At 65.4% G+C, this 109,744-nt stretch carries 122 protein-coding genes and 1 pseudogene (2 of these 123 running past the window's edge); 50 read left to right on the top strand and 73 right to left on the bottom strand.

Translation table 11 applies throughout. The features are described 5' to 3' along the window. The 15 genes from DM868_RS07635 to rnhA form a co-directional block, all read right to left on the bottom strand. On the bottom strand, positions 1-234 hold the start of the coding sequence (locus DM868_RS07635) for a glycosyl transferase family 2 (RefSeq protein ID WP_137276268.1). The gene continues 891 nt to the left of window position 1, outside the view; only the first 234 of its 1,125 coding nucleotides appear in the window; the start codon lies at positions 232-234; the stop codon falls past the left edge of the window. Positions 235-317: 83 nt separating this feature from the next. Then, positions 318-1,202: an SDR family oxidoreductase gene (locus DM868_RS07640; RefSeq protein WP_137276409.1), complete on the bottom strand. Its 885-nt coding sequence runs from the start codon at positions 1,200-1,202 to the stop codon at positions 318-320. A 2-nt stretch (positions 1,203-1,204) separates the two neighbouring features. Then, positions 1,205-1,627 (bottom strand): DUF5791 family protein, encoded by a 423-nt coding sequence (locus tag DM868_RS07645; RefSeq protein WP_137276269.1) that lies wholly within the window; start codon positions 1,625-1,627, stop codon positions 1,205-1,207. Between the two features lie 45 nt (positions 1,628-1,672). Beyond that, positions 1,673-4,570 (bottom strand): DUF7286 family protein, encoded by a 2,898-nt coding sequence (locus DM868_RS07650; protein WP_137276270.1) that lies wholly within the window; start codon positions 4,568-4,570, stop codon positions 1,673-1,675. Next, complete coding sequence (locus tag DM868_RS07655) at positions 4,567-5,349, bottom strand: DUF7284 family protein (RefSeq protein ID WP_137276271.1); 783 nt, start codon at positions 5,347-5,349, stop codon at positions 4,567-4,569. Before DM868_RS07655 ends, DM868_RS07650 begins: the two co-directional genes overlap by 4 nt. Then, positions 5,334-5,732 (bottom strand): DUF7285 family protein, encoded by a 399-nt coding sequence (locus DM868_RS07660; protein ID WP_137276272.1) that lies wholly within the window; start codon positions 5,730-5,732, stop codon positions 5,334-5,336. The genes DM868_RS07655 and DM868_RS07660 overlap by 16 nt, the downstream gene beginning before the upstream one ends. Beyond that, positions 5,713-6,180, bottom strand: coding sequence for a DUF7283 family protein (locus tag DM868_RS07665; RefSeq protein WP_137276273.1), 468 nt, complete (start codon positions 6,178-6,180; stop codon positions 5,713-5,715). The genes DM868_RS07660 and DM868_RS07665 overlap by 20 nt, the downstream gene beginning before the upstream one ends. 23 nt (positions 6,181-6,203) lie before the next feature. Continuing rightward, positions 6,204-7,892, bottom strand: coding sequence for a type II secretion system F family protein (locus tag DM868_RS07670; protein ID WP_137276274.1), 1,689 nt, complete (start codon positions 7,890-7,892; stop codon positions 6,204-6,206). Positions 7,893-7,896: 4 nt separating this feature from the next. Continuing rightward, positions 7,897-9,678 carry an ATPase, T2SS/T4P/T4SS family gene (locus tag DM868_RS07675; RefSeq protein WP_137276275.1) on the bottom strand — a complete coding sequence of 594 codons (1,782 nt, stop codon included), beginning with the start codon at positions 9,676-9,678 and terminating at the stop codon, positions 7,897-7,899. 25 nt (positions 9,679-9,703) lie between these two features. Beyond that, complete coding sequence (locus DM868_RS07680) at positions 9,704-10,132, bottom strand: DUF7311 family protein (RefSeq protein WP_137276276.1); 429 nt, start codon at positions 10,130-10,132, stop codon at positions 9,704-9,706. Then, a complete protein-coding gene (locus tag DM868_RS07685; RefSeq protein WP_137276277.1) occupies positions 10,129-10,503 on the bottom strand; it encodes a DUF7310 family coiled-coil domain-containing protein in 375 nt (124 codons plus the stop codon). The genes DM868_RS07680 and DM868_RS07685 overlap by 4 nt, the downstream gene beginning before the upstream one ends. Positions 10,504-10,547: 44 nt before the next feature. Continuing rightward, a complete protein-coding gene (locus DM868_RS07690; RefSeq protein ID WP_137276278.1) occupies positions 10,548-11,882 on the bottom strand; it encodes an alkaline phosphatase family protein in 1,335 nt (444 codons plus the stop codon). A gap of 177 nt (positions 11,883-12,059) precedes the next feature. After that, positions 12,060-12,599 carry an inorganic diphosphatase gene (locus DM868_RS07695; RefSeq protein ID WP_137276279.1) on the bottom strand — a complete coding sequence of 180 codons (540 nt, stop codon included), beginning with the start codon at positions 12,597-12,599 and terminating at the stop codon, positions 12,060-12,062. Positions 12,600-12,678: 79 nt separating this feature from the next. Further along, entirely contained in the window at positions 12,679-13,290 is a 612-nt protein-coding gene (locus DM868_RS07700) for a DUF7108 family protein (protein ID WP_246049033.1), read from the bottom strand. Next, positions 13,283-13,873 (bottom strand): ribonuclease HI, encoded by a 591-nt coding sequence (gene rnhA, locus DM868_RS07705; protein WP_137276280.1) that lies wholly within the window; start codon positions 13,871-13,873, stop codon positions 13,283-13,285. Before rnhA ends, DM868_RS07700 begins: the two co-directional genes overlap by 8 nt. A gap of 103 nt (positions 13,874-13,976) precedes the next feature. Here rnhA and nreA point away from each other — a divergent pair, with 103 nt between their 5' ends. Genes nreA through DM868_RS07715 form a run of 3 tightly spaced genes read left to right on the top strand, consistent with a single transcriptional unit; the run spans position 13,977 to position 16,544 of the window. After that, entirely contained in the window at positions 13,977-15,257 is a 1,281-nt protein-coding gene (gene nreA, locus DM868_RS07710; RefSeq protein WP_137276281.1) for a DNA repair protein NreA, read from the top strand. A 1-nt stretch (position 15,258) separates the two neighbouring features. Continuing rightward, a complete protein-coding gene (locus DM868_RS15080) occupies positions 15,259-15,396 on the top strand; it encodes a hypothetical protein (RefSeq protein WP_170964451.1) in 138 nt (45 codons plus the stop codon). Positions 15,397-15,452: 56 nt separating this feature from the next. Continuing rightward, positions 15,453-16,544, top strand: a complete 1,092-nt coding sequence (locus DM868_RS07715; RefSeq protein ID WP_137276282.1) for a DUF373 family protein — start codon at positions 15,453-15,455, stop codon at positions 16,542-16,544. 2 nt (positions 16,545-16,546) lie between these two features. Here the strand turns inward: DM868_RS07715 and DM868_RS07720 are convergent, their stop codons facing one another. Both DM868_RS07720 and DM868_RS07725 read right to left on the bottom strand, forming a co-directional pair. Beyond that, complete coding sequence (locus DM868_RS07720) at positions 16,547-17,326, bottom strand: HVO_0234 family beta-propeller protein (protein ID WP_137276283.1); 780 nt, start codon at positions 17,324-17,326, stop codon at positions 16,547-16,549. Between the two features lie 32 nt (positions 17,327-17,358). After that, positions 17,359-18,132, bottom strand: coding sequence for a helix-turn-helix transcriptional regulator (locus tag DM868_RS07725; RefSeq protein ID WP_137276284.1), 774 nt, complete (start codon positions 18,130-18,132; stop codon positions 17,359-17,361). A 234-nt stretch (positions 18,133-18,366) separates the two neighbouring features. Here DM868_RS07725 and glmM point away from each other — a divergent pair, with 234 nt between their 5' ends. Continuing rightward, on the top strand, positions 18,367-19,743 hold the full coding sequence (gene glmM / locus DM868_RS07730) for a phosphoglucosamine mutase (RefSeq protein WP_137276285.1): 1,377 nt from the start codon (positions 18,367-18,369) through the stop codon (positions 19,741-19,743). 15 nt (positions 19,744-19,758) lie between these two features. On the opposite strand, the gene DM868_RS07735 is transcribed toward glmM, so the two are convergent. Both DM868_RS07735 and hisI read right to left on the bottom strand, forming a co-directional pair. Then, on the bottom strand, positions 19,759-20,910 hold the full coding sequence (locus tag DM868_RS07735; protein ID WP_137276286.1) for a DUF7118 family protein: 1,152 nt from the start codon (positions 20,908-20,910) through the stop codon (positions 19,759-19,761). 7 nt (positions 20,911-20,917) lie between these two features. Continuing rightward, positions 20,918-21,280, bottom strand: coding sequence for a phosphoribosyl-AMP cyclohydrolase (gene hisI / locus DM868_RS07740; RefSeq protein ID WP_137276287.1), 363 nt, complete (start codon positions 21,278-21,280; stop codon positions 20,918-20,920). A gap of 151 nt (positions 21,281-21,431) precedes the next feature. On the opposite strand from hisI, the gene DM868_RS07745 reads away from it, so the two are divergent. After that, positions 21,432-21,857: a ribbon-helix-helix protein, CopG family gene (locus DM868_RS07745; RefSeq protein ID WP_137276288.1), complete on the top strand. Its 426-nt coding sequence runs from the start codon at positions 21,432-21,434 to the stop codon at positions 21,855-21,857. Positions 21,858-21,866: 9 nt separating this feature from the next. Here the strand turns inward: DM868_RS07745 and DM868_RS07750 are convergent, their stop codons facing one another. Continuing rightward, entirely contained in the window at positions 21,867-22,322 is a 456-nt protein-coding gene (locus DM868_RS07750; protein ID WP_137276289.1) for a DUF5814 domain-containing protein, read from the bottom strand. A 670-nt stretch (positions 22,323-22,992) separates the two neighbouring features. On the opposite strand from DM868_RS07750, the gene DM868_RS15470 reads away from it, so the two are divergent. From DM868_RS15470 to DM868_RS07785, 7 genes are all read left to right on the top strand, one after another. Continuing rightward, positions 22,993-23,388, top strand: coding sequence for an HNH endonuclease (locus DM868_RS15470; protein WP_246049034.1), 396 nt, complete (start codon positions 22,993-22,995; stop codon positions 23,386-23,388). A gap of 41 nt (positions 23,389-23,429) precedes the next feature. Next, positions 23,430-24,149 (top strand): competence/damage-inducible protein A, encoded by a 720-nt coding sequence (locus DM868_RS07760; protein ID WP_137276291.1) that lies wholly within the window; start codon positions 23,430-23,432, stop codon positions 24,147-24,149. Between the two features lie 31 nt (positions 24,150-24,180). After that, positions 24,181-24,555, top strand: coding sequence for a cupin domain-containing protein (locus DM868_RS07765; RefSeq protein WP_137276292.1), 375 nt, complete (start codon positions 24,181-24,183; stop codon positions 24,553-24,555). A gap of 132 nt (positions 24,556-24,687) precedes the next feature. Next, entirely contained in the window at positions 24,688-27,921 is a 3,234-nt protein-coding gene (gene carB, locus DM868_RS07770; RefSeq protein ID WP_137276293.1) for a carbamoyl-phosphate synthase large subunit, read from the top strand. Positions 27,922-28,072: 151 nt separating this feature from the next. Then, positions 28,073-28,630, top strand: a complete 558-nt coding sequence (locus DM868_RS07775) for an HD domain-containing protein (RefSeq protein WP_137276294.1) — start codon at positions 28,073-28,075, stop codon at positions 28,628-28,630. Continuing rightward, positions 28,627-29,007, top strand: a complete 381-nt coding sequence (locus DM868_RS07780; protein WP_137276295.1) for a hypothetical protein — start codon at positions 28,627-28,629, stop codon at positions 29,005-29,007. Before DM868_RS07775 ends, DM868_RS07780 begins: the two co-directional genes overlap by 4 nt. 49 nt (positions 29,008-29,056) lie before the next feature. Next, positions 29,057-30,202, top strand: coding sequence for a CBS domain-containing protein (locus DM868_RS07785; RefSeq protein WP_137276296.1), 1,146 nt, complete (start codon positions 29,057-29,059; stop codon positions 30,200-30,202). Between the two features lie 51 nt (positions 30,203-30,253). Here DM868_RS07785 and hemA read toward each other — a convergent pair whose 3' ends face one another. The 3 genes from hemA to DM868_RS15085 all read right to left on the bottom strand — a co-directional run bounded on the left by hemA (position 30,254) and on the right by DM868_RS15085 (position 32,458). Then, a complete protein-coding gene (gene hemA / locus DM868_RS07790) occupies positions 30,254-31,609 on the bottom strand; it encodes a glutamyl-tRNA reductase (protein ID WP_137276297.1) in 1,356 nt (451 codons plus the stop codon). Further along, entirely contained in the window at positions 31,606-32,253 is a 648-nt protein-coding gene (locus DM868_RS07795; RefSeq protein ID WP_137276298.1) for a precorrin-2 dehydrogenase/sirohydrochlorin ferrochelatase family protein, read from the bottom strand. Before DM868_RS07795 ends, hemA begins: the two co-directional genes overlap by 4 nt. Before the next feature lie 67 nt (positions 32,254-32,320). After that, positions 32,321-32,458: a hypothetical protein gene (locus DM868_RS15085; RefSeq protein ID WP_170964452.1), complete on the bottom strand. Its 138-nt coding sequence runs from the start codon at positions 32,456-32,458 to the stop codon at positions 32,321-32,323. 27 nt (positions 32,459-32,485) lie between these two features. Between DM868_RS15085 and DM868_RS07800 the strand changes: the two genes are divergently transcribed. Then, the gene (locus tag DM868_RS07800) at positions 32,486-33,784 is read left to right on the top strand and encodes an RNA-guided endonuclease TnpB family protein (RefSeq protein WP_137276411.1); all 1,299 of its coding nucleotides are present in this window, start codon (positions 32,486-32,488) and stop codon (positions 33,782-33,784) included. A 14-nt stretch (positions 33,785-33,798) separates the two neighbouring features. Here DM868_RS07800 and ahbB read toward each other — a convergent pair whose 3' ends face one another. Next, positions 33,799-34,860, bottom strand: a complete 1,062-nt coding sequence (ahbB, locus tag DM868_RS07805) for a siroheme decarboxylase subunit beta (protein ID WP_137276299.1) — start codon at positions 34,858-34,860, stop codon at positions 33,799-33,801. Between the two features lie 145 nt (positions 34,861-35,005). Here ahbB and DM868_RS07810 point away from each other — a divergent pair, with 145 nt between their 5' ends. After that, positions 35,006-36,160 carry an acyl-CoA dehydrogenase family protein gene (locus DM868_RS07810; protein WP_137276300.1) on the top strand — a complete coding sequence of 385 codons (1,155 nt, stop codon included), beginning with the start codon at positions 35,006-35,008 and terminating at the stop codon, positions 36,158-36,160. Between the two features lie 253 nt (positions 36,161-36,413). On the opposite strand, the gene DM868_RS15340 is transcribed toward DM868_RS07810, so the two are convergent. Next, the gene (locus DM868_RS15340) at positions 36,414-36,737 is read right to left on the bottom strand and encodes a hypothetical protein (RefSeq protein ID WP_222845497.1); all 324 of its coding nucleotides are present in this window, start codon (positions 36,735-36,737) and stop codon (positions 36,414-36,416) included. Positions 36,738-36,823: 86 nt separating this feature from the next. Then, positions 36,824-37,573: a DICT sensory domain-containing protein gene (locus DM868_RS07820; protein WP_137276301.1), complete on the bottom strand. Its 750-nt coding sequence runs from the start codon at positions 37,571-37,573 to the stop codon at positions 36,824-36,826. Positions 37,574-37,736: 163 nt separating this feature from the next. On the opposite strand from DM868_RS07820, the gene DM868_RS07825 reads away from it, so the two are divergent. From DM868_RS07825 to DM868_RS07835, 3 genes are all read left to right on the top strand, one after another. Then, positions 37,737-38,789, top strand: coding sequence for a zinc-dependent alcohol dehydrogenase family protein (locus tag DM868_RS07825; RefSeq protein WP_137276302.1), 1,053 nt, complete (start codon positions 37,737-37,739; stop codon positions 38,787-38,789). Between the two features lie 145 nt (positions 38,790-38,934). Continuing rightward, positions 38,935-40,824 carry a 2-oxoacid:acceptor oxidoreductase subunit alpha gene (locus DM868_RS07830; protein WP_137276303.1) on the top strand — a complete coding sequence of 630 codons (1,890 nt, stop codon included), beginning with the start codon at positions 38,935-38,937 and terminating at the stop codon, positions 40,822-40,824. 3 nt (positions 40,825-40,827) lie between these two features. Further along, positions 40,828-41,763: a thiamine pyrophosphate-dependent enzyme gene (locus DM868_RS07835; protein WP_137276304.1), complete on the top strand. Its 936-nt coding sequence runs from the start codon at positions 40,828-40,830 to the stop codon at positions 41,761-41,763. Between the two features lie 305 nt (positions 41,764-42,068). On the opposite strand, the gene purD is transcribed toward DM868_RS07835, so the two are convergent. After that, positions 42,069-43,361 (bottom strand): phosphoribosylamine--glycine ligase, encoded by a 1,293-nt coding sequence (purD, locus tag DM868_RS07840; protein WP_137276305.1) that lies wholly within the window; start codon positions 43,359-43,361, stop codon positions 42,069-42,071. A gap of 151 nt (positions 43,362-43,512) precedes the next feature. On the opposite strand from purD, the gene DM868_RS07845 reads away from it, so the two are divergent. The 3 genes from DM868_RS07845 to DM868_RS07855 all read left to right on the top strand — a co-directional run bounded on the left by DM868_RS07845 (position 43,513) and on the right by DM868_RS07855 (position 48,707). Then, the gene (locus tag DM868_RS07845; protein WP_137276306.1) at positions 43,513-45,198 is read left to right on the top strand and encodes an acyl-CoA synthetase; all 1,686 of its coding nucleotides are present in this window, start codon (positions 43,513-43,515) and stop codon (positions 45,196-45,198) included. 69 nt (positions 45,199-45,267) lie between these two features. Further along, a complete protein-coding gene (locus DM868_RS07850; RefSeq protein ID WP_137276307.1) occupies positions 45,268-46,500 on the top strand; it encodes a hydroxyacid-oxoacid transhydrogenase in 1,233 nt (410 codons plus the stop codon). Between the two features lie 98 nt (positions 46,501-46,598). After that, positions 46,599-48,707, top strand: coding sequence for a thioredoxin domain-containing protein (locus DM868_RS07855; protein ID WP_137276308.1), 2,109 nt, complete (start codon positions 46,599-46,601; stop codon positions 48,705-48,707). A 16-nt stretch (positions 48,708-48,723) separates the two neighbouring features. Here DM868_RS07855 and DM868_RS07860 read toward each other — a convergent pair whose 3' ends face one another. The 17 genes from DM868_RS07860 to DM868_RS07935 form a co-directional block, all read right to left on the bottom strand. Beyond that, positions 48,724-49,458: a metallophosphoesterase gene (locus DM868_RS07860; RefSeq protein WP_137276309.1), complete on the bottom strand. Its 735-nt coding sequence runs from the start codon at positions 49,456-49,458 to the stop codon at positions 48,724-48,726. Beyond that, entirely contained in the window at positions 49,459-51,105 is a 1,647-nt protein-coding gene (locus DM868_RS07865; protein ID WP_137276310.1) for an RPA family protein, read from the bottom strand. After that, entirely contained in the window at positions 51,102-52,379 is a 1,278-nt protein-coding gene (locus DM868_RS07870) for a Single-stranded DNA binding protein (protein ID WP_137276311.1), read from the bottom strand. Before DM868_RS07870 ends, DM868_RS07865 begins: the two co-directional genes overlap by 4 nt. Positions 52,380-52,439: 60 nt before the next feature. Beyond that, positions 52,440-52,814 (bottom strand): TlpA family protein disulfide reductase, encoded by a 375-nt coding sequence (locus DM868_RS07875; protein WP_170964453.1) that lies wholly within the window; start codon positions 52,812-52,814, stop codon positions 52,440-52,442. A gap of 45 nt (positions 52,815-52,859) precedes the next feature. Continuing rightward, a complete protein-coding gene (locus DM868_RS15090; protein WP_170964454.1) occupies positions 52,860-53,021 on the bottom strand; it encodes a hypothetical protein in 162 nt (53 codons plus the stop codon). 238 nt (positions 53,022-53,259) lie between these two features. Then, complete coding sequence (locus DM868_RS07880; RefSeq protein ID WP_137276313.1) at positions 53,260-53,766, bottom strand: chemotaxis protein CheD; 507 nt, start codon at positions 53,764-53,766, stop codon at positions 53,260-53,262. 3 nt (positions 53,767-53,769) lie between these two features. Continuing rightward, complete coding sequence (locus DM868_RS07885) at positions 53,770-54,966, bottom strand: chemotaxis protein CheC (protein ID WP_137276314.1); 1,197 nt, start codon at positions 54,964-54,966, stop codon at positions 53,770-53,772. 2 nt (positions 54,967-54,968) lie between these two features. Beyond that, the gene (gene cheY, locus DM868_RS07890; protein WP_137276315.1) at positions 54,969-55,325 is read right to left on the bottom strand and encodes a chemotaxis protein CheY; all 357 of its coding nucleotides are present in this window, start codon (positions 55,323-55,325) and stop codon (positions 54,969-54,971) included. Between the two features lie 87 nt (positions 55,326-55,412). After that, complete coding sequence (locus DM868_RS07895) at positions 55,413-56,051, bottom strand: DUF7500 family protein (RefSeq protein ID WP_246049035.1); 639 nt, start codon at positions 56,049-56,051, stop codon at positions 55,413-55,415. Positions 56,052-56,060: 9 nt separating this feature from the next. Next, complete coding sequence (locus tag DM868_RS07900; RefSeq protein WP_137276316.1) at positions 56,061-56,519, bottom strand: flagellin; 459 nt, start codon at positions 56,517-56,519, stop codon at positions 56,061-56,063. A 70-nt stretch (positions 56,520-56,589) separates the two neighbouring features. Further along, positions 56,590-57,069 (bottom strand): flagellin, encoded by a 480-nt coding sequence (locus DM868_RS07905; RefSeq protein ID WP_137276317.1) that lies wholly within the window; start codon positions 57,067-57,069, stop codon positions 56,590-56,592. Then, positions 57,066-57,503: a hypothetical protein gene (locus tag DM868_RS07910; protein ID WP_170964455.1), complete on the bottom strand. Its 438-nt coding sequence runs from the start codon at positions 57,501-57,503 to the stop codon at positions 57,066-57,068. The genes DM868_RS07905 and DM868_RS07910 overlap by 4 nt, the downstream gene beginning before the upstream one ends. Before the next feature lie 299 nt (positions 57,504-57,802). Beyond that, positions 57,803-58,231 (bottom strand): hypothetical protein, encoded by a 429-nt coding sequence (locus DM868_RS07915; RefSeq protein ID WP_137276319.1) that lies wholly within the window; start codon positions 58,229-58,231, stop codon positions 57,803-57,805. Positions 58,232-58,417: 186 nt separating this feature from the next. Further along, positions 58,418-59,071, bottom strand: a complete 654-nt coding sequence (locus DM868_RS07920; RefSeq protein ID WP_137276320.1) for an archaellin/type IV pilin N-terminal domain-containing protein — start codon at positions 59,069-59,071, stop codon at positions 58,418-58,420. Positions 59,072-59,076: 5 nt separating this feature from the next. Further along, positions 59,077-59,697 (bottom strand): archaellin/type IV pilin N-terminal domain-containing protein, encoded by a 621-nt coding sequence (locus DM868_RS07925; protein WP_137276321.1) that lies wholly within the window; start codon positions 59,695-59,697, stop codon positions 59,077-59,079. A 195-nt stretch (positions 59,698-59,892) separates the two neighbouring features. Continuing rightward, positions 59,893-60,408, bottom strand: coding sequence for a DUF7342 family protein (locus tag DM868_RS15765; RefSeq protein ID WP_137276322.1), 516 nt, complete (start codon positions 60,406-60,408; stop codon positions 59,893-59,895). Then, positions 60,402-61,115 (bottom strand): DUF1405 domain-containing protein, encoded by a 714-nt coding sequence (locus DM868_RS07935; protein WP_137276323.1) that lies wholly within the window; start codon positions 61,113-61,115, stop codon positions 60,402-60,404. Before DM868_RS07935 ends, DM868_RS15765 begins: the two co-directional genes overlap by 7 nt. Before the next feature lie 138 nt (positions 61,116-61,253). On the opposite strand from DM868_RS07935, the gene pdxS reads away from it, so the two are divergent. The 6 genes from pdxS to DM868_RS07960 all read left to right on the top strand — a co-directional run bounded on the left by pdxS (position 61,254) and on the right by DM868_RS07960 (position 66,683). Then, positions 61,254-62,159 (top strand): pyridoxal 5'-phosphate synthase lyase subunit PdxS, encoded by a 906-nt coding sequence (pdxS, locus tag DM868_RS07940; protein ID WP_137276324.1) that lies wholly within the window; start codon positions 61,254-61,256, stop codon positions 62,157-62,159. A 128-nt stretch (positions 62,160-62,287) separates the two neighbouring features. After that, positions 62,288-62,446, top strand: coding sequence for a hypothetical protein (locus DM868_RS15345; protein WP_222845498.1), 159 nt, complete (start codon positions 62,288-62,290; stop codon positions 62,444-62,446). A gap of 28 nt (positions 62,447-62,474) precedes the next feature. Beyond that, a complete protein-coding gene (locus DM868_RS07945) occupies positions 62,475-62,987 on the top strand; it encodes an LEA type 2 family protein (RefSeq protein WP_222845499.1) in 513 nt (170 codons plus the stop codon). A 102-nt stretch (positions 62,988-63,089) separates the two neighbouring features. Further along, positions 63,090-64,292 carry a DNA polymerase IV gene (gene dinB / locus DM868_RS07950; protein WP_137276325.1) on the top strand — a complete coding sequence of 401 codons (1,203 nt, stop codon included), beginning with the start codon at positions 63,090-63,092 and terminating at the stop codon, positions 64,290-64,292. A 43-nt stretch (positions 64,293-64,335) separates the two neighbouring features. Next, positions 64,336-64,611: a hypothetical protein gene (locus DM868_RS07955; protein ID WP_137276326.1), complete on the top strand. Its 276-nt coding sequence runs from the start codon at positions 64,336-64,338 to the stop codon at positions 64,609-64,611. A 191-nt stretch (positions 64,612-64,802) separates the two neighbouring features. Then, entirely contained in the window at positions 64,803-66,683 is a 1,881-nt protein-coding gene (locus tag DM868_RS07960; RefSeq protein ID WP_137276327.1) for a helicase HerA domain-containing protein, read from the top strand. Positions 66,684-66,686: 3 nt separating this feature from the next. On the opposite strand, the gene tpiA is transcribed toward DM868_RS07960, so the two are convergent. Further along, on the bottom strand, positions 66,687-67,319 hold the full coding sequence (gene tpiA, locus DM868_RS07965) for a triose-phosphate isomerase (RefSeq protein WP_137276328.1): 633 nt from the start codon (positions 67,317-67,319) through the stop codon (positions 66,687-66,689). A 106-nt stretch (positions 67,320-67,425) separates the two neighbouring features. Here tpiA and DM868_RS07970 point away from each other — a divergent pair, with 106 nt between their 5' ends. Next, the gene (locus DM868_RS07970) at positions 67,426-68,598 is read left to right on the top strand and encodes an outer membrane protein assembly factor BamB family protein (protein WP_137276329.1); all 1,173 of its coding nucleotides are present in this window, start codon (positions 67,426-67,428) and stop codon (positions 68,596-68,598) included. 57 nt (positions 68,599-68,655) lie between these two features. Here the strand turns inward: DM868_RS07970 and DM868_RS07975 are convergent, their stop codons facing one another. From DM868_RS07975 to DM868_RS07990, 4 genes are all read right to left on the bottom strand, one after another. After that, on the bottom strand, positions 68,656-69,078 hold the full coding sequence (locus DM868_RS07975) for a GtrA family protein (protein ID WP_137276330.1): 423 nt from the start codon (positions 69,076-69,078) through the stop codon (positions 68,656-68,658). Next, entirely contained in the window at positions 69,079-70,551 is a 1,473-nt protein-coding gene (locus DM868_RS07980; RefSeq protein WP_137276331.1) for a sulfatase, read from the bottom strand. Between the two features lie 212 nt (positions 70,552-70,763). Further along, positions 70,764-71,471 (bottom strand): DICT sensory domain-containing protein, encoded by a 708-nt coding sequence (locus DM868_RS07985; protein WP_137276332.1) that lies wholly within the window; start codon positions 71,469-71,471, stop codon positions 70,764-70,766. Next, a complete protein-coding gene (locus DM868_RS07990; protein WP_222845500.1) occupies positions 71,468-71,860 on the bottom strand; it encodes a DUF7344 domain-containing protein in 393 nt (130 codons plus the stop codon). The genes DM868_RS07985 and DM868_RS07990 overlap by 4 nt, the downstream gene beginning before the upstream one ends. Before the next feature lie 127 nt (positions 71,861-71,987). On the opposite strand from DM868_RS07990, the gene DM868_RS07995 reads away from it, so the two are divergent. The 4 genes from DM868_RS07995 (at position 71,988) to DM868_RS08010 (ending at position 73,816) form a co-directional block, all read left to right on the top strand. Next, positions 71,988-72,413 carry a universal stress protein gene (locus tag DM868_RS07995; RefSeq protein WP_137276333.1) on the top strand — a complete coding sequence of 142 codons (426 nt, stop codon included), beginning with the start codon at positions 71,988-71,990 and terminating at the stop codon, positions 72,411-72,413. 119 nt (positions 72,414-72,532) lie between these two features. Then, complete coding sequence (locus DM868_RS08000) at positions 72,533-72,961, top strand: acyl-CoA thioesterase (protein ID WP_137276334.1); 429 nt, start codon at positions 72,533-72,535, stop codon at positions 72,959-72,961. Between the two features lie 25 nt (positions 72,962-72,986). Further along, positions 72,987-73,412: a hypothetical protein gene (locus DM868_RS08005; RefSeq protein WP_137276335.1), complete on the top strand. Its 426-nt coding sequence runs from the start codon at positions 72,987-72,989 to the stop codon at positions 73,410-73,412. A 149-nt stretch (positions 73,413-73,561) separates the two neighbouring features. Next, on the top strand, positions 73,562-73,816 hold the full coding sequence (locus DM868_RS08010) for a hypothetical protein (RefSeq protein ID WP_222845501.1): 255 nt from the start codon (positions 73,562-73,564) through the stop codon (positions 73,814-73,816). A gap of 9 nt (positions 73,817-73,825) precedes the next feature. Here DM868_RS08010 and DM868_RS08015 read toward each other — a convergent pair whose 3' ends face one another. From DM868_RS08015 to DM868_RS08025, 3 genes are all read right to left on the bottom strand, one after another. Then, positions 73,826-74,752: a DMT family transporter gene (locus tag DM868_RS08015; protein WP_137276336.1), complete on the bottom strand. Its 927-nt coding sequence runs from the start codon at positions 74,750-74,752 to the stop codon at positions 73,826-73,828. Positions 74,753-74,819: 67 nt separating this feature from the next. Continuing rightward, entirely contained in the window at positions 74,820-75,314 is a 495-nt protein-coding gene (locus DM868_RS08020; RefSeq protein ID WP_137276337.1) for a CBS domain-containing protein, read from the bottom strand. A gap of 67 nt (positions 75,315-75,381) precedes the next feature. Further along, positions 75,382-76,425: a sensor histidine kinase gene (locus DM868_RS08025; protein ID WP_170964456.1), complete on the bottom strand. Its 1,044-nt coding sequence runs from the start codon at positions 76,423-76,425 to the stop codon at positions 75,382-75,384. 207 nt (positions 76,426-76,632) lie between these two features. Between DM868_RS08025 and dacZ the strand changes: the two genes are divergently transcribed. From dacZ to DM868_RS08040, 3 genes are all read left to right on the top strand, one after another. Then, positions 76,633-77,439: a diadenylate cyclase DacZ gene (gene dacZ, locus DM868_RS08030; RefSeq protein WP_137276339.1), complete on the top strand. Its 807-nt coding sequence runs from the start codon at positions 76,633-76,635 to the stop codon at positions 77,437-77,439. Then, the gene (locus DM868_RS08035) at positions 77,439-78,233 is read left to right on the top strand and encodes a mechanosensitive ion channel domain-containing protein (RefSeq protein WP_137276340.1); all 795 of its coding nucleotides are present in this window, start codon (positions 77,439-77,441) and stop codon (positions 78,231-78,233) included. Before dacZ ends, DM868_RS08035 begins: the two co-directional genes overlap by 1 nt. Before the next feature lie 72 nt (positions 78,234-78,305). Beyond that, positions 78,306-78,569 carry a hypothetical protein gene (locus tag DM868_RS08040; protein ID WP_137276341.1) on the top strand — a complete coding sequence of 88 codons (264 nt, stop codon included), beginning with the start codon at positions 78,306-78,308 and terminating at the stop codon, positions 78,567-78,569. 1 nt (position 78,570) lies between these two features. On the opposite strand, the gene DM868_RS08045 is transcribed toward DM868_RS08040, so the two are convergent. Continuing rightward, on the bottom strand, positions 78,571-79,122 hold the full coding sequence (locus DM868_RS08045) for an acyltransferase (protein ID WP_170964457.1): 552 nt from the start codon (positions 79,120-79,122) through the stop codon (positions 78,571-78,573). A gap of 29 nt (positions 79,123-79,151) precedes the next feature. Beyond that, complete coding sequence (locus DM868_RS08050; RefSeq protein ID WP_137276342.1) at positions 79,152-81,008, bottom strand: DEAD/DEAH box helicase; 1,857 nt, start codon at positions 81,006-81,008, stop codon at positions 79,152-79,154. Between the two features lie 430 nt (positions 81,009-81,438). On the opposite strand from DM868_RS08050, the gene DM868_RS08055 reads away from it, so the two are divergent. Further along, on the top strand, positions 81,439-81,729 hold the full coding sequence (locus tag DM868_RS08055; RefSeq protein WP_137276343.1) for a DUF5779 family protein: 291 nt from the start codon (positions 81,439-81,441) through the stop codon (positions 81,727-81,729). Positions 81,730-81,755: 26 nt separating this feature from the next. On the opposite strand, the gene DM868_RS08060 is transcribed toward DM868_RS08055, so the two are convergent. Beyond that, the gene (locus DM868_RS08060; RefSeq protein ID WP_137276344.1) at positions 81,756-82,460 is read right to left on the bottom strand and encodes a VOC family protein; all 705 of its coding nucleotides are present in this window, start codon (positions 82,458-82,460) and stop codon (positions 81,756-81,758) included. Positions 82,461-82,601: 141 nt separating this feature from the next. Between DM868_RS08060 and DM868_RS08065 the strand changes: the two genes are divergently transcribed. The 3 genes from DM868_RS08065 to DM868_RS08075 are packed head-to-tail and all read left to right on the top strand — an operon-like array spanning position 82,602 to position 84,584. Next, entirely contained in the window at positions 82,602-83,270 is a 669-nt protein-coding gene (locus tag DM868_RS08065) for a hypothetical protein (protein ID WP_137276345.1), read from the top strand. Positions 83,271-83,322: 52 nt separating this feature from the next. Beyond that, positions 83,323-84,096 (top strand): 5'/3'-nucleotidase SurE, encoded by a 774-nt coding sequence (gene surE, locus DM868_RS08070; protein WP_137276346.1) that lies wholly within the window; start codon positions 83,323-83,325, stop codon positions 84,094-84,096. 2 nt (positions 84,097-84,098) lie between these two features. After that, the gene (locus DM868_RS08075) at positions 84,099-84,584 is read left to right on the top strand and encodes a TspO/MBR family protein (protein ID WP_246049037.1); all 486 of its coding nucleotides are present in this window, start codon (positions 84,099-84,101) and stop codon (positions 84,582-84,584) included. Between the two features lie 422 nt (positions 84,585-85,006). On the opposite strand, the gene DM868_RS08080 is transcribed toward DM868_RS08075, so the two are convergent. The 4 genes and pseudogenes from DM868_RS08080 to DM868_RS08095 all read right to left on the bottom strand — a co-directional run bounded on the left by DM868_RS08080 (position 85,007) and on the right by DM868_RS08095 (position 87,622). Further along, positions 85,007-85,210, bottom strand: a complete 204-nt coding sequence (locus DM868_RS08080; RefSeq protein ID WP_137276348.1) for a hypothetical protein — start codon at positions 85,208-85,210, stop codon at positions 85,007-85,009. Further along, the gene (locus DM868_RS08085; protein ID WP_137276349.1) at positions 85,210-86,961 is read right to left on the bottom strand and encodes a b(o/a)3-type cytochrome-c oxidase subunit 1; all 1,752 of its coding nucleotides are present in this window, start codon (positions 86,959-86,961) and stop codon (positions 85,210-85,212) included. Before DM868_RS08085 ends, DM868_RS08080 begins: the two co-directional genes overlap by 1 nt. 11 nt (positions 86,962-86,972) lie before the next feature. Then, a pseudogene (locus DM868_RS08090) lies at positions 86,973-87,461 on the bottom strand (cytochrome c oxidase subunit II); the annotation flags it as partial. Further along, a complete protein-coding gene (locus DM868_RS08095) occupies positions 87,458-87,622 on the bottom strand; it encodes a cytochrome oxidase (RefSeq protein ID WP_137276351.1) in 165 nt (54 codons plus the stop codon). The pseudogene DM868_RS08090 and the gene DM868_RS08095, both read right to left, overlap by 4 nt. Before the next feature lie 101 nt (positions 87,623-87,723). Here DM868_RS08095 and DM868_RS08100 point away from each other — a divergent pair, with 101 nt between their 5' ends. The 3 genes from DM868_RS08100 to DM868_RS08110 are packed head-to-tail and all read left to right on the top strand — an operon-like array spanning position 87,724 to position 91,224. Then, positions 87,724-87,924 (top strand): cytochrome-ba3 oxidase subunit, encoded by a 201-nt coding sequence (locus DM868_RS08100; RefSeq protein WP_137276352.1) that lies wholly within the window; start codon positions 87,724-87,726, stop codon positions 87,922-87,924. Positions 87,925-87,927: 3 nt separating this feature from the next. Next, positions 87,928-88,773 carry a sulfite exporter TauE/SafE family protein gene (locus tag DM868_RS08105; RefSeq protein ID WP_137276353.1) on the top strand — a complete coding sequence of 282 codons (846 nt, stop codon included), beginning with the start codon at positions 87,928-87,930 and terminating at the stop codon, positions 88,771-88,773. A 9-nt stretch (positions 88,774-88,782) separates the two neighbouring features. Continuing rightward, on the top strand, positions 88,783-91,224 hold the full coding sequence (locus DM868_RS08110; protein WP_137276354.1) for a heavy metal translocating P-type ATPase: 2,442 nt from the start codon (positions 88,783-88,785) through the stop codon (positions 91,222-91,224). On the opposite strand, the gene DM868_RS08115 is transcribed toward DM868_RS08110, so the two are convergent. After that, positions 91,225-91,752 (bottom strand): hypothetical protein, encoded by a 528-nt coding sequence (locus tag DM868_RS08115; protein WP_394347526.1) that lies wholly within the window; start codon positions 91,750-91,752, stop codon positions 91,225-91,227. 69 nt (positions 91,753-91,821) lie between these two features. Continuing rightward, positions 91,822-92,721, bottom strand: coding sequence for an arginase (gene rocF / locus DM868_RS08120; protein WP_137276355.1), 900 nt, complete (start codon positions 92,719-92,721; stop codon positions 91,822-91,824). A gap of 133 nt (positions 92,722-92,854) precedes the next feature. Here rocF and DM868_RS08125 point away from each other — a divergent pair, with 133 nt between their 5' ends. Both DM868_RS08125 and DM868_RS08130 read left to right on the top strand, forming a co-directional pair. Further along, positions 92,855-93,394, top strand: coding sequence for an HTH domain-containing protein (locus tag DM868_RS08125; RefSeq protein ID WP_137276356.1), 540 nt, complete (start codon positions 92,855-92,857; stop codon positions 93,392-93,394). Positions 93,395-93,484: 90 nt separating this feature from the next. Beyond that, on the top strand, positions 93,485-94,648 hold the full coding sequence (locus DM868_RS08130) for an NAD(P)/FAD-dependent oxidoreductase (protein ID WP_137276357.1): 1,164 nt from the start codon (positions 93,485-93,487) through the stop codon (positions 94,646-94,648). A 15-nt stretch (positions 94,649-94,663) separates the two neighbouring features. Here the strand turns inward: DM868_RS08130 and udp are convergent, their stop codons facing one another. From udp to DM868_RS08150, 4 genes are all read right to left on the bottom strand, one after another. Next, positions 94,664-95,491, bottom strand: coding sequence for a uridine phosphorylase (udp, locus tag DM868_RS08135; RefSeq protein WP_137276358.1), 828 nt, complete (start codon positions 95,489-95,491; stop codon positions 94,664-94,666). Then, positions 95,488-95,880 (bottom strand): cytidine deaminase, encoded by a 393-nt coding sequence (gene cdd / locus DM868_RS08140; RefSeq protein WP_137276359.1) that lies wholly within the window; start codon positions 95,878-95,880, stop codon positions 95,488-95,490. Before cdd ends, udp begins: the two co-directional genes overlap by 4 nt. Before the next feature lie 40 nt (positions 95,881-95,920). Further along, positions 95,921-97,267 carry a phosphopentomutase/phosphoglucosamine mutase gene (locus DM868_RS08145; protein WP_137276360.1) on the bottom strand — a complete coding sequence of 449 codons (1,347 nt, stop codon included), beginning with the start codon at positions 97,265-97,267 and terminating at the stop codon, positions 95,921-95,923. 234 nt (positions 97,268-97,501) lie between these two features. Continuing rightward, positions 97,502-98,128 (bottom strand): RAD55 family ATPase, encoded by a 627-nt coding sequence (locus DM868_RS08150; protein ID WP_137276361.1) that lies wholly within the window; start codon positions 98,126-98,128, stop codon positions 97,502-97,504. A 160-nt stretch (positions 98,129-98,288) separates the two neighbouring features. On the opposite strand from DM868_RS08150, the gene pyrB reads away from it, so the two are divergent. The 3 genes from pyrB to DM868_RS08165 all read left to right on the top strand — a co-directional run bounded on the left by pyrB (position 98,289) and on the right by DM868_RS08165 (position 100,726). Then, positions 98,289-99,191, top strand: coding sequence for an aspartate carbamoyltransferase (pyrB, locus tag DM868_RS08155; RefSeq protein ID WP_137276362.1), 903 nt, complete (start codon positions 98,289-98,291; stop codon positions 99,189-99,191). Beyond that, entirely contained in the window at positions 99,188-99,649 is a 462-nt protein-coding gene (gene pyrI / locus DM868_RS08160) for an aspartate carbamoyltransferase regulatory subunit (protein WP_137276363.1), read from the top strand. The genes pyrB and pyrI overlap by 4 nt, the downstream gene beginning before the upstream one ends. A 210-nt stretch (positions 99,650-99,859) precedes the next feature. Continuing rightward, positions 99,860-100,726: a hypothetical protein gene (locus tag DM868_RS08165; protein ID WP_137276364.1), complete on the top strand. Its 867-nt coding sequence runs from the start codon at positions 99,860-99,862 to the stop codon at positions 100,724-100,726. 29 nt (positions 100,727-100,755) lie between these two features. Here DM868_RS08165 and DM868_RS08170 read toward each other — a convergent pair whose 3' ends face one another. Continuing rightward, complete coding sequence (locus tag DM868_RS08170) at positions 100,756-101,322, bottom strand: NUDIX hydrolase (protein ID WP_137276365.1); 567 nt, start codon at positions 101,320-101,322, stop codon at positions 100,756-100,758. A 158-nt stretch (positions 101,323-101,480) separates the two neighbouring features. On the opposite strand from DM868_RS08170, the gene DM868_RS08175 reads away from it, so the two are divergent. Both DM868_RS08175 and DM868_RS08180 read left to right on the top strand, forming a co-directional pair. Next, positions 101,481-101,690 carry a DUF1918 domain-containing protein gene (locus DM868_RS08175; protein WP_137276366.1) on the top strand — a complete coding sequence of 70 codons (210 nt, stop codon included), beginning with the start codon at positions 101,481-101,483 and terminating at the stop codon, positions 101,688-101,690. Between the two features lie 4 nt (positions 101,691-101,694). Next, a complete protein-coding gene (locus tag DM868_RS08180; protein WP_137276367.1) occupies positions 101,695-102,141 on the top strand; it encodes an RNA-binding protein in 447 nt (148 codons plus the stop codon). Positions 102,142-102,196: 55 nt separating this feature from the next. On the opposite strand, the gene sod is transcribed toward DM868_RS08180, so the two are convergent. From sod to DM868_RS08215, 7 genes are all read right to left on the bottom strand, one after another. Further along, a complete protein-coding gene (sod, locus tag DM868_RS08185; protein WP_137276368.1) occupies positions 102,197-102,802 on the bottom strand; it encodes a superoxide dismutase in 606 nt (201 codons plus the stop codon). A gap of 107 nt (positions 102,803-102,909) precedes the next feature. Continuing rightward, positions 102,910-104,304 (bottom strand): cryptochrome/photolyase family protein, encoded by a 1,395-nt coding sequence (locus DM868_RS08190; protein ID WP_137276369.1) that lies wholly within the window; start codon positions 104,302-104,304, stop codon positions 102,910-102,912. 77 nt (positions 104,305-104,381) lie between these two features. Next, on the bottom strand, positions 104,382-104,612 hold the full coding sequence (locus tag DM868_RS08195; protein ID WP_137276370.1) for a hypothetical protein: 231 nt from the start codon (positions 104,610-104,612) through the stop codon (positions 104,382-104,384). A gap of 123 nt (positions 104,613-104,735) precedes the next feature. Then, the gene (locus tag DM868_RS08200; RefSeq protein ID WP_137276371.1) at positions 104,736-105,269 is read right to left on the bottom strand and encodes a DUF5815 family protein; all 534 of its coding nucleotides are present in this window, start codon (positions 105,267-105,269) and stop codon (positions 104,736-104,738) included. A gap of 42 nt (positions 105,270-105,311) precedes the next feature. Beyond that, entirely contained in the window at positions 105,312-106,181 is an 870-nt protein-coding gene (locus tag DM868_RS08205) for a hypothetical protein (protein WP_137276372.1), read from the bottom strand. A gap of 73 nt (positions 106,182-106,254) precedes the next feature. Next, entirely contained in the window at positions 106,255-106,668 is a 414-nt protein-coding gene (locus DM868_RS08210; RefSeq protein ID WP_137276373.1) for a DUF7124 domain-containing protein, read from the bottom strand. 78 nt (positions 106,669-106,746) lie between these two features. Continuing rightward, on the bottom strand, positions 106,747-107,991 hold the full coding sequence (locus DM868_RS08215; RefSeq protein WP_137276374.1) for an NAD(P)/FAD-dependent oxidoreductase: 1,245 nt from the start codon (positions 107,989-107,991) through the stop codon (positions 106,747-106,749). A 283-nt stretch (positions 107,992-108,274) separates the two neighbouring features. Here DM868_RS08215 and DM868_RS08220 point away from each other — a divergent pair, with 283 nt between their 5' ends. After that, on the top strand, positions 108,275-108,880 hold the full coding sequence (locus tag DM868_RS08220) for a DUF6149 family protein (protein ID WP_137276375.1): 606 nt from the start codon (positions 108,275-108,277) through the stop codon (positions 108,878-108,880). Positions 108,881-108,966: 86 nt separating this feature from the next. Continuing rightward, positions 108,967-109,744 carry the 5' portion of an AI-2E family transporter gene (locus DM868_RS08225; protein ID WP_137276376.1) on the top strand. Its footprint extends 221 nt past the window's final position, so only the first 778 of its 999 coding nucleotides appear in the window; its start codon is at positions 108,967-108,969; the stop codon falls past the right edge of the window.

A 109,744-nucleotide genomic window follows, 5' to 3' on the forward strand; every position in this document is an offset into this window, starting at 1 on the left:
GACCCCGTCGAGCCACTCGACGACCGCTTCGACTCGATCCGCAGACGCGCGTAGCGGAACGACAACGCGCTCCGGGGAGACGACTTCGAGCGCCGAGAGAACGCGTTCGGCAGCCAATCCGGCGTGTTCTCGCTCTGTCATCGGGACGACAACAGTCGCGCTGTCCGTCGGGGCGGCTGGGCTGGCGTCGCCGAAGTCGTGGAGCGTCGCGATACCCTCTTGGACGTATTCCATCGCCTATCGATACGGCCCGAGCGGCGAAAAAGGCCGGGCTTGCGGCATCGCGTGCCGTCTGCGATATCGCGGGTCGATCCGACTCATCCATCGCTGCGATACGCGTCGATCGCCGCCCGGTAGCCCTCCCGATAGGTCGGGTACGCGAACCGATAGCCCAGCCCGCGAACCCGCTCGTTCGAGCATCGTTTGCTCGTCAGGATTCGCCGCCGGGCGGCGTCCGTGAGTCCTTCGTCGTCGAGTCGATCCGCTTTCGTCCGCTTTGGCGGACGCTCGACGCCGCACTCGTCGGCCAGCCAGTCGGCGAACGTCCACTTGTCGACCGGCTCGTCGTCGACGGCCAACAACAGCTTCTCGTCGGTCGACTCCAGCAGGAACCGAACGATACCGGCGGCGTCGTCGCGGTGAATCATGTTCAGGTATCCCTCCGTTACCGGCCCGTTCAGGTATCGATCCAACCGGTACCGACCCGGGCCGTAGAGTCCGGCGAACCGCGCGACTGCACCATCGATGTCGTACTCCTGCGCCAGCTCCCGGGCGATCCGTTCGGCCTCGGCGAGCACTCGCGTCTTGTCTGTCGTCGGCGAGAGCGGCGTCTCCTCGTCAACCCAGTCGCCGCCGTGATCGCCGTACACGCCCGTACTCGAGGTGTACACCAACCGATCTGGGACTGAGTCTCGTTCGCCGAACGTCTCGATGACTGTCCGGAGCCCATCGACGTAGACGCGCTCGGCGGCGGCCGCCCCGCGACCACCCGATGACGCCGAAAAGACGAGCGCGTCCACGTCCGGGATCGCACCGAGTGATCCCGGATCGGTCACGTCGGCTTCGATCGCGTCCGCGCCCGTCTCCTCGACGGCGGCGAGGCCGTCCCCGGACCGTCGAACGCCGATCACGTCGTGTTCGCGACCGAGCTGTCGAGCGAGTTCGAGTCCGACGTATCCGCAGCCGAGAATCCCCACCCGCATCGTCACCGCGCCCCGTCAATGTACTGATACAGCAGCGCGAACTCCCGCAGCGTCATCGGGAACCGCCCCTCGATCTTCGACTGTATCTCGCGGGCTTCGAGCTCACCGTCGAGGCCGGACTCGACGGCTTCGACGTCCAGAACCGCCGTCGTCATCCCCATGAGCAACTCGTCCCTCGCGATCGTCGCGATCGTCTCCGCGTCGATCGTCTCGTCAACGAGCGCCAGGATCGATGCCGCCTCTTCGAGCGTCAACTCTGGTCGGCCGCCGTCGAGCAGTTCGCGCAGTCGCGCTGTATCGACATCGGATCGATCCGCGGCCGTCTCGACGCCATGGTCGGTGATCGCGTCGACCATCGCCTCGAGATACAGTTCGTAGAGTTCCGTCGGCGTTCGATCGCCCGGCGAGTCAACCTCGTGGAGCATACGCCCCGTTCGGCCCCCCGGTTGAAGTAGCGTTCGGGCCGTCGGTTACACTCCCGAATCCCACCCCGGCGAGTATTTGTACGGTTCCCCGTCCGTGTCACCGACGCCACGTGGTCCCGGTGGAACGACGACGACGACCGCGGTCTGGGTCCGAAACGACACTTGCTCAGACGTTCCGAGTCGCCGCTCGTCGCCGTCGTGCGTGACCCATGCGGTTCGTCCGTCCCTCAGATACGTCGTCGCGCCCGTTCCGTCGCCGCGGTTCGTCCAGACGGCGAACCGCTCGTACTGCCCGTCGACGGTCACGTACCAGACGTTCGCGGTCGCGTACCAGTATCCCGGGACCGGCGCGAGGGGAAGGCCGGCCGGAATCGCTCCCAGCCGTTTCCCGAGCTTTTTCTTTCGCTTCCGCTCCGCTTCGTTCTCGATGCCGTCCGCGAGCAGGTTCTTGAGCTCGGTGTTTACCTCCGCTTGAACCCGCTGCTGTGCTTCGGTCGTCGTCGGTTCCGACGGTCGCGCCGCGGCTTCGGTGAGTTCCGTATCTAGCCGTGTCCGTAATCGGAGTTCGAGACGCTCGGTCGTGGCCGGGCCGTCGATCTTGGCGGCGGCCCGTTCGATCGTCGTCCCGTTTGTGAGCATGAGCGCCTCGTCGGCGGTCGACGCGTCAGTTCGGAGCGCCGCTCTCGCGTCGCGTTCCGACACGCCGGTGTCGACCAGTTCGTCGATCAGTTCACCTCGGACGTACGCCGTCGAATCCTCGACGTCCCCCTCGAGTTCCTCGTATCGCCCGCCCCCAGCCTCGGCCGCCGCCAGCGTCCGCGCCGCCGTCGACAACGAGACGCGCCCGGTCCCCAAGAACGGGATCCGACTGACGATACCGTCAGCGACCTGTCCGTGCGGCGAACTGAAGACGTTGATCGATCGCGTCGAGAGCGGATAGATCGTTCCGGCGCCCGGTTCGTCGATCCGATCCTGCGTCACTTCGCTCGTCGTGAGATACGAGGGAGCGGTGTCGACCGCCATCGACAGGTGTCCGGCCGGATCACTCACCCGATCGGCCGACGGGTTCGACGCGGCCCTGTGCGCGTCCAGCGCCCCGCCGAGCCGATCGGAGCCGATGTGCTTCCCGACCGCATCGCCGATTCCGTCGCTGGCCGCATCGAACGTGTCCGTTCGGGTTTTGAGCTCCGAATCGAGCGAGTCGAGGTATTCGAGTCGCACCGCGAGACGCGTCCGCTCGCGCGCCGTCCGGTCGGCGTCGATCAGCAGCTCGTCCCGTTGGCTCCCGATCTTTCGGTGTAACCGCTCCGCCGGGTTTGCCCGCCCCGTACCGACCGCGGGTGCCGGAAGCGTTACCCGGACGGCTCGTGTTCGATCTCTGACCGTCCCCAGATCCGACTCGATCGCCGCTCGCTCCATCGACGGCGACGCGGTCGCCCTCGCCGTCGATCGAACGGTTCGTCCTCCGGCGGCTCGTCTGGCGATGCCGTCGAGCCCACCGTTTCCGATCGCGTCCTCCGCGGCGCGATCGGTCGCGTCCCGGAGGTGCCCGTCCAGTCGACCGTCCGGGACGCCCTCGATGGGTGCCGTCCGCGCGTGGACTGCCACCTCCACACGGTAGATCCGCTCTTCGGTTTCCCTCGTCGTCATCGTGTCGTACCCCCGTTGCCACCGCCGCGTGACCGTCCGCGTTCTCGTTACCTCGAACGTGCCGCCGTCCACAGTCTCCCACCCCGTCTCGCTCGGGCCCCGGCTGCTGATCCGGTGGGTACTGGTTCGTGTGTCTGTTCTCACCCCGGTGTGCGTCCAGTTGCCGCCCGGCGAGCCGCCGCCCCACTGGTTCCGACTTCGGAGGTCCGAGGATGCCTCGACCCGCGCTTCGACCGTGTGGACCCGCTCGACAGCGTCGTCGAGGCGGTCGCGACCGCGCACTCCGATCGTGTCGACGAACGCGCGATCCGCCGAGGCGTTGACGCCGACGGTGATCGTCGGATCATCGGGCTCCTCGCGCCAGGTCCCGACCGATCGCTCCGGCGGCGGATTCACTCGAATCTCGTCGGTCGTCTTCAACACCGCATCCTGCCACTCCGGCTCACTGCCCAGCCCCGCGATGAGATCGGTGGTCGCCACGCGACCTGCGGCGGCCGAGACGCCGTTCTCCCCACCCGGATCAGCCTCGCCGAACGTCGAGCGCTGCTCGGCGAGCAGCGCGTCGTTCGTCGACAGCTCGATGTGTCGCGTCCCGAGGACCGTCGAGATATCTGCGCCGCCGTACTGGGCATATCCGCGGATCCAGGCGATCGCGTAGAGCCGAGTGGTCATCCGCTGGCCGAGTCCGGGCTTCGTGACCGGCGCGTTCGCCCGTCGCTCGAATCGCTCCGTTCGATCGTGGAGCGCGAGCACCGGATTCGCGACGACGAATTCGGGCGATCGTTCGACGCTCGCCACCGTCCGGCCGTTCCGGATCGCCCTCAACCGAACGCCCTCGATCTCGACGCGCATCGCCGCGTCGTCCTCGCCCGCCCGCTCAACCTCAACGCGCTCGATCGCCTGTCGATACCCCGCGGTCGTCGGGTCGACTGCTGGTAGCGACGCGGTCGCCGTCACCGATCCCCGAGTCGTTTCGGTCCCGTCGATCCGCTCGACTGCGCGCAGATAGAGTCGCAGTCTGAGCGCGTCCCGAAACGGCTCGTCGTCGCCTATCGCGCGCCCCGCCGGCGTATCGGCGGGATCGGTGACGGGCGCGATCGCCGCCTCCCGGGCAGCCTCGTCGGCCGCCCCTCGGAGCTCCGTCACCGCGGCGGCGGTCGCTCCCTGCATCGCGTCGTCGATGTGTGGCGACGCTTCGGGCGGCCGTGTCACGGTGGTCACGGCGATCGTCGTGCTCGTGAGCACGAGTAACACGCCGACGAGCGCGAACGGAACGCGGCCGCGATCGTTCACGGCTCCCACCGTCGGACCACGATCTCCACTCGCCCGACCCGCTCGACTGGTACCGATCCGACTGTCCCGTACTCCGCCCGCAGGTCGGCCTCGACCCGATAGGCGAGCCTGGTTGCGAGCCGCTCGTTCGCCTCGCTCGACGACGCCTCGTCGGTCGCCCACTCGACGCTCGTCCCCACCGCTCGGGCGGTGCGATGGTACCGGTCTTTCGTCACCGGCGCGGTTCTGGGATCGACGAGCCGGAGTCTGGTCCGTTCGGGTGGAAAGAGCCGCTCGACGTACGCCGCTGCGATCGCCGCTGCGACCGATTCGACCGATCCCGTCGACGTCGGCGACCGCATCCCGCTGTCGACCGTCACGCTCGTCGCGGCCGTGTCGGCCGTCGGTGGCGGTGCCGGTCCGATCTCGATCTCGCTTTCGAGCGAGGAGTCGGCGTACGGCTCCCACCGTGCAGTGACGTGAACCCGATTTCCAGTTCGTTCCTCGACCGTGCGGCGGACGGACGCCGGATACGGTGATTCGGTGAGGCGTTCCCCGTCAATCCTCACGTTCAAAACGACCGCCTGCGCGAGATGCTCGGCGAGCGTCGCGTGTGCCGTCTCACCTTCGCCGCTCGGTATGGCTGCGGTTTCGGTCGTGATCGCGTGTGCGGCCGGATCGCTGTCGACGGTCATCGTGTCCCCCTCGCTCGGGATCGCGCTCGTGAGCGTTCCGACAGCGACGCCGACCAACAGCAGACACAGCGCCACGTCCAACACCGTGCTCACCGCTCGGGCCACACGCACACCTCCAGAGCCCCCGGCCGAACCGTGCCGGGAGCGGTCCGAACGCTGACCGTCCGCGTCACGCAGTCCGCGATTTCGGCGCGTGGCGGCCCCTCGTGCCACGCTCTCGATTCAGCTCGGAGCGTCCCGTTGAGCGCGTGTCCGTTCGGTCGTGCGGCATCGGCGGCCGCCCCCAGCGGCGGGTGAACGACGCCGAACGGCGACGCCTCGGCGACGAGTGCGTCGGCTGCGATCGGTGCCACGTCCGCATCGCTGGTGAGAAACGGGAGCGTGGAATCGAGTACGCCGACGTACAGCGAGAGCCCGATCCCGAGCGCGAGGACCGCGACGAGCGCGGCGAGCGGCTCCGTTTGGCCCTTACCCGACGAGGACGGCATCGATCCCCTCCCACTGAACGCGGCGCACGGTCAATCGCTCGGAACCCCGCCATTCCGGCTCTGCACGTCGCGCGTGCCATATCGCTCGCTCGAACCGCGACGGCGAGACGAACATCCTGCTGGGCGGCTCTCCGAGGAGAACCATATGGAGCCTCGATCCCTCGATTGTGGGTACGACGGGGCCGTATCCGAACGCTGCATGGTCGGTGCCGCCCGCACCGCGAGCCGAGATCGAGTCGGTCCCGATCCGAACGCTCTCGGCGTTGGGAAGCGGATGGCTCCCAGTGGCTGCGTACGCGCTCGCGGCCACGCTGTCGACGGTCCGCGCCGCTCCGGCTGCGTCCGGCGGCGCTGCGGACGGGAGCGTCGTGACGACGCCGAACGCCGCGCTGCTGACGATCGCCAATCCGATCCACACGTACCACGCGTCCAACGGAACTCCGAACATGGGCAGTCTGGTCCCGTCATCGCTTATAAACCCCCGGAGACAGACGCCGTGACCGAAACTGCCAGCAGGTATGTGACGGTGGCGGTACAGAGCGCGATACCGATGCGGTGGCCGACCGCCGCCCGATCGAGTCCGCGCTGGAGTCCCGTCGACAGCCCCGTGAGTATCGCAGCCATGAGAAGCACGTAGACGCCGACCGCGATCCCGAGTCCGGCCGTCTCCGGGGCGCTTCCGCTCAGCGCCTCCGTCGTTCCGACGCTGTCGGCGAGCGCGACGGTCGCCCCGCCGACGAGCGGCCCGAAAAACGCCGCAGTGTTCGAAAGCGTCGACGTCACACGGCTGAGGTCCTGTCTCGCGTCGCGCTCGACCCGTCGGAGTTCGTCGAGGTGATCCGCCGTCTCGACGAGCGCCCGACCGGCCGGCGGTCCGGCACCCGCCGCCATCCCGAGCAAGCGCGCCGTGCTCTCCGCACGCCGACTCGGCACGCCGTCGAGCGCGCCGTGATCGCCGACGAACGCGGTTTCGACCCCGACTCGGAGCTGGCGTAGCCGTCGTGCCGCCGCCTCGAACGTCTCTCCGGCGATCCCGTCCAGTTCCCCCGCGGCATCGGCGACAGCCTGTTCGACGGCGATCCCGTCGGAGACGCGACGCCCAACGAGATAGAGCGCGTCGGAAAGCGTCGATTCGAGCTCGTCGGCCCGCGCTCTGATCGCGACGATCGGTCGAAACCGAACGAAGAGTCCGACGCCGGCCCCGAACCCAACCGCGGCGAGCGGTGGCGTCCACGCGGCCAACAGCATGTGTGACACGCCCGCCGCCCCCGCTCCGGCGACGAGGCCCGCTCCGCCGTAGATCGCGGGATGCGTCGCTGCCGTCGAATCGACCGCCATCGGCGGAAACGCGACGGGTCGATTCGCGAGCAACCAGCCGCTCGTACACACCAACCCGATCGGGAGGACGAGATCGTACACCGCGACGATTGCCGGGAGCGTGGCGTCGACGCCCGCTGCGCCCGCGGCCGGGAGCACGCTGACCAGCGCGAGCGGGAGGAGCACGCCGAACGCGTACACCGCCGTCGATGGGCCGCGAAGCGCGTCGGCTGCCTCTCGCGCTCGGTCCCGCGTCCCGTCGAGAATCGTGTCCATCGCTCGATCGAGGGTTCGATCCCGCTCGCCGGCGGGCGCGTTCGATGCGGCTTCGACGAGCGTCAACGAGCGATACAGCGCCGGGAACCGCGTTCGCCACGCCTCGGCGAACGCACCGAGGCCCGACCGCGGCGTCCCACGTGCCCGTCCGACACGGTCGGCCAGCCGGTTGCCCAGACGCCCGTCGGTTTCGGCAGCGAAGGCGGCGGCCTCCTCCGGCGTCGGCGTGATGCGCATCCGGAGTACCGCGCGGCTGACGACCGTCGGCGCGGTGCCGAGCGTCCGACTCCGACGGGCGTTGGCGATCGCGAGCACGCCGCCGCGAGCGAGTACCGCCGAACCGTAGCCGGCCCCGACGGCGACGACGAGCAACGACGGCTCGCCGATGGCGATCGCCGCCGCGGCGACGAGGCCCCCGACCACGATTCCCACACCGTCGGTCGCGGCGGTCAGCGTTTCCGGATCGCCGTTCAAAAACGGCTCGACCCGCCGGATCGACTCCGGGACCGACGACCGCGGTGAGAGCTCGGTCAGATGGCGGAGCGACCGTGCGGCGTCCGATCGCATGGAATCACACCTCCAGTTCGCGGGTCCGCTTGCGGATGTCGGTTCGAACGTCGGCCGCGGTTTCGGTCGGCGTCGAGAGCGCCGCGATCAGCCGGCTATCGCCCACGTCGATCGTCTCGGTTTTGGGGTCGTACAGAGGTTCGAACGCGACGCCGTCCGGCGTTCGACGAACTGATTCGATCGATCGAACCCGACGCTGGCGGCTGCCCGCCTCCTCGTACGCTTCGAGCGTGACGACGAGATCGGTGTCGGCGAACGCGGACTCGGCGACGCCGAGATCGGTGACGACGCGCTCTCTGACCGACTCCCCGCCGCCGCCGTGGATCGTCCCGAGGACGGTGCCGTCCGCCGCCCCGACGCGCATCGCCTCGTAGAGGACCTGCGCTTCCTCGCCGCGGACCTCGCCGACGACGAGCGCGCCGTCGCCGAGTCGGAGCGCAGTCCGGAGGGCGTCCGTCGCGGTGATCGACATCCCGTCGCCCTCGGTCACCCGAAGCGGCTGGACGTCGCGATCGTCGCCCTGGAGTTCGGAGACGGGGAGCTCCGGCGTGTCCTCGATCGCGACCGTTCGGACGTTGGACGGGATCTCCCACAGGAGCGCGCTGAGAAGGGTCGTCTTGCCGGCCCCGCGCGCCCCGGCGACGAGCGTCGCCGCCCCGCGGGCCGTCGCGACAGAGAGGAACGCCGCGACCTCGGCCGACAGGGTCCCGTTCTCGACGAGTTCGGCGATCCGAAACGCCTCCTCGTCGTGCGCGCGGAAGGTGAATCCGGTGCCGTCGCTGACGGGATCGGTGACGCCGGCGATCCGAATCCGTCGACCCCCCGCGTCCTCGGTCGCATCGAGCGTCGGACTCGCCTGTGAAAACGCGCGCCCGCTCGATCGCCGAAACCGCGACGCCAGCGCGGCGACGCCGGCGTCGGTCAATCGGACGTTCGTCAGCACCGTCCGTCCGTCACAGCGCACTCGGATGCGGTTGTCAGCCACGGGCGCGGTCGCGAACACGTCGGTCACGCCCGCATCCGCGAAGCAGTCGTCGAGGACGCCGAGCCCACGCGTGTGTTTTTCCAGCGCGTCCGCCAGGACGCCAACCGGCTGCCCCTCGGTGGCGATCGATCGAACGGCGCGCGAGGCGGCGCGCGCGCCCCCATCGATTTCGCCGCGGGCCAATCGCGCGTGGGCGGCGGCGAGGGTCGCCGTATCGGCCGGATCGAGCCGATGTTCGGCGGGGGTGAGGTGATACATCGTCCCCTCGTCGCTCTCGTACCACCGGACGATCGCTCCGGTTTCGAGCTCGTATCGGTCCCGGAGCGTGGCGTCGGCCGCGGGTCGCGTGGCGACTCGGGATTTGGCGACCGTCGGGCCGACGTGCGGTCGGAGCGCGGTCGGGTAGTCGCTCCCGAGAAACACCCCTAACCCGGTTTCGGCGACGAGGTTCGAGACGGCACCGTTGCGTCCGGCCGCCGCCTGCGCCGCGCCGAGCGGGTCCTCGCGAGCGCGATCGGCGAGCGCCTCGTCGTGAAAGCCAGCGGCATCGGCGAACCGACCGGCGGCGACGAGAAGCGCAGCGCTCCTCCCCTCGTAGGCTCGCTCGAAGCCGTCCGATCGCGTACAGATCGAGTCGACGTCTCGTCGTTCGAGCGCCTCGATCACGGTCCGACGGCAGGCCGACTCCGTCGTCAGTCGACCGCCGCCCGGACAGTCGTCGCCTTCGACGCTGAGGCGGTCGGCTTCGAACGTCGGCTCACAGCGACACTCGGATTCGGACGACAGCAGGCGGGTGAACATGGGGCATCTGGCCCCGTTTTCGCACTTAAACCCTCGCTCGGTCGAGCCGCGCACGTACCACCGCCTCGCCGTTGAGTCGAACCAGCGAGAGTCGCAGTCGCGTTCGATCGGCGACGATCGTTGGCGCGTCGATGCGGACCGGGACGGCCGTCTCGACGGTCGTGTTCGGGCCGCTCGCCGGGATCCACCGCAACTCGTCGTCGTCGATCCGGAATCGTCCGGGATCGGCGAACGTCGGCTCCGGCGGATCGAGGACGATCGTCGTCGCCGGCGGTGCATCGGATCGCTCGCCGGGATCGTTTTCAGCGGCGAGTCGTTCCGCCGTCGCGTTTATCCGTTCGAGTTCGTCGATCGCGAGCGCGGCCGCTCGATCCCGATCGGCGTGTTCGGCGCTCGGGAGGGCGATCCCGAACAGCGCGGCTCCCAACGCGACGGCGAGGACGACGCGGATCACAACCGCGCTTTGAGTCGGTCCAGCGGCGTCGAACGCCGCGCCCCGTCAGTACCTTCCGTCTCGGCGTCCGTTTCCGACGCCGGGCCGGACGCGGCGTCGACCGTCTCCGTGGGCGCAACGTTTCGCTCGATGGCCTCGGCCGTCCGCAACGCCCGATCCGCGCGCCGCTCGACGTCTTCGTTGACCGCTCTGACGGAGCCGACGTAGCCGCGGAGCGCCTGTACAGCTGCCTCCAACTCGTCTATCCGAACCTCTAACTCGTCGAGTCGGTCGGTTCGTTCGAGCGGTTCCTCGCCCGAAACGGCGCGCTCGACCGCCGCCAAGCGCCGCGCGACGGACTCCCTGTCGTGACCCCGGTCGTTCTGGGACATGCGGTCGGATGGTTCGCTTTCGGATATAAACGCTCGGCCCGCTCTCAGACGAGCGATGCGCCGTCGAAGTCACCGCGGTCGATCTTCACGTCGAGCAGTTCCAATATCGTCGGCGCGATATCGTACAGGTCGGCGTCTTCGATCTTCGCGGTATCGTCGTCGACGAACAGACAGGCGTTCCCGAAGCTGTGCATCCCGTTTCTCGGGCCGATATCGAAGACGTCGTCGCCGCCGCGGAAGCCGGCCTTGAGGTCGAACCCGTCGTTCGGAATGACGACGAGATCGGGGGCGATCTCGTCGTGTTCCCCGCGGAAGGCGTCCTCTTTCGTCACCACGCGATCCGCGACCGGACGGCCGTCGGGACCCTCGAACGCCTCCAGCTCGGCTTTCAACTCGGCGCGCACCGCCTCGTACTCGGCTTCGGGAACCGAGCCGCGCGGCTCGCGACCTTCGAGGTTGATGTAGAATCGCCCCGGGATGAGCGAGTACGCTCGCGTTTCGTCTGTGACATCGCTGAGACTCTCGTGATCCTCGTCCTCGAAGGAGAGCCAGCCGTTCTCCGCCAACCAGACGTTACATTTTACCTCGTGGTCGAGCGTGGTGAACCCGTGATCGGACGCGACGACCATCGTCGTATCCTCGTCGAGCATCTTTCGGAGTTCGCCGAGATACCGATCGAGCTTCGCGTAGAACTCGAGGAACTCCTCTTTGTACTCGCCGTCCTGCGCGTAGTGTTTAAATAAAAAATGGTTCACGCGATCCGTCGTCATGAAGACGCCGAAAAAGAGACTCCAGTCGTCCTGCTCGATGTAGTGTTTGAACGCCTCGAAGCGGGCATCGAGCGTCCGATGGGCGTCCTCGATGAACTTCGATTTGTCTTCTTGATGGCCGAGCTTGGCGTTCACGTCGATCTGGTAATCCAGCCGTTCGAGCGTCTCCCTGAGTTCGTTCGGGTACGCCGCCTTCTCGACGCCTGGCGAGAGAAAGCCGCTGACCATCCGCTGAACGTCCCGATCCGGCGGGAACGTGACGGGGACGTTCATCACCGTCGCCTCGCCACCGGCGGCGTCGACTCGCGACCACAGCCGCGTCGCACGCACGTCTTGTCCCATCGGAACGTACGTGTCGTAGCTATCTATCTCGCGGTCCTGAAAGCCGTACACGCCTGTTTCCCCCGGATTGACGCCCGTCGTCAGCGCCGGCCAACACGCGCTCGATTCCGGCGGAACGATCGAATCGATCGCGCCGCCGGCGGCGAAGTCGCTCAGGTTCTCGAACGTTTCCTCGTTGTCAGCGACCAGCGAGTACGGTACGCCGTCGATGCCGAAAAAGGCGACACGCGGTCCGCTCCCGCCACGAAGCCGGTCGAACAGTCCCATATGCCCGTCTGCGAGAGGAAGCTACAAGAAGTTTCGTTTCGACGGACAGTGGCGACATCGGTCGTCGAAATCGGCACCCGTTCGTCGAAGCCGATCGTCTGTCCGGGGCCGGCTCGCTCGCCGACGTGGGACTCCGCGTGAAACGACGTCTACGATGGACTCTCGCTTCCGGATGGATCAGCCGAAGTGTTCCTCGTAGAGGTCCTGTGCGTGTTCGATCGCGTCCATCGCCGCCTGTTTGTCCTCCCACCCTTGCGTCTCGACCTCTTTGCCCTCCTCGAGGTTCTTGTAGGTCTCGAAGAACTCCGCGATCTCGTCGAGCGTCTGCTGAGGGATATCGTCGATGTCGTCGACGTGATCGTACCGCGGGTCCTCGCTCGGCACCGCGATGACCTTGTCGTCCTGCTCGCCGTCGTCGTCCATCTTCATTAGCGCGACCGGACGCGCTTCGATTATACAGCCGGGGAACGTCTGATCTTCCACCAACACGAGCACGTCGAAGGGGTCCTCGTCGTCGTAGTACGATCGCGGGATGAACCCGTAATCCGAGGGGTAGTGGACGTTCGAGTGGAGCACGCGATCCAGGACGACGCCGGGGATGTCCTTGTCGTACTCGTACTTGTTTCGCTCGCCTTTGAGACACTCGACGACCGCGTAGATCTCTTCCGGCGCGTTCGGGCCCGTTTCGAGGTCCTCCCACAGGTTAGCTGCAGCCATACGCGACGGGTGCGGCTGAAAGCCGCAAAGAGCTTTCGACATCCGATCGTCGTTCCGGCGTCCCTCGCACACGACGACGTTACCGATCTTCCTTGGCCGCCGCGATCTCGACGATGCGCCGAAGCGACTCCTCCACGCGGCGGCGCTGCTCGTCCGACGGCCACGCGTTCCGCGGGAAGTATTCGGTTCGGAACTCCTCGCGCTCGCCGGTGGTCGCCGCCTCGATCGGCTTCGCGTAGTGGTTGCTCATGAAGTCCGCGAACGCGGTCGCCGTCGCGCCGTGGACCTCGCCGTGCCGATCCTCGACGCGCGAGGCGATCGCTCGATTGTGCGCGTCGATCGCGTCCCAGTCCGCGTCGGCTCCCGGTCCCGAGATCGATCGCTCGACGGCGCGAGTCGTGTCCGTGATCCGATCGAGCCGAACCGTCCCGTCCTCGACCCACTCGATCGGGTACAACACGAGCGTCTCGCCGGTGTCACTCTCGCGGACCCTGGCGGTGTAGCCGTGTGCGTCGAGCAGTTCCTCGCGCTCGTCGCGGTATGCGGTTCGCTCGTTCCCGTCGACCGCCTCGCGAGCGCGGCGCGTGAGCGTCTCCGCGCGGTCGATCGCCTCCTCGGGGAGGGGAAGCGCCCCCGAGTCGTCGTGGTCGTCCGTCGGTGCCGAATCGGGTGTGGGGGTCTCGTCAACCATCGAGCGCCTCGTTGGCTAGTTCGTCGGCGCGGCGGTTTATCTCTCGCGGAACGTGGTCGATAGACCACTCCTCGAACTGCCCGAGCAACTCGCGGACGCAGACCCGCTTCTCGCGGAGCGTCGGATCGTTCGTGTTCCACTCCCCACGGACCTGCTTGACGATGAGCTCCGAGTCGCCCTTTATAACGAGCTCGTCGAAGCCGTACTCGGCGGCGACCTCGAGCGCGCCGATCAGCGCCTCGTACTCCGCTTGGTTGTTCGTCGCGCGGCCGATCCGCTTCGACCCCTCGGCCGCGATCCCGTCGCCGGTCACGATCACCCACCCGATCGCGGCCGGTCCCGGGTTTCCGCGCGAGCCGCCGTCGAAGTAGACGTGCGCCCGGCCGCCGCCGCCCTCGATGAGCGCGACGAGCCGTGCGGGATCGGCTCCCTGAACGACGACCGACGCCTCGTAGGCGACCGCCGTTGCGCCCTCCCATTCAGCCCGCCACAGTTCGTGTTCGGTGTTCCCCGGACGGATCTCGACGCCTTCAGTCTCCAGTCGCTCGCGGGCGCGGTCCGGATCACACTCGATGACGGGCATGTCTCTGACTCCCCGACGGTCGGGGTTAGGGGTTCCGATCAGGCGTGTCGATCTCGGTCCTGAGGCCCGAATAGCATTTCACCGTCCGCCCCGAACGCTACCCATGCGCCTCGACGAGTACGTCGACGACCTCGACCGCGACGAGTCGGTCGAACTCCGCAAGCTCGCCGAGGAGAAATCGTACGCAGTCACCGAGTTCGTCGACGACGCGCGAACCCGATTCGACGAGACGCTCTCCGACGAGACGCTCGTCGGCTCGACCGCGCCGTCGGTGTTCGTGGGCCGGTCGAGCTACCCGCGCGTTTTCGCCGGCCTGCTCTCGCCGGTCGGCGACGAGGACGACGCCGCGGACTACGCGACGACCGGCGAGTGGTACCGACACGGCTACGGGATCGAGGACGTGTTTCGGCGCCGAACCGGGCTGTTGAACTCCACACGGCGGTCGAACGTCGACGTCTACGACGTCTGGGACGGCTTCGTCGGCACCCAACGGGAGGTCGCGATCGCGGATCGCCCCGTCGACATCGAGTTGGGGCTGGACGGCCGCCCCGGGTTCGACCTCGACGGCACGCTTGAGGACATCGCCGCCCCCCGTGGCCCCCGGATCAGCGCGGACAGCGCGCGGGTGACGGAGAACCCCTCCGTCCCCAGAGCGATCGAGAAGACGCTCTCGGACGACGACTGGCGCGCCGAGGGCGCGATGACGTATCTCTACCGCCGGGGGTTCGACGTGTATCAGATCAATAACGTCCTCTCGGTCGGCGCGCTCGGACAGGGCGAACACCGTCGGCTCGTCCCAACGCGGTGGTCGATCACCGCCGTCGACGACACAATCGGGCAGTACCTCCGCGGGACGATCCGGAACGCGTCTTCGATCGACCGGACGCTGGTCTGGCACGCCGACTACATGGGCAACGAGTACTGGGTCGTCGCCACGCCCGGCGAGTGGGAGTTCGAACTGATCGAACTGAAAGCGCCGGGCAGCATCTGGAACCCCGACCCGAACGGTCGGCTCTACATGGCGGCCGACAGCGAGGGCTACGAGGGCCGACGCGGCTACGTCGAGGAGACCTCCGGGGCGTACTACGCCGCCCGCCTCGGCGTTCTGGAGGCGCTCTCGGAGCGTGATCGGCAGGCCAAGGTGTTCGTCGTTCGCCACGCGACGAACGAGTACTGGGCACCAGTCGGCGTCTGGCAGATCCGAGAGTCGATTCGCGACGCGGTCGAGGGCGAACCGGTCGTCGCCGAGAGCTTCCACGGCGCCGTCAGCGAACTCGTTCCTCGCCTGCCCGTCTCGATGGCCGATCTCCGGCGAAAGTCGACGATGGTCGCGGGGATCCAAAGCGATCTCTCCGCGTTCGGCGCGGGGGTCGGTGATCCCTGAGATGACGGTCCTCCCGAGCGGTCCCGAACTGTTCGTCGTTCTCCTCTCGTTGCTCTTTCTCCTCCTCCCGGGTGCGTACCTGTACATGATGGTCCGCGAGCGTCGTCCGCTGACGCAACTCGGTCGCCGTTGGCGATAGCGCCCCCCGCGGGGGAAGGGACTTAACCCGTCGCATGAAACGAGAGATAACGAGCGATGCTTCTCATCCTCTGTGTCGACCTCGACGACGACCTCGGCCGAAAGACGGCGTTCGACACGCCCGTCATCGGCCGCGACGCCGTCGAGGAGGCCGCCGTCGAACTCGCCACCGCGGACCCCGAGGACTCGGACGTGAACGTCTGCTTTCAGGGCGTCCATCTCCACGACAGCATCGACGACGAGTCGGTCGAGGTGGCCCTCGTGACCGGGACGGCGAAGGCAGACGTCTCCGCCAACCGAAAGGTCGGCGAGGAGGTCGACACCGTGCTCGCGTCGCTGTCGACCGGCGAGGACGTCAAAGCAATCGTCGTCACCGACGGCGCACAGGACGAGAGCGTTCTCCCGGTCATCCGCTCTCGGGTGCCGATCGACGGCGTCCGGCGCGTCGTTGTCAGGCAGGCACAGGACCTCGAATCGATGTACTACACGTTCAAGCAGGTGCTCGCTGATCCAGAGACCCGGGGGACGATTCTCATTCCGCTCGGAATTCTGCTGTTGATCTATCCGATCTCGATCCTCGCGGAGGTGATCGGCCTCCCTGGGTCGTCCCTCGGCGTCATCTCCGCGCTCTTGGGGCTGTACGTCCTCTTCCGTGGGCTCGGACTGGAGGACACGATCGACGACACGCTCGAACGAATTCGCGTGGGGCTCTTTTCGGGGCGCGTCCAGCTCATCACGTACGTCGTCGCGGCCGCGCTCGTCATCGTCGGAGTCGTCGGCGGCGTCGAGGCGACCGAGGCGCTCACCGAGGTCGACGGCGAACCGACGCAGGCCGCCGCGGCGTTCGTCTACGGGGCCGTCCAGTGGGCCGCCGCGGCCGGGGTCGTCGCCGCGCTCGGTCGGATCACGGACGAGTACCTCGCCGGCGGGTTCGAGTGGCGCTACCTCAACGCACCCTTTTACGTCGTTTCGATCGCGATCGTTCTCCACGGGATGAGCGCCTTCTTCGCCGCGCTCCCGTTCGCGGAGCTGTCGTATCTCGCCCTGACGTTGACGACCGGGACGTTTCTCGGCCTGGCGAGTACGCTCGCCTTCGCGGTCGCCGAACAGCGCTATCCGAGGAATCGCGACAGGGAGCTCACCGGCTGACGTTAGACGATCGCCATTCCCGAGACGCCCGAGAGCCCGATCGACCGGTGCCGCCAACCGTCTCCCACGTCGGCGAGGAAGACGCCAGCCTCCGTGACGGCGTAGGTCCCATCGCCGCCGTACGCAACGTCGACGACCGCTCCGTCGACCGGCAGGTCGACTGCTGTCCACTCGCCGTCGTCCGACCGCTCGTACAGCGTCTCCCGCGTCGCCGCGTGCGCGCGCTCGCCGTCGCTCGAAACGCACCTAAACGCGCCGTCGAGCGCGCGTACCCAGCCGTTCGCGAGGGCGTACAACCCGTCGCCAGTCGCCGCGAGCGGCGTCCCGCTGCCCGACACGTCGCGTACGTCGTCGAGCCCGACGTGCGTTCCGTCCAGCCGATAGACGCCCGACACCGCGGCGACCATCCCATCGTCGATCGCTCGAACCCCGTCGATCTCCGCCACCGTCCCCCAGCCTCCGTCGTAGCGTGCGACTCGCTCCCCGCCCGACGCGACGAGCCCGTCGCGGTAGCCGACGGCCGTCGCGGCTCCGAAGTCGGTTCCGTAGAACCCATCGTCGGTGCCGATGAACACGTCCTCGGGCGTCCCGATCGCGAGATGACCGCCGTCGGCGGCGACCGCGGTCGTGTCGCCGCGACGGTCGAGCGAGAACTCTCCCACGATATCATCGGAGACGGCGACCCGGGCGAGCCCGATCGCCGAGGCGACGAACGCGGCCGTCGCCCCGTCGCCCCCGGCATACACCCGCTTTTCAGTGAGACTGATGTCCTCGTCGCTCATGTGTCTCCTTGGTCAGCCCACGCCGAAAGTATTTATATCCGATCCGCCTTCGAGAGGGCGCACTCGAACGTGCGTTCGCCCCACGCGAGCCCGTCCCGGCAGTCGGTGAACGCCGCGCCGACGAGCAGTCCGTCCTCGTAGCCGAACAGTCCGAGCGTGTCCGAATCGAACAGGACGATCGCGTAGGGTAGCTCCCCGGAAACGCTGTAGAGGTCGAGGTCGGCTTCGGCGGCCGCCGCTTCGAATCGCTCGTAGTTGGACTGCAGTCGGGCTATCGCGTCGGCTTCGGTGACGATCGTCGCGGTCTGCTCGCCCGCCTCGACGTTCGCGTGAACGTCGGCGAGGAACCGGGGCATCCCCGAGGGCGAGAGCACCCGGAGGTGACCGGCCCCATCGCCGAGTTCCGTCAGCCGATCCAACGGCCGCTCGGGCGCGTGTCGCCCCGGAACGGCGATCCGCCCGTGCTCGATCAGCGTCGGCGGGAGCTGTCGGTCGTCCGGAAGGGTCTCTATGAGCCGCCGGCCGGCGTCGAGACGACCGAGCCGCGCGATGTAGTCGTCGTGACGCTGCCAGGCGAGTCGACCGAACCCGGTCAGCGCGTACCGTTCGTCCTCCTCGGTGACAAGCCCGGTCTCCTGAAGACGCTGGAGCGCTTTGTAGATCGTCGAACGCGACACGTCCAGCTCGCTCCGAAGGTCGCGCTGGTCGCGTGGCGCGTCCGCCAACAGCTCCAACAGCGGCGCACGCTTGCGGAGGATCTCGGCGACGGCACCAACGTCGGTTTGGCGATCCTCGAGTTGGATCATTTCCTGGCGGTTTGTGCCGCCGGCATCCTGAACGTTTCGCTATTCGAGATCTATCCGAGGGGTCGAACGAGGCTCACCTCGATGAACGATGATGCGGCACGTAACGTGAAGTATGTTCCAGTGGTCTCTGCAGATGCGAACCGCTGACGGTTCTGCCCTCCACCCTCCACGGTGTTCCGCTCGCAGCGGATCGCTTGTCGGAACCCCTTTTGCGTTCGCCGCTAAGCGTCAGACATGGATGTATTCGGATCGAGCGGGGTCCGCGGCGTCGTCGGCGACGGGCTGACGGTTCCGTTTGTCGGGCAGGTCGCGGCCGCCGCCGGGCGGGTTCTCGACGCCGGGACGATCGCCGTCGCGCGTGACACGCGCGCGACTGGCCCCATGCTCGCGGACATCGCGGCCGGAAATTTGGCTTCGGTCGGCGTCTCCGTCGATCGACTCGGCGTCGTTCCCACGCCTGGCGCGCAGGCGTACGCCGAACGCGCCGGCGTGCCGGTCGTGATGATCACCGCCAGCCACAATCCCCCGGAGTACAACGGCGTCAAACTGATCGGGAGCGACGGGATCGAACTGTCCGAACGGACGCTGGAACGCATCGAGGACGAACTCTCCGGTCCGGACGCCGCCTCGGTCGGATTCGCCGAGGTGGGCGCGAGTCGGCGGGTCGAGAGTGCACCGGACGCGTACGTCCGCGAACTCCTCCAACGCCTCGACGCGGAGGGTCGACGCGATCGGATCGCCGAGGCAGACCTCACCGTCGCGCTTGATCCCGGCCACGGCGCCGGCTGTCTCACGAGCCCGCAGTTCTTCCGCAAGCTCGGCTGCCGGGTGGTGACGGTCAACGCCCAGCCCGACGGCCACTTCCCCGGTCGCGACCCCGAGCCGATCGCCGACAACCTCGCCGATCTCCGGCGGCTCACTCGTGTGACGGACGCAGATCTCGGTATCGCCCACGACGGCGATGCCGACCGCGCGATCTTCGTCGACGAGAACGGCACTCACATCGGCGGCGAGGCGTCTTTCGCCGCGCTTGCGGCCGCCGAACTCGACGCCGACGACACCGTCGTCTCGGCGGTCAACGTCTCACAGCGAATCGTCGATATCGCCGACGAAGCGGGGGCCGCCCTCGAACTGACGCCGATCGGGAGCACGTACCTCATCACGCGGATCCGCGAGCTGCGCAACGAGGGGATGACGGTCCCGATCGCGGGTGAGGGCAACGGCGGAATCCTCTTTCCCGAGTATCGGATCGCCCGCGACGGAGCGTACACCGCGGCGCAGTTTCTCGACCTCCTCGTCGATCGACCGGCCAGCGAGGTCGCCGCGGCGTACGACGGCTACGTCAACGTCCGTCGCAATCTCACGTTCGCCGACTCAGACGAGCGGGACGCGATGCTGGAAGCGGCCGAGACCCACGCCCGCGCGGCCGACGCCGAGCTGACGACCATCGACGGCTACCGCCTCGATTACGGCGACGCGTGGGTGCTCGTCCGGCCGAGCGGGACGGAACCGCTCATCCGGCTGTACGCCGAGGCGCGGGACGAAGCGAGAGCCAAGACGCTCCTCGAGGAGATGTACGAGGCGACGGTGCAGGACCGAGCGCGGACGTAGCGTGCTTCGAGCGGTTCAGTCCGAGCGTTCGTCGAGAGCGGATTCGAGCGTTTCGAGCGTCTCGCGAGCGCGTTCGACCTCGTCTTCGATCTCGCCGCGTTCGAGCCGCGCTCGCTGATCGTCGGTGAGTTCCGCGTCGGCGTGTGCGGCCCGACGTATCCGTTCGTACCCGTCCTCGCGCGTTAGCGCCCGTATCTCGCGAAGCGTCGCGGCCGCCTCGTCTCCGAGCCTGCCGACGATCCCGACCAGTTCGTCGATCCGGAACCGAAGCCGTTCGGCCGTCTCCGGCGGCCACTCGATCCGGAGTGGGTCGGCCGACAGTCGCTCGAGATACGTCCGGTTCGTCGCGACGCGTCGTTTCAACAGGTCGGCGTCGCCGACGTAGTGGGTGAGCTTCGATGGCGAGTACCCCGCGTACTCGAGCAGTTCGTCGACCGGATACGCACCCGCGTCCCGACTTCGAACGTACTCGAGGAGTTCGTCGGGTGGCGTCTCGTACTCGACGAACGGCGTGTGCGCGGCCCGATCGACGAATCCGAGGAGCGCCTCGGCGCTCGCGTCGCGCCGGAACCGCTCGAACGCCTCGTCGACGAGGTCGTTGTACGCCGCGATCGGCTGGCGGCACCGGTCGATCGGCGCGTCGAGGTCCGCGTCGCCCAGTTCTACCAGCCGTTCGAGCGTCGCGATTTGCTCACAAAGCGCGCGTCGTTGCTCCTCAGCGCGTCGTTTCGCCGCTCGGCGGTCTTCCTTCGCCGACTCCAAGTCCGCCCGGAGTTCCGCGCACCGTCTTGCCGGCGCGAGCGCCGCCCGTGCAGCGTCGAAGTTTCCCGCGTCGAGGGACTTCGAGACGCCGCCGGTCTTGACGTGCTCGTCGGCCTCGACGAACGCCTCCCGTTCGGGCACGTCGTCGGGGATCGATTCGAGCGTCTCCGCCAGATCGTTTCGGAACTTGACGTACCCCTCGAAGTCGTCCCAATCCGTCGCCCGCTCCTCCCAGCGATCGAGCACCGTCTCGACCGATCGGTACGCGTCGGCGACCGTCTCCAATTCGTCCGGGTCGAGCCCCGATTCAGACCGCTCCGACCGGAGCCGCTCGACGCGTTCTGCGGTGGCTCGGAGCTCGTTCGTGGCGGCCGTGGCCTCCGGTATCACATCGGGGTCGTCCATCGTCGGATCACTCGTACACGTCGTCCGGATCGAACACCCGATCGCCGACGACCTCGCCGTCGAGGGTCCGGTAGAAACAGCTCTCGTAGCCGGTGTGACACGCCCCGCCCTCCTGGTCGACGAGATAGAGGATCGCGTCGCCGTCGCAGTCGACGCGGATCTCCTCGATCCGCTGGACGTGGCCACTGGAGCCGCCCTTGTGCCAGAGTTCATCGCGGCTCCGCGAGTAGTAGTGCGCCTCGCCTGTCTCGCGGCTTCGTTCGATCGCCTCCCTCGTGACGTAGGCCAACATCAACACACCGCCGGTCTCGACGTCTTGGGCGATCGCCGGTAACAGCTTGTTTTCGTCGAAGGCGAGATCCACGCTCATTGTCGGACAGTCGGCGCTCGCTCGAATAGGCCTTTTCGTTGGGCCGTCGAAAGGGTTCGTCGCGTCGTCGGGGACCGTACTTCTGTCGTGACTCCGGCCGACGCGCGTCTGACGAACGCTTATGTACGTGGAATCACGAATTGTGATAACCATGGGCAACAAGAACAAGACGATCTCCTTTCGGGTCAACGAGGAAGCGTTCGAGACCCTTCGGGAGATCGCAGAGGAGCGCGACATCTCCCTCTCGGCCGTGTTCCGCGACTACGTGGACACCCTCGTTGCTCACGACGGGCAGGTCCGAGTCGTCCCCGAACACGAGCTCAAGGCCGGTAGCGCCTCCGAGACCGCCTCCGCGGCCGAAAGCTTCCCGCCGAAAGTCGAGGTTCCAAAGAGCTTCGTCCGCGAACACGAGCGGCTCGAACTGGAGGCCGAACACCTCCGCGAACAGCTCGACGAGTACAAGCAGTACGTGACGCGGCTCAGCCAGCAGGTCGAAGAACAGGAGGCCGAGGACGTCATCCAACTCGAGGATCTCGACGGCGACGAGGGCGAAGAGGAGCCCTTCAGACTCGGCTAGCGACGCCGATCACCGCGAGAGTTCCCGTCTCCGTTGCCCGATCCGCCCGCCCGCTTCTTTGCGCCCGTCGACGTCCGCCAGCCGCTCGGCCGCTTCCAACGTCCGGACGGAATCGTCCAGAAACGAGAGCACGTCGCCCGGATACGCATACAGCATGTAGTCCGCGCCCATCACGTCGACGATGGCCTCGGGGCCGAGCCCTTGCGCTCTGAGTTCGAGGAGATAGGCGACGAACTTCCGCTCGGGACAGCCACAGTGGGGATGGCCCTGGCAGTCGCAATCGAGGAAGTCCTCGGCGAACTCGAGGACGCGATCGCGAGAGGCCTCGTCGAGTTTCGCGACCCCGTCGCCCGAAAAGAGGATGTCGAGCGTCGCCCCGGAGAACGCACTCTTCGGGAAGCTCGTCTCCAACTGCGAGGCGAGTTGGCGGTGATTTTTGACGTAGATCTTGTCCGTGATCGCCACGACCGTGGGTAGTCGGTGACGATTGAAAAACCCACGGACGGCGTGTGCGCCTTCCTTGCACGCGCCCGGAAAAGACGAAACGTATATACGCCAGACTCGGCTTACATTAAACTGCGTGTCCGGGTTGGGGTAGTGGCATCCTACAGCCTTGTGGTGGCTGTGAGGCGGATTCGATTTCCGCACCCGGACTTTATTAATTCCCAACCAAATATTATCAACCCCTGGTTGGGACTGGATTTAAATCGCATCCCGGTCGATCAATCGTATGCCTACCTGCCCTACCTGTGGTCGGCCCTTCGATTCCAAACGCGGGGTTCGAGTCCACCACAGTAGCGTTCACGATGAGCGACTTCCTAATCGAGTTTGTGGGGCCTGTGAATCCGAATTTTACAGCGAACACGAAAAGAAATACTGTTCTTCGGGATGCCGTGAATCGGCGGTTTCCTTCGAAGGTGAAAACAATCCGAACTACCGGGGTGGGAAGCAATCAACCCACTGTGAGTTATGCAGGGCCGCGTTCGAATATTGGCCGTCAGAGAAACCGGGATTATACTGTCCACGATGTGTCGAAGAACGGGAGTGGAGACACGTACGCGATATTCGCGGTCAAAAGAACCCACGATGGAACGGTGGGAAAGTCACCGTTGAGTGCGATACGTGTGACAGTGAGATGGCTCGACACCCCAATCAACTCCGATCGGAACACGTCTTCTGCAGCGACGACTGCCAGTACGAGTGGCTCTCGGAGACGTTCACCGGGGAGGGACACCCGAACTGGAAGGGCGGATCGACGCCGAACTACGGCCGGGGCTGGCACCGCGTCAGGAGGCTGGCACTCGAACGGGACGGTCACGCGTGTGTGGTCTGTGGGGTGACGAAGGCCGAACTGGGTCGCAATCCCGACGTTCACCACATCGTCCCGGTTCGCGCGTTCGTCGAGACGCCGGTGGCGACCGAGTCCGACGCCCACTACCTCGAAAACGTCGCCTGTCTCTGCCCGACCTGTCACCGAAAGGCCGAGTTCGGACACATCGAACGGGCCGATCTGTCCGCCGCGACGGCGTGAATGCCGAGTCCCTTTTTAGCTTGGCAGGCCTGCTGTAGAACATGAACGCGGCCCTGTTGACCGTCGGCGACGAACTTCTCGCGGGGGATACGGCGAACACGAACGCGACGTGGATCGGTGCCCGACTCGCCGAACGTGGCGTGACGGTGAAACGCGTGCTAACCGTTCCCGACGAGACGGCGGTGATCGCCGAGGCGACGCGGCGATACAGCGACCGGTTCGACGCCGTCATCGTGACCGGCGGCCTCGGCGGGACGCCCGACGACATCACGATGGACGGCGTCGCGGCGGCGTTCGACCGCGACCTCGTCGAGAACGACCTCGCCCGCGCGGACGTCGAGCGCCACCTCGAAGCGATCGCGGACAAATACCCCGAGCTGAACATCGACGTTTCGGCGGAGGCGGCGCTCCCCGAAGGTGCGCGCCCACTGCTCAATCGGGCCGGGCTGTCGCCCGGGTGCGTCCTCGAAAACGTCTACGTCCTGCCGGGGATCCCCTCCGAGATGGAGCGGATGTTCGAGGACGTCGCCGAGGAGTTCGACGGCGACGTCGATTCGCGCTTTCTCTACACCCAAGAGCCGGAGGCGAACCTCATCGAGCGACTCGACGAGGTACAGGAGCAGTTCGGCGTCCGCGTCGGCTGCTACCCGGATCGAGAGGCGGGCCACAACCGCTTGAAGGTCAGCGGGACGGATACCGAGTCGCTCGCCGACGCGGCGGCGTGGCTGGAGGAGCGGGTCGCGCTCTCGAACGAGGGGTAAATCCAAGACGCCGGGCCGCGTTGTCGGTCGTATGTCCGAGACGTCGCAGCCGGTGATCAAACGCCGCGAATCGATCGAGTACCACACCGTCGAGGCCGGAGCGGGACTTCGGAAGGGCGTCCTCATCGGTCCGGACGACGGCGCGCCGAACCTGGCGATCCGTCGATTCGAACTGGAGCCGGGCGCGTCGGTGCCGAGACACACCAACGAGATCGAGCACGAACAGTACGTTCTCGAAGGCGAGTACACCGTCGGTATCGACGGGGAGGAACACACCGTCTCCACGGGCGACGCGCTCCACATCCCGGCGGGCGCGGTCCACTGGTATCGGAACGACGGCGATTCGCCGGGGGCGTTTCTCTGTGCGGTGCCCAACGGCGACGACGCGATCGAAGTGCTCGAGTGAACCGCGGTTCGACGCCCCGCTACTGAGCCCCGGCGTCCGGGGCGAACGCCGCCGATTCGAAATTCGAACTTTGATTACGAATTCCGTATTCTTTCGCCGGGCTTATTACGATGTACGGACTTCGGTCGAACAATGCCAGACGAGGACCGCACTATTTTGCTCATCGGCAGCGGACCGATCCAGATCGGACAGGCGGCGGAGTTCGACTACTCGGGCGCGCAGGCGTGCCGAGCGCTCAGAGAGGAGGGCGCTCGGGTCGTTCTCGTCAACTCGAACCCGGCGACGATCATGACCGATCCGGAGATGGCCGACAAGGTGTACGTCGAGCCGATCACGACCGAGGCCATCGCCGAGGTCATCCGCACGGAGGAACCCGACGGCGTCATCGCCGGGCTCGGTGGCCAGACCGGGCTGAACGTCACCGCCGAACTCGCCGAGGAGGGCGTTCTGGAGGAGTACGGCGTCGAGATCATGGGGACGCCGCTCGATACGATCTACGCGACGGAGGACCGCGATCTGTTCCGCGAGCGCATGAAGAAGATCGGCGAGCCGGTCTGTCGCTCCGAGACGATCTCCTCGATGGATCAGATCGAGGACGCCGTCGAGGCCGTCGGCGGGCTGCCGGTCATCGCTCGCACCGCCTACACGCTCGGCGGGTCCGGTTCCGGCGTCGTCGACGATATGGACGAACTCCGCGAGATCGCCCGCAAGGGCTTTCAGCTCTCCCGCAACCACGAGGTCCAGATCACCGAGTCGATCGCGGGCTGGGTCGAACTCGAGTACGAGGTGATGCGGGACGCAGACGACTCGTGTATCATCATCTGCAACATGGAGAACATCGATCCGATGGGGATCCACACCGGCGAGTCGACCGTCGTCACGCCCTCGCAGATCATCCCCGACGAGGCCCACCAAGAGATGCGCGACTCGGCGCTGAAAGTCATCCGGGAACTCGGGATCGAGGGCGGCTGTAACATCCAACACGCGTGGCGCGACGACGGCACGCCATCCGGCGAGTACCGCGTCGTCGAGGTCAACCCCCGCGTCTCGCGGTCCTCCGCGCTCGCCTCGAAGGCGACCGGCTACCCGATCGCCCGCGTGACGGCGAAGGTCGCGCTGGGCAAACGACTCCACGAGATCGACAACGAGATCACGGGCGAGACGACCGCCGCGTTCGAGCCGGCGATCGACTACGTGGTCACGAAGGTTCCGCGGTGGCCGAAGGACAAGTTCTCCGACGTCGAGTTCGAACTCGGCCCGGCGATGAAATCGACCGGCGAGGCGATGTCGATCGGCCGGACCTTCGAGGAGTCGCTGTTGAAGGCGCTCCGGTCCTCCGAGTACGACCCCGCGGTCGATTGGACCGAGGTGGCTGACGACGAACTCGAAGCGGCGTACCTCGAACGCCCGACGCCGGATCGCCCCTACGCGATCCTCGAGGCGTTCGACCGCGGCTACACCGTCGACGAAATCCACGACCTGACGGGGATCTACGAGTGGTATCTCGAACGGTTCGGCCGAATCGCCGAAGCGGCAGACGCCGCCCGCAACGGCGAGTTCGGGCCCGCGGCCGACGCCGGATTCACCAACCAGGAGATCGCCGCCATCGCCGGCGGCGAGTTCAACGACACCCACGCCTCTTGGCTCCCCGCGTCGGTTGCCGGGGGGGACACCGAGGACGGCCGTCCCGTCGAGACCGACGGTGCCGGAACGACCGTCGACGGCGTCGAAACAGCCACTCATCCCCGGACGTACAAGCAGGTCGACACCTGTGCCGGCGAGTTCCGCGCCTCGACCCCGTACTACTACTCCGCCCGCGAGCCGCCGACGGGACGCGGGGCGAGCGAGGTCCAGGTCGACCGCGACGTCGAGTCGGTCGTCGTGGTCGGCGGCGGTCCGATCCGGATCGGCCAGGGCGTCGAGTTCGACTACTGTGCGGTCCACGCCGTGCGCGCCCTGCGCGAGATCGGAATCGACGCTCACGTCGTCAACAACAACCCTGAAACGGTGTCGACGGACTACGACACCTCCGACGGCCTGTTCTTCGAGCCGATCACCGCCGAGGAGGTCGCCGACATCGTCGAGGAGACCGGCGCTGATGGCGTGATGGTCCAGTTCGGCGGGCAGACCTCGGTCAACGTCGGCGAACCGCTCAACGCGGAACTCGATCGCCGCGGATTGGACTGTGAGATCCTCGGGACCTCCGTTGAGGCGATGGACCTCGCCGAGGACCGCGACCGCTTCAACGTCCTCATGGACGAACTCGGAATCAGTCAGCCCGAGGGCGGCACCGCGACGAGCAAGGCGGAGGCGCTCGACCTCGCCCACGACATCGGCTACCCCGTCCTCGTCCGACCGTCGTACGTCCTCGGTGGCCGCGCGATGGACGTCGTCTACTCCGACGACGAACTCGAGGAGTACATCGAGGAGGCGGTCCGCGTCGCCCCCGACAAACCGATCCTCGTCGACGACTTCCTCGCCGACGCCGTCGAACTCGACGTCGACGCGGTCGCCGACGGCGAGGACGTGCTGATCGGCGGCATCATGGAACACGTCGAGGCGGCTGGTGTCCACTCCGGCGACTCCGCGTGTATGATCCCGCCGCGCTCGCTCTCCCAGGAGGTTCTCGAACGCGTCCGCGAGGTCACGCTCGACATCGCCCGCGCGCTCGAGACTGAAGGGCTGTTGAACGTCCAGTTGGCCGTCCGCGACGGCGAGGTGTACGTTCTGGAGGCCAACCCCCGCTCCTCGCGAACCGTTCCGTTCGTCTCGAAAGCGACGGGCGTGCCGATCGCGAAGCTCGCGGCGAAGGTTATGGCCGGCAACTCGCTCGCGGAGCTCCAGACCCACGAGCAGATCCCCGAACACGTCTCGGTCAAGGAGGTCGTCCTGCCGTTCGACCGACTGCCGGGATCGGACCCGCGGCTCGGCCCCGAGATGAAATCGACCGGCGAGGTGATGGGGACCGCCCGATCGTTCGGCAAGGCGTACCTGAAAGCGCAATCGGCGACCGGCAAGGGGATTCCGACGGAAGGTACGGCGATCGTCGATCTCGACACCCTGCGCGGTATGTCACAGAAGAACGAGGACATCTCCGACGTGTGGGAGGGCGCGGTGCGTCACTTCGACGTCCGCGCACCCGAGGAGTTCGGCGATCTCACCGGGGCGCTCCGCGACGGTGAGGTCGACGCTATCTTCTCTCGTGACCGCGATGTCCTCGAAGTCGCCGTCGAGGAGGGGATCACCTATTTCTCGACCGTCCCGAGCTCGCGCGCGACGCTCGAAGCGCTCGAAACGGTCGACGAGCCCCTCGACGTGATGGCGCTGTCGGAGCGGCCGACAGAGCGCTGTGACTGGGGCCAGTAGGGACGCCGACCGCGTTCGCGACTTTCGAGCCGCCATTTTGTACCGTCGGATCAAACGCATCGCCAGGTCGGGAGCGCCGTCGTCGGTGATCCCCACGACCGTCTCGGCTCCGTCCCCGTAGGGTTTAGTTCATCGGCGCTGACCCCCGTACATGGACATCCAAACGGTGTTTCCGGAGATCGAAGCCATAGAGGATGATGCGCTCCGCTCGAGCGTCGCGGCGGCGTGGGCGACCGCTGCGGAAGACAACGGGATCGACATCGCGGATCTCGAAGCGGTGCCGTGGTTTCCGCCGGCCCAACGCGAGCTCGGGATCGCCGACGACGACGTGTTGCTCGTCGAACACGTTCGGGACGTGACCGCGTGTGCTGTCGGCCTCGCGGAATCGCTCACCGATCGGCGCTACGTCCCCAATATCGACATGGACGTGATCGTCGCCGGGGCGCTCGTCCACGACGTCTCGAAACTCTACGAGTTTGATGGGATGGAGCGGACCGAGATCGGGCGACTACTCGGTCATCCGCATTTCGGCGTGTTGGTGACAGCCCGCGCCGACCTGCCGGTCGAGATGGCGCACATCGTGCTCTCGCACACGCCCCGAACGAACGTCGAGCCCGCGACGCTGGAAGCCGAACTCGTCCGTCGGGCCGACGAGGCGTCGGAGACGGCGATCAAAGCGAACGTGCTCACGGACCTTCGAGACGCATGAGAGACGATGATTCGTCGAGCGGGGGGCTCGACGAACGACGGATCAAACTCGTCTGCTACGGATTGATCGTTTCGGGGCTCGGAACGCTCCTCGCGGCCACGGTCGTGTCCCGTCCACAACTGGCTGCTGCGCTCGGTCTCGGCGCGTTGGCGGTCGCCGCCCTCGTCTTCGAGCGAACGCGAGACGACGCGATGGGCGCCTCGATCGGGCTGTCGATCGGGGCGGCCGCCGCGCTGCTGTGGCCGACGCTCGGCGATGGCGGCTTCTACTTTCTCGGATCGATGTTGACCACTGCCGGCGCAGTCAACGCCGTGTTGCTCCCGCGCTTTTATCGACTGGGCCAGCAGTTCGGCGCCGGCAGTCGTCCACCTAAATGAGACGTGAGGTACTTTCAAGAGCCGTCGTAGCGAAGGGCTCGGGAGAGGGATGAATATCGCAGATATCGCCACCGAGGAGTTCATTCAGGTGGACACCGACGAGCGGCTTGGCAAGGTTCGATCCATCTTCGAACGAGAGAACCCGAAGGGCATCGTAGTCACCGAAGGCGGTGCGTACGCCGGAATTCTCACCGAACGGCAGCTGATCCAGTCACACATCGCCGATGACGCGAAGGTGAACGTCCTCGCTCGAAACAACGTCCCCCGAGTGGAACGAGAGGCCAACATCCGCGATGTCGCTCGAATGCTCGTAGAGGGCGGCACGAAGGTTGCCCCCGTCTTCGAGGACGGCGATCTGTGGGGGATCGTCACCGAGGACGAGATCCTCGACGCGGTTCTCGACAATCTCGACGTCCTCACCGTCGAGCAGATCTACACCGACAGCGTCGTCACCCTCGAAGAAGACGACCGACTCGGCAAGGTAATCAACTACCTGCGAGAGAACGACATTTCGCGCCTGCCGGTGGTCAACGAGAACGGCCGGCTGAGCGGGATGGTGACGACCCACGACATCGCCGAGTTCGCCGTCCGAACGATGGAGCGCCAGCACAAGGGCGACCGCTCCGGAGACACGGATCGGATGCTCGATCTGCCCGTCTACGATCTTATGAACAGCCCCGTCGAGACGATCGGCCGGGAGGAGACGGTTTCAGCCGCCGTCGAGCGGATGTTCGACCACAATTACGCCGGCCTCGTCGTCACGCCCGACGACGACGAAACGATAGTAGCGGGCATCCTCACGAAGACCGACGTGCTCAGGGCGCTCACCTACACCGAGGAGGAGAACATGGACGTCCAGATCACAAACATCGACCTCCTCGAGACGATCTCCCGCGAGGACATACAGGAGGCCATCACGGACGTGGCGGACAAGTACCAGGCCATGCAGGTCCATCATGCCCACGTCCGGCTCACCGAACACAAAGAGCGGCTCCGCGGGACGCCACTGGTCTACTGTCAGATCCGCCTCCGAACGAACCACGGGCAGGTCGCCGGCTCCGGCGAGGGGTACGGCGCGGAGACCGCCTTCCACGTCGCGCTCGACAAACTCGAACGGAACGTCCTCGAACTGAAGGGGATCCGCGCGGACGAGCAGTACGAGGGACAGCTACTCAGAAAGCTCAACGAGTTGTGAGGAATCGGTCACGTACTCAGCCGTCTTGTTTTCGCGTTCGAACGCGATCGATCAGTCGTCCTCGGTCAACTGCTCGATGATGCCCGCCGGCATCCGCTCGCGCATCTCCTCGGGGATCGCATCGGGCGTCGTCGGTGGAGTTGCAGGGTCCGGATCGAAGGCGGGGCCGAAGAGCCGCAACGCCGTGTGGATCGTCGACCAGTCGTCCTTTTCGGCTGCGTCGCGGAGGCTCTGGGTGGGGGCCGACAGGAGCTGTCCCACGAGGGCGTCGGCCATCGATTCGAGGATCTCGCGCTCGGCCTCCGAGACGCCGTCGTCCGATTCGCCCTCTAACCGTGCGATCGCGGTCCGGAGCTCGCGGGCTTTGATCCGTTCGGCTCCCTCGTACATCGCGCCGATGACCTGGTCGGCGCGCTTTCGTTTGTACTGACTCAGGAGGTGCTTGAGCTCGTCGTCGATCATCGATTCGACGGCTTCGGCGGCCGCCTGCCGCTTCAGCTTCGTCTCGTCGGTGACGGTTTCGATCGTATCGAGGTCGTACACCGAGACGTGCGGCAGTGACTCCGCGTCGGGCTCGACGTCCCTCGGCTGGGCGATGTCGATGACGCACGTCTCCCCGGCGGTTTCGAGCGCGTCCGCCTCGACGACGTGCTCGGGGCTTGCGGTCGCCGAGACGACGATGTCGGCCTCGGCAGCGGCGACAGGGAGTGCGTCCAGCCTGACCGTCGAGGTTTCCGTGTCGAGCTGCCTTGCGAGATATTCGGCGCTCGACCGGGTCCGGTTCGCGATGATGAGTCTGGTGACCGGCTCATCGAGTACCTTCGCCGCGAGCGTCGCCATCTCCCCAGCTCCGACGACCAGCGCGGTCGCCTCGTCCAGCCCGTGTCGTGACTCGGCGAACCGTACCGCCGCCGAGCCGAGTGAGAGCGTCCCCTCGTTGATCGCCGTCTCGCTCCGCGCTCGCTCGCCGACGTGGAGCGCTTTCAACAGCGCGTCGTCCAGCGTCGGCCCAATCGCCCCGAGGCCGCGCGCGGTCTCGTAGGCGTCGCGGATCTGTCCGATGATCTGGTCTTCGCCCAACACGAGCGACTCGAGGCCGCAAGCGACCGACATGAGGTGTCTGAGGCTCGCCTCGTGATCGAGCGTTCTGGCGACGGTCGGATCGACGCCGTCGAGATACGTCGCGAGCGCGTCCCGTCCGGCCGCCGCGGTCTCGGCGACGACGTACGCCTCCGCGCGGTTGCACGTCTGGAGGACGAACGCCTCCGTAACGCCGGCTTGATCGTACAGCGCGCGGACGGCTTCCGCCGTCGAGTCGGCGGCGACGGTTTCGATCTGTTCGACACGCGCGTCGCTGTGTGAAACGCTAACGCCGGTAACGACTTCGGTTTCTGGTCCCTTGGTCACGACTTCTCACCCAACGCCGAATCGACGACGGCGTCTACTATCTGCCGAGGGTTAGACGCACCCGTACCTAAATCCTTCCAAACCCGTGACGATTGCACGACCGTCCGGACGGCGCGGCGGCGGCGGGCGGGATCGACGCCGCGGGCTTTCAACTCCTCGCGCACGTCCGCCGTTAGCTCGGCGAGTTCGCCCGCACCGTCGATTTCGCTCTGGATGCGCCGTCGAAGCTCCTTCGCGAGCGCGGGCGACGAACCGCCCGTCGAGATGGCCACGGACACGTCGCCGTCCCGCACCGTCGCCGGGACGACGACGCCGCCGGGGCCGCGCTCCTCGGAGTGATCGGCGCGGTTTATCAACGCTCCGCGCTCGCGAGCCTCGCGCTCGACGGCCGCGTTCACCGACGCGTCGTCCGTGGCGGCGACGGCGAGCACCGGCTCGGTTCGCTCGAACCACGCCGCGACGCCGTCGTCGTCGGGTGCCGCGCGCACGAGGTCCGCGTCGCCGTAGTCGTCCGCGGCGAACTCGGGGCTCACGACGACGACCGCGGCCTCGCGCGCGAACCGTCTGGCCTTCCGCGCGCCAACCGGCCCGCCGCCGAACACCAACACCGTCTCGTCCGTGAAGTCGTGGTACAGCGGAATCATCTTTCACCAAGCAGGAAATCCCGCCGCTTGCGGCGGGGAGGACTGCGACACTTGACTGTCTGTCCAACTACTGCGTTCTGTCGGTGTCGAGGCACTCTGCCCCTTCCAACAGCAATCCTTTCCACGTGTAGCCCCGCTCGTCTTTCAGTTCGGTTAGCCATTCGTGCTGTTCTTCGCTGACCTGTAGACGCACATCTTTGGGCATGCATATTTGTTATCTTCTGTGCGTTTTATGTGCTTCGGTTCCGTAGGAGTAGGGGGGACCGCCACCGCCACGAAAACGCTCGAAGCCACGCTCACGCCACCGACGGCGCACAAAGAGCGTCGGCTTCAGCGGACCGTGGCGACGTACCGCCACGCTCTCTCGGAGTCCTTCGACTCCGGCGCGGACACGCAGTCGGCGGTCAACGATGTCGTCACCGGCTACAACCTCACGTCCTACGCGAAGGACGCGCTCAAGAACTACATCCCGCAACTCCACCGGACATACAACGCCGAGGAGTTGGACGAGGACCACCCCGTTCGATTCACGAACCGAGGGTGGCGTCTCGACCACTCCGAGGATCGAGAACACGAGTTCTGTTGGCGCGTTCCGCAGGCCGGGCGTGGCAACGCGTTCTGGATTCCGCTCCGCATCAACCCCGCACAACGCGAGTTGTGGGACGACCTGCGCGACGGCGGCGTGTCGGTCGGCGAGTTCCGACTGACCGAGAACCGCACCAACTGGGTACTCCACGTCACCGTTGAGTACGAGGTCGCGGAGCCAGAGGAGTCGAACGACCTGACGCCGGTCGGCCTCGACATCGGTGAATCCAAACTCCTGACGGGCTGTGCCTGTCGGGACGGTACTCCGACCCAACCGATGCTGTTCGACGGCGGACGCGCCCGGCACCTCCGCAAAGAGATGTTCACGACCCTCCGCCGTCTCCAACAGCGAGACGCTGAGTGGCGCGTGGACGAACGATTCGACCAGAACGCTTTGACGGATATCGTGGAGAAGGCGTCCCGAGATGCCGTTGAGTACGCTCGGTCCTTCGAGAATCCGGTTATCGTCCTCGAAGATTTGTCGTACATCCGTGAACATCTCAACTACGGCAAGCGGCTGAACCGACGCCTCCACAACTGGGCGTTCGCGCGCCTCACCGGACGCATCGAAGATAAGGCTCGTGACGCTGGGATTCCGGTGCGATTCGTGAATCCGGCGTACACCAGTCAGACGTGTCACGCCTGCGGCCACCTCGGTTCGCGGTCGTCGCAAGCCGAGTTCCGATGCACGAACGCGGAGTGTTGGGTTTCGGAGTACCAAGCAGACATCAACGCGGCGGCCAACATCGCCGGCCACCTCAACCCGCGGGGAGAGAGCCTGTCGCTGAAACCGACGGGCGATGACTCGCCTCGTGACGGGAGTGCTTGTGAGAGCACCACAGGACACCGCGAGCAGAGTCGGCAATCCCGACAGACGACGCTCGGGGACTTCAGTTCTGAAACCTCCGACGACGAGGCTTCCCTTGTAGGAAGCCCCGCCCTCTAGCGCGGGCGAGGATGTCACTCGTGCGTGTTGGCGTCGGCTCGCTCGTCGAGTCGGATCCCCGTCTTCTTCAGAATCCGCGTCGAGAACAGCGAGTCCCAGTCGTCATCGCCGACGTCCCAGTGCTCGTCCATCTTCGCTTTGACCCGCCCGATCCGTCGGTCGCTCTCGGCCTCGCTCCGACCGTGCGTCATCGCGAAGAAGTTGTACGGCCAGACGCCCTCGTGTCGGGGGCGCTCGTAGCAGTGTGTGACGAACTCCAAGCCGGCGACTTCGGGGCCGACGGCCCCGAGGAGGTCGTCGGGAACGTTCCAGACGGTCATCCCGTTCTCTGTGTAGCCGAGCGCGTAATGGTTCGGGACGACGCCGACGCGACGGACCTTGCCCTCCGCGTCGAACCGCTTTATCATTTCGACGACCCACTCGGTTTCGACGCCGAGCGCCTCGGCCACGTCGGCGTACGGCGTTTCGGTCACCGGCAGGCCACCCTGTATCTCGACGACGAGATCGCGCTCCTCGGGCGTCAGCGTGCCGCGGTCGGCCGGTTCGACTTCGGGGCCGAGTTCGGAGCAGTCGACGTCGCCCTCGGGAATCGGCCCGTCGAGCAGGAACTTCGCCTCGACGCGGAACTCCTGTCGTTTCGGCAGGTTGTACGTCTCCTGGCCGGTTTCGGCTTCGATCTCTTCCAGGACGCGATCGATGGCCCCGGCCTCGGCGACCGAGACGACGAACCACATGTTGAGATAGGGGTGTTCGCGCTCGTAGTTGTGGGCGACCTCGCGGTGGGCGTTCACCGCCTCCGCGATCTCCTCGAAGCGGTCCTCGGGCGCGTGCATGGCGACGAGCGTCGCGGCACCGCCGATCTCGGCGGCGTTTATCAGCGCGCCGAAGCGCGTCAGCACGCCGTCGTCGTCGAGGGTTTGGATCCGTCCGAGCAGTTCGTTCGCGGTGATCTCCACGCCGCGCGCTCGAAGGGCCGCCGCGGCCGGTTCGAAGGGGTGCTCGACGACCGGAAAGCCTCCCTGATAGGCGTTGATGATCGCGCGGTCGATGCGGTCCAACCGGGCGGGTTCGCTCATTGTCGACAAAAGGGGCGTCTCCGAAATAAGCCCCTCGCTCGGTCCCACGCGGACGAACATCTTCGAGTCGCCGCCGAGAGACACTGCGCGTGACGCTCCGCCTGACGAAGCTATTTACCGGTAGCAACCCTAAACGAGTTCGAAGATGGAGCTTTTGCACACCGCCGTCGTTCCGGAGCACGCGCGCGAGATCAAACGCGAGGCGCGGGCGTTCGCCGCCGAACACATCGCGCCCAACGCCGCCGACCACTACGAGTCCGGCGAGTACCCCTGGAAGGTCCTCGAAGCCGGGATGGACGCCGGGCTCGTCGCCCAAGACATCGGCGAGGAGTACGGCGGACGCGGGCTCGACCTCCACCAGATCCTCGCGCTCGCCGAAGAGTTCTACCGCGCCGACGCGGGGATCGCGCTCACGCTCCAGCTCGCGAGCTTCGGGACGGCGATCGTCGAGGAGTACGGCGACGACGAACAGAAAGAGACCTACCTCCGACCAGTCGCAGAGAACGAGCAGATCTCCGGACTCGCCGTCTCGGAGCCCGACACCGGCTCCGATCTCGCGGGGATGGAGACGACCGCCGAGAAAGAGGGCGACGAGTGGGTGCTGAACGGCGAGAAGTACTGGATCGGCAACGGCGTCGAGGCCGACTGGATCACCCTCTACGCGAAGACCGGCGACGACCCGGACGACCGATACGGTAACTTCTCGATGTTCATCGTCCCGACCGATATCGACGGCTACGACGCCGAGCATATCCCCGAGAAGATGGGCTTTCGCGCCTCCAAACAGGCGCACATCGAGTTCAACGACGCGCGGATCCCCGAGGAGAACCTCATCGGCGTTGAGGGGGCCGGCTTCTACATGGTCGCGGAGTTCTTCAACCACGGCCGGATCATCGTCGGCGGCCACGGCCTCGGCCTCGCCGCCGCGGCGATAGAGGAGGCCGCCGACTTCGTCCACGGTCGATCGGCGTTCGGTCGCCAGGTGAACGAGTTTCAGGCGGTCCAACACGACCTCGCGGACATGGTCACCGAGTTTCAGGCCGCCCGGACGCTCAACTGGCAGGCGGCCGACCGCGTCCTCGACAACGACAACGCGGGCCACTGGGCCGCGATGGCAAAAGTCAAATCGACCGAAACCGCGATGGAGTGCGCCGAACGGGGGATGCAACTACACGGCGGCCGGTCCGTCCTCGCCGAGAACCGCATCGCTCGCGTCTACCGGGATGTGCGCGTGCCGGTGATCTACGAGGGCGCGAACGAGATCCAGCGGAACCTGATCTACGGGCAGGCGCAGTGGTAGCCCCTCGCCGTCACTCTCTAGTTCGCTCTCATTCCTCGCTCGCGACGCTGTAGCGAACGGCGTCGCGAGGCTCGCCGTTGACGACGAGCGAGTTTCCGATTCGTCTCTCCTTCTGGCCACCGAAGCGCTCGATCTACGCTGAGATGGCCTGCCGGGCGTTGTCGTTCGCCGGATCGTGTTGAGCGACGACGACGGCGAGATCGAGCCGATCGAACGCGAGCTCGAAGAATCAGGCTGCCCGATCCCCCGAACATCACCGCCCCCACAGCGGCTTTCGGAGCCAGATCCCCATGATCCCGATCCGGCGATCCCGATCGACCGCGAGGTTCGAAGGCCCCGCCAACTCCTCGGCGTACTCGCCGTTTCTCGGCCGCAGGACGTAGGTCGCGTCCTCACCGGAATCGAAGGCGTCGCTACAGCGCTCGACCCACTCGAACGCCGCCTCGGGGATGTCGTAGGGGTCCCACCGGATGTGCCTCGTGAGCTCCTCGATGTCGGGCGCATCGGCGCGGCCGTGTTCGTACAGCTCCCAGGGATCGAACTCGTCGACGTGGAGTCGTTCGTACCGAAACCGCATGCTTCGCATCTCGGTCGGAAACAGGGACGTACCGAGTCGAGCGCGTTCGGAGCTAAAAGCTTTTGCCGGGCCCTCGAGTCGCCGATTCAGCGCGATTCGATGAGTCCGTACGTGGATTCGAGGTGGTCGATGATCCAATCGACGGTCGAGGGGTCGTAGGTCCAAAAGCCGTAGAACGCTCTGGACTCTCGCTCTTCTGCCAGGAGGGCGCACTTGTTCACGTCGATGCCCGCGCCGTCGTAAGCGACGAACCAGGTGCGTTCGATCTCGTCGCTCCGTTCGACGTGGATCGTGAGGTCGGTGTCGTGATCGGGTACGTCAGCGTCGGGCGCGGCGTAGGCGTGGACGTCGAGGCCGCTTTTTCCAGCCAACTGTTCGTAGATATCCATCTGCTCAGCGATGATCGAAAGCTTCTGAAAGCCCGAGTGGATGGAGCCCTTTCCGATGCGCCAGGCGCGGTCCTCGATCTCTCGGGAGGCGGCGACCATCTGATCGATGTCGTAGGAGGTGAACATCGTCTCGTCGAGGTGATCGAGGATCGGACGGTATGCGTCCCCATCGAAGGCCGGATCGGTCGTTTGGGGTTCGGCGGTCGGATCGATGTCGGCGTTGGAATCGAGGATCGTCTCGATCGCGGCGGCGGTGACGAACTCGTCCCCGTCGGCGAGGACCGCGAACGCCTCCGGCTTACCGCTCGGTGTGTGTTCTCCGAAGACGGAGAGATTTCGGTCGTGAAACTGCTCGCGGAGGGTCGCGATCGTCTCCTTGTCGGCGTTGAAGACCGTCAACGTCTTCTCGTGGTCTTCGACCCCCGCGATGAGCTCGATGAGAGACATTCGCTTCAGTCGGGGCTATGACATTGTGGGTAATAAGCCTGTGGCCTCCGTCGGATCGTGGCATATGGATAAACAAAGTACGAGTTTGTTCCGGTTTTCCCGCGGCCCAACACAATCGCTCGCGACAACGGGTTTTTTCCTCCGCGCATACGATGTCCCGCGTATGCGCGCCGCAATCTACCGCGGTCCCCGAGAGATCGCGATCGAGGACGTTCCGCGTCCCGCGATCGAAGCGCCGACAGACGCCATCGTTCGCGTCACCCACACCGCAGTCTGCGGCTCGGACCTGTGGTTCTACCGCGGCGATAGCGACCGGGAAGACGGCTCCCCCGTCGGCCACGAACCGATGGGAATCGTCGAGGCCGTGGGCGACGACGTTCGCTCCGTCGAGCCCGGCGATCGGGTGTTCGCGCCCTTTTTGATCAGCTGTGGCTACTGTGAGTTCTGCCGGAAGGGGCTCCACACGTCCTGTGTGAACGGCGATTCGTGGGGCGGCGACAACGGCGGCGGTCAGGGCGAGTACGTCCGCGCGAGACACGCCGACGGGACGCTCGTTCGGGTGCCGGAGCGCCACGCCGACGACGAGGATACGCTTCGGTCGCTGCTCCCGCTGACCGACGTGATGGGGACCGGCCACCACGCCGCGGTGAGCGCCGGCGTCGATACCGGGTCGACCTGCGTCGTCGTCGGCGACGGGGCGGTCGGCCTCTGTGGCGTCCTCGCGGCCCGCAGGCTGGGTGCCGAACGGATCGTTGCGGTCGGCCACCACGAGAATCGGCTCGACCTCGCTGCCGAGTTCGGCGCGACCGAGACGATCAACGCTCGGGGCGAGGAGGCGATCGAGCGGGCGAAAGAGACCACTTACGGCGGCCCGAACCACGTCCTCGAGTGCGTCGGCGCGGCATCGGCGATGAACGCCGCCATTGAGATCTGCCGCGACGGCGGCACCGTCGGCTACGTCGGGGTTCCGCACGGCGTCACATCGGAGGGACTCGACGTGTTCGGGCTGTTCGGCGGGAACGTCGCGCTCGACGGTGGCGTCGCGCCGGTTCGAGCCTACGCCGAAGAGCTGATGGCGGACGTGTTGGCCGGCACGCTCGATCCGAGTCCGATCTTCACGAAGACCGTCGATCTCGACGGCGTCCCCGAGGGGTATCGGGCGATGGACGAACGGGAGGCGATCAAAGTGCTCGTCAGACCGCACGGCAGCGAGTGACCCTGACCGCGAGTCGCCGAAACCCGCCGAGTGCATCGTGATTAATACACCTATATCATAATTAATGCATGCCAATGTGTAGCAAATGCTTTTATTATGCGCGTCCAAACTTTCGATAACGCGCCTACGGGCGCAGTGATATCCAATGACAGACGAACTCATCTGGCGAATCGCGGGTGGTTCCGGCGACGGAATCGACTCGACGAGCCAGAACTTCGCGAAAGCGTTGATGCGATCGGGGCTCGACGTATTCACGCACCGACACTATCCGTCGCGCATCCGCGGCGGCCACACCTACGTCGAGGTGCGCGCCGCCTCTGAACCGGTGAAATCCCGGGGCGACGGCTACAACTTCCTGTTGGCCCTCGGCGACTCGTTCGCCAGAAATCCGCAGGAAGAGGCCATCTACGGCAACGAGGAACTCAAGCCAATCGTCGAGAACCTCGACGAACTCCGCGAGGGCGGCATCATCATCTACGACGAGGGGCTCATCGACATCGAGGAGGTCCCCGAGTTCGAGGCGCGCGTCGAGGAGAACGACTGGCACGTCTACCCGCTCGATCTCCGGAGCCTCGCCCGTGAGAAGGGCCGCGAGGTCATGCGGAACACCGCCGGCGTCGGCGCGACCGCCGCGCTCCTCGATTACGATCTCGACCACATCGAGGATCTGATGGCCGACGCGATGTCCGGCGAGATCCTGGAGACAAACCTCGACATTCTTCAGATCGCCTACGACGAGGTCAAAGCGAAAGAGTTCACCCACGACCTCCGAATGCCGACGGGTGAACACGAGGAGGAGCAGGTGCTGCTCTCGGGCAGCAACGCTATCGCCTTCGGTGCGCTCGATTCGGGCTGTCGGTTCATCGCCGGCTACCCGATGACGCCGTGGACCGAGGTGTACACGCTCATGAGCCAGTACCTTCCCGAGGTCGGCGGTATCTCCGAGCAGGTCGAAGACGAGATTGCCGCGGCGGCGCTCGCCCTCGGCGCGTCGCACGCCGGCGTCAAGGCGATGTCGGGCAGCAGTGGCGGCGGGTTCGCCCTGATGAGCGAACCGCTCGGCCTCGCAGAGATGACCGAGACACCGGTCGTCCTCATCGAGGCGACCCGCGCCGGTCCCTCGACCGGGATGCCGACGAAGCCCGAACAGAGCGACCTCGAACACGTCCTGTACACGAGCCAGGGCGACTCCTGTCGGGTCGTCTTCGCGCCCGGGAACGTCGAGGAGGCCTACGAGCAGACTCGTGCGGCCTTCGAGATCGCCTACGATTATCAGCTCCCGGCGATCGTGTTGTACGATCAGAAGATCGGCGGCGAGCTCAGAAACGTCGACGAATCCTTCTTCGACCGCGAGCCCGATCCGGGCCTCGGCGCGACGCTCACCGAGGAGGAGATCGCCGAGGCGGCCCACCACGCCTCCGGAAAGTTCAGCCGCTTCCAGCACGACCCCGGCAACGAGCGCGGCGTCTCGCCGCGATCGATCCCCGGTCAGAAGGGCGGTCGCTTCCTCGCGACCGGCAACGAGCACAACGAACAGGGTCACATCAGCGAGGACCCCGACAACCGCGCCGCCCAACTCGAACGGCGGATCGGCAAACTCGACTCCATCCGCGGCGATCTCGACGCCAAGGAGTCGAGCAACCAGACGTACCGCGGTCCGGAGGACGCCGACTACGGCATCATCACGTTCGGCAGCCAACAAGGCACCGTCGAAGAGGCCGTCGATCGGCTCAACGACGAGGGCCACAGCGTCCGGTCGATGGGCGTCTCCGATCTGATGCCGCTGGCCGAGGAGGAGCTGACGGAGTTCCTCTCCTCGGTCGATGAGGCGCTCGTCGTCGAGATGACCGCGAGCGCGCAGTTCCGCGGCCTCATCCAGAAGGAGCTCGGTCGGTTCGGCCCGAAGATGCACAGCCTTCTGAAATACAACGGCAACCCGTTCGAACCCGGCGAGATCGTCGACGGGTTCGAAGCGATAATCGGGGGCGACGACCCCGCGCCGACGACGACGTTCGTCCCCGCGGCAGGTGACTAATCCATGAGTGCGTTCAACGCGATCGGAGAGAAACGGGAGGTACAGCGCGAGGACTTCACGCCCGGCATCGAGCCGCAGGCGACGTGGTGTCCGGGATGCGGCGACTTCAGCGTCCTCAAGGCGCTGAAGGGCGCGATGACCGAACTCGGGAAGAACCCCGACGAGGTGCTGTTGGCGACCGGCATCGGCTGTTCGGGCAAGCTGAACAGCTACTTCGAGAGCTATGGTTTCCACACGCTGCACGGCCGGTCGCTCCCGGTCGCCCGGGCGGCGAAGCTCGCCAACCCCGACCTCGAGGTCGTCGCCGCGGGCGGCGACGGCGACGGCTACGGGATCGGCGGCAACCACTTCACCCACACGGCCCGGGAGAACCACGACATGACCTACATCGTGTTCAACAACGAGATCTTCGGGCTGACGAAGGGCCAGACCTCACCGACGAGTCCGAAGGGGCACAAATCGAAGACGCAGCCCCACGGCTCGGCAAAGGATCCCGTCCGGCCGCTGTCGCTGTCGCTCACCTCGGGGGCGTCCTACGTCGCCCGCACGGCCGCTGTCAACCCGAACCAGGCCCAAGAGATCCTCGTCGAGGCGATCGAGCACGACGGGTTCTCCCACGTCGACTTCCTCACGCAGTGTCCGACCTGGAACAAGGACGCCAAACAGTACGTCCCCTACATCGACGTGCAGGAGAACGACGAGTACGACTTCGACATCACGGACCGCCGCGAGGCCGCCGAGATGATGTTCGAGACGGAAACGGCGCTCCACGAGGGGAAGGTGCTGACCGGTCGGTACTACCAGGACGCTGACCGCCCGTCGTACGGACAAGAAAAGCGCGCTGTCGGCGAGATGCCCGAAGTGCCGCTGGCCGAGCGCTACCACGACGACAGCTACGAGTGGGAGCGCAGCTACGACATGCTGGATCCCCATAAATAATCCGCACGGCGTCGCGACATTTCATACGACTTTTTAGGCGAGTTACCTGCCGAGAGTACGAGAAACACTCGATAATACTGTTTCTGAGGGACGCGTCCAAACGGGGTAAGCCGAACGGATCATTCGTGGCGGTGACTGCCTTTCGACGATGTATCGCGTTCTATTTATAAACAGATCCGCGGAGACCGCGCCCCATGTATAAACTCTCCCCTCATGAATGCCGAAATAGTGTTTAAAAATGGCTCTGCGGATCACGTATTACTTATAAATCCCACCCGTGACCGCTCGGAGCAGTATATAAACCGCTACTCGCGCAGTTCCCGCATGTGGTCGATCCGCGTTTGCACCAGCTTGGCCGTCCCGATGTCGTGGCGGACGCGCAGGCCGTCCGTTCCGGTCCGATCGAAGGCATCTTCGACGACCGCCTCGGCCTCGGCGATTGAGTCGGCGACCCCGACGACGGCGAACGACCGAGAGGTCGTCGTGTAGATCCCGTCCTCGCGGGCGTCGACGCTCGCGTAAAACAGCTGGGCGTCGCCGGCGCTCTCGGCGTTGATCGCCACCTTCGCGCCCGCCTTCGGATCGGTCGGGTAGCCCTCGGGGACGGCGTACTTACAGACCGTCGCCTTCGGCTCGAACTCGAGTTCGGGGAGCGACTCGCCCTCCCGTCCCGCGACAAGCAGGTCGACGAAGTCGGTGGCCAGCACGGGCAGGGTGTTCATCGCTTCGGGATCCCCGAAGCGGGCGTTGAACTCGACGACCTTCGGCCCCTCGGTCGTCAGCATGAACTGGCCGTAGAGAATCCCCTTGTAGTCGGGCATCGCCTCGACAACGGCGTCGATGACCTCGACCGCGTCGTCGTAGTCGGCCTCGGTCATGAACGGCAGCTGGGGCGTCGAGTCGCTGTAGGAGCCCATCCCGCCGGTGTTCGGCCCCTCGTCGCCCTCGAAGGCACGCTTGTGGTCCTGCACGGCCGGCGAGACGCGGTACTCCCCGTCCGCGACGAACGCCTGGATCGTGAACTCCTCGCCGATCAGCCGTTCCTCGAGGACGAACGACTCGTACTCGCTGCCGAGGACGAACTCGATTCCTTCCGCCTCGGTGATCTGGTCGCCGATGACGCGGACGCCCTTCCCGCCGGTCAGCCCGCGCGGTTTGATCGCGAGGTCGCCGTCGTACTCGCGGATGTAGTCGGCGGCTTCCTCGCCGCTCTCGAACGTCGCGAAGGTCGGACAGCCCGGAATCGAGTGTTCGGCCATGAACTCCCGCTGGAATGCCTTGTCCGTCTCGATCCTCGCCTCGGCCTCCCGCGGGCCGAACGCGTAGATCCCGGCGTCGTCGAGGGCGTCAGCCACGCCCGCGTTGAGCGCCGACTCGGGGCCGACCGCCGCGAGCGTCGCGCCGACCGATTCGGCGTACTCGACGATCGCGTCACCGTCCGTCTCGTCGATCGTCTCGTAGCCCGACGCGATCGCGTCGATCCCGGGGTTACGGTTCGACGCACACGCGTACAGTTCGCCGTCTTCGGCCCTCGCCACAGCGCGGGCGATCGCGTGTTCGCGGCCACCGCCGCCGACGAGAAGCACCGTCTCTGTCATATCCGAGATCGGTGCACGGAGAAGCCTAAACGTTGCCCTTGCGACCCCCTACTGTATCCACGCTTGTGCATACCTGCGGGCGATTCACCGCCGCCGAGACACGATAAGGCATACCACAATACGTATGTCGCTCATACCTGTGTGATACGATATGTCAACTATCCCCGACCTCGAGGCGTACCGGTTTTACGAGCGCGAGTGGACCGAGTACGACGACCTGCTCGACTCGTTCGAGTGGGAGGTTCCCGAGCGATTCAACATGGCGTCGTACATCTGTGATCGGTGGTGTGAAGACGGCGATCGGACGGCGCTCGTCGCCGACGACGGGGACGGAAACGGCGAGATGTACTCGTTCGAACGGCTCCGCAAGGAGGCCGACGCGACGGCGGCGTTCCTCCGCGAACGCGGCGTTTCCCGCGGTGACAGAGTCGGGATCAACGCCCGCCAGCGCCCCGAGACGGTGGTCGCGCACGTCGCCTGCTGGAAACTGGGTGCCGTCTCCGTCCCCCTGAGCACGCTCTTCGGGACCGACGCGCTCTCGTATCGACTCGACGATTCGGAATCGGTCGCCTGCTTCGTCGACGGCTCGAACGTCGAAACGCTCCGGGAGAGCCATGGGGATGTCCCATCGCTGGAGACGGTCGTCACGATCGGCGACGCCGAACCGACGGGCGACGAAACGGCGTTCGGAACGGTTCTGTCGTCCTCCTCGGAGCGCTTCGAGACGGTCGACACCGCGGCCGACGACGACGCCATCATCATCTACACCTCGGGCACGACCGGCGATCCGAAGGGCGTCCGTCACGCTCACCGCGTCCTGCTCGGCAATCTACCGCTTTTCATCACGAGCTTCTGCAATCTGGAGTTGAACGACGACGACGTGTTCTGGACCCCCTCCGAGTGGGCCTGGGTGGCGACGCTGTTCGACGTCGTCTTCCCCGGGCTCTACTACGGCCGCCCCGTCGTCGCCCACACGGCTGACGGCTCGTTCGACCCAGAGACGGCCATGGATCTCCTCGAACGACACCACGTGACGAACTTCTTCGCGCCGCCAACGGCGCTCCGGATGATGGAGCAACTCGACGCCCCCGAGCGGTGGGATGTCTCCAGCGTCCGTTGCATCCCGAGCGGCGGCGAGTCGCTCGGCGACACGATCGTCGAGTGGGCCGAGGCGGTCTTCGACGGGGCGGCCGTCCACGAGGCGTACGGTCAGACCGAGGCCAACATGACCGTCGGCGACTGCACGAAGCTCCTCGACTCGAAGGACGGCAAGATTGGCCCCATCGGGCCGGGACACGACGTTGTGATCGTCGATCCCGAGACCGCCGAACCGACTGTCGACCGCGGCGAGACCGGAGAGATCGCCGTCAGATACGAGGGGAACCCGGTCTGTTTCAAGCAGTACTGGAACAAGCCCGAAGCCACGGCGAGCAAGGTACAGAACGGCTGGCTGTTGACCGAGGACCTCGGCCGGATGGACGAGGACGGTTTCGTCGAGTTCGTCTCCCGGAAGGACACCGTCATCATCTCGGCCGGATACCGGATCGGCCCCGTCGAGATCGAGGAGGCGTTGTCGGCACACGATGCGGTCGCCGACGCGGGCGTGATCGGCGTCCGCGACGAGGAGCGCGGTGAGGTGCCGAAGGCGTTCGTCACGCTCGCGCCCGGGTACGAGGCGTCGACTGATCTCGCCGACCGGCTCCGAAGCGACGTCAGAAGCCGGCTCGCCGCGTACGAGTACCCCCGCGAGATCGAGTTCGTCGACGACCTCCCGAAGACCAGCTCCGGGAAGATCCGGCGGGCGTCGCTCGAAGAGCGTGAAGGACTGGTCAAATAACGCCGCGAAGCGGTGGCTCACGCGCTGGATGTGGGAGGATTTAATGCGGCTCACAGAGCAGTTTCGAGTATGTTCGAAGCGGAGACCGTCTGGGAGTTTAGCATGGCCGACCGCGTCAAGTTCGGAACCGGCGCGATTGACGAACTCGCCGCGGAACTCGACGACCTGGACTGCTCGGCCGCGATGGTCGTCACGGACGAGGGCGTGTTCGCCGCGGGCATCGCCGACGAAGTCATCGACGCGTTACCCGACGACGCCGAGCACGCGGTCTTCTCGGACGTCCAGCCCGATCCGTCCGTCGACGTCTACGAGGCAGCCGTCGAGTTCGCGGCCGAGTTCGACCCCGACGTCATCGTCGGCGTCGGCGGCGGTAGCTCTCTCGACGTGGCGAAGACGACCGGCATCGTCCACGAGCACGGCGGCGACATCCTCGATTACGTCGCGCCGCCCACGGGTGAGGGCAAAGCGATCCCGGACCCCGGCGTCCCGACGATCGCCGTCCCGACGACCTCCGGGACCGGCTCGGAGACTTCCCCCGTCACAGTCATCTCCCTGCCCGACAAGAAGCTGAAGGTCGGCATCTCCAGCCGCCACCAGTATCCGAACCTCGCGGTCATCGATCCGGCGCTCACCGTCTCGCTGCCGCCGGGCCCGACCGCGGCCTCGGGAATGGACGCGCTGACGCACGCGATCGAGGCGTTCACGACCCGTCCCTACGACGCCAAGCCGCGCCCCGACTCACCCGACGAGCGTCCCGACTACGACGGCCGGAACCCCTTCACAGACCAACTCGCACGGAAGGCGATCGATCTGATCAGCGACAACCTCCGGCGCGCGGTCAACAACGGCGAGGACCTCGAGGCCCGACGGAACATGGCGCTCGCGAGCATGCTCGCCGGGATCGCGTTCACCAACGCCGGCGTCGGCGCGACTCACGCCATCGCGTACCCGGTCGCGGGCGAGTACCACACGCCGCACGGCGAAACGGTCGCCACGCTGTTGCCAGAAGTCATGCGATTCAACGCGCCGAGCGCGTTCGAGCGCTACGGCGAGATCGCAGAGCTCATGGGCGAAAACGTCGACGGGTTGAGCCGCGACGAGCGGGCCGATCGCGCGGCCGAAGCCGTCAGCAAGCTCTCGGACGACGTGGGGATCCCACAGGGAATCGAGGCGTTCGGCGTCGACGAGGACGCCATCGAGCAGTTGGCTGCCGACACCATGGAGATCCAGCGGATCCTCGTCGGTAACCCGCGTCGCGTCGAGCAGACCGACGTCGAGGGGATCCTCCGGCGATCGCTGTAACAGCGCCCGACTGATCTCGAGACGAACTGATCGAGGGCTGCGTTTGCGGTCGCCGCCGAAAGCCACGGCGTTTAGTATCGCGAGATCCTGTCGTCGGTATGGAAAACCGCCTCGACAAGACCGCCTCGCCGTACCTCCGCCAGCACGCCGAGAACCCGGTCGCCTGGCAACCGTGGGACGAGGAGGCGCTCGAACTCGCCAGGGAACGCGACGTGCCGATCTTCCTGTCGATCGGCTACGCCGCCTGTCACTGGTGTCACGTCATGGCCGAGGAGAGCTTCGATGACCCGGCGATCGCCCGCCGGCTGAACGAGAACTTCGTGCCGATCAAGGTCGACCGCGAGGAGCGCCCCGACGTCGACACCCTCTACATGAACGTCTGTCAGATGGTCCGCGGCTCGGGCGGGTGGCCCCTTTCGGTGTGGCTCACACCGGACGGAGAGCCGTTCCACGTCGGGACGTACTTCCCGCCGGAGCCGACGAGCAACATGCCGAGCTTCGGCTCCGTGCTCGACGATATCGCCACCGCGTGGAGCGATCCCGAACGCAGACCGCAGCTCGAAGCCCAGGCCGACCAGTGGGCCACCTCGGCGCGCAACGAGCTCGAGGGGACGCCTGACCGGACCCGCGAGGCACCTGACGACGGATTTCTCGACGCCGCGGCGAACGCCGCCGTCCGCGGTGCCGACAGGGAGCACGGCGGCTGGGGAAGCGGACAGAAGTTCCCCCACGCCGGTCGGATTCACCTCCTGTTTCGGGCCCACGACCGGACCGACCGGGGGACGTATCTCGACGTCGGCCTCGAGACGCTCGACGCGATGGCATCCGGCGGGCTCTACGATCACGTCGGCGGCGGCTTCCACCGCTACTGCGTCGACCGCGAGTGGACCGTCCCGCACTTCGAGAAGATGCTCTACGACAACGCCGAGATCACCCGGGCGTTCCTCGCCGGCTACCAGCTGACCGGCCGGGAGCGATACGCCGAGGTCGCCCGCGAGACGTTCGAATTCGTCGAGCGCGAACTCACGCACTCCGAGGGCGGTTTCTACTCGACGCTGGACGCCCAAAGCGCCGACAGCACCGGTAGCCGCGAGGAAGGCGCGTTCTACGTCTGGACGCCGAAGGCGGTTCGCGACGCCGTCGACGACGGGACCGCGGCCGACCTGTTCTGCAAGCGCTACGGCGTCACCGACGGGGGGAACTTCGAGAACAACACGACGGTCCTCACCGAGTCGACGCCGGCGAGCGAACTCGCCGCCGATTCCGTCATGGGTACCGACGCGGTGGAGGAACTGATCGACGAGGCGACCGAGGAGCTCTTCGAGGCCCGCGAGACGCGTTCGCGCCCCCCTCGCGACGAGAAGGTCCTCGCGGCGTGGAACGGGCTGATGATCTCGGCGTACGCCGAAGGTTCGCTCGTCCTCGACTCCTCGTATGTGGACCGCGCCGAAGACGCGCTCTCGTTCTGCCGCGAACATCTGTGGGACGCCGAGGACAGACGCCTGTATCGTCGCTTCGAGCGCGGCGAGGTCGGCATTCCCGGCTACCTCGAGGACTACGCCTTCCTCGGGCGCGGTGCGTTCGACACCTACCAGGTGACCGGCGACGTCGAGCATCTGCAGTTCGCGCTCGATCTCGGGCGGGCGATCCGCGAGCGGTTCTACGACGAGGACGAGGGGACGCTGTATTTCACGCCGGTCGACGGCGAGACGCTCCTCGCGCGACCCCAACAGCTCGTCGACAGCTCGACGCCGTCGAGCGCTGGCGTCGCCGTCCAACTGCTGTCGGCACTGTCGCACTTCGCCCCCAACGCCGGGTTCGATCCGGTTGCCGAGTCGGTCCTCGAAACACACGCGTCGACGCTGGAGTCGGACCCGCTCTCGTACACGTCGCTCGTCCTCGCGGCGGTCGATCGAGCCGCCGGAACCGCCGAACTGACTATCGCGGCCGAGGAGCTCCCGGCAGCGTGGCGCGAGACGCTCGCGGACGCCTATCTCCCGGCGCGGATTCTCACGGTCCGACCGCCCACCGAGGAGGCGCTGTCGGCGTGGCTCGACCGGCTCGACCTCGATTCGTCGCCACCCATCTGGGCCGAACGCGACGCGATCGACGGGCGAGAGACGGTGTACGCCTGCCGGTCGTTCACCTGCTCGCCGCCGAAACACGACATGGCCGAAGCCATCGCGTGGCTGCAGGACGATCGGTAGCCGACCCGTTCGCCGTCTAGGCGCGTCGATACGGGCCGAGCCGGGTCCCGTCCAACAGATACGCCTCGCCCGCTGTGAGCCCATCCGGGAGAAACGGCGAGAGGAATCCGTCGCCCTCGTTGACGGCCGTACCGCCCGAGAGATCGTTGAACGCCGGGCAGACGACCAATTCGTCGCCGACCTCGGGATACCTCGAGAATCCCTCTGGATCGAGGCGTCCGCGGAGCCAGACGCGCTCGGTCCGTCGGCCGCCGACCGAGTCGGTCAACCGGACGAGCGGGTGTTCGTGGGCGGTGCAGACGAGCGGGGCCGCGGCGACCGACTCGGCCGGCCACGTGTGGCCGTGACAGAAGCCGACGGAGCCGATCCGGACGCCGTCCCCATCGGTCACGTCGACGCCGCCGAATCCGCCGACGACGGTTTCGATCGCCCCGTCGTGGTTGCCCTTCGTCACGGTCACGGGTACCTCGTCGGTCACCGCCTTCAGCAGCGCTCGTAGTTCGGCGCGCTCCTCGCGTCCCGGCTCACCGATGCTGTCGCCGAGATCACCGAGAAAGAGCACCCGGTCGACCGGGTGGCGATCGAGCAGCCCCAGTACGCTCTCACGCCGCCGCTCCGCGCGGCTGTCGATCTCGACGCCGTCGCGTCGCAGTCCGACTTCGAGCCCCGCGTGGTAGTCCGCGACGACGAGGACCCGTTCCGACCCGCACGCCGCGATCACGGCGGGATTGCCGAGGATCGGCTCGAGCATTCAGATCGGCTTCAGCGTTCCGTCCGCCGGCTCGTAACACTGACCGCTCATGAGCGCGTCCTGAATCGCCTCCGCGACGGCGTCTTCGTCGACGCCGGCCTCCTCGGCCACCGTCGCGACGAGGTCCGCTTTGTCGGCACCGTCGCCGTCGTCAAGGCGTTTCATCGCATCCATGACGGCCGCGCTGAGATCGACGTCTCCCTCGGCTGTTGGCTCGTCGGCTGTCAGCCCCTCGTCGACCGCTTTCTGGCCCTCGTCGGTGTCAGTTTCCTGAGCAGCTACCGACTCCTCGGCCGGCACGGTTTCATCCGCGTCGGTTTCAGTTTCTACCGGCGTTTCAGCCTCCGTCTCCGGCACGTCCGGTTCGGCTTCGACGTCGGCCGGCTCCTCGGCGACGCCCTCGGGTTCGATGTCGGCGGGCTCGACCTCGTCCGCGGTCGAGAACTCCGTCCCGAACTCCTCTTCAACCTCGCGTCGTTCCTCCTCGTCCAGTTCGAACTCGGCGGGATCGAAGTCGTCCAACTCCGCCTCGGCCTCGGCGTCAGGTTCGCGCTCGTCGTCCTGAACTGCGGGCTCGCTCGCTGTGTCGAGTTCGGGTTCCGATTCAGGTTCCAGCTCCGGCTCGGCCGTGGGTTCATCGGTTGGCTCCGACACCGATCCTGGTTCGGATTCGATTTCTGTCTCCGCCCCCGCGCTGCGTTCGTCCGCCGATTCGCCCCCGATCTCGCTCGCCGCTTTTCGATCAACGGGGTCCGTCTCCGATTCGGACGACTCCGCCGAACTCGATGCAGAGGTGGGCTCCGAGTCGGCTTCGACGCCAGTCGCTCCCAGCGTCTCACCGTTCGTCGGCGCGGGCTCCCCCTCGCCATCCGACTCGACCGCGGCGGCCGCGGCCGCTGCAGTTCCGGGCGAGGGCGCGCCCGAGAGATCGACCGTCGCGAGCGCGCTCGGGTCGCCGGCCCCTTCGCCCGGCGCGAGTTCGAGTCGTCCCACCTCGTCGCGCTCGCCGGCGACGACCCGAACGGCGTCGATCGCGACCTCCCGAAGCGCCGCGAGATACTCCGGTGAGGTCCCGTAGTAATCGAGCGCGAGCGCGACGCCGTCAGCGAGGCGGTCGTCGATGTCCGCGTGGACGAGCGCGGCGCGGAGCTGTTCGCCGGCCAGCCCCGATTCGATGGCGCTCGCCATCACGCCGATCCGTTCGAGCGTCCGTTCTGCGGTCGTGACGACCCACCGATCACGCGTCTTCGCGTCGACTTCGCTGACCGATTCCGGGCGAACCGAGGTGTATATCCGGTCCCCGTCGTCGGGTTCGTAGGTTCGTGCCTTTCCCGACAGCGCGAAGAACGCCGGGGGTTCGGCGCGTTCGAGTGCCGCAAGCGCCTCCGGCTGGTACTGGCCAGCGTAGGTGACGAACGCCCCGGTCGGATCGACGAGGCGACCGCGGATCATCTCTTGGTTCACGTCCTCGACTTCGGTGAGTACCCCAACGGCGAACAGCCGGTTGATCCGCGCGCCGGTCGGCGAGACGACGTAGTTCGGCGCGCGCTCCTCGTCGCTCTCGCTGTGGGAGAGCTCGGCGTCGTCGAACTCTGCGGCGAAGATTCGGTAGGCAACCTCGCGGCGACCGGGTGCCGAACCGCTCATGCGTCCACCTCCGAGAGGAAAGCCGTCGCGAGCGCTTTCGGATCGTCGGCGCGCTCGTCGAACGCGGTCGCGTTGAGGTTCGCGCCGTACTCGTCGACCGAGAGCGCGCCGCGAACGCTGAACTCCCGTCCCTCGAGCGCGTCGGCGATGCGCTCGGCGACGACTCCTCGGTCCATCGCATCGCGGGCGTGGTCGAGGGCGTCTTCGAGTGAGCCGCCATACACGCGGGCGGTGAGATCGCTGCCGAGGATGACCGTCACCGTCTCGGTCCCGTCGTCGAGGATCGCTTTCACCCGCATGTCATCTTCGGGATCCACCTGTCCGTGGGTCCGACACTGATCGTTCTGGACGACGCGGCCGCACTCGGGACACCGCTGAATCAGCCCGGAACCGTCCCTGACCTCGATCACGCTCCCGGTCAACAGCACGTCGTAGACGCCGCCGGATTCGACCGCCGCCCTGACTGTCATCTCAGTGGCCGACTCGTTGACCTCGACGTCACCGATCGACTCGACCGCCGTGAATTCGGTCACGTTGACCGAGGGGACACCGCGGAACTCGTCGACGTACACGTCCGCGAGGCGGACCGACGCCCCCGCCGCGATCTCGGAGTGAGGGTCCCAGTCGGTGAACGGGAGCCTGGTCGTCTCGTCGCCGATCTCACCGCTCAGGATCTCGGTTTCGCCGTCCCGGCCGTTTATTGTCCGGCGCTCGACCTCCAGCACCTTGGCATCGACCGTCCGACCGCGATCGCCGGGTTCGAGGTCGATGAGGTCGCGCTCGCCTCCGATCTCGTATGGTACCGAGAGCGGTTCCTCTTGCATCGTGACGGTCGTCGATCCGCCGAGGTTCAGTTCGGGTTCACCGTCCCACTCGCGGACGCCCGCGTTACCTGCTGTGATCGTGTCGCCGGGCGACAGCGAGAAGTCGTTCCACGCGGTGTAGGAGATTCGCCCGCTCTCGTCGGCGAGTTCGCCCTCGAAGATGATCTGGTTTTCACCCTCGTAGCGGATCGATCGCTTCCCGACGGTCAACACCCGCGCGGTGACGCTCACGTTGCCCGATTCCGGCGTGATGTCGTCGATCTCCGTCTTCGGCGGCGAGCCGCTTTGGCCGCTGCTCGATCCCGCGTCGCCGTACTTGCGCCGCAGGCTCTGTTTCGCCTCGTCCATCGGCACCGAGTACGAGACCAGCTTTTCGAGATCCGCTTTGACCTCCGTTTTGTCGACGCCGAGGGTGGAGGCGAGTTCCTCGGCAGCGTCGTCAAGGCTCATCACCGATTGATTGGGCGGCTGGTGTCAAAAGCGTTCGTGAGCGGTCGGTCGAAGGCGCGATCAGGCGTCGAGCTGTTCGGCCAGGTGGACGGCGATCGGTTCGTCGGCGTCTTCGACGAACCGCGCGAGTTCCTCGCCCGACTCGGCGTCCTCGACGATCACTGTCGGGATGAGCTCGATCCCGTAGGCGTCGATTTCCGGACCGACCTTCGAGCCGTCGCCGGCCTTCTCGACGGGGTAGTGTTCGACCGCCTCGACGCCAGCGGCTTCCATCGCTGCGCCGAAGTCGGGGAGCTGCGAGCGGCAGTCCTTACACCAGTCGCCGCCCCACACCTTTACCACGATGTCGTCGGCCCACGATTCGAAGATCGCGATGGCCTCCCCGTAGGAGTCCGCATCCCAGACGGGATTGGGCCGCATGGTTTCGAGTTCCATACGCAACAATTCGTCGCGCGCGTCTTAAGCGCCGCGCTCGGACGCCTACCGATCCCTGACGAGGAAAGTCCGGCCCCCCCGACGCTCGAAGTGCACCTCGCCGACGTCGGCGGCGTATCCCCTGATGTGCGAGACCGGTAGCTCGCTGATCTCGAGGACGCGGGCCCCCTTCGTCTCCTCGGTCGCTCGGTAAGGTTGTGCTGACATATCTCTGATAACGGGTGGGGTTGATAAATCGGCCAGCCAAATGCGGAGTGAAAGTGAAAGTAAACGCGATACGGACCGTCACCGCGCCCTACTGGTCGGAGTTACCACGCTCTCACCGTCCCAACGAACAGCGCACAGACCCGAGTACCGTCCACCGTGACGGGAATGTTGCTTCCGGGGAATCGGCATAGCCGAGACTCCCACGGAGGAAACCGCGCCGTTCACCGCACGGAGGATGTCATAGTTCCGTCTCGACGCCGTCGGTCCGTTCGACCGTAACTGCTCCCGTCGGAGCGTCGACACGCACCGTCCGTCCACAGCCGCCGCCGACCTCTTCGCCGACGATCTCTATTCCGTGGTCGGCGAGTACGCGCCGCGCGACGGCCACGTTCCGGTCGCCGATGGAGTCGCCGTCATCGGTCCCGAAATCGACGACCGCCGCGCCGCCGGTCACCTTCGCCCTGAGCGCAGCCTCGTTCGCCTCCGCCTCGATGAGCGCCCCAACTACGACGTCGATCCCGGCGTCGACGAACCGCTCCGGCGGGCGCGATTCGTCCCCATTCCGGCGTGGTAACATGGGGTGAAAGAGCGAACTGACACCCGCTCTCCGATCGTAGATCGCGATCCCGAGACACGACCCAAGGCCGCTCGCGATCAGCGTCCCCTCGGCGGCAACGGCAAACTCCGCGATCGAGACCTTGATTCGCCCGGTCGGTCGGGTCGTTCTCCCGGGGACCCGCCTCACTACTTAGAACACCTCGCCCGGATCGACGTGGGTCCGGTCGGCTCGATCGACGCGGAGATCGCGCAGCACCTCCCGGAGTTCAGCCTCGTCGGGCAGCGCGAACAGGTCACAGTGGAACGTGCCGTCGCCCTCCGTTCGGATCGTCGAATCGAGGAGGAACGCGTGCTCTTGGGTCCGTGCCAACCGACCGACGAGCGGGCTCATGATTGCCGATCCCATGTCCGAGACGAACGTCGGTGGGGAGTGATCGATCGACGATTCGAGAACGTTCGCCCAGCCGTCGATGAAGCCGCTCGTCAGGATGTTCCCGACCTCTTTCATCGCGCTCTGCTCCATCTCGGACCACTCGCCGTCCGTCTCGACGGGAACGAGCGCGTCGACGACGGCCTCGGCGGACGGCCGATCGAACAGGATCGCGAGGTAGCCGCTCGGCGTCCCCTCGTACTCCATGACTGTCCCGACGTATCGCCGATCGCCGACGGCCGCGGGGACCCCGTCGATGGGAACGAAGCGCAGGCGGTTGACGTCGACGTCCGTCTCGATGCCAGTCATCGCAGTGATGTTCTCCGCGGCTCGCTCGGATCCGGCCTTCGTCATCCGGTTGAACACTTCGAACTTCTCGAAGGGAACGCCGTCGCCGTTCGCCGACTCCAGCGCGCCGACGAGTGATTCGCGTTCGGGGATCAACAGGATGTGAAAATCGATGGCTTCGGTGGGGGATTCGACCCGGCTCCGGAAGACGAACACCTGCTCGTCACCCTCGGTCGCCCCGGTCGGCAACACGCTGGCACCGGTCCCCTCGAGGTAGGTCGGCGGCGAAATGTCGATGATTGCGTCGAGATGCTCCGCCCAGCCATCGATGAACCCGCTCGTCAGGATGTTTCCGACCTCCTCGATCGAACTCCGACGCATTCGCTCGTCGGCCTCCGGGGCGAGGACATCGGTGATCGCCACCCGTGCCGCCTCGTCGAAGGCGAGCACTGTCTCGCCGTCGAGCGCGCCGTCGAGTGCGATCTCGACGCCCGCCAACTCGCCGCCGAGGTACTCGGCTTTCAGCTCGTCGGGTGCCATGAGCGAGACGTTCGTCACCTCGACGTGGGCGTCGATCCCGGTCAGTCGCGACAGCGATTCGGCCGCTGATCGCGCTCCGTCTCGCGCGAGACTGGTGTACGTCTCGAACGAATCGATATCGATCCGCATCCCTACCCGGCCACCACGTTCTCGATCTCGTCGAGGACGCTCGGCTTCTGGAACGGCTTCGTGATATACCCCTGCGCGCCGGCCTGGATGGCGCTTTTCATCTTCTGCTCTTGGCCGACGCTGGTACACATGATGACGTTCGCGCCGGGATCGTCGCCGGTGATCTCGCTCGTCGCCTCGATGCCGTCCCGAATCGGCATCACGATATCCATCATGACGACATCTGGCTCGTGTTCGTTGTACAACTCCACCGCCTCGACACCGTTCTCGGCCTCGCCGACGATGGCGTACTCTTCGGCCAAAATCTCTCGCAGGAGGCTTCGCATGAACTCCGAGTCGTCCGCAATCAGGACCTTCATTGCTGTCTCTGCTTGTGGTACGTCCCCGAACACGTCAAGGCCCGTTCGACCTCACCGTTCGAAACGAACTCGGAGCCGTGACGCCGGTCACTCGAGCGTCGACTCCTCACGGATCGCGGCGACGAGATCGTCGATCGAATCGGTCCGATCCAGATCGTGTCGCTCCAGAAGCTTCGCGAGGTTCGGGGTCTCTGCCGTCTCGAACGTCGATTCGCGAAGCAGGATATCGACGACCTCGTCCGGCGGCGTCCCGTCCGTGACGTGGCCTGCGTACCACCGAACGAGGTTCTCGAACGTCGCGATCACGTCGTCGGAGACGGTCCGGTGTCGAACCGTTTCGCCCTCGAAGTGGCCGACGATATCGAGCCCGTAGCGGGCCTTCGAGCGCGCCAGTTCCTCGGCGAGCAGCGTGCGTGCCGCCTCCGGGCTCGCCGGGGCGTCGCGGCCGAGTCGTTCGCTGGATTCGGACTCGGTTCGGTGGTCGCCCCGGCGCTCGCTCGCGTCGGCTCGATCGGCGATCGATTTGGGGATCTTCGGCGGACTGCCGCCGGGAGACACGACGTATCGTCCCTTGTCGTCAAGTTTCTCGACGTACTCGCTGTCGGCGATATCGAGCTCTTCGGGGGACAGTGCGGGCTGTTTCGGCTCGTCGTCGAGATCGGTCGGTCGCTTCGAATCATCGTGTTTGTCGGTCGGTCCGGTTCTGTCGGGAGTGTCGTCGGTCATGGTGTTGTCTCACGCTCGAAATCTGATCGCGTCCTCGTTGTCCCTGACGGCGACCGTCACGCGCGTCTCGCCGCTGATGTCGACCCCCGCGACGGTCACCTCGACGACCGTGCCGGGCGGCCACCGGTCGGTCCCCGACCCGTCGGCTCGTGCGATGCTCTCGGGGGTGGCGAACGATCCCTCGATCAGCACGTCGATCGCATTGCTGTCGGGTTGTAGCTCCGTCGCCCCCGTGTTCTTGACGTACAGCGTGAGTTCGTTCGCGCCGGCGTCGTAGATGGACTCGGGGCTCCCGGTGTCGCTGATCACCTCGATGTCGGTGTCGATCCGCTCCTCAACGCCCTCGCTTTGGTCCGTAATCGATGTGCTGACGCGATCGACCTCCGTCACGAGCGTGCCCGCGACGCCCGCCGCGACGACGATGCTCGCGATGAAGATGACCAGATGCGACGCCGAGACGCTACTCATCGGTGTCTCCCCCCGGTCCGAGGGGATTTCGGCTGCGGTCTCCGTCGGCGTTGGTTCGTTCGAATCATGATCAGTCGGCGTTGAACTCCAGCGATCGTTCGGCACCCTTCACCGAGACGGTGAGCCGATTTCCGCTGCCGTCGAGCTGTTGGCCTCTGTCGATTACGATTTCGATGACTTCCCCTTCGGCCCATGCCGAACTCCCGTCGTCGCCGTTCATCGACGTGATCGTCAGATTCGCGTCGTCCACGAACAACCCGTTAACGAGGACGTCAAGTTCGGTTTCGTTTTTTACGAGCGTCGTCGTCCCCGTGTTTCGCGCGTACAGTGTAATCTGAGCGCCTTCTGCGTCTTCGGTATAGAAGTTCGAGCCCCCACCGTCGTTGAGCAACTCGATATCCGAATCGATCGAGTCTGTGATCGCATCCCCCCGAGTTTCCGCAGACGTGGAGATGTCCCCAACGGTCGTAACGAGCGTCCCGGCGACGCCCGCCGCGACGAGTATACTCGCGATGAATATCACGAGCGTGGAAGCCGATACCCCGCTCATATATCGGTGATCTCATTTTCGGTTCGAGCGACACCGTTCTCTGTAACGATCTTTACTCGTGTCGGTTTCGTATCGACGTTTGCGACGGTGATATCGAGCGTCTCACCCGGCAGCCACAGATCCGTGGCCCCGTCGCCCGCGATATCGGTCGTCACGTTTTGGGGAGTCGGTATCACACCATCGAGCAGCACGTTCGTCTCGTTGATCGACAGTGTCGTGCTCCCCGTGTTATTTAATTCGAGCGCCAACCTGTCGTCGGTGCTATCGTAGGTCGCCCTCCACACCCCGAATTCGGTGTTCAGTGCGTCGATTCCGCGATCGACTTGCTGCCCCTGGGCTCCGGCCAGCGAGCCAAAGCTCCCGATCAAGGGCGGCACCGCGATCCCGGTTGCGACGAGCAGCCCGATGAAGATGATCGCCGCAGAACCGCTCACGCTAAACCCCACGTTCGATCGTTCCCCCCGACAATCGGACGGAGACGGAGCTCGACGTGGGCTTCCTCACGCCGCGCCGTGTAGTTTGGACAGTCATCCGTCAGTGTCGTTCATCCTAGCTCTCGATTCGCACCGGCTCCCCGATACCGAAACGTGCCGCCGGTGAGTTCGACTCGTGGGTTCGGTTTCCATCGAAACGTACCACGGTTACACACTAAAACAGGCTGTCCATTTCAGTCCCCGAAACACCCTGCGATTCACCGACTGCGGCAGCGTGATCGCCGGCGATCGATCGCGATCTACTCCTCCGTCTCGGATACCATCGTCATGGTCTTACTGAGCCGTTCGCCGTACTCGTCGGGTTCGATGTTGTCGTCGGCGTACGCCTGTGCCCACTCGGCTTCGGCGTACCAGGTCCAGTCGTTGCCCTCGTCGTTGAGGTGCCCGTCCAATCGTTCGACCCCCCAGTCGTCGGCGATCCGCTCGACGAACGCCATCGCGACGTTCGCGATCGCGTCGTTCGGATCCTCGTCGTAGCCATGTTCGACTTCGACGATAGTGTCGTTCAGCTCGACAGATTCGTAGTCGACACCGCGGTCGTCGATCTCGGTGCGGAGTGCGGAGAGGTGGTCGTCGTCGATTCCGAGAGCGTCCTCAGTACCCAGGCAACCAGTAATGCTGAGGGTCGCGGCCGTCACCGCGCCGGTAACGAATGTACGTCGATCCATGCTTACGTGGGCGAACGGCACCCATTCATATAACAAACTGACGTGTTTCAGCCGTCGAGTTCCGTACTGATCGGGAGTCTCGTAGCCAACTGGAAAGCTCGATGGACGCCCACGATACTTCTGATGAGTCCTACTGCTGTGGGGTCTACGTCGAAAAAAGAGAACCGCTAATCGTCCGAACCGAGGTCAGCCGAGTCGGATCTCGTCGCCGTCGACGCTTCCGTCGGTCCCGCCGTCGAGTTGCGGATCAAGCGGGTCTTCGATGATGAAGCTTGTTTCGGCCTGCGTGCCCTCAGCGGTCGTGATCACGACATCGACCGTCGTGCCCGCCTCGATCTCCCCGACACCGAGCTGGCCGCTGCTGTCCGGAGTAACCACGATGGTAGCGGTCGCATCGCTGTCACTCGAATCCGTGCCTATCACTGACGTGGATCGACTGTCAAACGCGATCTCATCAGTTCCCGCGGTGTTGGCGGGATCAACACCGTCAAACTCGGCCGACGCCCCAGCGTCGGTGAACACGGAGACGGTTGAGTCATTGAGGTCGATCGCGTTCGACCCCGGACCCAGCTGAACCGTCGTGCTGAACTGGTTGATACCACTCAGTTCACCACTACCATCTACATCGACCGTCCCCGTCGTGCTGAGGAAGACGAGGTTGGTCGAGACCTGCTCCGTACTCTCTTCGCCTGTACTCTGTGCTTGCGTCTGGAGGAACCCAGCGGTGTTGATCAGCACACCCGCCGCGATGGCCGCAACCAAGACCAACGCGATGAAGACGATCAGGGTACCGATACCCACCTGACCGCGTTCCTCACGTGCTGTGTATTCTTCGAACATTGTTTTTAGCTAAGCCTGATGTCCTGATCTTCGGACAGCTGTGGGTCGAGTGGGTCTTCGATGATGAAGCTCGTCTCGGCCTGCGTGCCCGAGGGGGTCGTAATCACGATATCGACCGTCGTACCCGAACCAAGCGCCTCGGTGCCACCAATAGTCTCACCTATTCCTGCTCCGGCCACGTCGAATTCAAGCGTCGCCGTCGCGTCCTCGCTGCTCGAGTCGGTGCTCAGCACTTCCGATCCGCTCAGAGTGATCCCAGTTTCGTCTACGCCGTCGAATTCAACGGAGTCACCGCTATCGGTGAACACCGAAATCGTCGAGTCGTTGAGATTGATCGCGTTCGATCCCGGTCCCAACTGAACCGTCGTGTTGAAGCTCTTGATACCGGCGGGGTTACTGCTTCCATCTTCAGTTACTGTCCCCGTCGAACTCAGGAAGACGAGGTTGGTCGAAACCTGCTCTGTACTCTCTTCACCAGTGCTTTGCGCCTGCGTCTGGAGGAACCCGGCCGTGTTGATCAGCACCCCAGCCGCAATCGCCGCCACCAGCACGAGTGCGATGAAGACGATGAGGGTACCGATTCCCACCTGACCGCGTTCCTTGTTGTCGATTTCTGTGTCGAACATGCTTTCAATTGCACGCCCGCCGATCCCGCCGCATAGAGGGTTCGACTCGGACGTTACTCCCCCTACAGACGGATTCCCCGTAAAAGCGCCAGCGAACTCCGAACGCGTATCCCGCGCCGAATTGAGGGCTAACTCGGAAACAAGGTTTATATATTAGTTGCAGTCGGGATCGCCCGTCCACGCGAGTTTCTGAGTTTACCCCGATACTCGCTCGCGCTCGGCGCTGACGCGTTGTCGGCGCGCGCGTTCGTACCGCCTTCGCTCCGTTTCGATCGTCATCCAGTCGCCGAGGTCTTCGTACACGTCGTCCAGCGTTCGCTCGTCGCTCGTCGCTGCGACGGTGATTGCATCGACCTCGGCCGGCGTCGCGGCGTCGTATCTCGCCTCGTAGTCGGCGACCATCGCCGTCAGCTCGGTGACGCGCTCTTGCAGCTCTTCGACCGAGTGGTCCGCCGCGAGTCGGTTGATCCGCCGCCACTCGAAGTACGAATCGTTGCGTTCGTAGGTCGCCGGATGGCCGTCGTGCCACGTGACGATCCCGAGATCGGCGAACCACTTCAGATACTTCCGGGCGGTCTTGGGATCGCACTCCGATCGATCGGCGATGCTCGCAACCGTCTCGGGCTCGCGGGTCTGAAGAACGGTGCCGTAGACGCGTTGCTCGACGTCGTCGCCGCGAAACGGATTCTCGAACGGCGGCGATCCTACGATCCGCTTGTACGCCCGGCATTACGCCACGCCCGTTCTTTTTCGACACGCGTCACCATCGCCAGATACAGCGCGAGTACGAACAACAGCACGCCCCCGGCCGCCGCCACGCCGAGGGCAGTCGCGCCGAGGAACATCGGCTCCTCGCGCGCGAGGGGGAGGAACGTGTGGTGTAACTCGCCGCGGACCGGCACGAAGTAATCGACGGTCGTGTCGACGGCGTACCACAGCGTCGCGATGCCGGTGGCAGCGGGCGAGAAATCCGAGATTCGGTGGAGGACGAACGCCTGCAGGACCATCGCGGCGTGACTCCAGATCAGGAACTGTCGCATCGCGGGGTGGAGATAGCTGAACTCCGCCCAGAAGGCGAGATGTACCCAGACGGTCCACCCGCCCAAAATGATGTTGCCGAAGAAGGCAAGCGCAGTGAGCCACTCCTGTCGATGGCCGAGTTTCCACGCCGCGAGCGCGAGCGCGATGAACAGCGTCGCGACGGGGCTGTCGGGGACGAAGATCCACATCTCGACGGGCGTTTGTGCGAACTGAAAGCCGTAGTAGTAGAAGCCGAATGCCGTGCCGACGAGGTTGACGAGGACGATCGGCCACGCGAGCGTGAGCGCGAGGTTTTCGAGGGGTTCGGGTAGCGGCGCGACGTATCGGGGGAGATCGTCGCGGGGCACGTCGGACTCGAAGAGCCCACGGAGGTTCATATCCACACCACCGGCCGGGAATATAAAAGCGCGCCGAGAGCGAGCGACGCGGCGGTTCGGCCGTTCGGCCGTCCCGATGTCGGCAGACGCGGGGGGGGAAAGACACGCATTAAGTGCATTCGGACCGTACCCGAAGGCATGAGTGAAACGGACCTCGAGGAACTCAAGCGAGGAACGGACCTCGTCAAGCGTGGTTTCGCGAAGATGCAGAAGGGTGGCGTCATCATGGACGTCGTCACGCGAGAGCAGGCCCGCATCGCCGAGGACGCGGGCGCGGTCGCCGTCATGTCGCTGGAAGCGGTTCCCGCCGATATTCGAAAGCGCGGCGGCGTCGCCCGGATGGCCGATCCCGGCGAGCTAGAGGAGATCATCGACGAGGTCTCCATTCCGGTGATGGGGAAGGCCCGCATCGGCCACACCACCGAGGCGCAGATCCTCGAGGCGACCGGCGCGGACATGATCGACGAGTCGGAAGTCCTGACGACCGCCGACGAGCGCTACCACATCGACAAACGCGAGTTTACTTCGCCGTTCGTCTGCGGCGCTCGAAATCTGGGCGAGGCGCTGCGCCGGATCGACGAGGGCGCGGCGATGATTCGCACGAAGGGCGAGGCCGGGACGGGCGACGTGAACCAGGCGGTCACCCACCAGCGCAACATCCAGCGAGCGATCCGACAGCTCTCGGGGATGAAATACGAGGAGCGCGACGAGTGGGCCCGAAAGAACGAGGCCCCCCGCGATCTCGTCCACGAGACCGCCGATATGGGTCGCCTTCCGGTCGTCAACTTCGCCGCGGGCGGGATCGCGACGCCCGCCGACGCGGCGCTCATGATGCAGTTGGGCTGTGACGGCATCTTCGTCGGCTCGGGCATCTTCGGGGCGGAAGACCCCGTCGAGATGGGGACCGCGATCGTCGAGGCCGTCAACAACTACGACGATCCCGAGAAGCTCCGCGACATCGCCAAGGGGATCGGCAAGGGCATGAAGGGCCAGGCCAACGAGACGATGCCCGAAGAGGAGAAGCTGCAAGGTCGTGGCGTCTAACTCCGAACACCGCTCTTCTCTTCGCGTTCGTCCAGATTGCGAGCCTCGCGAATCCGGTGGCGAGTCCAACGCCGGCCGCGTCGATGGGCCGATACGGTTTTAGAGCGGCACCGATATACGCCGGTAGCATGAATGCGAGGGCCGTCGCCTCGTCGTTGTCGGCCAATAAACTGCGGATCGCGCTCATCGCTGCCCTCATCGTCGGCGTCGGGGTCAGCGGCGCGTTCGCGGTCGGCGTGCTCGGCGTCCCGGAATCGTGGGTATCGATAATACGTTCGGGAACGTAACCGACGAGACGACGGTGAGACGGATCTCGTGGTCTCGACCCCGAATCCGATCGGCGTCAGCCTCGACAGTATCTCCGTCGACTACACGGTCTCGATGAACTCCGTCGAGATGGCCACGGGATCCCACGACAGCGTCTCGATCGGTTCCGGAAACTCGACGCTCAAACTCGAAACGCCGATGCAAAACGAGTCGATCCCCCCGTGGTGGACCAGTCACATCCGAAACGACGAGCGCACCATGGTCCGTATCGACGCGACCGTCCGCTCCGCGCGGCTGGGGCGGAGCACGGATCTCAGTCGCTCCCGCGAGATCGAGACGGATATCTTGGACGAGGCCGATCCCAGTAGCTCCACCGCCACCGACGAAAGTGACTGTACTGGTTCGGGCGGGGCGAGCGCTCCGGCCGCCACCGGGCATGGTGGCTCCGACGAGACGGAGACCGAAACGGAGGCAACCGCTACCACGACGGCAACCGAGAGCGGTGACGACTCGACGGACACCCCGGATGGTGGCGACGGCGGCGGCATCCTGCCGAACTGAATCCAGCCACGCGTTCGAGCGGTTCCACGTGCGTTCACCCTCCGCCGATCAGTTTCGCCCCACTCTCCGAAGCTTATAATCCCTCGAACCCGAACGTTTCGTATGGCTCGACTCCCGGGAATCGACGCTCCCGAACAGGTCGTCTGCCACGTGGATATGGACTGTTTTTACGCGGCCTGCGAGCGGCTTCGAGACCCGGCGCTCGACGGTGAGCCGGTCGTGGTCGGCATGGGGTACGAAACGGGCGAGACACACGGTGCCGTCGCGACCGCGAGTTACGAGGCCCGCGAGCACGGCGTCGAGTCCGCGATGTCGATCACGGAGGCGCTGAAGCGGTTACCGCGACGCGAAGACGGCACCGATACGGGCGGGCCGACCGGCGTGTACCGACCCGTCGATATGGATTTTTACAAGGCCGTCAGCGAGGACGTACGGTCGGTTCTCTCGCGAACGGCTGAGACCCTCCGGAACGTCTCCATCGACGAGGCGTATCTCGATCTCGGGGAGCTCGAGTGGTCGGACGCGGCCGCGTTCGGCCGGTCGCTGAAACACGAGATCGAATCCGAGGCTGGGGTGGTCGCGTCGGTGGGCATCGCTCCGGACATGACCACCGCCAAACTCGCCTCCGACGCCGACAAGCCGGACGGATTGGTCGTCGTCGAGCCCGACGACGTACGGTCGTTTCTCGCGCCAATCCCCGTCGCTGAACTCCACGGTGTCGGCCCCGTGACCGCATCGGAACTCCGCGAGATGGGTTTCGAAACGGCGGGCGACATCGCCGCCGCCGAGGCGTCCGTTTTCGCCGACGCGTTCGGCAAGCGAGGGCGGGCGCTCCACGCGCAGGCACGTGGCGAAGACGATCGCACGGTCGAACCCAGGGGCGATCCCAAGAGCATCTCCAGTGAGTCGGCGTTCGCCGAGGCGACAGCGGACGGCGATCGAAAGCGCGCCCAAATCGAGACGCTCGCTCGGAACGTCGCCGAGCGGGCTACCGCGAAGAACGCGCTGTATCGGACGATCGGAATCAAGGTCGTCGAACCCCCGTTCGACGTGCACACTCGCTCGCAGTCGCTCTCGGGTCCGGTCGACGATCCGGAGCTGGTCGAACGGACCGCCGTCGAGCTGCTGGCCGAGTTCGAAAGCGAGCACGTTCGAAAACTCGGCGTTCGGCTCTCGAACCTCTCGTTCGACGCTCGTGAGCAGGCGACGATCACCCGGTGGGACACAGGCGAGGGGGAGCCGGATCTCGATCGACGGTGGGGCCGGACTGCCGGCGGACAGGCTCGCCTCTCCAGATTCGAGTGAACCGCGCGAACAGACTTTTTTGTCCTGCCGTCCGATCGGGGGTATGAACCATCTCGCGGAAGCCGGCGAGGGTCGGTGGCGGCTTTCGTCGCACGCACACGTCATCGTCCACGAGACCGACGACGGGAACGAGCTGCTGACGGTCTACGACTGCGGGGCCGCTCAGAAGCCGCCGGCGGCGCAACTGATCGGAAACTTGGTTCGCGTAGACGCCGACCACGAACTTGTCCGACAACCCACCGGCTACATCGCCAAGCTTCGCGAGTCGTCGATGCTCGAACGGCAGGACGACCGCCACTGGATCATCCGGCGCAGATAGCGAACAGGCGAGGCGTGGGATCGTGTTCCGGTATCGGCGCACCGCGCGACCGCTTCGACCGAGTACCGGCAGTGTTCAGGTCACAGCGGCGTTGGCCGCGGATTCGTATATAAACTCACGCCCGTCGCGTCGAGACGGCATGACGTTCGTCTGACGGAGAACTATATCAATCGAGCGTCTGTGCTTCGACGATGGGCGAGGAAACGATCAGCGTCGGCGCGACCGAGGACGGGACGACTGTCGAACTGCCCGTCGTCGATCTGCTCACCGGGCGTGGATTCATAACGGGAAAATCGGGGTCGGGGAAGTCGAACTCAGCGAGCGTGATCGCCGAAAAGATCCTCGATCGGGGCTACAGCCTGCTCGCGGTCGACATCGACGGCGAGTACTACGGGCTCAAAGAGGAGTACGAGATCCTCCACGTCGGGGCCGACGAGGAGTGTGATCTTCAGGTCGGGGTCGAGCACGCCGAGAAGATCGCTGAACTCGCGTTGGGACAGAACGTCCCGATCATTCTCGACGTGTCGTCGTTTCTCGACGAATCGGACGCGAGAGAACTGCTGACCGAAGTGACGAAGCAGTTGTTCGCGAAAGAAAAGAAAATGAAGCAGCCGTTCTTGATGCTCGTCGAGGAGGTCCACGAGTACATCCCCGAGGGCGGCGGCGTCGACGAGTGCGGGCGGATGTTGATCAAAGTCTCAAAGCGTGGACGCAAACACGGTCTCGGGATCGTCGGCATCAGCCAGCGACCGGCCGACGTGAAGAAAGACTTCATCACCCAGTGCGACTGGCTCGTCTGGCACCGCCTCACGTGGAACAACGACACGAAGGTCGTCGGCCGAATTTTGGGGACCGAGTACGCTGCCGAGATAGAGGAGATGGACGACGGCGAGAGCTTCCTCATGACCGACTGGAACGAGTCGATCCGCCGCGTCCAGTTCGAACGCAAACGGACCTTCGACGCCGGGGCGACGCCCGGCCTCGACGACTTCGAGCGGCCGGAGCTGAAGAGCGTCAGCGGTGATCTCGTCGACGAACTCCAGCAGATCACGGACCAACAGGAGTCGCGCCAGAACCGGATCGACGAGCTCGAACGACAGCTCCAACAGCGCGATGAGCGAATCCGCGATCTCGAACGACAGCTGTCTGACGCCCGCGATCTCAAAAAGATGGCCGATCGCTTCTCGCGGGCGATGATGGAGCAGGTGACCGGTCGTCCGCTGTCGGTCGCTCCGGGGCGGCAAAGCGAGCTGAACGAGGCCCTCACCGGCCCCATCAGGCGCGACCCCGAACTCGAGGCCGAGCTCAACGCCGTTCGAAACGGAGACCGCGACCCCACAGCGCCACCGATCCCGGACGCTCAATCCGAGTGGGAGGCGAACGCGTCCGAGGGCGGTTCGGATACATCCGGCCGTGAGTCCGACGCGGATTCGAAAAACGCCCCGCCCGACGACGGCGATGACGCCGGTGATTCGTCGGGCGTGTCGATGATCTTCGACCCCGTCCCGGGGGCGGACGACCCGGACAGCGCTGGGGCCGACGATATCGACGCCGACACGGAGGGCGGCGACGAGTCTCCGACCGACGCCACCCTCACCGATTCTTCGACACCCGAGAACTCCCCGACGACCGACGGAACCGCCTCCGACGATCCGCTGATCACCCGCCTCCGAGAGGAGATCGAATCGCTCGACGACGTTTCGGCGGAGATGCTTCGGCAGTACCGCCGGTACGGTCCGATGGAACCGCAGGCGGCTCACTCCACGTCCGGCGGCTCCGGCGATCGACGCCCCGCCTACACCGCGAACCGGGATCTCAGGCAGCGCGGTCTGATCGCGCACGTCGGCTGTGGCCAGTACGATTACGCCCTCGAAACGCTCGTTCGAGAGGAGTTGATGAACCCGCTTCGCCCCGAGGACCTGCCCCAATCCGAACGGGTCGAGGAGGTCGTCAGGGCCGTCGAAGGGCTCGTGTCGGCCGAACGATCGGATGTGTCGGGGGCGGAGCAATCTGAACCGTCCGAAAAGAGTTCTTCGGCTCCCGATGCCGAGTGGCCCAGCGTCGGGTTCTGATCGTTATAACGGCTCGACCAGCGCTTCGAGCGCGGCTCGCGGATCGTCGGCTTTGGCGACCCCGGAGGCCAACAACACGCCTCCGGCACCCAGTTTTTCGGCGGCGACCAGATCAGCTCCGGTCGAGATCCCCGCCCCGCAGAGGACTGGAACGCCGGATGCGGCCTCGACGGAATCGGTGACGATCTCCGGATCCGCCTTCGAGACGGGGGTGCCGGTTCCGATCAGCGCCGGCGGCTCGACGGCGACCGAATCGGGCTCCAGCCGGGCGGCGGCAGCGATCTGTCGGGGGTTGTTCGCGCAGACGATCGTTTCGAGCCCCGCTCGCTCCGCGGCCCGGAGCCCCGCGTCGATATCGGCCAACCGGAGCCGGTTCTCGGAATGGTTGAGCAACGTTCCGACCGCCCCTGCTCGGGAGACAGCCTCGGCCAGCGTCGAGCCGGTGTGTGAGCCGTGTTCGACCGGTGAGACGTGTTGAGCCCACGTTTCGACACCGGTCTCGGCGACGGATTGGATGTCGGTTGCCTGCGGGGCGATCGCGATTCTGACCCCGGTCGCTTCCGACACGTCGGTCGCGATCGTCGCGATCTCTACGGGGTCGCAGGGATACGCCTTCAGGTTGATCAGAACGAACATATCGAAGGACCGTCAGCCAGCGAAAAATAGCTATCCATCGCACCGCGCGGGGTTCCCCCCGGTGAGGTTTCGCGGGGTTCTTGTGTGGACCTCCCCTGTGATCGGTATGGACTGGCCCGTCGATCGCCGGACGGTGCTGGCGGCAGCCGGCGTGGCGCTCGCTGGCTGTTCGAGCGACGGAAACGATCCCCCGTCCCCGACGCCGATCCCGGACGCCGAGCGCGAGCCGTTCTCGAGCGAGTGGCCGACGTTCGCCCGTGATGCGGCCAACACCGGCTACGCGGCGGACATCTCCGGACCGTACATCGAGATCGAAGAGCGGTGGCGGTTCGACGCCGGCGGGTCGATCATCACGACGCCGGCGCTCGCCGGCAACGCCGTCTACGCCGGCGACAACGACGGAACGATGTACGCGATCGACCCGTACGTCGGGGCCGAGCTCTGGTCGTTCGAGACCGACGGCTCGATATCGGGGACGGCGGCGGTCGTCGATGGGACGATGTATTTCGGCTCCGGGGACACTCTCTTTGCGCTGGACGCGCGCGAGGGATCCGAACGCTGGCGATTCGATGCCGATGGACGTATCGCGACGAGCCCGACGGTTGTCGACGACACGGTCTATCTCGGCGGCGTACACAGCACCGTCTTCGCTGTCGATCGCGAATCCGGCGAGCAACGGTGGCGATTTCGGACCGGCGCGTCAGTACTCGGCACGCCAGCGGTCCTCGACGGGACGGTGTACGTCGGCTCCGGCGATCAAAACGTGTATGCGCTGGACGCGCGCGAGGGATCCGAACGCTGGCGGTTCGGCACACGCGGTGCGGTCAGTGGGGGGGTAGCGGTGGTCGACGGGACGGTGTACGCCGGTCCGCGCGACGGCAACGTGTACGCGCTGGACGCGGCGACGGGGGACGAACGCTGGCGATTCGAGATCGGCGGCTGGGCGCAGGGGAGTCCCGCCGTCACCGATAGTGTGGTCTTCGTCGGCGCGAACGACGGGTATCTGTACGCCATCGGCATCGATGGGGACGAACCGGACGGACGGTGGCGGTTTCGGACCGGCGGATCCGTCATCGCAAGCCCCGCGGCGACCGGCGATCACGTGTTCGTCGCCTCGACGAGCGGCAACGTGTTCGCGATCCTCCCCGACGATGGCGAGATTGTCTGGCAGTTCGACACCGAAACCGAGGCGGAAATCCACGGCGGCCCCGCCGTCGCCGACGAGTGGCTCTATTTCGGCGACACCGACGGGACGGTGTACGCCATCGGATCTGGCTAACTCGCACGCGCCGGCGGCCGAGGGAGACTCGCGTTCGGATCGCGGCTCAACCGAGACTCATCCCCATGTCCACCGCGCGTCCAGCACGTAGCGATACAGCCCGCTAAGCGCGATTGCCACGCCGTTCGAGAAGAGATACGGGATGCTCTGCCACTCGACGAGTGTGAAGAGGACGGCGAGTTGTATTGGGATCGCCGTCCCGCGGACGACGTTCGTCTTGCACAGTCCAACGACGTATTCGACCGCGTTGGCGTGTTGCATCGACTCGAACGTCCAGGCGTTGTTGAGCACGTAGGTGAGAATTATCGTGATCTCGATCGCGATCGTCGCACCGAGCAGGTAGTTCAATCTGATCGTGTCGACGAACAGCCACAGCAACACCATCTGGACGCCCGCGGTGACGGTCCCGACGATCGCGAATCGGCGTAATTGCGTGGAAAACGGACCCTCCCAGACCGCACGGAGCAATCGCCGTACCATCTACCGGTAGCCGAGCGCCTCCAACCGCGTCTCCAACTCTTCGTCCACGTCGGCCGCTTCAGGTCCTTCGTCGCGATCACGGAGAGAAGCGACGTGTCCCTCGACGAGCGGGGCGAACCGTTCGATCACGCGCTGTTCGTCCGCGGTCGGATCGACCGAGCGGTCGTCCTGTTGGGTCGGGTCCGACGGTCGGTGATACAGCTCTGTCGCCCCAGAATCGACGTTCTCGATGTACGTCCAGTCGCGGTCCCGGACGCTCACGAGGAGATCGCCGTCCGAGAGCGATCGCGGGATCGGCTGTGAGGTCACCTTCTCGCCCCGGACGGTGACGGACACGACCGGCCCGTCAGTTGGGGCGGTACCGTCCACGACGCTCGGAACGAGCGTCTCTCCCGTCCACTCCGGATCGGGCGCGACATCGAGAAGGTCGGTCACCGTCGGCGGAATCGAATCGAGACCGACCTGCGTTTCGATCCGCCTGCTGTCCGCTCCGGGGACGTCCACGATGAGCGGCACTCGAATCAGTTCGTCGTACAGCTTCGGATAGTGCGCCAGGTGGCCGTGCTCTTGGAACTCCTCGCCGTGGTCGCCGGCGAGAACGATCGCGGTTCGGTCGTCGAGTCCGTCCTCGGAGAGCGTCTCGAGGAGTCGACCGATGCTGGCGTCGATCTGTCGGACCGCCGCCTGATACAGCGTTCGGAGGTCGTTGAGCGTCCGTTCGCTGACGCCCAGTCCGAGCCCCGTGCGGGTGTGGGCGCTCAACATTCGGTGGGTTCCGAGGATCCCCGAGGAGACCTCGCGGATGTATCGGGGGGCCGGAACGTACGGGGTGTGTGCGTCCATGTAGTGGACCCAGAGGAAGAAGGGGCCGTCGGTCTCCTCGATGAACGACATGGCGGCGTGTTCGACGTCGAACATCCGGGACGTGTCGAGGAACGGTCGGTCGTTGGTTTCGCCGCGAAGTTTCGAGCCGATCCGTCGGATGGGCGAGGCGGCCAACTGCAGCCACGCTTCGACCGTCGGATGCGTCGCGAGATAGCGGCTGTAGATGCTCGACCCCACGCTCGCGACGAACGGCTCGAACTCGTCGAACCCCTCGTCGTACCCCCAGTGGGAGGTGAGAAACCCGTTCGCCGCGTTGAATCCGGCCGTCGAAACATCGGCGTTGGAGAGCGCCGACGCGAGCGCCGGGGATTCGGTGATCCCGATCTCGCTCGTGTCGGTGAACACCGGTCGCGAGGCCAACATGGACGGAAAGGAAAACGGCGTCCAGTTGCCGGTGGCGAACGCGCGCTCGAAGACGGTGCCACGGTCGGCCAACGAATCCATTACCGGCGTGTGTCGAGTTTCGTCGTAGGTGCCGATCGCGTCCGCTCGAAGCGAGTCGACCGTGATCAACAGGACGTTCGATGGGGGCGCGTCGAGGGCGTCCACCGGGTTCGAGCCGGTCTCGGTAGCGGTGGGTGAACTCATCGATTAGCTCCTGAGACGTTCGTTCGGCGTCGATCGATCTTCCCACGCGGAGGGGTACGAAAATCGCGTTCCGGTTCGTCGGTCGGATCGAGATGCCACAATAGCAGCAATATGGCCAGTAATTGACTTCACCGTTTCGATGTACCTGGTCTGTCGACCGACTGTGTGCCCCGTACGGTGGGCCTAAACAGGGTTGCGGGCCACGCTGGATCTCAGCCGGCCAGTCCGGCCGAGATCCGCTCGACGGTCGCCGCGTCGTCGGTCCAGAATCCGTCGTATCCCGCCGTGCGCTCCTGCGCGAGAAGTCCGCATGCTCGCCCGTCGTCTCCGTCACCGTCGAACGCGAGTGCCCAGTACTGGTCGATCGCGTCACCTCCTTCGTGATACGTGATCCCCTCGATGTCGAGGAGCGCTCCATCGTCCGGATCGACGCTGTGAACGTGTATCTCGAGCGTCGTGTCGGTGGCGAGCGCTCGATACGCGTCGAGTTGTGCGTCGAACGCCGCCGCGGTCTGAAACCCGACTCGGAGAACGCCGGTCCCGGTTCGATACGCGCGGTCCTCGATCTCTCGGCTGACAGCGAGGAGTTCACGCCGCGTCATTGCGGTGAAAACGGTGTCGTCGAGCGCGTCGAACAGCGCGCTGTATCCCGCCGACATCCCGTTTCGATCCCCTGGCCGGACGATCGGCGGTTCCAGGAGCCACGAGAGTTCCGCCGTGCCGAGCGCGCCCGCGAACCCGCCGTCACGCTCGATGACGACGAACGACTCCGGGCCGTTATCGGGTAGCGATCGGCGCTCCATGTCGACGCCGCGGCTGTCGAACCACCCCCCGATCGATCCCGTCTCGCCGCGTTGATAGAGCGTGATCCGGACGTTTCGGGTTTGGGCGTCCGCGAGCAGCGACTCGAGCGTCGTCATGGCTGCGGTTGTGACTCGGCATCGACACCCCGTTCGATCAGTTCTTCGAGGAACGGATCGACCGGTTCGGCCTCGACGGTACCGCGTTGGCGATCGTACACCACCAATCCGACATCTGTAAGCAGCGGAAGGTGGATGTGATCGAGCGTAGTGCGGATCCGGTCGCGATCGGCGACCGCCCCCATGGTTCCAGTTTCGGTCGCTTCCCAGCCCGTCAGCAGCGTAGCGAGTTCCTCGACCGAACGCTCACCACGCTCCAACAGCAGATACAGCAGTCGTCGCCGGGGTCTCGCGGCCAGTGCGCGGTAGAGTCGATCATCCGAAAGCGCCGGGACACAGCGTCCTGAAGCGCTTTTGGTCCGGTTCCCCATGTTCTGTATGTCCCCCATCGGGTTATATGCTTCATGATCATCCATAATAAATATTCTGGCTGTCGACCGACTGTGTACCAGCACGATTCTCCTGAGGCAAGCTCCCGGCGTGGATGTTATATAAACTCGTCGTGACCGTCCACGTATGTTCGATCATATCCTGTTTCCGGCGGACGGCAGCGACGGGGCGAACTCGGTGTTCGATCACGTCCTCGACGTGGCCGAAACGCACGATGCGACGCTTCACATCCTCCACGTCGCCGATACGGCCCACGACAGCGTCACGCAGATCGACGGACGAGTCGTCGACGTGTTCGAACGAGAGGGCGAGCGGATCGTCGAGGAGTTGGCCGACCACGCCGCCTCTCGTGACGTTCCGACCACCACCGACGTGGTTCAAGGCGGCGTTCCCGAAACCATCCTCGCGTACGCCGACCGGTACGATATCGATCTCATCGTCATGCCGACGCGAGGCCAGACCGGTCTCAAGCGGCTGTTCCTCGGGAGTACCACGGCGCGGGTCGTTCGAGGCTCGCCCGTCCCGGTACTCACGCTGCATCCGGACGACTGAGACGGGCCGGCGTCGCCCTCGCGGTGCTTCCCACCCGTGTCGGAACCGAGGACGAGATAGGCCGATCCGAACCGCGGAGGACCGTAATCGCCTTCGACGACTCCCGTGAACGGTCTGGTATGACTCTCCCCTTCGAGGTTGAACTCCCCGTTCGGTATCGCGACATGGACACGCTCGGACACGTCAACAACGCGGTCTACGCCACGTATCTCGAACAGGCGCGGTACCAGTACTTCGACCGCGTTCTCGGCGTCCCCTACGACGAGCGCGAGATGGTTCTCGCGAACGTCGAGATCGACTTTCGACGCCCGCTCACGCTCTCGAACCGAACGGTTCGGGTCGCCTGCGGCGTCGTGGAGCTCGGCGGTTCGAGCTTTCGGATGCGGTATCGCGTCCTCCCCGATGACGGCGACGATCCGGCGGCGACGGCCGAGGCGGTGCTCGTCGCCGTCGAAGACGGGCAGCCGCGATCGCTTCCCTCGTGGTGGCGCGAGCGGTTCGTCGAGTTCGAACCGGGACTCGAGTACGACGACCCGTCGACACGCTGATACCGCGTGCGGTCCGAGAGTGGGTGTGGAGTCCGACGATCCGACCGACGTTCGCGTTCTCGCGGTGACGACCGACGATATTGTGACGGCGCTCGAAGCCAACGAACGGCGCGGCGTGGACGCAGTCCTCCGCATCACCCCGCCGTTCAGCGGGCGGATGCGAGCCCGACTGCACCGCGAAGGGAGCGAGCGCGACTACGACGATCCGCCACCGATCCATATCCCGCCAGACCGATTCGTCGACGCGATCCCGCCGTTCCCGTCGCCCGACGACACCGAGGACGAGATCCGATCGGACTCGGGAACGACGTACTCACAGGAGCGTCATCGCGAGCGCCACACGGACGCGGTCGAGATGTGGCGCTCGCGAGTTCGCGAGTCAATTCTGGAGTCGGCCTCGATCCCGGCTCCGGACGGTCCCCACGTGGTTCGAGTCGCGACGCTCGGCTAGTGGCCGCCGATCGTTCGCTCCCCGTGACTGTCTCAAACGAGTTGATGAAACGTCTCGAGGGAGCTGCCGCGCTATCGAATCGAGCTAGTCCCCACCTAATCGCGCGAAATGCGGTGAAACCACCGGAAGCCTCTCGCGGTTATTAGTGTATGGCCCCCTTCCACTCCGATACGAACATCATGGCATCCTCCACTCCGACGAACGATCCCGGCTCGACCATCTCGCAGTCGACGCTCCCGGAATCGGTCAGAGCCGGTGCGTTCTGGCTGGCCGTCCTGCTGCCCTTCTGCTCGATCGCGGTACTCGCTGGCGGGGTCGACACGATCTCGAGGTCGGTTCTCTTCGTCGGTCTCGTCGTCGGAAACGTCGTCGCGTTGGTATTGGGTCACGGCTACCGACGGTAGCCGAACGTCTCATCGATCGGCGACGTGACGACGCAACTCGGACTGCATCGCTCGCCGCTTGACGAGTACGAAGCCAACGAGGATGATCACGAACCCCGCGACCGTCGGCCCGTCGATGCGTTCGGCGAGGAAGAAAAACCCCGCGAGCGCGGCGAAGATCGGCGCGACGTACGAGACGAGGTTGATCTCGATCGCGCCGAGCCGGTCGAGCAGATCAAAGTAGATGAGGAACCCGATCGCGCTCGAGACGATCGAGAGGTACGCCAACGCGGCGAGCTCTCGCAATCCGGGCATTCCGACGACGGACTCTTCGAGGCCGACGCTGGCGACGTGCATGAGGACTGCCCCGCCGAGCATCGACCACGCCTCCATCGTCGCGGTCGGGAGATCGCTGTCGAGTCGCCGCGTGAGGACGCTCCCCAGCGCGAAACAGAGCGCGGCGGCGAAGACGAGCGCCTCGAAGCGGGAGCTGACGAGGTTCGCCGGATCGGGTCGAGAGAGCACGATCACCCCCGCGAGGCCGACGGTCATTCCGACGATTCCGACGACCGTCAGCCGTTCGTCCGGCAGGAACGCACGGGCGAACGCGGTGGTCAACACCGGCGACAGCGAGACGATGACGGCCGCCGCCGCGCTCGTCGTGCCGCGTTGGCCGACGAACAACAGCGCGTGGTAGCCCGCGATGATGAGCACGGCCCCGACGGCGACGACCACCCAGTCGTCGCGCCCGCCGGGCAGCCACCGGTCGGTCGTCCAGGCCGCGTAGACGAGCATTATCGCCCCGGCGATATCGAATCGGACGGCGGCGAACAGCACGGGCGCATCGAAAAAATACGCCGGCGTATCGGGCCCACCGACACCCGCTTTGATCGCCATGAAGGCCGATCCCCACACCGCCGCGAGCGTCAAAAACAACAGGAGGTTGCGATAGCGCACGGCCGATGGTTGGCCGAAAGTCGGCCTCAAACTTTCGACATCGGTTACCCGCCGGCGGTCGGACTCGCTACTCGCCGTCCCGTTCGAGCTTGATCGCCCGAAGGAGATCCTGGCGGGCGATAATCCCGAGGAGCGCGCCGGCCTCGTCGACGACCGGCAGCCGGTTGATATCCTGTCCCTCGTCGGCCAGCAGATCGAGCAACTCATCGATGTCGGCCTTCGGCCCGACCGTCACCACGTCCTCGGTCATCACGTCGCTGACCGGCCGCCCGGCGTTTCGGGCGATATCGATGCCGAAATCCAGTTTGTCCCACGAGATGTCGACGGCGTAGGTGAGCGATTCGAGAAACGGCGGGAAGCCGACCGGGATCCAGAGCGTCCGGCCGGAGGGCTGGAACAGATCGACGAGGTCGCCCTGCGTGACGATCCCGACGACGATCCCGTCCTCGGTGACCGGAAACCCGTTGAAGTCGGCGCGGGCGAGTCGACCGAGCACCTCACCCACGTCGTCGTCGGGCGAAACGGTCTCGACATCCCGGGTCATGATCTCGCGTGCGTTCATACGCTACTCGTTTCCGAGCCGGGGGCATAGACGTTGCGACAGCGCGACGACCAGCCGGACGAGTCGCTCACGGACTCGCTAGCTCGAGCGTCACGGTCGTCCCGTTCCCGTCGGTGTCGAGCCCGAACTCGCCGTCGTAGGCGTCCATCGCCCACCGGACGAACCACAGACCGAGCCCCTGTGCGTGCGTCATCTGATCGATCTCGACCTCTCGGGCGATCACCGACCGATCCGGCTCCGGAATCCCGGGGCCGTTGTCGGTCACCTCCAGTTTGATCCGTCGCCCGGATTTCGCCGCCGACACCTGAACGTCCGGGACCCCGTCGGCGTAGACGATGGCGTTCTCTATCAGTTCCTCTAAGACGGTCCGAAACTCCCTCCCGGCGCTGACGCGGTACTCCGTTGGGACGTCGACCGCGATCGTCGCATCGGGGTACGTCGCTCGGTATTCGCGGACGACGTCCTCGACGGCGTGGTGAACGTCGATCGGCGTGGTGGATCGATCGCCGCCTTTGATGATCTCCTGGGATCGATTGAGGGTGTCGTGCGTCTCCGAGAGCCGGTTCGCGATGGTCCGAACGCGCTCGGAGAGCTCCGCACGCGATTCGGGCGTGTCGGCCCGCTCGACCTCGCTTTCGACGCCGAGGAGGTACTGTGCCTCGTGTCGGAGGTTGTGTCTGACCAGTCGGTTGAGGACCGCCAGCTTCTCGCGCTGGATGGCGAGCTCCTCCGCACGGATGCGCTGGACGTCGCGAACGCCGATGATGACGTGAGCGAACGTGCTCACCGAGAGCAGCGTCGCCCCCGCGTACAGCGGCAACGGAACCCCCGAAAGCGAGATGAGTGCGAGAATCAACGCCAAGAGCGCCGTCCCGAGCGCTGCCCAGCCGGCGATCTGCGGGAGATGTGTCGCCGTCGTGTCGTCTCTCAGAAGCAGGTAGCCGATCACGACCAGTGCGGCCGGCAGCAGAACGCCGAGGACGGCGAGTACCAGCGCTGGGGTGGGGCCGCCGCCCGCGAGCAGTCGTTGGGCGTTCGGTACGAGCAGTACGAATCCGATCAGGCTAATGAACCCCGCGGCGAGTGTTCCGAGCGGGGTGGCGTTCTGCATCGCTTGACCCATTTGAACGGGCTGACGATCGGTCGGCGGATAAACTCGTTCCCCAAATCACTCCCCGATGTGCGACCCACCGCGCTCACCGCTTGTTCCCGTCGACACGGCCACATCGGATCGGAGCGGCCGTCGATCAGCACGCACGACGAACGGGCGTCAGACGTGCCCGCAACGCTTTTTTCGATCCGATTCGACGGACGAACGATGAGTGAACTCGGTGACCTGCTGGATGAGATCGTGTCGGGTGTCGATGGGACGCTGTTGTTTTCACCCAGTGGGTCGCTGTTCGAGCGGTTCACAGCGGAGAGAGACCCGATCGTCGTTTCGACCGAAAACGCGGTCGGTGCCGAACGGTACGTCGCGCTACCGCTCGAGTTCGACGACATTCGCGAACGGATTCGTTTCGGCGTCGAGGGAGCCCTCGACGGCGGTTTCGTCGAGGAGGGTGACCAACTCGCCTGTGCTGTCGCGCTGTTCGCCGACGATATCGACACGGTGACGCGGGTCAGGGCGGGCGATTTCGAGCGTTCCGGCGTCTACGACCTCTTCGTGAACAGCCGGGCGGAACCGGAGGTCATCCGCAACGTACTGGAGGTCGCGATCGAACTGGGCAAGAAGGGGCAGAAGGGCAAGCGCGTCGGCGCGCTCTTCGTCGTCGGCGACGCCGGCAAGGTGATGAACAAGTCCCGGCCGCTCAGCTACAACCCCTTCGAGAAGAGCCACGTCCACGTCGGCGATCCGATCGTCGACGTTATGCTCAAGGAGTTCTCGCGGCTCGACGGCGCGTTCGTCATCAGCGACTCCGGAAAGATTGTCTCGGCGTACCGCTACCTCGAACCCGCCGCCGAGGGCGTCGACATCCCGAAGGGGCTCGGCGCGCGCCACATGGCCGCGGGCGCGGTCACCAAGGACACGAACGCGGTCGCGGTCGTACTTTCCGAATCCGACGGCCTCGTCCGGGCATTCTCCGGCGGCGAGATAATTCTCGAGTTGGATCCGGAGGAGTACTGATGACGCCGCCTTTCGTCCGCGCGTGGTTCGAGGGGCTCTCGTCGCCGGTACAGAACCTCCTCGTCGCGATCGGCGTGCTATTTTTGGGAGTCACCCTCGGCGCGATCGTCGCCGCCGTGGTCTACCGGCTTCTGGTCGCGCTCGGCGTCGACGACGCCGTCGAGGGAACGCCGTTCGAACGAACCGCCCGTCAGTTCGGCAGCTCGACCGTCCACCTGCTCGCGCAGATTGTCGGCGCGTTCGTCTTTTTTGTCGCGGCGCTGTACGCGATGCGGACGATCGGCCTGGTTCCGGGCGAGGCCTTTCTCGACGAGATCGGCGCGTTCCTCCCGCGGCTGTTCATAGCGGTGTTCGTTATTCTGACCGGCCTCATCCTCGGCGACAAAGCCGAGATCGTGGTCGGAGAACGGCTCCGCAGCGTGAAGCTCCCCGAGGTGACGGTCGTCTCGACGCTGGTGAAGTTATCGATCCTCTACGTTGCGGGGCTCATCGCGCTGTCGCAACTCGGCGTCGCGACGGCGGCGCTTTTGGTGTTACTCGCCGCCTACGCGTTCGGCGTCTTCTTTCTCGGCGGCTTGGCATTCAAGGACCTGCTCGCCTCCGCGGCGGCCGGGATCTATCTCCTGATGACGGAACCGTACACGATCGGGGACGAGGTCGAAATAGACGGCAGCCGCGGTATCGTCCAGGAGATCGACGTGTTCGTCACCTACGTCGAAAACGACGGCGAGGAGTTCGTCATCCCTAACCGGAAAGTGGTTTCCGAGGGCGCGATGCGGGTCCGATCTTACTGATCGGGGCGTTTTCGGCAGCCGCTCCGGTGTGTCGTCCCAACGGTTAGGCAGCGTCGGCTCCTACGGTCACCCATGCTGAACTTGAACCTCGACTCGTTCATGATCGAACTCAAAGACGGGAGCATCAAGAACGTCGGCCCGACGAACAAGTCCGCGAGCGCGAAACTCTTCGACGTCGAATCCGCCGAGGCTCGGGCGTTCGGCGATAGTCAGGTGAAGATCGTCGCGACGGACGCCTCGGGAAACGAGGTCCAGATCGCGCTCTCGCCCGACGCGGCTGAGGCGGTCGTTGACGACATCGAATCGCTGCGCGAGGAGAGCGGGATCTTCGAGTGAGCTAGTCTCCGTCCGATCTCCGCGTGACCGGCTCCGCCGGAACGCCGGCCCACGTCTCCCCGGCCGGAACGTCCTCGGTGACGAGCGAGTTCGCCGCGACCTGCGCGTCCGGACCGATATCGACGCCCGGTAACACGACCGCGCCGGCACCGATCATCGCGCGCTCGCCGATCCGCACCTCGCCTGTGCGGTACTCGTCCTGCAGGAACTCGTGACACAAAAGCGTCGCGTCGTACCCGACGATCGCGTCGTCCCCGACGGTGATGAGCTCCGGCCAGAAGACGTCCGGCGTCGATTCGAGCCCCCACGACACGCCGGAGCCGACGGTGACGCCGATCCGTCGAAGCAGCCAGTTTTTGCTCCGGAGGCTCGGCGAGTGGCGCGCCAGCACGATGCAGACGTAGTTGAGTATCACCCGAAACGGGTGCTTCGCGTCGGGCCACGACCACAGGGAGTTGTGCGGGCCGGGCGTCGGATGTCGGGCGACTCGGTCGCGGCGTCCGCGCACTCCGCCGTCGTTGCCGCGCACTCCGTTGTCTGCCGCGTCGTTCACACGCTGATCTCGCGTTCGGCCGTGTTAAGTCATTCCTCGTCGGCGTCCGATCCGGCGTCCCCTCGATCGCCGAAGGCGGCCGATTCGGCCTCCCGAACCCGGACGCCGCGCGCCGCGAGGTGTTTCGTCCGGTTTCTGGCGAAGTCCTCCTCCGTCGTCCCCCGCGTCGCGAGGACGTACATCCGCGCCTTCCCGACGGGCCGCATCGTCCGGCCGGCCCGCTGTGCGCCCTGTCGGCGCGAGCCGCCGAGCCCCGAGGCGGCGATCGCGATCTCGGCGTCGGGGAGGTCGATCCCCTCGTCGCCAACCCGCGAGACGACGATCGTCTCCACCTCGCCGCGTCGGAACCGATCGAACAGCCGACTCCGGCGGGCGTGTGGCGTCTCGCCACTGATAAACGGGGCGTCCAGCGCCTCGGCGATCGCGTCGCCTTGGTCGATGTACTCGACGAAGACGATGGCCTTCGAACCGCGGTTCTCGCGGAGGATCGCCGCGATCTCGCTGCGCTTCGCCGGGTTCGTCGCGGCGAGTTGTCGGCGTCCGTGCCCATCGGCGGCCGCGTACTCGCTTCGGTGGGTCTCCGACCCCCACGGAAGCAGCCGAATCTCGACCTCCGGTTCGGCGACGTAGCCGGCGTCGAACAGCGCCTCCCAGTCGGTGCCGATCGGCGGACCGATCAGCGTGTAGATCTCCTCTTGATCGTCCGTCTCCCGGACCGGCGTCGCGGTCAGTCCGAGCCGGTGTTTGGCCTGCAGGCTCGCGCTCCGTCGGTGGATCGGCGAGGGGACGTGGTGGACCTCGTCGAAGACGATCAGTCCCCACTTTCTGGAGTCGAACAGCATCCGGTGGCGATCCATCCCGGCGGTCTGGTAGGTCGCGATCGTCGCCGGCCGAATATCCTTCGAGCCGCCGTGGTACTCGCCGATCAGCTCCGGCGACAGCGTCGTGTGTTCTAAGATTGCGTCGTGCCACTGGCCGGCGAGTTCGCGGGAGGGGACCAACACGAGCGTCTCGCCTTCGATCTCCGACATGATCCCGAGGGCGGCGATGGTCTTCCCGGAGCCGGGCGGGCCGACCAACACGCCCGACCCCAAGTCGATGAACCGCTCGACCCAGTCGGCCTGATACGCCCGCAGTTCGGGCCGCAACTCGAAGGGAAGGTCGTCGCCCGTCTCGAGATCACGGTGGTCCTGCACTGGGTAGCCGGCCTCGTACAGCGTCCGCTTGAGTTCGGCCGTCCGGTCGTCGGCGACCCACGCGGTCGCGTCACCAATGCGGGCCCGCAGCACGCCGTCGGCGAGTTTGGGCTCCGCGATGTTGCCGAGCAGGTCCGCGCTCTTTGCTTCGAGGACGACGTAGCCGTCCTCGTGAGTCACGAGCCGGAACTTGTGGGCGCGCTCCCACTGTCCTCCGATCCACTCCTCCAGAGCCTCGTACCGGCCGCCGAGCGCCGAGCGAACCGTCGCGAGCAGCTCCGTGAGCGTCTCGTAGGGGGCGTTCCAAACGTCTTCCTCTCGCACGGTGTAGATGTAGCCGCCCTCGCGGTTCGTGTCCGCCAGGTGGGCGAACTGCGTCAACAGCGCTCGCGTGTACTGTGCGGGCTGGTCGACGACGATCTCGCGGCGCTTCTCGAACACCGTGATTCGCTCGTCCGCCGACGCGGCTGCCTTCGGAACCCAGACCGCCGACTGGTCGGCGACGTCGAGACGTTCGATGAGTCCGTCGGACGCCAACTCGTCCAACCCGGCGGTCGCCACGCCAGCCGAACGATCGACCGTCTCGGCGATTTCGGCCGCGGTCACGGCACGTCGCCGCCCCCCGAGAGCGTCGTAAAACGCGTCGAGATCGATCGCCCGTTCTCCGGCGTCCGCAGGCTCGTCCGTCACTGCCGTTGATTCGGGACCGACGGACAAAAGCGGTCCGAATCGAGCGGCGCGACGACGGTAAAGAGCGGAGCCACGACCGAACCGCCCCGACCGCTTCCATCGGATCGACCCGTCCCCGCGGATCGACCGACGAGATCCGATCTCCGTCGACGCTCACGCAGAAGACATCCTCCTGGGTCGGCTCGACGCGAACGCTCTCTGTCTCGTCGTATTCCCGCAGTCGGTCAGCGAGCACGCGCCGGGTCGTGATGGTCGTTCCGGCCAGTCGGCACGGGGCGCAGTACTCGACGTCGACACCCACCATACTCGATATGTGACGATAGATGATTACTAACGGCCGGTTCCGGCAGGGGTTGTGCGAACTGGCGTTCGCTTCGTCCGCGCTTCGACAGGCCGGCAAGCTTTTTCGCCCCCGCTCTGAGTGAGCTGTATGGGTGACTTCGATCTCGATTTACAGACCGCCGAAGGCGAACTCGACGAACCGACGGGCAGCGGCAGCGTCGTGCTCGGGGTGCTCGACGGAACGACCGATCCCGACGAGTGGATCATGCACGTCGAACACGACGACGTGCTCGTGTTGAACGTCGATGGCGACCTGAACGAACTCGCGGCTGGCTTTGCCCGCGAAATCAGAGATCTCGGCGGCGAACTGATGCACTTTCGCGGCTTTCTCGTCGTCTCGCCGCCGGGCCGGGAGATCGACACCGACCGGCTGGACTGAGGGTTTATAAGTAGCCGATCGAAGAGTTATAAATCGTCGACGAACGTCAGGTAGTGGCCGTCCGGATCGCGGATCCGGACGCCGCCCTCGACGGGTTCGCGTTTCGTCGCCCGATCGGCCACGGCGTCGGCGGTCGCCGCCGGGTCGCCCGAGCCGATCCCGACATCAACGTGGACGCCTCCACGCGCGTCTGCGAGACCCAAGTGCGGCTCCCACAGCTCGATGTCGAACGGTCCCGTCGTGAGCCGAGTCCGGCGTCGGTCGTCGCCGCGGTCGACGATCTCGAAGCCGAGATCCGTGTAAAAGTCCTCGGCGTCGGGGAGCGATTCGACCTCGAAGACGACCTCGAAAATGCCTGACAGCGTCGGATCGTCGAGTCCTTGGACGTCGTCCGCGCCGCCGATCTCGACGCAGTTTCCCACCGGGTCGTAGAGGTACAGCGAGCGCATGCTGCCGAAATCGACTTCCTGGAGGTCGAACTTCGCCGAGAGCTGATCCCACCACAGATCGTAGGCGTCCGCCGGGCACGACAGCGCGTAGTGGGTGTGCAGTCCGCCACGCGGGACGCCGTCGGGGCGTCGAAGGCGGATCTCGGCCTCCCCGCCAACCGACACCGCGATCTCGCGGTCGGACTCCGCGACGACCGGCGTTGAGAGGGAGGTGGTATAAAAAGAGACGATCGGATCGAGGTATTTGACCTCCAGCGCGAGCCACCGACACGCGTCGAGCATAACTGGTAATGGGCGGCGCTCGGAAATAAGTGTGGAGGGCTCTCTCGGCCCCGTTTTAAGTGCCCGGCCCGCCGGCCGACCGGTGACGGATCGAACCCCTTCGACCCCCGCATTTATGGGTCACTATCACTTATAAATGGCATGGCGATGAAAGGCTCCGGTACGGGCGATTTGACGGTCGTAGACCGCTTCGGCGGTAGCGTCGGCTGGATCGCGTATCCGGACGAGACGATGCAGCGTGCCTCCCACGCCGTCGAGAGTGACGGCGGACTGTGGCTCGTCGACCCCGTCGACGCCGAGGGGCTCGACGATCTCCTCGCGGAGTACGCCGATCCGGAGGGTGTGGTCGTCCTCCTCGACCGACATAAACGCGACGCGGCGGCGATCGCGACCCGACACGACGTGCCCGTCTACGTTCCCGAGTGGATGGATGGCGTCGTCGAGAAACTCGACGCGCCGACGAGACGCTTCGATCGGGAGCTGGCGGATTTCGACGTGATTCGGCTAATCAATAACCCGCTGTGGCAGGAAGCGGTGCTGTTCGACGGCGAGACGCTCGTCGTCCCCGAGTCGCTCGGGACGGCCGACTACTTCCGGACGGCTGCCGAACCGCTTGGCGTTCACCCGATGTTACGCCTCCTGCCGCCGAAAACGCTCCGGAGCTACGATCCAGATCGGTTGCTCGTCGGTCACGGCGACGGGATCGCCGAAAACGTCGGTCGGACGATCCGTCGGGCGATAGACGGGAGCAGACGAAACGCGATGGCGCTGTACGCGAAGAGCGTTCGAGAGCTTCTCGGTGGGCGATGAACTGGACGATCCGCGGCGGTGAACTTTTGCGATCCGCCCTCCCACGACCCGCATGAACATCCTCCTCACGAACGACGACGGGATCGACGCTGTCGGGATCCGGACGCTGTACGATCGGCTCTCCCCGATCGCCGACGTGATGGCCGTCGCGCCGGCGAACGATCAAAGCGCCGTTGGCCGACAGCTCTCACAGACCGTCGATCTGTACGAACACGAGCTCGGGTACGCCGTCGAGGGAACGCCGGGAGATTGCGTCATCGCTGCCCTCGGCTCGCTGGACTTCGAGCCCGATCTGGTCGTCTCCGGTACCAATCAGGGGGCCAACCTCGGAGCCTACGTCCTCGGGCGTTCGGGGACCGTCTCCGCGGCCGTCGAAGCCGCCTTCTTCAACGTCCCAGCGATCGCGGCATCGGTGTACTTTCCCGCCGGCCAGTTCGACTTCGACGAGTTCACGCCGGAGCCGGCCCACTTCGGCGAAGCGGCGCGGGCCGTCGAGTTCCTCGTCGAACACGCCTCGAACGTCGGCGTCTTCGAGACGGCGGACTACCTCAACGTCAACGCCCCTCTTCCGCCGGCGACGGGGCACGCGAAGATGGAGATCACGCGCCCCTCGCACGTCTACAAGATGGACGCCGACCATGACGGCAACGGAACGGTCAGACTCAACGATCGGATCTGGGAGCTGATGGCCGAGGGGAGCATCCCTGATCCCGTCGGTAGCGATCGCCGCGCCGTCATCGAGGGACGCGTCAGCGTCTCGCCGCTCACCGCCCCCCACACGACGACCGATCACGAGGCCCTGGTCGGGCTCGCGGAAGCGTACTGATCGTGCGGTATCGTTCGCTCCTGTCGACCTCGCGCGGTGACCTCCTCCGAACCGCCGGCTTCGTCGTCGCCGTCAATCTCGTGGGTACGCTCCCCGCCGTCTTCGTCGGCTCGAACACCGACTGGATCGACCGCCCCTCGTTTTATCCACCGGAGATCGCCTTCCCGATCGTCTGGACGGCGCTTTTCACCCTCATGGGAATCGCGCTGTCGGTCGTCTGGGCACACGGGTTCGGTCGGCGCGACGTCCGACTCGCGCTGTCGGCGTTCGGGGTACAGTTCGCACTCAATCTTGCGTGGACCCCGATCTTCTTCGGGCTGCGACGCCCGGACCTCGGGCTCGCGGTGATCGCCGTCCTCTGGGTCGCCGTCGTCGTGACGATCGTCGCCTTCCACCGTGTCGACCGGCGCGCGGCCGCGCTGCTCGTCCCGTATCTGCTGTGGGTGTCGTTCGCCGCGGTGCTCAACTACGCCATCTACGCGAGTTGATCCCGAACGGCTCAACGCCCCGCCTCACGCGTGGGTGATATACGACGCGTCAGACGCCGTCATCCTCCGACGTCTCGTGTTCGAAGCCGCGGCTCTTCGAAACACGCCTACGACCGACCTCGGGCCGCGTCTCCGAGGAGCAAACACCACGCTCGCGACGAACAGGAGCCCGAAGTCGGCGGCAGCGAGCCGATCGTCGGGGTACGTCGACGGATCTCCATACCGTGGGCGATGGGCTGTTTCGAGGTTGGTAGGCCGAGAGATGTCGCGAACGCGCCCGGTGGTCGGGTCCGGGTCGTCGCGGTCGTGCGACTCGGCGTGTCTGGTCCCGACCGTACGTTAGCATCCGAAAACCGCGTGACGAACGTGTCAGCGCCGCTCGCGGGCGTCGGGCGACTTCCAGAAAAGCGTCACAACGCAGCCTATCCGCCGTTAGATCGGCCCTTCCCGCGGAGGTCTGGGGCGACGGCCCACAGCACGATCGCGCCGATCATGGCCAAACCGAGCAGGGCCGTCTCCGCGAGAGACACGTCGAGGCCGACGTGGACGAAGACGGTTCGCATCTCGATGATGATCGGCACCATGATCACGATGGCGACGAGGAGGCCGAGCGGGCTAACGCGCATCAGGAAACCACCTTCGACGCGGTGTCGACTGCGACCTCTCCGTAGAGAAGGACCGACTCGATGAACTGCGGCGACGGGCTTCCACCGGGACCGAAGACGCCGCCGCGGCTGATTATCGAGGCGAGCGGTAGCGAATATGCAAGGATCACGAGCAAGACCGCGATTATGGTCCACAGCTTCAGATTATCGAGGACCCGCGGTGCGTCCTCGGGGCCAGACAGCGTGTCGGCAAACCCGTTGTCGGCGATCCCGTCGGTTCTGCTTCCCAGGACCGTCATCCCGACGATGAAGAGGAAAAGCAGCGCCGAGATGAAAAGCAGCGTGCCGCCGATGGCGATCTGCATGTTGAGTTCACTCATCGAACCGACCGCGACCTCGTACTCGAAGCCGCGGTACTCGGGCTCCGCGGTCCGGCGCGGAACGCCGATCAGGCCCTGCCGGTGCATCGAGTTCGACATGAAGGTCATGCCGAGGAACCACAACAGGACCTGCACAAGGCCGGCCGTCTTGCTCCAGAGCTTCTTGCCGGTCATCTGTGGGAGGAACCAGTACGTGACAGCCATGAACGTCAGGGCCACGGCGGTCCCGATGGTGAGGTGGAAGTGACCGACGACCCACCACGTGTTGTGGACGAGGTAGTTGATGTTCATGCCGGCGTTGATCATCCCGGAGAATCCGGCGGCGGCGAACATCAGTCCGGCAAGCGCCATGCCGGCGAACACCGGGTCACGCCACGGGAGCGCACGGAGCCACCCGAACGTGCCCGACCCGCCGCGCTGGCGAGCCCCGTGTTCCATACTGGCGACGACGGTAAAGGCCGTCAACAGGCTCGGTAACAGCAGGAACATCGTGTTCACCATGACGATGAACTTGAACCCCTCCGCGATTCCGGGGTCGAGGTACTGGTGGTGAATTCCGGTCGGCGTCGAGAGGATCAAAAAGAGGACGAAGACCACGCGTGCGAGCGGATCACTGAACAGTTTTCCGCCGGAGATCTTCGGCAGCAGAGTGTACCACAGCATGTACGCCGGCATCAGCCAGAAGTACACGACAGCGTGACCGAAGTACCAAAACAGCGTTCGGGTCAAGAGCGCGTTGACCTGATCGAAGATACCGAGCGACCACGGCAAAAGAAAGACGAGCACGGAAATGGCCACGCCGAGGCTGGAGAGATACCAAAACAGAGTCGTCGTCAACGCCATGAACGTCGGCAGCGGGATCCGCTCGTCTGGGTTTTCGCGTTTCCACGCCCACCACGAGCGGAACCAATCGAAGCCGGCGATCCACGTGCCGACGATGAAGACCACGAGACCGAGATAGAACAGCGGGTGCGCCTGTAGCGGCGCGTAGAACGTGTAGAGAACGGCCGCGCTCATGTCGAGTCCTGGGATGAACGCGCCGAGGATGGCGATACCGGCCATGAGCGTTCCGGCCACCATGAGTCCGTACCAGGCCCACGCGAAGCGCATACTTTCGAGACCACGGTCGAGACTCGTCGTGACGGCCCACGTGAAGATGGCGACGAGGAAGAAGATCGTGAACGTCAACACCAACAGGACGGCGTGTAGCGTGAGCAATGAGTAGTAGTCGGCCGACTCGACGATCCGAGCGATGTCGAGCCGGTGGAACACCTGCAACAGGCCCATCAGCGCGCCGACGAAGAGCGCGACAAAGGAACTGTAAAACGCCGTGCGAATGAGCTTCGCCTCGCTCGGGAACTGATCGATGTACGTGCTTCCTTCGACGCTCATTGGTCTCCCTCCAGCTGGAACTCCTCTTGGGGAACGACGACGAGTTTGCCCTCCATATCGTGGTGGCCGGCCCCGCAGTACTCACTGCAGATAATGCCGTACTCCCCCGGTTCTTCGGTTTCGACCGTTAGGCTCGCGACTTCGCCGGGGATGATCATCGTGTTCGCGTTCGTGCCGACGACGCTGAAACTGTGGATCACGTCCTCGCTCGTGAGTCGAAACGTCACGGTGCTGTTCGCCGGAACCTCGATCTCGCCCGGGAAGTACGCGAACTGCACCGCGATCACGTGAACCTCGTACTCGTTCTCACCGACCCGTTCGACGCCGGGGTCGGAAAACCCGGGGTGCTCGCCGAGGTTGTCCGGGTCGACAGTCGGAGAGGAGTCGTCGATCATCGCGATTCCGAGACCGACCGACCCGTACGTGATCGTCAGGATGAAGCCGACGATGAGCAGCATCGACGCGGCGAGCCAGAACTTCTCGTACGTGTGGATGTTCATGCGATCACTCCGACGACGGTCAGGTCGTTCCCGAGGAACTCAACGAAGTACATGAAGATCCACAGGACGACGAGTATCAGAAAATATACCATTATTAACGCTAACGTTCCTTTCGGATCGAACTCGTCGTGTCCGATCTCCCGTTCAAGCTCTGAGCTCATGTGTGCGCTCTATGTGTGGCGAGTTAATGTAATAGTTCACCCGATCCAGTTCGGTGGGATTCGGCCGATGGTTTTTAACTAATCGGGCCGTAGCGTTTTTCATGGATTCGGCTTCGATCTCTCCGAGGGTGGCGGTCGCCGTCGGCGTGCTCGCGCTCGCCCCGGTCGCCTGGTATGGTCTCGCTAGCTCGGGAACCGCGGGGCTCGTGTCGGCGATCAACGTCGCCCTCATCCTCATCGGACTGTTCGTCGCCACGGGGCCGGCAAACGGTTCGGATCACCACGGCCACGCGTCCGCCTGATCGATGGGAGCCGCCACACCGGCTGCCGCTCTCGCCGTCATCGCCCAGAGCCACGACCACGGCTCGGCGACGGCGATCACGGCCGGAAACATCGACCTCCTGGTATTTCTCGTCGTCGGCTTGTTCGCCGGCGCGCACTGTCTCGGCATGTGTGGGCCGCTCGTGACTACCTACGCGGACCGGTTCAACCCCCAACGTGGCTCCACGTCCAAGCGCGGCAACGCGTTGACGCTGTACGAAGTGCGCCAGCACGCGCTGTTCAACCTCGGCCGCGCCGGCAGTTACGCGCTCTTGGGCGGGCTGTTCGGCCTGCTCGGCGGCCTGGCGTTCACCTCGGTCGACGCGGTCGCGGCGATCGGAAACGACGTTCGGGCGGGGGTCGGAATCCTCGTCGGCGTCGCCATCATCGCCAGCGGCGCCTACTACCTCCGGGGGCAGTCGGGCGTCCCGCACGGCATCCCGGTCGTCGGCTCGCTCTTCGCTCGAATCTCGGGACTGCTCACCGGGCGCATCGACCGACTCGCGAACTCACCCGGAATCGTCGGCTTGGGTGCGATCCACGGATTACTCCCCTGTCCGATCATCTACCCGGCGTATCTGTACGCGTTCGCCCTCGGCGATCCGATACGGAGCGCGCTGTCGCTCGGCGTCCTCGGCCTCGGGACGATTCCGACGCTGTTCGTCTACGGGACCGCGCTGGGATCGTTGGGGACTGCAAACCGGGTTCGACTCCACCGGGTGCTCGGTGCCGCCTTCATTGTGCTCGGCTACATCCCGCTCCAGCACGGACTGATGCTCTACGGTATCCATCTACCGCACCCACCGATCCCGTTCTACCAACCACTCTAACAAGCGCCGATGACCACCACTGACCATCCATCAGAGTCGACGACCGCCGAGACGAGCTGTCGGCTCTGTGATCTTCCGACGCCGACGCAGCCGATAACCGACCCCGATGTCGACGGCGAGTTCTGCTGTCGCGGCTGTCTCGAAGTCCAGCGCTCGTTGGGTGACCTCGACGACGCGGCGGCGACGGCGGTCAAAGACGCCATCGAAGGCGATGACTCGACGGATCGAACACCGGACGCCGAAGACGAGGACGGCGAAGCCGCGTTCTTCGCCGTCGACGGGATGCACTGTACGACCTGTGAGGCGTTCCTCGAGGGCCGGGGACGAACCCGAGACGGCGTCTACGACGTCGAAGCCAGCTACGCGACCGACACCGTCCGCGTTCGGTACGACCCCGACGTGCTCGCCGAGGACGACCTCCTCGAGATCCTGTCCGGATACGGCTACACCGCCGGTCGCCGCAAGGACGGCTCGCCGGGCGGAGACGCGAACGAGACCGCCGCGTTCCTCGCCGGCGGCGGCTTCTTCGGCATGATGGTGATGGTCATGTACGCGTTCTTTCTGTATCCGACGTACTTCGGATACGCCCCCGTCGTCGACTTTGGCGGTTACGATGGGCTGTACGTCTTCGGGTACATCTGGATCATGTCGTCGTTCGTCCTCTTTTACACCGGGTGGCCGATCCTTCGCGGGGCGTACGTCAGCCTCCGCGCAGGCGTTCCGAACATGGACCTCCTCGTCGCGCTCGCCGCGCTGAGCGCCTACGTGTACAGCACCCTCGCGATGGGCGTTGGCCGGACCGACCTCTACTTCGACGTGTCGGTCGCCATCATCCTCGTGGTGACCGGCGGCAGCTACTACGAGCGCAAGATCAAACAGCGCGCCGTCGGCCGGCTGTCGGCGCTCACGGAGCAGTCGATCGACGACGCGCGCCGTGCGGACGGGGAAACGGTCCCCATCGACGCCGTCGAACCGGGCGACAGACTCCTCGTTCGCCCCGGCGAGCGCGTTCCCCTCGACGGTGAGATCGTCGAGGGAAGCGCCGCCGTCGACGAGTCGCTCGTGACCGGCGAGTCCGCGCCCGTCGGTAAGCGCCCTGGCGATCCGGTCGCCGGCGGCACGGTCGTGACCGACGCGCCGATCGTGATCGAGGTCGACGATCCCGCGACGAGCACGCTCGACCGGCTGGTGGAACTGCTCTGGGAGATCCAGAGTTCGACGCCGGGCGTCCAGCGGTTGGCCGACCGGCTCGCGACAGTCTTCGTCCCGATCGTCATCGTCATCTCGGGCGCGACGGTCGCGTGGACGCTGCTCTCGGGCGGTGGGTTCACGACTGCCATGCTCCTCGGATTGACCGTCCTCATCGTTTCTTGCCCGTGCGCGCTGGGGCTCGCGACGCCGTTGGCCATCGCGTCGGGGATCAAGACGGCGACCGACCGTGGGATCATCGTGACCGCCGAGGCGGTGTTCGAGGACGCCCCGGAGATCGAAACCGTCGTGCTAGACAAGACGGGGACGCTGACCGAGGGGGCGATGTCCGTGGTCTCGGTGCACGGCGAGCATCCCGACGAGGTTGTCCGCCGCGCCGCGGCGGTCGAGTCGCTCTCCGAACATCCGATCGCGGCCGCCATCGTCGAGTACGCCTCGGATTCGACGGCCTCCTCGACCGGCGCAGCGACGGATGGCGGCACGGCGGCCGTCGATCCGGACACGTTCGATCGGGCGTCCCGGGGCGTCAGCGCCCCGGTCGACGGCGCCGAGACCGTCGTCGGACACCCGGATCTACTCCGCGAACGCGGCCTCTCGATCGACGCCGAGATCCAGCGACGGATCGAAGCCACCAGGGACGCAGGCGACGTGCCGGTCGTCGTCGGCTGGGGCGGGCGCGCACGCGGCGTCATCGTCGTCGGCGACACCCCTCGAAGCGAGTGGCGAGAGACGGTCGAGACGCTCGCAGCGGATCGCGACATCATTGTATTGACCGGTGACGAGGGAGCCGCGGCCGATCGGTTCAGGTCGGTCGACGGCGTCTCGGAGGTGTTCGACGGCGTCCCCCCGGAGGCGAAAGCCGAGACGGTCAGACGGCTCAGACGACGCGGCCCGGTCGCGATGGTCGGCGACGGGAGCAACGACGCGCCGGCGCTCGCTGCGGCCGATCTCGGGGTCGCGCTGGGAAGCGGGACGAAACTCGCGGGCGATGCGGCCGACGCGGTCGTCGTCGACGACGACCTCCGGGCGATTCCGGAGACGTTCCAAATTGCCGAGCGAACGAACGGCCGGATCGGACAGAATCTCGGCTGGGCGTTCGTCTACAACGGCCTCGCGATCCCGCTCGCCGTCGCCGGACTGTTGAATCCGCTGTTGGCCGCGGTCGCGATGGCGGCGTCGAGCACGCTCGTCGTGGCGAACTCGTCGCGATCGTTGGGACCGTTCGATCGCGACGAACCGTGATCAAAACGGCGCATTTTCGGTTAGGTCACCGATCCCCGAGGAACTCTGTGAGGGACTCGAACTGGGACCGAGGCTGCCGCTCGGGTCATCGATCCCCTCGACGGACCCGATCTCCTCGAACGTCTCTTCGATGTCGGCCAGTCCGTCGTTGATCGAGCCGCTGTCGTGGTGCATCGGGGTGGCGCAAACGCGGACGAGATCGTAGTCGTGCTGTTCTGTGAGCCCGTTCCACGCCCGAAACGACCCGATCGTCAGCGTGTGCGCCTGCGGGCAGAAGGGCGTCGACGGCGTGAACTCCGCGCGGAGGATCGACGGATCGTCGGCCTCCTCTGCGTACCGGTAGCCGGCGTTCGGGTGTCTGGTATCGAGGTTCAGCCGGGCGAGATTGTGAAAGGCGACATACCCCTCGCCGCACAGCAGGTCGTGTCCGTCGAGGAACGGTCCGGGGTCTCGAACGTGCTTCTCGACGAACGCATCGTACTCGTCGAAGAGATCGTCGCTGCCGTCGCCGGGCTGCTCAATCCACAGCTCGCCGCCGTCGGGATGGCGGCAAGCAGCGTCATCGTCACCTCGAACTCGCAGCGGTCGGTGTGTTGATCACAGGATCTGTTTTCCCAGGCCGCTCGCGACGAGTTCGACCGCGAGCTCCGCCGTTCTGTTGTGTGAATCGAGGATCGGGTTCACCTCGACGACCTCCATCGAGACGCACGCGTCGGTCCCCGCGATCAGCTCCATCGCCGTGTGAGCCTCTCGATAGGTGACGCCGCCGTGAACCGGCGTCCCGACGCCGGGGGCCTCGCCGGGGTCAAGCACGTCCATGTCGAAGCTCACGTGAAGGCGGTCGACGCCGTCGAGCGCGGCGTCCAGCGCGTCCTCGACGATGGGGACCATCCCGCGGTTGTCGATGTCACTCATCGTGTAGACGGTGACGTCGCTGTCCGCGATCGCCGTTCGCTCCTCCGCGCCGATGTCACGGAGGCCGACCATCGCGACGTTGCGCTCTTCGACATCGGTTCGGGCCCACTCCATCTCCCCGAACACGCTACGGCCGAGTATCGCAGCGACGGGCATCCCGTGGATGTTCCCGCTCGGCGTCGTCTCGGGTGTGTTGAAATCGCCGTGGGCGTCGATCCAGAGCACGCCGAGCTTCCGGTCTTTGTTCACTCCGTTGATAGTTCCGATCGCGATCGAGTGGTCCCCGCCCAACACGAGGGGGAATGCTCCCTCGTCGAGCGCGTCGGCGACCGCGCTCTCGACGCGCCGACAGACCCATCGGGTCTCGCGAAGGTACTTCGCGTTCCCGTTCGGTGGCCGCTCCGCGTTGGGATCACGCCCTTCGGGGCGCGGAACCGGCAGATCGCCGGCGTCGTCGATGGCGTGTCCGAGGGAGCGAATCGAGTCGGCCAGTCCCGCATACCGGATCGCCGAGGGTCCCATGTCCACACCTCGCCTGTCGGCTCCGAGATCCATCGGGGCGCCGATGACTCGTACGTCCATACGTCGACTCCGGCGCGAAGCGACAAAAACGGGCGTGGTGGACGGTCCCGATAATCGCTCTCACCGTGGTGAACGAACCGCGACGAATCGCCTCACCGTCGCCTTTAAGTCCGGAACTATCAAAGTAGAGGTTATGTCATCGATCGAACTTACTCCCAGTCAGAAGACGATTCTTCAGGAACTCATCAACCTCTTTCGCGAGTCCGAGAGCGCGGTCAAAGGCGAGGACATCGCCGAGAAGGTCGACCGGAACCCGGGGACGATCCGAAATCAGATGCAGAGCCTCAAGGCGCTCCAACTGGTTGAGGGCGTACCCGGACCGAAGGGTGGATACAAACCGACGGCAACGGCGTACGACGCGCTGAAGATTCAGGAGATGGATCAGGCGGCCGACGTCCCGTTCCGTCACAACGGCGAACTGATCACGGGGGCGAACGTCCAGGAGATCGATCTGACGAGCGTCCACCACCCCGAGCTGTGTCGCGCCGAAATCAAACTCCAGGGATCGATGTCCGAATTCACCGAGGGCGACTCGATAAGCGTCGGGCCGACCCCCCTGTCGAAGCTGCTGATCGAGGGAACACTCGAGGGGAAGGACAACACGAACAACACGCTCATCCTCACGATCGACAACATGGCCGCACCGGCTGGCGACGAGGAGCCGCTTCACTAACATCGCGTCGCTGTGCCGTCTTCGTATCCGTGATATCGCCGTCGAATCGGTTCCAACACCTTTGTATCGGAGGGGAGTGAACGTTTAGTTATGACAGACGATGTCGTCGTGCTCGGGTCCGGTTATGCCGGCACCGGCGCAATCAAGAAACTCGAATCGGGGCTCGATGGCGAAGCGGATCTCACCTGGATCTCGGACGTCGATCACCACCTCGTTCTCCACGAATCCCACCGCTGCATCCGCGACCCCGACATCCAATCGAAGATCACCTTCGACACGTCGGAGCTCAAAGCGCCCTCCACGCGATTCATCCACGGCCGAGTCGATGGGATCGATACCGACGATCGGGTTCTCACGCTCGCCGACGACTCGACCGTTGAGTACGATTACCTGCTCGTCGGCTTCGGTTCGAAGACCGCCTTCTTCGGCATCGATGGGCTCGAAGAGCATTCGCTGGTGCTCAAGAGTCTCGCCGACGCCCTAGAGATTCACGACGAGATCACGGACGCGGCACGGGAAGCGTCCCGAAGCGACCCCGCACAGGTCATCGTCGGCGGCGCCGGCCTTTCGGGGATCCAGTCCGCCGGCGAGATCGCCGAGTTCCGCGACAAACACCGCGCGCCGCTCGAGATCCACCTCGTCGAGGGGCTCGACAGCGTCTTCCCGAACAACGACCCCGTCGTCCAGGCGAAGCTCCGGAAGCTCCTCAAGCAGAAGGATGTCGAGATCCACACAGGCGAGTTCATCGGCGAGGTCGACGCCGAGACCGTCTACATCGGCGAAGAGAAGCAACTCGACTACGATGTGCTGCTGTGGACCGGCGGCATCACGGGCCAAGACGCCGCCGAGACCGTCAACGTCGACAAGGACGAGCGGAGCAACCGGATCGAAGCCGCCTCGAACTTCCAGACTTCCGACGAGCGCGTGTTCGCGATCGGCGACGCCGCGCTCATCGACCAACCCGGCGACCAGCCCGCACCGCCGACGGCGCAAGCGGCCTGGCAGGCAGCGGAGGTCGTCGGCGAGAACATCGCTCGCGCGATCCGCGGACAGCCGCTCAAGGAATGGGAGTTTGACGACAAAGGGACGCTCATCTCGGTCGGCAGCAAGGCCGTCGCTCACGACATCAAGGGGCTTCCGATAGACACCTTCGGCGGTCCGGCCGCGAAGGTCCTGAAAAAGACCGTCGCAGCACGATGGATCAACAAGGTCACCGGCTTCGGGGACGCCGCGAAGGCGTTCCCGAACATGTAACGGGTCCCGAGCCGCTTACCGGGCGTCGAGCGACAATCCGGCGTGCCACCGATCCACGCCCGCCGCTCTCTTTATGCGGTCCATCTCCGTCAGCAGCGCTGCCGCCAACGACGCCGTTTCCGCCGCCTTTCGCTGCCCCTCCGTCCGGAACTCACCCGTGACGCGGTTCGCGTAGACGGTACAGACGGCCCCGGCGCGGAGCCCGTATAGGCTCGCGAGCGTCAGGATCGCGCTCGCCTCCATCTCGAAGTTGAGAACGCCGGCCTCGCGGAGCGCTTCGAGGCGCGCTTCCGCACCCGCGGCTCGAAAGCCGCCGAATCCCGGTCGAGACTGCCCCGCATAAAAAGAATCCGTCGAGCAGGTGACGCCGAGGTGATACTCGTGGCCGAGTCGTTCGGCGGCGGTCACGAGCGCGGTCACGACCTCCCCGTGGGCGCTCGCGGGATACTCCTCCCCAACGTACTCGTCGCTCGTCCCCTCCTGTCGGACCGCACCCGTTGTGATGACGAGGTCACCGATCTCGATCTCCGGTTGAATCGCGCCACACGAGCCGACCCGAACGAACGTGTCCGCGCCGATCCGCGCGAGTTCCTCGACGGCAATCGCGGCCGACGGGGAACCGATACCGGTCGAGGTGACCGCGACCGGTTCGCCCCCGTACGTTCCGGTGAGCGTCCTGTATTCCCGGTGGCTCGCGAGTTCCTCAGCGTTGTCCCACAGCTCGGCGATGATCTCGGTTCGCTCAGGATCTCCGGGCAACAACACCGGTCCCGCGATGTCCCCCTCACGAAGTTCGATGTGATACTGTTCCTCGTCGCTTGGATCCTCGCTTTCCCGGCTCATTCGAGATGCTCGCTCGTGATCGTGTTCGGGAGCAATTCGCCGAGCGTGTACGTCGTCGTATCGGCGTCGCCCTCGCAGACGATTCGGAGCCCGTCGTCGCAAAACTCCGACAGCGACTGTCGGCACATCCCGCACGGCGTCACGCCATCCCGGCGATCCGAACTGACTGCGACCTGCTCAAACTCGCGGTGGCCGGCCTCGACTGCCTTCGACAGCGCCAACTCCTCGGCGTGGATGCTGTTCGAGTAATTGGCGTTCTCGACGTTACAGCCGGTGAACACCGTCCCGTCGCTCGTCTCGATCGCCGCCCCGACGTGGTACGTCGAGTACGGCGCGTACGACGTGTCGACCGCCTCGCGTGCGACCGCGAGGAGCGCAGTAGCCTCCATACCGATCGATCACGAGCCGGCCGCAAATAGCTATCTCACGCTACGACGCGTCCTCGACCGCGCGCTCGACCTGCGCGGAGACCGCTTCGACGAGCGCGTCCACGTCGTCGCTTTCGGCGTAGATACGGACGTACGGCTCGGTGCCACTCGGGCGGACGAGCGTCCACGAGGCGTCCGGAAGGGTGAGCCGAACCCCGTACTCGGTGTTCACCTCGGCGTCGGGGAACGCCTCCGGAAGCAGCGACTCCAGTCTCGACATCGCTCGCTCTTTGCTGTCGTCCGGACAGTCGAGGCTCACCTTCCGATACGGACGTTCCTGTACCGGCGCTCGAAGATTCGAAAGTCCATGTGAGGCGACCAAGCCGGTCACGACGGCCGCACTGACGATGGCGTCGATCCACGATCCGAACGCCGGATGGACGTGTTTCCACGGTTCGGCCGCGAAGACGACGGTACCGCCGTCGCTCTCGGCGGCCGCGATCCCCTCGTGGAGCGCTCCGAGCCGAACGCGTTTGGTTCGGCCGCCCGCGGCCGCGACGCGTTCGTCGATCCGTCCGGAGGCGTTCGGCGTGGTCACCACCACCGGATCGGACACGTCGCTCTCACGGGTGTAGTGTTCGGCCACGATAGCGAGGACGGTGTCCTCGTGGACGACGTCGCCCGCCGAATCGACGACGACGATGCGATCCCCGTCGCCGTCGTGGCCGATCCCGAGATCGAACGCGCCGTCGGCGACGAACGCGCGGAGATCTTCGAGACTTTCGGGCGTCGGCTTCGACTCCCTTCCGGGGAAGTGACCGTCGACGTTGGCGTTGAGCGTGACGACGTGCGCGCCGAGTTCCGACAGCGCGCTCGGCGCTGCGGGGCTCGCGACGCCGTTCCCGCAGTCGATGGCGACTCGAGTGCCGTCGCAGTCCCCGGCGACTTCGCGGGCGTACTCGACGACGTCGGATCGGTAGTCGTCGAGCACGTCGAGCGCAGTCGAACTGCCCCACCGGTCCCACTCGACGGGGCTCGGCTCCGACTCGATTCGCGTTTCGACGCGTCGCTCGGCGCTTCGATCGTACTCAGTTCCGTCGACGAATAGCTTCAACCCGTTGTCTGACGGCGGGTTGTGACTGGCCGTGATCATGATCCCGCGGCGTCCCCGACTCGCGTACGCGAGCGCCGGTGTCGGCACCTGTCCGATTCGGACCACGTCTGCGCCGCCGCTTTCGAGCCCCGACTGAACGGCGGCGGCGATCGCGTCGCCGCTTTCGCGACCGTCGCGGCCAATGACGAACTCGGGGCCGTCCTCGGCGGCCGCCCGTCCGACGGCCACCGCGAGCGACGGCGATACCTTCGTCCGTACGTCTCCCCGAATGCCGGCGGTCCCGAACAGATCCATGGATAAATCTCGACACCGGAGCACTTCAAGCATGGCGAACAGCCAGCGCTAGAGTCCCACCGTGGACCACCTCCGTTCGCACGACGACAGTTCGATCGAGCGTACGTTGATGTCCGGTGGTCACGATCCGCTCCGACGGCCCTCGCGCTAGGCACCCGCCTCGTCGGGCCGTCGGCGATCGGTCAGATCATGGGTGGTCTGCCCGCGTCATCGTACATAAACCGCCGGGCGGTGTCACGCGATGTCGCGGCTGGTGTCGATGTCGATCGCCGCGGCGAGATCGAGTTTGATGACGTCCGAGAGCGCCCGGCCACCGCGGAACTTGGGGACCGCAAGGCGGTTCTCGACGCGGTCACCCTTGACTGTCGTCTCCAACTGGAAGATGACGTCGGCCATATGCTCGGTCGTATCGCGAAGCGACGGCACGTCCCGGCCGTCGAGACAGTGGAGCACGGCGAGACCGCCGGTGTTGTAGATGTGATTTTGGAGTTCGTTGAGGAAGTTCCGATAGCGGGCCGGTTCGTGCCGTTCGAGCACGTCCACCGGATCGATGACGAGGTTCGACGACTCGGGGAGGGCCACGACGAGCTTCGACGCGTTGTCGAGCGGAGCGTCGCCAGTCACGTCCCGAACGGTCGCGTCGCCGGTCCTCGTCGGGGCGTTTTTGAGGCTGTTCGCGACCGCATCGCTCGTTCTGTCCAGCGTTAGATACAGCGTGCCGCGCGCCGCCGTCAGTTCGTAGAGGAACAGTTCGGCCTGACTGGCCGGCGCGGCGGTCAGGGCGACGATGCTTCCGGACGGGATCCCGCCTTCGAGCTGTCTATCGAGCGCGGCGATCCCTGTCCGGAGCCGTTCGCTCATTGTGCGGTCTCTGCCGCGGGATCCAGATTAAACTTTGCGGCAAATCGGGCGCCGATTCGTCCGATCGTCGGTTCGCACGCGGCCCCGGAGTCCACGTCATCGACGCCCAAACGAATGACCGGTCGGGGGATTCAAGACCGTCCGAATCCCCAATCAACTAATGCGCCACGACCACCTGATAAGTGCGAAACAGCTGTCACGTGGCGACATCGAGGCCGTGTTGGACCGTGCCGCCGAGATCGACGCCGATCCCGGTGCCGTCGCCGGAACGCACGCCGACACGCTGTTGGGGTTGCTCTTTTTCGAGCCGAGCACCCGAACCAAGATGTCGTTCGACACCGCGATGAAGCGACTCGGCGGCCGAACGATCGATATGGGGAGCGTCGAGTCCTCCTCGGTGAAAAAAGGCGAGAGCCTCGCCGACACCGTCCGCGTCATCGAGGGATACGCCGACGCGATCGTGCTCAGACATCCCTCGGAGGGCTCGGCCAAACTGGCGAGCGAGTTCGTCGATATCCCGGTCGTCAACGCGGGCGACGGCGCCGGACAGCACCCCTCGCAGACGCTGTTGGATCTGTACACGATCCGGCAGAACGCCGGCCTCGACGATCTGACGATCGGCATCATGGGTGATCTGAAATACGGACGCACCGTCCACTCGCTCGCCCACGCGCTGACGAACTTCGACGCCAGCCAGCACTTCATCAGCCCCGAGAGCCTCCGTCTGCCGCGAGGTGTGCGCTACGACCTCCACGAGGCGGGCGCGAAGGTCCGCGAACACACGGAGCTCGACGCCGTCCTCGGAACGCTCGACGTGCTGTACGTGACTCGAATCCAGCGCGAGCGCTTCCCCGACGAGAACGAGTACCGCCAGGTCGCCGGCGAGTACCGGATCGACGCCGAACTTCTCGAGGCGGCGAGCGATGATCTGACGGTCATGCACCCGCTTCCGCGGGTCGACGAGATCGCACCGGATGTCGACGGCACCGACTACGCAACGTACTTCGAACAGGCACACAACGGCGTCCCCGTTCGAATGGCGCTTTTGCACGAGATCCTATGATCGACACCGAACTCCGCGTTTCCAAGATCGAAGACGGAACAGTCATCGACCACATCACGGGCGGTCAGGCGCTCAACGTCCTCGCGATCATCGGGATCGACGGGAGCTCCGGCGAGGAGGTGAGCATCGGGATGAACGTCCCCTCGGACCGACTCGGCCGCAAGGACATCGTGAAGGTCGAGGGGCGCGAGCTGAGCCAAAACGAGGTCGACGTGCTGTCGCTCATCGCGCCGGCCGCGACGATCAACATCGTTCGCGATTTCGAGGTCGTCGAGAAACACCGCGTGACGCGCCCCGAAACCGTCGTCGGCGTGCTGTCGTGTCCCAACGCCAACTGCATCTCGACGGCGGATGAACCGATCGAGTCCCGCTTCGATGTCCTCGATGAAGGGGTTCGCTGTACGTACTGCGAGACGATTATCCGCGACTCGATCGCCTCGCACATTAGCGCGGCGTAGTGGGAGGTGTCGCGTCTGGTTGGGCGGGGGAAAGCCTATAGCGGCGGCCGGCTTTGTATAGATTGTATGTCGAAGAAAGCACTCGCGATCATTCTCGTCGCAGCAGTTGCCCTGCTGTACGTAAAGAAACGGTAGTGCTCCAGCGCTACCCGAACCATCCTCCGGACACGCTTCCGAACGACTTACCAGCCGCGCGTCCCTTCCGAGCGTATGCACGGCGTCGTCACGCGAAACGCTGAGGAAGCCCGTTGGCCCGACTTCGATCGGTCGTTCTACGAGGTCAAAGACGTCTCCGGGCGGTCGGCTGAGCCGATCCCCGAGGCGGTGAGCATGATCTCGTGTTTCGGCGACAATGCGGCCGCCGAGGAGCGGCCGGACCTCGTCCCGATAAACCCCGACGGCCAACACGCCACTCGCGATCGGACCTACTTCGATTGGGCCTACATCTGTCCGACGCACGACGGGTATCGAGATGGCTTACTGGAGATCGTCGCCGACTGTGTGGACGTGAATCCGGACGTTCGGCTCGACGACATCGGCTTTCCACGCGCGGAGTACTGCTACTGCGATCGCTGTAACGAACGCTTCGAAGCGTGGGTTCGCAATCGCCACGATGCCGGTGAGGGGCCACCGCCCGCGGAGACGACGATCGAGGACCGATACGAATGGCGGGCCGCGGTCATCACCGACTTCGTCGAGGAAGCGGTCGAGCGGATTCCGGGACGGACCTACATGACGTTGTACCCGGATCCGTACGACGGTCACCTCTACGAACGCGCGGGGATCGACCTCGACGCGCTCGAACCCCACGTCGACGAGTTCGTCGTTCCTCTCTACGACACCCACTACGGGACGACCTACTGGCTGGAGACGATCGCGAAGGGGTTCGAAAGTCGCCTCGACACGCCGTTCAGCGTCGAGCTCTACGCGGTCAACGTCGACATCGACAACCTTATCCACGCGATGGAGGTCGCCGCCGAGTACGGCGAGTCGGTGCTGTTCGGCTACGACGCCTCGAACGCCCGGGCGGCCCTCCGGAGACAGGGCGCCGACGAGCGCGACGGCGTCGAGTGGTAAGGGCTGAACGGTGTGCCCTCGTCGGTCGGTCAGGCCACAGCGCGGGCGGCGGCGATGAGATCCTCTCGATCACGGGTATCCTCGGGTAGCTGTCCGGGATCGAACCATCGTGCGGCGCTAATCTCCTCGTCGGGATCGGCGACAACGGTCGTCGTCGTCTCCGCGACCGCCCGAAAGATCGGGAGGACGCCCCAGGTGGTGCAGCCCTGACAGCTGATCTCGACGCGGTTCAACATCGCCAGCCCGCGGTAGGCCGCTTCGATTCCGGCCTCCTCTTCGAGTTCGCGCTTGGCCGTCTCGCGCAGCGACTCCGAGCCGTCGACGCCGCCGCCAGGTAGCACCCACAGATCGACGCCCTCGTGACGAACCAAGAGCAACTCGCCATTCTCGCGGTGGACGAGGGTGTGCGCACCGTAGGGAGTTCCGCTGTGGCGGATGCGGTTCGCGAGCGTCCGAAACCGATCGCGGGAGACGTACTTCTCGTAGGTTCGCTCGAGGTACGTTTCTCCGTAACTGTCGGTGGTTCGGTGGTACGCCTGTTCGGCGCGCTGTGCGGCCTCGTCGGCCAGAAACCACAGCCCGTCGACGGAGGTCATCTGCCCTCTCGAGATCGGCTCTGGGCGGTCGGTGGACGGTCCGAGTGGCGGACGGAGGAGTCGAGCATACGCGTCTGTTCGGTCCCGGCTTTGAAAAACCGTTCGGCGAGGCGACGAGGAAACGACGGGCTTTTTCGGTACCGGTGAAAAGCCGTTGTATGGCATTCGAGAAGGGCGACCGCGTGGTGTTCCACGACAAGCACAGCGACTACGACGGCGAAACCGGCGAGGTCACGCAGGTCTCGGAGACGATGTTCGGCGACAACACCTACATCGTTTCCTTCGAGGAGGGACAGGAAGCCGGAATCGCGGAGGAGTCGCTGGAGGCTGGCGAGGACGAGGCGACCGACGACGACAACGACGAGTGAGACCATGAGCGCCGTCCCGTTCCACTACGTCGATCTCCGAACGTTCTGCTATTCGACGGAGGACGAAAAGCGGGTCGAGGCGGCGCTTCGAACCTTTTTGCCCGAGGACACCGAGATCGATCGCGAGGTCACGGAAGGCCACTCCGGCGACCGGATCCTCGTGTTGTCCGTGCGGCTCGAACGCGCCGACGATGTCAGACACGTGCTCGCGACGCTGACCGAACTCGGCGATTTCGACCGACTGCTCGACGAACTCGAGGACCGGATCGACGACAACTGCGCGTTCTACATCGGCCTCGACAAGCAGGTCGCGTACAAAGGCACGGTCGAACTCGGAGACGGGCTCATGATCCGCGGGAAGGTCGAAGCCTATCCCGCCAAGAAGGAACGAGCGATCGAGACCGCCACCAAGGCGCTCGAAGAACTCGCGGCACGGGCCGACGGCGAGTAGCCGAGCTACCGCTTTTCGTCGGCGCATCGAAAGAAATTGCTGGTGTGACGACGGTCTACTGCTGGATCGCGTTCTCGTACTGCTCGGCGACGTTGTCCCAATCGACGACGTCGAAGAACGCGTCGATGAAACTGCCGCGGTCCGGACCGTAGTCGTAGTAGTAGGAGTGCTCCCACACGTCGAGTGCGAGGATCGGGTGACTTCCCCACAGCGCGCCCTGGTCGTGCTTGTCGACGACGAGGTTGCGCAGTTGGTCGGCGACCGGGTCGTAGACGAGCAACGCCCAGCCACTTGCGGCACCTCCGGCGGCTTCGAATTCGCCCTTCCAGCCCTCGTAGGAGCCGAAGTCCTCCTCGATTCGGTCGGCGAGATCGCCGGACGGCTCGCCACCGCCGTTGGCGTCCATGTTCTCCCAAAACAGCGTGTGGAGATAGTGTCCGCTGCCGTTGTGGGTGACGCTTCGGATAGCGGATCCAGAGCTGCCGAAGTCGCCGGCCTCGCGGTTCTCCGCGAGCGTCTCCTCGGCGGACTGCAGACCGTTGACGTAGCCCTGATGGTGGGTGTCGTGGTGCCATGTCACGACCTGCTCGGAGATAGACGGCTCGAGGGCGTCGTAGTCGTACGGGAGCGGCGGCAGTTCGGGATTGGAATGTTCGGGCATTTATATCGTCCTCCTATACTACTACTCTCTCGCGAGCCTGTTAAATCTTCATGAAGGCGTGGTAACACGAGACGATCTACCGTGGTACGACGCGGTGACCTCCGCCCTCACTCGCCATCGCCGTCGCGCGCCCGTTCGAACATCTCGAGCGCCCGCTCGCGGCGCTCGCTGTGCTCGACGATCGGTTCCGGGTAGTCCGGCGCGGCGTTAGCTCGCTCTATCGGCGTCCGCTCGTGCCACGTGTGAATCACGGCCGGGTCGGTGTCGCCGAGTTCGGGCACGTATGTCTTTATATACTCGGCGTCGGGATCGTAGCGCTCACCCTGCGTCATCGGGTTGAAGATCCGAAAGTACGGCTGTGCGTCGGTCCCAGTCGAGGCAGCCCACTGCCAGCCGCCATTGTCGTTAGCGGTGTCGTGATCGACGAGAAACTCGCGAAAGTGCGCGTAGCCGCGCCGCCAGTCGATCAACAGGTCTTTGGTCAGGAAGGAGGCGACGATCATCCGAACGCGGTTGTGCATGAACGCCTCCTCGCGGAGCTGTCGCATCCCGGCGTCGACGATCGGATATCCCGTCTCGCCGCGTTTCCACGCCCCCAAGAGCGTCTCGTCGTTCTCCCACTCGATCGGGTTCGGATACGTCTTGTAGTTCGCCGCGACGACTTCGGGGTTGAAGTACAGCACGTGAGCGTAGAACTCTCGCCACGCGAGCTGTGAACGGAACGACTCGACCGATTCGCGCCGCTCGCCCGCCGTCTCGTCGAGCAGCTCTCTGACCCGCGCGTCGACCTCGCGGATCCCGATCGTCCCGAACTTCAGATGTGGCGAGAGTCGGGACGTACACTCTTGTGCGGGGTAATCCCGCGCTTCCTCGTACCGGCAGACCTCCGATTCGAGAAACGAATCGAGGAGCCTCCTCGCCGCGTCGGGTCCCGCCGCCGGAACGTCGGCGTCCGGTTCGTCGAACCCCAGCGCCGAAAGCGATGGCACCGGTTCGTCCTCTCGGGCGGTTTCGGCGAGCGTTGGGACCGATCGCGGGTCGTCCTTCTCCCGATCGCGCCACTTCTTCCAGAAGTAGGTGTACACCGAGTAGGGATCGCCCGCGTTGGTCGTGATCGAGCCGGGTTCGTGACAGATGGCGTCGTGAAACTGCTGCGGCGTGGTGTCGGTAGTGTCGAGCGCCTCACGGACACGGTCGTCGCGCTCGCGTGCCAACCCGGAGTAATCGCGGTTCCACGAGACGATCTCGGCGTCGTACCCGACGGCCGTCTCGGGGACGACCGCGGCCGGATCGCCGCGGCGGACGAGCAGTTCGGACCCGCGCGCTCGGTACGCTTCCCGAAGTGCTTCCAGCGCGTCGAGCATGAACGCGACGCGCGGTGTACCAGCGTGCGTTAGAACGTCGTCATCGAACACGAAGAGCCCGATCGGCCGCTCCGGCGCGTCCGCCAGGCCGCGGTTGTCGGCGAGTCGGAGGTCTCGCCGATGCCAGTGGAGTCGCATTGTACGGGCTTTGCGTCCCCGACCGGTAAACCCGAGGGTGCCCGTCGCGTTCTACCGGATTTCGTCCGTGCGCCCGGTCAGCGTCGGTCGTCGCCGAGTTGATATCGGTACGGCTGATCTCTGATGACCTCGACGTCGCCGAGTTCGGCCTCGCGGCCGAGCACCGTCGCGATCCGGTGTGCGCTGTCGAACTCCTCACCGTGCGCCTCGAGCAGGTCGAGAATCTCCCTCGCGGTCAGCGGCTCGTCGGGGTCGGCCTCCGAGAGCACCGAACGAATGCGCTCGAACTCGCCGCAGCGTATGCGCATGTTCTTACACATGACCTCTCATACCATAAGCACCCGTCAGACAAATGTCATACGTGGCGTGGCCGAAAATCGACGGAGAACGGCCGGATCGATCGTCCGACAGGGTCGCCCCGTCCCGTCGGATCAGACCGGCGCGTCGAACTCCGATTCGAACTCCCGCTCGCGGCGATACTGGTCGACGAACGCGCCGATGTCGAACTCCGTCATCTGGCGCTCGAACTCCGTGGCGGTCGCCTCGTCCCCGTGGCTCGCGGCGTGTTCCATCAACTCGACGAGCAGTTCGACGACGATCTCGTGGAGCCGCCGCGAAGCGAACTCGGTGACCCACACGAGCGCGTATCCCACCCGACCGTCGTCGGAGACGTCGGCGATCGACACCTCCTCGGGGAACTCCTCGAGGACCATTCCCATGACGTGCGGCGTGCCGAACTCGGGGAACTCGTCGGCGGTCTCGATGGTCTCGGCGAACACCTCGACGATCGACTCGGGGACGAACCGCGAGACAGGATGCGCGTCGACGACGACCGCATGACGGTCGCCGCACGCACAGTCGAGTTCCCTGAGCCCCATGTCGATGTCGACCGCGCGAACCGTCTCGCCACAGGGGAGTTCGAGCACGTCGTCGTCATCGGTACCAGGGACGCGCGGCGTTGGCATGACTGCGTCTGGGCACTGGAATCGGTTAAAAACAGCGTTCGCCTACCGCGGCAGGTCGTCGGGCCCGAGCGCTGCGTCGTACGGGTCGGGCTCGTCCTCCGGCTCGGGCTCCGACGGCTCGGCCGAGTCGTCGATCTGGGCGTACGCGCGGGTCACGACCGCCGCGCCGAAGGCGGTCAACAGACCGCCGACGATCGCCGCGACGATCGTTCCGGCTGGCGTCGAGACGGTGCCGACAGCGGCCGAGCTGACCTCTTCGAGTCGCGAGACGATCACGAGCACCACGCCGATTATGAACACCTCGATCCGGTTCCCCTTGGTGAGCCGCCACGAATCGGCCATCGCCTGGACGAAGTTCTTGTCTTTGAGCGCGATCTCCTGTCTGAGGAAGTAAAAGAGCACGGCGAGGACGATTCCCGGAAGCAAGAAGAACAGCGAGCCGACGATGATGAGCCCCCAAACGACGATGCCGCCGACGAACCCGTTCAGCGTCGCCAACAGGATGTTCTCGGTGACGAGCGCGCGCGACGCCGACTCGGCGCTCTCGGTCGCGAACACGCGAACTGCGACGATCGAGGCGGCCTCCGCGACGAGCGCCAAGACGAGGATACCCGCGAACGCGGCCCCGGCCGAGAGCCCGAGCGCAAACGGCGACGTCGATCTGACGTTCTCCAGCGCCATCTCGAACTCGGAGATCATCTGCTCGTACTCGGCCGGATCGATTCCCATCTCCTGTGGGGACATGCCCTGGAGAAACGAGAGCATCGAGTCGAAGAGGGTGACCGTGAGCGACTGCAGCAACACCGTCGTCAGGAGGGCGATACCGGCGAAGGCGACGGCCAATACGAGGCCGTCTTTCGCCGCCGTGCGGGACGCTCCTTCGCGGAGCGCTTGACCAATGTCGATACCCATACTCCTGTCCGCGTTCGCCGGCCTCTTAAGGATAGTCGAATCGAAACGGACGGGACGAGGCGAGAAACCCGTCTCAGGGCCAGTCGTCGCGGCGCTCTATCTCCGGCTCTTCTTCGTCGTCGTCCTCGGCCAGCTCCCAGCCGGCCGCATCCGCCGCCGTTTCGAGCGGGAGAAACTCCCAGTCGACGGATTCGGCGAGCGCTTCGTCCTCGTCTGTGAGTCCGACGAAGACGTGTCGCTCCGTCTGGAACTGGCTTTTGACGTTCTCGAGGCTCTCCTCGCGTCCGCGCGGTCCGGAGAAGAAGTCCTGTCTGATCCGGTTTTTTCGGGTAAAATTCGTCACCACGTAGGTCGGCTTCTCGGAGATCACACCGACGTACTCGCTCCACGAACGGGCGTCCGAAAACACCGGTTCGGGGTTCGCGAGCTTTTTGAGCGCTTCCAACTCGAACGCGAGCGTCATGTCTGAGGAGCCGCCGCCATCCATGGATAAACGGGGGAGGTGCCGAGAGAAAACACTTTGGATCGACCGAGGTCGATCGCGCCGCGGAGTTGACGGCCGCCGTCAGTTGACCGTTGCCGGATCCTCGAACGCGTCGAGATCGACGCCCTGCTCGAGGAGGAGGTCCTTCCGGTCGGACACGTCGATCTGCTTTCGGGCGAGCTTCTTCAGGACGGACTGCGCGGAGAGATCACCGATGAGGACGCCGCCGATGACGCGACCGTCCTTGAGCGCGACGCGGCGCCAGGTCTCGTCCTCGTACTTCTTCTCGACGGAGTCGTCGCCGAGCGTCGGGTGGCCGAACGAGAGGAACGGGAAGTCGAAGTGCGTGATCGAGTACGACGACACCCAGTTGAACTCCGCGTCGGGCTCGTCCGCGGTCATGTTCTGTCCGGCGATCGAGCCCTGCTCTTTGGCCGATCCCCACGCGCCGTTCTGTGCGCGCTCGCCGAGGATCACGTCGTGGAACTGCGTGATGTCGCCCGCGGCGTAGACGTCGTCGACGTTCGTCCGCATGTACTCGTCGGTGACGATGCCGTTGTCCGTCTCGATGCCGCTGCCGCGCAGGAACTCGGTGTTGAAGTTGAGTCCAATGGCGACGCCCGCGAAATCGGCCTCGAAGCGTTCGCCGTTGGGATCGACGGCGGCGGTCACGTGCCCCTCCTCGTCCGTTTCGAAGTGATCGACGCCCGAATCAAACACCGGGGTCACGCCGATCTCCTCCATGGCCTCGTGGATGATCTCGGCGCCCTCCTTCGAGAGCGCGTAGCGCCACCAGGACTCGCCGCGCATCAGGTAGTGCGCGTCGACGCCCTGTGCGCCGCAGATCGCGGCGAGATCGATGCCCAAAAGTCCCGCGCCGACGACGACGCCCGTGTCGGCCGCCTCGGCGCTCTCCTTGATCGCTCTGGCGTCCTGAAACGTCCAGAAGTGGTGGATGCCGTCGGCGTCGCTGTCGTCGACCGGGAGCTGCGTCGGCGTCCCGCCGGTCGCGACGAGGAGTTTGTCGTACTCAAACGTCTCTCCCTCGTGCGTGTACACCTCGTGAGCGCCGGTGTCGACACCGGTCACGACGGTGTCGAGTCGCAGATCGATCTCCCGCTCGTCGTACCAGTCGGGGTCGTGGATCGAGACCGGCGCCTCGGGGAGTTTCCCCTTGGCGAACTCCTTGATCAGAATGCGGTTGTACAGGGCCTCCCCCTCCTCGGTGAGCACGGTGACTTCGGCGTCCGGATCGACCTCCCGAATCGTCTCCGCGGCCGAGGCTCCGGCGATGCCGTCACCGATTATGACCTGTGACGCACACATGCACCGGGGTACGAAGGCCTGGTTAATGTGGATTGTCATATGGCGCTCACTCCATCGTGCAAAGTCGTCCCATCCTTCGAAAACGGTGGTCGAACGTTTGGTAAATTCTATTATTATCTTCTACTATGGCACAAAAATGCCCGTCGACCCGTTTGGTTTCCGGCGTTCGAGCGGGAGGGATTCGATCGGGCGATTTTATCCAGCTATCCGGATCCCACCACAAAACGAATCGGACGGTTCCGCTTACAGGAGCTTCAAGACGACGGAACCCCTACGGCCGAGCATGAAGATCCACCAGAACCCGCGTCATTGGGCGTCGAAGAAGGCGCTCACCACGCCGGGGCTCAGCGGCGTCACCCGGTATGCGCTGGTGAAGATGCACACGCGCATCTTCCTCGGGAAAGCCGACGAACATCGTCGCGAGGAGCGCCGCGGTCACCTCGATTCGTTCTTCGACGCGACGATGGACAGCTATGTCGCCGCCCTCGACGCCGGCCACACGGAGGCCGAAGCCCGGGAGATCACCCACGTGCAGGCGAACTTCGACTTCTTCAACCACGGGTGGACGGAGATGATGGAGATCCCTGGGGACGAACTGGAGGCGCACTACCGCCGGTACGAGACGTTCTTCGACCGACACGGGATCACGATCGACGATCCGCTGGGCGAGTTCGCGCCCGCCGCCGGGATCGATCCGGCTCCCGAGACGCTCGACAAGCTCGACACGCCCGAGTACGAGAACGCGATCGCCGGATTCGACGACGACGTATACGTCGAGACGGCCGAAGGCGAGACCGTCGCAGGTGGCGACACCGACGAACCGATGAACGTCGATCCGAGACAGGCACCCGGTGTCGGCGACGATGAGTCCTCGAAGGGCACGAGCTAACGTCCCCGAGGGAGCGAGTCGACGCCTCGATCCCGCGTCCCGTCGGCCGCCCGTACGCTTTTGCATCGGGCCATCGACTGTGCGGTATGAATCGCGGTCAAGCCTTCCTCCTCCTCGTAATCGGTCTCGTCTCCGTACTGACGCTTCTCATCGTCGCTCCGTTTCTCGAGTACGTCGTCGCGTCGCTGATCTTCGCGTACGTCCTCTATCCGATTCACATCCGTCTCGAACGACGCGTGGGCGGTGTCGCCTCCGCGATCATACTCATCGTTGGCACCGTCGTCGCGGTTATCGTTCCGCTCGCGTACATCGTGTCCGTGTTCCTCGCCGATCTTCGGGCGATCGCAGCGGGGGAGACGGCGCTCGATACCGACGCCATCGAGGTGGCGCTCTCGGAGTTCATCGACGGCGAGTTCGATCTCGAACTCACCGAACTCCTCTCGTTGGCGGGCAATCAACTCATTCAGGTGCTGTTCGACGGGTACACCGGGGTCGTCACGTTCGCGCTGCAGGCCGCGATCGGGACCGCGCTCATGCTGTTTCTCGTCTACTACCTCCTGCAGGACGGCCCCGAATTTATCGCATGGGCCACCGACACGGTGCCGTTGCCGCCGCATGTTACCGACGATCTGCTCTCGAAGATCGACGCGATGACGTGGGGCGTCGTCATCGGACACATCTCGGTGGCGCTGGTGCAGGCTCTCATCGCTGGCGTCGGACTGTGGGTGGTCGGCATCCCGAACGTCGTCTTCTGGACCTTCGTGATGGCCGTCCTCTCGCTGTTGCCGCTCATCGGCGCGTTCCTCGTGTGGGGGCCGGCCGCCGGCTATCTGTTCGTGGTCGGCGAGACGACCGCCGGCGTCC

The sequence above is a fragment of the Natronomonas salsuginis genome (genome assembly GCF_005239135.1).
GTDB classification, from domain to species: domain Archaea; phylum Halobacteriota; class Halobacteria; order Halobacteriales; family Haloarculaceae; genus Natronomonas; species Natronomonas salsuginis.

Bases quoted from the DNA above. Each gene is read 5' to 3' on its own strand.
- DM868_RS07640 (WP_137276409.1), bottom strand. From the start codon at position 1,202: ATGCGGGTGGGGATTCTCGGCTGCGGATACGTCGGACTCGAACTCGCT.
- DM868_RS07645 (WP_137276269.1), bottom strand. From the start codon at position 1,627: ATGCTCCACGAGGTTGACTCGCCGGGCGATCGAACGCCGACGGAACTC.
- DM868_RS07660 (WP_137276272.1), bottom strand. From the start codon at position 5,732: ATGCCGTCCTCGTCGGGTAAGGGCCAAACGGAGCCGCTCGCCGCGCTC.
- DM868_RS07665 (WP_137276273.1), bottom strand. From the start codon at position 6,180: ATGTTCGGAGTTCCGTTGGACGCGTGGTACGTGTGGATCGGATTGGCG.
- DM868_RS07670 (WP_137276274.1), bottom strand. From the start codon at position 7,892: ATGCGATCGGACGCCGCACGGTCGCTCCGCCATCTGACCGAGCTCTCA.
- DM868_RS07675 (WP_137276275.1), bottom strand. From the start codon at position 9,678: ATGTTCACCCGCCTGCTGTCGTCCGAATCCGAGTGTCGCTGTGAGCCG.
- DM868_RS07685 (WP_137276277.1), bottom strand. From the start codon at position 10,503: ATGTCCCAGAACGACCGGGGTCACGACAGGGAGTCCGTCGCGCGGCGC.
- DM868_RS07690 (WP_137276278.1), bottom strand. From the start codon at position 11,882: ATGGGACTGTTCGACCGGCTTCGTGGCGGGAGCGGACCGCGTGTCGCC.
- DM868_RS07695 (WP_137276279.1), bottom strand. From the start codon at position 12,599: ATGGCTGCAGCTAACCTGTGGGAGGACCTCGAAACGGGCCCGAACGCG.
- DM868_RS07700 (WP_246049033.1), bottom strand. From the start codon at position 13,290: ATGGTTGACGAGACCCCCACACCCGATTCGGCACCGACGGACGACCAC.
- rnhA (WP_137276280.1), bottom strand. From the start codon at position 13,873: ATGCCCGTCATCGAGTGTGATCCGGACCGCGCCCGCGAGCGACTGGAG.
- nreA (WP_137276281.1), top strand. From the start codon at position 13,977: ATGCGCCTCGACGAGTACGTCGACGACCTCGACCGCGACGAGTCGGTC.
- DM868_RS15080 (WP_170964451.1), top strand. From the start codon at position 15,259: ATGACGGTCCTCCCGAGCGGTCCCGAACTGTTCGTCGTTCTCCTCTCG.
- DM868_RS07715 (WP_137276282.1), top strand. From the start codon at position 15,453: ATGCTTCTCATCCTCTGTGTCGACCTCGACGACGACCTCGGCCGAAAG.
- DM868_RS07720 (WP_137276283.1), bottom strand. From the start codon at position 17,326: ATGAGCGACGAGGACATCAGTCTCACTGAAAAGCGGGTGTATGCCGGG.
- DM868_RS07725 (WP_137276284.1), bottom strand. From the start codon at position 18,132: ATGATCCAACTCGAGGATCGCCAAACCGACGTTGGTGCCGTCGCCGAG.
- glmM (WP_137276285.1), top strand. From the start codon at position 18,367: ATGGATGTATTCGGATCGAGCGGGGTCCGCGGCGTCGTCGGCGACGGG.
- DM868_RS07735 (WP_137276286.1), bottom strand. From the start codon at position 20,910: ATGGACGACCCCGATGTGATACCGGAGGCCACGGCCGCCACGAACGAG.
- hisI (WP_137276287.1), bottom strand. From the start codon at position 21,280: ATGAGCGTGGATCTCGCCTTCGACGAAAACAAGCTGTTACCGGCGATC.
- DM868_RS07745 (WP_137276288.1), top strand. From the start codon at position 21,432: ATGGGCAACAAGAACAAGACGATCTCCTTTCGGGTCAACGAGGAAGCG.
- DM868_RS15470 (WP_246049034.1), top strand. From the start codon at position 22,993: ATGGCTCGACACCCCAATCAACTCCGATCGGAACACGTCTTCTGCAGC.
- DM868_RS07760 (WP_137276291.1), top strand. From the start codon at position 23,430: ATGAACGCGGCCCTGTTGACCGTCGGCGACGAACTTCTCGCGGGGGAT.
- DM868_RS07765 (WP_137276292.1), top strand. From the start codon at position 24,181: ATGTCCGAGACGTCGCAGCCGGTGATCAAACGCCGCGAATCGATCGAG.
- carB (WP_137276293.1), top strand. From the start codon at position 24,688: ATGCCAGACGAGGACCGCACTATTTTGCTCATCGGCAGCGGACCGATC.
- DM868_RS07775 (WP_137276294.1), top strand. From the start codon at position 28,073: ATGGACATCCAAACGGTGTTTCCGGAGATCGAAGCCATAGAGGATGAT.
- DM868_RS07780 (WP_137276295.1), top strand. From the start codon at position 28,627: ATGAGAGACGATGATTCGTCGAGCGGGGGGCTCGACGAACGACGGATC.
- DM868_RS07785 (WP_137276296.1), top strand. From the start codon at position 29,057: ATGAATATCGCAGATATCGCCACCGAGGAGTTCATTCAGGTGGACACC.
- DM868_RS07795 (WP_137276298.1), bottom strand. From the start codon at position 32,253: ATGATTCCGCTGTACCACGACTTCACGGACGAGACGGTGTTGGTGTTC.
- DM868_RS15085 (WP_170964452.1), bottom strand. From the start codon at position 32,458: ATGCCCAAAGATGTGCGTCTACAGGTCAGCGAAGAACAGCACGAATGG.
- DM868_RS07800 (WP_137276411.1), top strand. From the start codon at position 32,486: ATGTGCTTCGGTTCCGTAGGAGTAGGGGGGACCGCCACCGCCACGAAA.
- ahbB (WP_137276299.1), bottom strand. From the start codon at position 34,860: ATGAGCGAACCCGCCCGGTTGGACCGCATCGACCGCGCGATCATCAAC.
- DM868_RS07810 (WP_137276300.1), top strand. From the start codon at position 35,006: ATGGAGCTTTTGCACACCGCCGTCGTTCCGGAGCACGCGCGCGAGATC.
- DM868_RS15340 (WP_222845497.1), bottom strand. From the start codon at position 36,737: ATGCGGTTTCGGTACGAACGACTCCACGTCGACGAGTTCGATCCCTGG.
- DM868_RS07820 (WP_137276301.1), bottom strand. From the start codon at position 37,573: ATGTCTCTCATCGAGCTCATCGCGGGGGTCGAAGACCACGAGAAGACG.
- DM868_RS07825 (WP_137276302.1), top strand. From the start codon at position 37,737: ATGCGCGCCGCAATCTACCGCGGTCCCCGAGAGATCGCGATCGAGGAC.
- DM868_RS07830 (WP_137276303.1), top strand. From the start codon at position 38,935: ATGACAGACGAACTCATCTGGCGAATCGCGGGTGGTTCCGGCGACGGA.
- DM868_RS07835 (WP_137276304.1), top strand. From the start codon at position 40,828: ATGAGTGCGTTCAACGCGATCGGAGAGAAACGGGAGGTACAGCGCGAG.
- purD (WP_137276305.1), bottom strand. From the start codon at position 43,361: ATGACAGAGACGGTGCTTCTCGTCGGCGGCGGTGGCCGCGAACACGCG.
- DM868_RS07845 (WP_137276306.1), top strand. From the start codon at position 43,513: ATGTCAACTATCCCCGACCTCGAGGCGTACCGGTTTTACGAGCGCGAG.
- DM868_RS07850 (WP_137276307.1), top strand. From the start codon at position 45,268: ATGTTCGAAGCGGAGACCGTCTGGGAGTTTAGCATGGCCGACCGCGTC.
- DM868_RS07855 (WP_137276308.1), top strand. From the start codon at position 46,599: ATGGAAAACCGCCTCGACAAGACCGCCTCGCCGTACCTCCGCCAGCAC.
- DM868_RS07860 (WP_137276309.1), bottom strand. From the start codon at position 49,458: ATGCTCGAGCCGATCCTCGGCAATCCCGCCGTGATCGCGGCGTGCGGG.
- DM868_RS07865 (WP_137276310.1), bottom strand. From the start codon at position 51,105: ATGAGCGGTTCGGCACCCGGTCGCCGCGAGGTTGCCTACCGAATCTTC.
- DM868_RS07870 (WP_137276311.1), bottom strand. From the start codon at position 52,379: ATGAGCCTTGACGACGCTGCCGAGGAACTCGCCTCCACCCTCGGCGTC.
- DM868_RS07875 (WP_170964453.1), bottom strand. From the start codon at position 52,814: ATGGAACTCGAAACCATGCGGCCCAATCCCGTCTGGGATGCGGACTCC.
- DM868_RS15090 (WP_170964454.1), bottom strand. From the start codon at position 53,021: ATGTCAGCACAACCTTACCGAGCGACCGAGGAGACGAAGGGGGCCCGC.
- DM868_RS07885 (WP_137276314.1), bottom strand. From the start codon at position 54,966: ATGCGGATCGATATCGATTCGTTCGAGACGTACACCAGTCTCGCGCGA.
- cheY (WP_137276315.1), bottom strand. From the start codon at position 55,325: ATGAAGGTCCTGATTGCGGACGACTCGGAGTTCATGCGAAGCCTCCTG.
- DM868_RS07895 (WP_246049035.1), bottom strand. From the start codon at position 56,051: ATGACCGACGACACTCCCGACAGAACCGGACCGACCGACAAACACGAT.
- DM868_RS07900 (WP_137276316.1), bottom strand. From the start codon at position 56,519: ATGAGTAGCGTCTCGGCGTCGCATCTGGTCATCTTCATCGCGAGCATC.
- DM868_RS07905 (WP_137276317.1), bottom strand. From the start codon at position 57,069: ATGAGCGGGGTATCGGCTTCCACGCTCGTGATATTCATCGCGAGTATA.
- DM868_RS07915 (WP_137276319.1), bottom strand. From the start codon at position 58,231: ATGGATCGACGTACATTCGTTACCGGCGCGGTGACGGCCGCGACCCTC.
- DM868_RS07920 (WP_137276320.1), bottom strand. From the start codon at position 59,071: ATGTTCGAAGAATACACAGCACGTGAGGAACGCGGTCAGGTGGGTATC.
- DM868_RS07925 (WP_137276321.1), bottom strand. From the start codon at position 59,697: ATGTTCGACACAGAAATCGACAACAAGGAACGCGGTCAGGTGGGAATC.
- DM868_RS07935 (WP_137276323.1), bottom strand. From the start codon at position 61,115: ATGAACCTCCGTGGGCTCTTCGAGTCCGACGTGCCCCGCGACGATCTC.
- pdxS (WP_137276324.1), top strand. From the start codon at position 61,254: ATGAGTGAAACGGACCTCGAGGAACTCAAGCGAGGAACGGACCTCGTC.
- DM868_RS15345 (WP_222845498.1), top strand. From the start codon at position 62,288: ATGAATGCGAGGGCCGTCGCCTCGTCGTTGTCGGCCAATAAACTGCGG.
- dinB (WP_137276325.1), top strand. From the start codon at position 63,090: ATGGCTCGACTCCCGGGAATCGACGCTCCCGAACAGGTCGTCTGCCAC.
- DM868_RS07955 (WP_137276326.1), top strand. From the start codon at position 64,336: ATGAACCATCTCGCGGAAGCCGGCGAGGGTCGGTGGCGGCTTTCGTCG.
- DM868_RS07960 (WP_137276327.1), top strand. From the start codon at position 64,803: ATGGGCGAGGAAACGATCAGCGTCGGCGCGACCGAGGACGGGACGACT.
- tpiA (WP_137276328.1), bottom strand. From the start codon at position 67,319: ATGTTCGTTCTGATCAACCTGAAGGCGTATCCCTGCGACCCCGTAGAG.
- DM868_RS07970 (WP_137276329.1), top strand. From the start codon at position 67,426: ATGGACTGGCCCGTCGATCGCCGGACGGTGCTGGCGGCAGCCGGCGTG.
- DM868_RS07975 (WP_137276330.1), bottom strand. From the start codon at position 69,078: ATGGTACGGCGATTGCTCCGTGCGGTCTGGGAGGGTCCGTTTTCCACG.
- DM868_RS07980 (WP_137276331.1), bottom strand. From the start codon at position 70,551: ATGAGTTCACCCACCGCTACCGAGACCGGCTCGAACCCGGTGGACGCC.
- DM868_RS07985 (WP_137276332.1), bottom strand. From the start codon at position 71,471: ATGACGACGCTCGAGTCGCTGCTCGCGGACGCCCAAACCCGAAACGTC.
- DM868_RS07990 (WP_222845500.1), bottom strand. From the start codon at position 71,860: ATGGGGGACATACAGAACATGGGGAACCGGACCAAAAGCGCTTCAGGA.
- DM868_RS07995 (WP_137276333.1), top strand. From the start codon at position 71,988: ATGTTCGATCATATCCTGTTTCCGGCGGACGGCAGCGACGGGGCGAAC.
- DM868_RS08000 (WP_137276334.1), top strand. From the start codon at position 72,533: ATGACTCTCCCCTTCGAGGTTGAACTCCCCGTTCGGTATCGCGACATG.
- DM868_RS08010 (WP_222845501.1), top strand. From the start codon at position 73,562: ATGGCCCCCTTCCACTCCGATACGAACATCATGGCATCCTCCACTCCG.
- DM868_RS08020 (WP_137276337.1), bottom strand. From the start codon at position 75,314: ATGAACGCACGCGAGATCATGACCCGGGATGTCGAGACCGTTTCGCCC.
- DM868_RS08025 (WP_170964456.1), bottom strand. From the start codon at position 76,425: ATGCAGAACGCCACCCCGCTCGGAACACTCGCCGCGGGGTTCATTAGC.
- dacZ (WP_137276339.1), top strand. From the start codon at position 76,633: ATGAGTGAACTCGGTGACCTGCTGGATGAGATCGTGTCGGGTGTCGAT.
- DM868_RS08035 (WP_137276340.1), top strand. From the start codon at position 77,439: ATGACGCCGCCTTTCGTCCGCGCGTGGTTCGAGGGGCTCTCGTCGCCG.
- DM868_RS08040 (WP_137276341.1), top strand. From the start codon at position 78,306: ATGCTGAACTTGAACCTCGACTCGTTCATGATCGAACTCAAAGACGGG.
- DM868_RS08055 (WP_137276343.1), top strand. From the start codon at position 81,439: ATGGGTGACTTCGATCTCGATTTACAGACCGCCGAAGGCGAACTCGAC.
- DM868_RS08060 (WP_137276344.1), bottom strand. From the start codon at position 82,460: ATGCTCGACGCGTGTCGGTGGCTCGCGCTGGAGGTCAAATACCTCGAT.
- DM868_RS08065 (WP_137276345.1), top strand. From the start codon at position 82,602: ATGGCGATGAAAGGCTCCGGTACGGGCGATTTGACGGTCGTAGACCGC.
- surE (WP_137276346.1), top strand. From the start codon at position 83,323: ATGAACATCCTCCTCACGAACGACGACGGGATCGACGCTGTCGGGATC.
- DM868_RS08080 (WP_137276348.1), bottom strand. From the start codon at position 85,210: ATGCGCGTTAGCCCGCTCGGCCTCCTCGTCGCCATCGTGATCATGGTG.
- DM868_RS08085 (WP_137276349.1), bottom strand. From the start codon at position 86,961: ATGAGCGTCGAAGGAAGCACGTACATCGATCAGTTCCCGAGCGAGGCG.
- DM868_RS08095 (WP_137276351.1), bottom strand. From the start codon at position 87,622: ATGAGCTCAGAGCTTGAACGGGAGATCGGACACGACGAGTTCGATCCG.
- DM868_RS08100 (WP_137276352.1), top strand. From the start codon at position 87,724: ATGGATTCGGCTTCGATCTCTCCGAGGGTGGCGGTCGCCGTCGGCGTG.
- DM868_RS08105 (WP_137276353.1), top strand. From the start codon at position 87,928: ATGGGAGCCGCCACACCGGCTGCCGCTCTCGCCGTCATCGCCCAGAGC.
- DM868_RS08110 (WP_137276354.1), top strand. From the start codon at position 88,783: ATGACCACCACTGACCATCCATCAGAGTCGACGACCGCCGAGACGAGC.
- rocF (WP_137276355.1), bottom strand. From the start codon at position 92,721: ATGGACGTACGAGTCATCGGCGCCCCGATGGATCTCGGAGCCGACAGG.
- DM868_RS08125 (WP_137276356.1), top strand. From the start codon at position 92,855: ATGTCATCGATCGAACTTACTCCCAGTCAGAAGACGATTCTTCAGGAA.
- DM868_RS08130 (WP_137276357.1), top strand. From the start codon at position 93,485: ATGACAGACGATGTCGTCGTGCTCGGGTCCGGTTATGCCGGCACCGGC.
- udp (WP_137276358.1), bottom strand. From the start codon at position 95,491: ATGAGCCGGGAAAGCGAGGATCCAAGCGACGAGGAACAGTATCACATC.
- cdd (WP_137276359.1), bottom strand. From the start codon at position 95,880: ATGGAGGCTACTGCGCTCCTCGCGGTCGCACGCGAGGCGGTCGACACG.
- DM868_RS08145 (WP_137276360.1), bottom strand. From the start codon at position 97,267: ATGGATCTGTTCGGGACCGCCGGCATTCGGGGAGACGTACGGACGAAG.
- DM868_RS08150 (WP_137276361.1), bottom strand. From the start codon at position 98,128: ATGAGCGAACGGCTCCGGACAGGGATCGCCGCGCTCGATAGACAGCTC.
- pyrB (WP_137276362.1), top strand. From the start codon at position 98,289: ATGCGCCACGACCACCTGATAAGTGCGAAACAGCTGTCACGTGGCGAC.
- pyrI (WP_137276363.1), top strand. From the start codon at position 99,188: ATGATCGACACCGAACTCCGCGTTTCCAAGATCGAAGACGGAACAGTC.
- DM868_RS08165 (WP_137276364.1), top strand. From the start codon at position 99,860: ATGCACGGCGTCGTCACGCGAAACGCTGAGGAAGCCCGTTGGCCCGAC.
- DM868_RS08170 (WP_137276365.1), bottom strand. From the start codon at position 101,322: ATGACCTCCGTCGACGGGCTGTGGTTTCTGGCCGACGAGGCCGCACAG.
- DM868_RS08175 (WP_137276366.1), top strand. From the start codon at position 101,481: ATGGCATTCGAGAAGGGCGACCGCGTGGTGTTCCACGACAAGCACAGC.
- DM868_RS08180 (WP_137276367.1), top strand. From the start codon at position 101,695: ATGAGCGCCGTCCCGTTCCACTACGTCGATCTCCGAACGTTCTGCTAT.
- sod (WP_137276368.1), bottom strand. From the start codon at position 102,802: ATGCCCGAACATTCCAATCCCGAACTGCCGCCGCTCCCGTACGACTAC.
- DM868_RS08190 (WP_137276369.1), bottom strand. From the start codon at position 104,304: ATGCGACTCCACTGGCATCGGCGAGACCTCCGACTCGCCGACAACCGC.
- DM868_RS08195 (WP_137276370.1), bottom strand. From the start codon at position 104,612: ATGCGCATACGCTGCGGCGAGTTCGAGCGCATTCGTTCGGTGCTCTCG.
- DM868_RS08200 (WP_137276371.1), bottom strand. From the start codon at position 105,269: ATGCCAACGCCGCGCGTCCCTGGTACCGATGACGACGACGTGCTCGAA.
- DM868_RS08205 (WP_137276372.1), bottom strand. From the start codon at position 106,181: ATGGGTATCGACATTGGTCAAGCGCTCCGCGAAGGAGCGTCCCGCACG.
- DM868_RS08210 (WP_137276373.1), bottom strand. From the start codon at position 106,668: ATGGATGGCGGCGGCTCCTCAGACATGACGCTCGCGTTCGAGTTGGAA.
- DM868_RS08215 (WP_137276374.1), bottom strand. From the start codon at position 107,991: ATGTGTGCGTCACAGGTCATAATCGGTGACGGCATCGCCGGAGCCTCG.
- DM868_RS08220 (WP_137276375.1), top strand. From the start codon at position 108,275: ATGAAGATCCACCAGAACCCGCGTCATTGGGCGTCGAAGAAGGCGCTC.